The organism is Mesorhizobium sp. CA13, assembly GCF_020165235.1.
GTDB lineage: Bacteria > Pseudomonadota > Alphaproteobacteria > Rhizobiales > Rhizobiaceae > Mesorhizobium.
Window position 1 is genome coordinate 1 of sequence record NZ_JAIUHS010000015.1, and the last position, 115343, is coordinate 115343.

Below are 115343 nucleotides of genomic sequence, written 5' to 3' on the forward strand. Positions count from 1 at the left end.
GGCGCGGGGCGTCTCGGGGCGGTCTGCGAGCGTTTCGCAGTCTTGCCCCCGGGACTGGGACGCGCGGTGACGGCGTCCGAGGCTACTTTAGCCGGCTTGGGCTTCACGATGACCGGCTGCTTGCAAATCCTGCCCGAGCGCAGAAAGAGATCGCCGAGCAGTCCGACGCTTGGCTCTGCCGTCGTTACGACCTGCTTGGTATTTCTGTAGTAGTCGGTGAGAGCACGGACTGAGCCCTTGCCCCAATCCCCATCGACCTGCATCCGGTAGCAACCCAGGCGACGAAGTTCCGTCTGAATATTGCGCGCCAGATCGCCCGTCTTGTCCTTGTCCGGCTCGCCCGCGGATGCCCCCACGATAAGGGTTTCGAGACCAGAGACGACACTTCGGCGGGCGTCTTCAACTCTTTCGGTTGGAGACAGATTGGCGACCTGAGTGCCAACCGGCTCCGGCAAGACGGCTGACGGTGCCGAAATCTCGACCGAGCGCAACGTCTGTCCAACGATAAGCACGGCGGTTTGCAGGTCATTGGAGGCAAGTTCGACCTGCAATCTCTTCTTTGCTGTGGGGTCTGCCAGGATACGTGAAAGGCTTGCGCTCAACTGTGCTGGATCGAGTACCTGTTGCTCCGTGAAGTAGAACTGCTCGCGCAGGTTCGATTGATCCCACGGCACTTGACGGCCGACCGTCAGCGCTTCGGTCTCGTTGCGCACGCGGATCATCATGTCCGAAATGCTGAGCCCGGGGATCTCGAGGTTCTTCAGCAGAGCAACGGTGAACGGGCTGTTTTCGCCGCCGCCATCGGCCGTGACATTGCCGGGCTGAGTGGCAAAGGCAACGAACGTGTTTTCGCCGACTTCAACTTGCGCCAGACCATTGCCGGACCCGGCGCCGAGCGGATTGTTGCGGCACGCGTCCAGGAATATGAACGTCTGGCGGTCGCGGCGCCCGAATCTTGCGATCACATCATTCAGCTTGATGGCGGCGGCGGTCAGTTTTTCCAGGCTTTCAGGATCGGGCGTATCGACCGGGAGCAGGTAGTTTTCGCCGTTTAACTGCACGCCGTGACCGGCGTAGAAAATCAAAACTGCGCTGACCGTAGGCAGCCTTGCATCGGCTTCTCGAAGGAGCTTGGAAAATCCTTCGCTCGAAAGATCGGTGCCCGTCAGGACTTCGAAATTTAGCCGCTTCAAGCTCTCTGATAGCCTTGTGGCGTCGTTCACAGCATTGGGCAGATGCTCAAGTCGGCTGCTTTGATAGTTCGAATTGCCGATGACGATCGCCAACCGGTTGGGCGGCTGCGGCGAGGGGGTCTGCTCAACCGCGGCGCGAGCGCCAGCCGAGCCAAGAAGCAGGAAAAGCAGAAACAGTGGGACACGAAACAGAAGTCTGTTGCAGTGGGTCATGTCAGCATGCTCGCTCCAGCCTGCCTCAATCTTGGTCCAGCTAACCTTCCAACCGCACCACAACGCAGGCCACAATCGGGCCTGAGCGCCTGCCCCCATGCCGGCGAAGGTCACCAAAATTTATACCAAGAAACCTGTCAAGGATAGGGAAAAGGGATCTGTATGCGCTCGGTGATTGGAGTGAGGAGGACAACATGACTCTTGCGCTGCCCCGATAGGGAGCAGCCAACAAAGCGGATTAGGCGATCACTGTGACCGGGCCACAGACTGGCCAAGCATATCAATCGGGATACTCGCCAACCGAGAGCAAGTGTTCTATTGTGTCTGTGGACGCCGCATGATCGGACGTCGCTACGCCAGTCGGGTTCGGCGGGCAGGGGGTTCCATGTTCGAAATCCTCGGATTTTGGTCGAAAGCACGGCCAAGCTGGCGCGCCACAAAGGCGCTCGGTTTGACCATTGTGCTGTCCGCGGTCATTTTGTCCGGACTGGGAACCGCGAACGCGCAGACAAACTGGACGCTCGATCCGACTGCTTCGGTCCTCACCTATCAGTCGGTCAAGAAGAACACGATCGTCGAAACCAACAAGATCAGGAATATTTCGGGCAGCCTTACTTCGGACGGAGACGCCAAGGTCACCTTCGACCTCAACTCAGTCGATACGGGGGTCGACCTGCGCAACGTCCGGATGCGGTTCCTTTTCTTTGAGACCTTCAAGTTTCCAACCGCCGAACTGACAGCGAAAGTGGATCCGGCGGCATTTGCCGACCTCCCCACCAAGCGACGTATGAAGGCAGTTCTCCCATTCCGTCTCAACATGCATGGGGTCGACAAGGATCTTGAGGCCAATGTCGTGGTGACCATGGTCAGCGACAACATGGTCTCGGTCGCCTCGGAGGCCCCTGTCGCGGTGCATGTGGAGGACTTCGGTCTATTGCCCAATGTCGACAAGCTCCAACAGGCGGCCAATGTGACCAATATTGTTCCCACCGCGTCGGTGTCGTTCGACTTTGTTTTCACCGCCGACGGCAGCAAGCCAGCCCTCGCCCAGACCGTTGCGGCAAACACTGAGGTCGGGCCTGTGGCCACCGATGCGGCGAAGACCAACTTCAGCGATGAGGAATGCCTCAACAGGTTTGCGGTGCTGTCCCGCACCGGGGCGATCTATTTTCGCCCCGCGAGCGCGCGGCTCGATACCCAAAGCCGGCCGCTCCTTGCGGAGGTCGTCGGTGTCGTCAGCAAATGCCCAGGCCTAAAGGTCGAAGTTTCCGGACATACCGATGCCGATGGACCGGTTGCAGAGAACAAGCGTTTGTCGGAGCGCAGGGCCCAGGCAGTGGCCGACGCCATTGTTGGGGCGGGCATTCCGCGCACGCAGATCACGGCGACAGGCTACGGCGAGGAGCGCCCAGTCGCGGCCAACGACACGCCGAAGAACAAGGCGCTCAATCGGCGCATCGAGTTTTCCGCCACCAAGCTCGTCAACTGAGGAAGGATTTGTTGTCCCGGTGGGTTTCGATCTAATCGCCCGTCGCAGTGACCTTGTTCGCGCAATCGGGCTCGCGGCGGTTGCGCTGCTTTTCACCTTGACGGCAGCCAATGCCGAACGCCGTACAGCGCTGGTGCTTGGCAACTCCCAGTATCAGCATGCCCCGGCACTCACCAATCCGGTGCGCGACGCAAAAGCCATGGCCGAAAGCCTGAAAGATCTTGGTTTTGAGGTCGTTTCCGGCTTCGATCTGACCAAGTTGCAGACCCAGACGACAATAGCGCAGTTCGCAAAGCAAGTGCGCGGGGCAGACATCGCGCTTTTCTTCTATGCGGGCCATGGCTTGCAGGTCTCAGGCAGCAATTACCTTCTTCCGGTCGATGCCGCGCTGGAGGACGAGACCTCGCTCGACTTCGAGGCGGTGCCTGTGGATTTTATTTTGCGGCAGATGTCGCGTGAGACCAGCATAAGGCTGATTTTTCTCGATGCCTGTCGTGACAATCCCCTTGCCGAGGTGTTGGCAAAAACCGCCGGCGTCAAGGGAGCAAAAAGCGGCCTTGCAGAAATCCCGATCGAGAATGGTGGCGCCGGCACGCTTGTCGCATTCGCCACCAGCCCAAATCAGGTCGCCTATGACGGATCGAGCGAACATTCGCCGTTCACCTCGGCGCTGCTTGCGCATATGGGCGAAACGAATGTGTCCATCAGCGAGGCAATGAACCGTGTTACCGCCGATGTCTTCAGGACAACCGGCGGCAAACAGCGCCCTTGGAGCAATGTCTCGCTGACCACTGAGGTTGTCCTGCACAAGGTCGATCTCAACGCGCCGCTGATTGTGGGCGAGGCGAGTGCCCCGGAAGGCGGCTCGGATATGCGCAACGCCAAGGCCAATCCGGCGGGCGCCGCTGACGAGAGCGAACTTGCACTCAATATGCTCCGTCAGAAAATCCCAAAGCTTGCCTCTGACGACCCCATCTTTTTCGACCGTCCGATCAATTTCGGTGATCCCGAAATCGATGGGAAAAGTATTGCGGAACTCATAAAGGGCGAGCCACTTTTTAGTCCGGTGGAGGGCCTCGACAATTCGGTATGGAAAGGCAAGCATTGCAACGGCTGCCACGATTGGAACGAGACCCGGCTGTGCGATCAGGCGAAGAATTTCGCCACCAACGACGTCTCCGTTCTGCGCTTGCAGCATCCGCTTGGGACACGTTTCAAGGTGGCGCTCGCCAAGTGGGCTCAAGGTGGCTGCAAGTAGGCGGGGCGGGATGGCATCCGACCAAATTTCTGTCTTGGCGAATGCTCTAATATGCGTCCGCTGATTGGTGCAGTGCCTCGATCTCGGCCATCTGGATGCCCATTTCGACGAACGCCGACAGCACGGAAAAACGGTCGGCGAGCGCGACACGTGCGAGGCCGGTGAGAATTCCGGCACTGATCGCATGGGCAAGAGGAAATGGTTGCAGGGCCGAGACCGACGTCGCGTCCATTTCAGCACCGTCTTCATGCGATCCCGCAGCCAAGGCAATCCAGCCGACGGGGGTTGTTGGCGGCCTCGCCGCCGCCGCTATGAGATCTGCTCGATGGCGGGGGCTGTCCGGTTCGCCCACCCAGTCCCGAACAAGGGCGAGCAACTCGTGATCGGCCTGATCGAACCAGTCGCTTAGGTGGCTGAGGCATTCGTGGGCCCACCAGACCGCAGCCCGCTCGGGAAGCAGGTAGGCGCAAAATGTAATCGCTTCCTCGGGAATACCCCCGGCGAGGAGGTCACGGCAAAACGCGAGCGAGGGCTGTTCGGTTGGTGGAGTCCGCATCTCCTTGCCAATCGCGGGACACGCCGTGAAAAGGTCCCGTGCCGTTTTGAATCGGAGCCCATTGACCATGAACGCCACGCTTTCATCCAGGAGCTTTGGCCACTCAAGCCTCCGGCGCGGCGCGGGTCAAGTCTCAAGCCGTGCCGCGTCAAAAAACAGTCGAGCCGATTTCGCCTCCGACGTTGGCGACAGACAATCGCGCTGGAATTTGGTATGCTGCCGGTCAATTAAAATCGGATGCTCGAAATCGGATACTCAAACAGGAGGAGCGCTATGCTGTGGAAACGTTCAGTCTTTGTGTTGGCGGTCGTGTGTTTCTCGACCCATGCCAGCGCCGACCCGGCTCGGAAATCAGAAGACATCGTGAAGTTTTTTGCCGGTGCAGCTAACCTTGGCAAGTCTCGAGGAATTTGTGTTGGCTCCGAAGAGGAGTGCAAAAGCAAGAGGACGCCAGATGCGCAAGAAGGAGGCAAATCCAACCTCGACATGCTGATCAATTTCGGGTTGGACTCCGCCGAGCTCGACGTGACTGCTCGAGCTGAGCTCGAAGAGTTCGCCAAGGCGTTAAAGGACAACCGGCTGAGCACTTTCAACTTCGTGGTCGAAGGCTACACCGACGCCACCGGCACGGTGCACTACAACCAAGGCTTGTCACAACGAAGAGCGAAATCGGTAGCGGCCTTCCTGACGGCCAGCGGTATTGAGCCCGCGCGCATCAATGCCGTGGGCATGGGCGAAAACAACCCGCGCAACGCCAACCCGTACGATCCTGCGAACCGCCGCGTGGAAATGCGGATAAAGACACAATAGCCGTTCCAAACTGTGCGGCGGCCGTAGGCGACAACAGTCTCGGTGTGAGAGGCTTAGGCCGCGACGGGATGCTCAGAGCGTAGCCTGGATCGAGCCTATGAGGCCCGAAATGGCGTGCTTGTACTTTTCGAACTCCGGCGATGTCTGACGGATTTCGGTGGTGGTGGTTTGCGAGCTGACGTTGGTGGCCAGACGGCTCAGCTTCTGGCCCATTTTTCTTTCGGCCCAGTCCACCACATAACTGGCTGTCTTGCCGGTGAGAAAGGGGTTGGCCTGGATGACGGCCGATCCCAGCACAGCGCTCAGTTGCGCCGATCCTGCTGCCGACAGCACCTGATGTGCGCCTTCCATTCCAAGGAAATGACAAAGATAGAGTCGGCCCGCCGTGATCTGGTGACCGCGCTGGCGAAGGTAGGCCTCGCCTTCGCGCGCCAGATTGCGCACCATCTCTCGCGAGATCGTGGCGTCGTAGCGCAGAGCGAGCAGGTCGGCGGTCGAAAGGGAACGGGCAAGCTCCGGGCGGTAGGTATTCATCATCCTGATCCACGTCTTCGTTATGAACTGGCCAGCGCCGGTTGCAGAAGAATTAGGATTCTTGGCGCGAGCACTGCCGCCACTCTCGACATGAACGATGCGCTCGGTGAGCGTTTCGACGGCGGAGTCGTCTGAGGCGACAGCGGTAACCGTACCCAAGGGGTCGATTGCCTCGCCATTTTGATAAAGTTCGAAATGCAAATGAGGTCCGGTCGAAAGCCCGGTGGTGCCGATATAGCCGATGATGTCGCCGGCCTTCACCTTGGTGCCGGCGCCGCCTTCGATTGCAAATTTCTGCATATGGGCATAACGCGTCTCACGGCCGTTTTCGTGCGAAATCTTGACCAGATTGCCATAGCTTCCCCCGTCGCCCTGGAAGGTGATCTCGCCATCGAAGGCGGCTGCGATCGGTGTGCCCACGGGCGCCGCCCAGTCGACGCCCTTGTGGATGCGCACGGTCCCAAGGATGGGGTGCTTGCGTGGCCCGAAGGTGGAGGTCATGACACCATTGACCGGGCTGACCATGCCATTGGTGACTGTCAGCGAGCGAACCTGATCATCACCCGTCACGCACGCAAACTGGCCGTCGCTTTGCTGGAAGACGAAACAGTCGAGGCTATTTTCGCTCCCCTGGACGCCCACATAAAGCACCCGCCCCGCCTCCTCGTTCTTGTCGCGTGGCGTCTGCGAATAGATCAGCACCAGACGCTGATCCTCACTTGCAAAGGCGTCCAGGTCCTGTCCTCGCGACAGATACATGATCGCCTCGCCGATCACACTGGTCGGAACACTGTTGCGGGCTGCTGTCGAATAGATGGCGTCGAGCAGACGGTACTGTCGTTTGTGGGTGCCTTCTTCCTGTGCGCCCGAATAGTTGAACAGATCTTCGCGGACCCAAGGATCAACCCCCGAGACGAATGCGCCTGCGGCGTCACGCGTGAGCGTGCCGACAAACACGTTCTTGGCGTAGATCGAAACCTGCATCAGGGACATTGTTGTCGTCTCGCGCGTCGGCCTGAACCCGCGCATGGCAACGACGTAGCCCGCTTCCAGACCGTCCCGGTTGAAAACTGCCTTGAGGGCCTCTCCTGCCAGCTTGGCATCGTCTGCGGAGAAATGCGCGTCCAAGGCTACGCTATCCAGAGTGCGATCGTTGAGGACCTTCACGAACGTGTCTTCAGTCGCCTCGAACCGCTGATACTCGTTCGTGACGGCCGCCACGCTCGTATTGTTTTCGATCTGGGTCTTCTGGAATGTCGGTAGGGCTGCATCGCCTGCATCGATCGTCTCACCCCAGCCCGCTTCGGGATCGTCGGCATCCGCCTTTTGATTGGAACTGGCCTCAAGATTGCTCGTGGCAGGCGACGGCTGAAGATCGTTCTGCAGATCGCTGGATGGCGCGTCAGGCGTGTTCCGTTGTGCCTGGAAGAATGCGAAATCCTCCTGCGTCGACGGTATTGTCGTCATGAATTTTTCGCTGGCGCTCAGCATGACGTCGGACAGGACTTCGATCTGGGGCGAAACGCCGGCCTGTTCGAGTTCTGCGGGGCGCGGGAGCACTCTGCCCTTCGTTGCGGCCCCGGCATCTGGCGCAAGGGTTATCCACATCGGGTCCCCCGCCAGGTCGATAATGGCGGGCACGTAGATGGATGCGTCGGCCGGCACATCGTCCGCTCCCTCGACGGCGTGCAACTCCTCGTCTTCGTCGCCGAATGACCAATAGTCGGCTGTAAGGTAGAAACCGGCGGCAACGGAAAGCAGCAAAGCCAGGACCATACCCGCCGTGAGCCTGCGCCATAGCGTGCGCCGGCGAAGGGCGGCGCGCGCCTGCTTCTTCTGCCTGAAGCTCGTGTCGAGATGGTGCGTCACGGATTGCTTCCGGTCAGGAAGAACGTCCACCGTACTTGTTCGAGCGTATCGACTTCGAGAAATTGCGCGGCGATGTGGCCGCGCTGCCAGCATTCGTCAATGCCACGGATCGAGAAACGTCGCCGATCGATGCACATTTCGGTCGATCCTGTGAGGATGGCGTGACCAAACACGTCCGTTGCATAGATGTAGACGTAGCGGTTGGTCAGCTCCTCCCGGATGACGTTCACGCATTGATTTGCTCCAATGGTCCACCAGCCGTCGGTCTGGTCCGCATCGTCGACTTTCTGGCCGACGGCGAGATTGACGACATCGAGTGTCTGATTGCAGACCGTGAACTCGGCTCGCGCTTGGCTGGACGACAGCACGGCCAGCAGTGCGGCGCCCAAGATGACTGCCAGCCTGATGCGCCGGGTCAGGGCAGATAAGGCCCGCACCGGATCATCCTGCTTTCCAGGCAGGGCGGCAGACAAGTGGGACAAACACGAGCAGCGGCGTTCCATCGGCGCCCATGCTATCCGCCGAGCCGAAAGTACTTGGCAGTGGCTGAGAACTGAGATCCGTCGGTTTCGATTTCCTCGAGGATTTTCGGCAACAGCTCAGAAGCCGGCGTCGGATTGGAGAACGAAGCCGCCTGAATGTCCTGAGGGCCAGTGATGACGAGTATTATCTGCGGCACGGATTTTCCAGCAGCCTTGTCGGCGGCGCCGAGACCAATCGGGATCCTGAAGGTCGCCTTGTCCGATTCTGCGACGACGCGGTCGTCGAGATTGAAAACCATGCCTTTGTGATCGATCAGCAGGACGCTGGAAATGAGCCCGCCACGCGTCACCAATGTGCCGCTGATTGGCGTGCCGTTCGGCACAGATGTCCGGTCAAGAACAAGCTTCGGCTGGGCGCTCCCAGTCTGCCCAAGAAAGCGCAGAAAATTGGTTACCTCGCATTGGCTTGGCTCAATGAGGCGGACGCTGATGTCCGGTTCGACATGGAATTTTGCCTGGAAGTCGGCGAGCATGCGCTCGAATGGCTGGACCGCCGTGCCAAATCCTTCGATCGCGGCGGCTTTGTCGCTAGCAGACGTCACGGCAGCATAAAAACAGTCACCGCCGCCGAAGTGGCGAACCCAGGCAGTTCGTTGCGCGATTTCGTCGACGCTGGCGGGCATCGCTGGTTTGGGGACGTTCAACGCCACGACGGGTTGGTCCGGCTGTTTGATTGTCGGCAACCCAGAATTTTGGCCGTCGGCGTTGGCGATGACCGGTGGGGCGGCATTGGATTTGGGTTTCGGTGTTGGGGGTGCCGCCGGCGGATTCGTCCGTAGCTCGGGCGTTTTGGCCTCGACAATCTCTGGCTGAGGCGGCGGTGGTGTTTGGACTGCTTCGGCTGGTGGCAGGGTTGGGGCGGTCGCCTCTGACGGCGACACCGGCGTTTGCCTATCGGGGGCCATCGCATCGGATCGGATCGGCGATGCCTTTTCGGGCGGCTGCGCGTCCGTCGCGGGTGGCTTTGGCGGGACCTCGGTCCGCAAGGGGACATCGACGGGCTTGGCCGCCAGCGGCTTTTGCGCTGCCACAGCATCAGGCAGGTCCTCAGCCGGTAGTGTGGAGGCCTGCGTTTTCGGCTGCGCGGACGGAACAGCCTTTGGCGGCGTCGGGGTGTTACCGACAGTGTGCGTCGGAGCGGGCTTCGGCGCGGGCCTTGCTGGCTCAGCAGCGGAAAGCGACGTCGTGCCCACGGTCGGCGTCGCGGGCGTCATGATGCCGTTCAGATAGAGGCCGCCTCCAGAGGCGACAGCCAGCGTCGCCAAGGCGGCGAGCGTAATGGTTCGGGTCTTTGTGGATCGGCCAGGCACATCAGCCGTGCCCGCCCCCGAGGCGAGGACGGCCGGACCTCGCGGCCCAGACAAAAGCGGGGGCCGCATATGCTCGACAAAGCGCTGCCCGCCTGAACCCGTCGCGGGCACATTGTCATGTCGCTCGACTTTCGGCGGCCGGGCCTCATTCTTGCTTTCCGGAGCAGAGCCTTGCCCTGTGCGCTTCAGCCCCGGCTGTTCGCGGAGCGTGACGGAAGGCGGCCGCATTGTCGCCTCGTCGTCGTCACGGGTCATTCTGGCGACTTCCGCCATGCTGACCGGCCGGTCCCGCGGATCCGGTTGCAGCATGGCTTCGACTATGCCGCGAAAATCGGCGTCGATATCGGAAAGATCGGGCACAGTCCGGCGCTTTTCGATGACTTCGAACTGCGAGCCGCTCATATCGATCGGCTTGCCGCGCAAAGCGGCGACCAGCACCAGCCCCAGGCTGTAGATGTCGGACTGCTCACTGACGTCACCGCCGTAGAGCCCGAGTTGCTCGGGTGAAACGTAGTTGTACTTTCCCGCGAACTTTCCGCCGATCAGGGTCTCTCCGCCCACGGTCGCCGAGCGTGCGATACCGAAATCGATGATCTTTGCACGGTCAACCCGGTCTCCCGGCAGGATGATGTTATCTGGCGAGAGGTCGCGGTGTATTGCTCCGGCCTGGTGCACAGCGCTTAGGCCGGACGCGAGGCGGTGGCAGAGCCTGCGTACCTCTGCCGTCGGCATCGCCCCACGCCGCATGATGTCGAACAGCGATGCGCCGTCGACGAATTCCATGGCGAGGTAGGGCCGACCGATGCCCGGATCGATCGTGAAGACGTGATAGCGGACGACCGCATCATGCGAGAGGTGATTGAGGATAGTCGCTTCTTTGCGAAACAAGGACAAGATCGTTTGGTCGCGGGCGAACTCTGGCAAAACGATCTTGATGGCGACATGGTCGCCGGTCTGGATGTTGTGGCCCCGGTAGACCTCGCCCATGCCGCCGAATGCGATCCGCTCGTCAAGTTCATAGATGCCGCTGAGTTGCGTCCCCACGACGGTGTTGGCTGCGCCGGGCGATATCCGCGTCTTGTCGTCCTCGCTCATCAGCGTCGCCCCTCCGCTTTGGACAGATCCGGACGAGGCGATTGTCTAACGTGCCCGCCGCCGATCTTCACAAGCACGACGGTCACATTGTCAGTCCCGCCACGCGCCAGAACCATTTCCAGCAGGTTTTCGCAGGCCGCCTGAGCTGTTGCGGACACGGTCGCTGCCTTGATTTCGGCATCGGTGACATGCGCCGTCAGGCCATCCGTGCTCAACACAAAAACGTCACCCGGCAGGATTTCGCCTTGCTGGAAATCGATGACAACCTCGTCGTTGACGCCGACCGCCTGGGTAATGACATTGCGGCGCGGCCAGGTGAGCGCTTCGGCTTCGGTGAGCATGCCTGTGTCGAGGAGCTCCTGCACTTCGGTATGATCTTTCGAGATCTGCGAGATCTCGGCGTCGCGGACCAGATAGACGCGGCTGTCACCAGCCCAGAGGCAGGCAAACCGCCCGTCCATGACCAGTAGTGCAGCAAAAGTGGAGCCGATTGTTATGCCGCGCGATTCGGATATGCCGCGGATCTCGGCATTGGCCCTGCTCAGCCTGTCCTCGAAGCGCGCCCGAAGATCAGGTGCGGAGCTTGCAATTCCGATCGTTGCAAGGTGATCGACGATACTGGCTGAAGCGACCTCTCCGGCGTCGTGCCCACCCATTCCGTCGGCAACCGCCCACAGGCCAGTTTGGGGCTCGACCAGGTAGTTGTCTTCGTTGAGCTCCCGCACGCAGCCTCTGTGGCTGACGCCGAAGCTTTCAATGGGAAGGGCGACATTGTTCAATTTGCCACCAAACGCTTCTTCAGCGTCCTCCGCGGCGCACCTTCGGGCGCGCGCTCACGCCACTTTGCCATAGGCTCAGCCATTAAAGTATAGAAAACTAAAATATGTTTGCGTCTGGTTTTGCGCTTCGGCGGCTTGCTATCCAACCTCTCCGTCTCAAAACGCCTTGGGACAGGTGAACCCGGAAAGGGCAGGGAGCAAGAAGGGGTTGGTGCCCGAACCTGCCTGGATCGTATAGATGACGTCGCGGCCGCCGATCACGAAGCGGGCCTGCTGGCTTCCGTCATTGCCGGTGATGGCAGCCTTGTCCAGAAGCCGCTTCAGGGCCCACGGCCCTTCGAACTGGATGGCGGAATCGCGGCCTGGCATTTCCGGCGTCAGGTTTAGACTGGCGGATCCCGAAGCTGTCCCGATCGGCCAGGCCACCGTGCCTGGTCCGTTGCCCGTTTGGTTGCTCTGGATAGTCTGACCGTCGACATCGAGTATCGCCGTGTCGGCATCGCCATGCAGGGAGAAGGGTGTGAAGGTGATGCTGACGGAGGGCACTGAACCGCCCGATGGAAAAAAGGCATTGCGGATTTCCGCGGCGAGCTGGAAATCCTTCAAGGTCGATTTCGACAGGTCACGTCCAAAGCGCGCATCCTGTTTCCAACTCCAGTCCTGGCCGGTCATGTCTATCAGCGACGCAAGATATTGTGCGAAGAACCGGTCCATCAGCCCGCCCGGGGCGAACAGTTTCGCGAAATCCTCCACCGCGATATCCTGCGTGCCGTTGCCGTCGAAGGGGTAACGACCGTTGATCACTGCCTCACAGGGTACTGTAACCGTCTGGTCAAGTACCTGGTTCAAGTTTGCCACCGAGGTTTCGGCGACGTTGCCTTCAAACTCATCTGCCGTCGCGTTGACCATCCGGCCGAGCTGCTTGGGCAGACGCGAGACATTGGCGCGAAGGGTGGCTACTTGCAGCTGCAAATTGCTATTGACGCGCTCCATCTGCGAAGGCACGTCGGCCGCCAGTCGCAGGCTTTGATAGATATCGCTGAAGTTCTGGGTCAGTGCATCGATTGGGCGGTGTCCGGCAGGGCCGTTTACCAAGGTCTGGAAGGATCTGAACCGCGCTTCAATGTTCGCGCCCGGACTCAGGTTTTGTGCGTCAGCGGACCTTGTGCCGGCGCGACCTTGCGATTTGCCTTTGGCGATGTGTATGCCGATGCGGGCCAGGCCCTTGGCTAAATCAACGGCGCTCCGTTGCTGGTTTGGAGCCGTTCCTGCTTCGGCCTCGGCGCCCGGACTGTCACCTGGATCATGCGTCAGAGCCGTTTCATTGGCGATCGCCGCAAACAGCTGCTTTATTGGCGAGGTAGGGGAAGCAGCGGCTGAAAGGGCTATGTAGTGCGGCTTGTCTGCCAGCATCGTCTTGAATTTCAACTGGTCGAGAACGCTGTTCCACGCTGCGGCGAACTCCTTCCCGTAGCGATCGAGAAGTTCGGGCCCGAGCTCGAGCAATTGCTGATCGATGTCGCCCTGTTCGCCGCCGCCACCGAGGACCCATTGTTCGTCGACAAGCATCTGCGCAAGGCGCGACAGCTGGGCAAGGTAGAACTTGTTGAAGCCGGCATAGGTGTAGATCCCGGGAACGCGAAGGCCCGACACATCACTGCCGTCGGTACGCTCGAACAGCAGCTGCGCTTCCGGGCCACCTTTGAAGGAAACGGAAAAGTCATCCAGCGCGGCCGCGTATGCTGCCGACCTGATCAAAGCGGTCGCCCGATCGGCAAGGCTCATGCGACCGAGAGAGCGTTGGGCGGCTTCAACAAGCGGCTGGTTCAGTTCGAAAATGGGATCATAGGCGTCGTCCAATGCAAGCATTGCGCGCAGATGCCTTTCGAGGTGGCCGCGTCCTTCTCGGTTGTTTTCGCCTGGGTATCGGTTCTGTTCCCAATCCTGCTTCATCCAGGAAACGATCAGCGCGTCATCGACCTTCGGTGCCTGGCCGCCAAGCATCAAGTAGATTTTCAAAGGTTCGTAGAGTGCGACGGGATCGCCCATCTTGGCTTGGATCGTACGCTCCGCCTGAATGAGCAGGCGCGAGCGGAACATGCGTTCCAGCGCTTGCCGATAAGCCGTTTCGGATGCCGAAAGAAGTCTCTCCCGCTGACTGAGGCCGAATGTCTCTCTGACCGGTGTCGGCAAGCCGCCGGAATCGAACCCGGCCGGCAGGTCGCGCAATTGGTCGAGCGGGCCGATGACGTTTTCCAGGTCGACATCGGTCACCGTCGTCGCTTTGAGCAGCGTATCAGCTGTTTCGCGATATTGGGCCACGGCCTGAGCCGTGGAGGCGATGAGCGAGCGGTTGGCCGCGAAGCTCACGGCCAGCGCCCCCAATATGGCGGTTGCGGTCAAAGCAATTGCGGCAAGCCCGCAATATCTGACGATCGCCGCCCGCCGGTCAGCTGATCTGTCGGATGAAACCCAACCGGATTCGGCAAAAATCACGTCCGTCAGCAGATCGTGCAGAAAGAAGCTTTTGCCGGTTCCGGAGAGATGAGGTCGGGAGTTGCTGCCGAAATCGCGACCAATGGCGCCCAGCACCTGATCGATCGGCGTTCCTTCTTGCGTGCCTGACGAAAAATAGAACCCGCGCAGGCTGACATTGACCTGGGTGCGCACCGGGTCGAACACGCCGGTTACAAAATTCGCAATTCGGCCCTTGAGGGCGCCGAACTGTGCCGGGAAGCCAAATATGGCGATCCGCGTGACCGGATCGGTTTCTTCCTGGAGGCGGTCGGTCATCTCCTCCGCCAGTCGATTTGCCAGCGCATCGAATTCGGCGGGGGCCTGGCCGGACATGTTCCTGTCGCGCTCTGCGGTCTGGAATGTGGCTCCCCATACTTTGCGTCTGCGTGGCTCATCGAAGCCGCCGAAGTAATCCATGAACCCCGAAACCAGATCAGCCTTGGTGAAAAGCAGATACACTGGAAACTGGATTTTGAGCGTCTCGTAGATTTCTCGCAGGCGGCTGCGTATCTCGGTGATGTGCGCATCCAATTGCTGATCGTCGAGGCTGATGAGATCGGCCAGGCTAATGGCCAAGATGACACCGTTTATCGGTTGCCTGGCGCGGTATCTCTTGAGCAGCGACAAGAAGGCGAGCCAGCTCCTGTTGTCGCGTTCAGCGTTGGAATCTTGCGTCGTGTAGCGCCCGGCCGTGTCGATCAGCACGGACTGGTCGGTGAACCACCAGTCGCAGGAGCGAGTGCCCCCAACGCCCGCCACCGGCTGAGCATCGCCCGAACCGGCAAGCGGAAAATTCAGACCCGAATTGACCAGGGCCGTCGTCTTGCCCGCGCCCGGCGGACCTATGACGACGTACCAGGGGATCTCATAGAGGAAGTTGCGCTTGCCGCTAGATCGCTTGAGGGCAGCCACGGCCTCATCCATGCGCGCTTGAAGCACCCGCGAATCGTCGCTGAGGTCGTCATTATGTGCAACGGCAGTCTCAAGCTTTTTTTGCGCCCTTCTCGCTTGCCAAAACCGCAGCCCATAAAAAACGACGAACATCGAGGCGATCACACAAATGATGGCCACGCGCCGCCAGGCAGGTCCCAGAGGAGGAGTATCGGCGAAACGGATCAACGGCCCCGCAAACCAGACTGCCGCGGCGAAACCGGCCAGCGCCATCATGCTGAATATTCGCAGCAGCCACAGCCTCATCGGCGCTGCCAACAGAACGCGTTCATAATGTCTCTTCCTTGGCGATCATCACATCGACACGGCGGTTCTTGGCGCGGCCTTCCGCCGTCGCATTGTCGGCGATCGGCTCGTCCTCGCCCTTGCCATCCACCGACAGCCGCGATGAATCGCTGAATTTCGATGCCATCATCGATTCGACAGCCTTCGCCCGGGCGACAGAAAGGTCGTAGTTGGATTTAAAGGGGCCCGACCTTCGCGGCTTCACATTGTCCGTGTGGCCGACAATCCGGATTGGACCGGGTTCGGGCTCCAAGGCTGCGGCGATATCCGCAGCAATGGGCTGGAATTCCGGCTTCGCCTCGGCCCTGCCGGACTGGAACAGCAGAAGATTGTTGATTTCCACCACGATGAAGTCGCCCTTCGTGCCGACGATCAGCCCACCGCCTTCGACGTCCTTGGCCAGTGCTGAGCGAATACGATCGATCTGCTTGATTGTGGCCGCGGATGGGGTGACTTTCACCGGCTCAGCCAATGGCGCGACGCTAGCTCGTTCAATGGTGAGTGGTGTGGAGGGATTGAGTGCCAGCAGTGCGTCAGCGGTGGCGTCGCCTTCATTGGTGATGAAGACCCGCAACGCGAAGAACGCCGCTGTCAGCAGCGCCGTCGCCGCTGCCGCAACGACCCAGAGCGGCACACGGGCCGACGGCTGCGCCATCGTCGCCACCAGACCCTGCCAGCGCGGCGAGATGTCCTCACTGGCGCGCGCTCTGAAGTAGCGCAGTGTCTCGTAGACGTCGCGTCGAACGCGTTCGAGGTTGTTTTCTTCTCGCGTCAGCGCTCGATACTGGCCCTCAAAACCCAGCGACAGGCAGGCATGCATCAGTTCGAGCAGATCGTAGTGCTTTTCGGGATCGGCCAGGATCTTGTTGAGGGCTTCATAGAAGCCTGTTCCAGCCGAGTCGGTGTGAAAGAACTGCGACAGCATGCTGTGCCGCGCCCAGGCGTCGGTTTGCGGCCAGGGTAGGTTGCCGATGAGATCGTCGGCGGTTTCGCACAGGGCAAATTTTGCAATCCGGGCATCTTCTTCGGCAACCCCTGATTTCTCCAGCGCTCTGTCGAACTTCTCAATCGCTTCGGCGACATGGTCAGCCAGCAGCGCCGCTTGCCTCTTCACCGGGACAAGCCTGAGCTGGCCGAGAAGCATCAACAATGGTGCAGCGGCTGCAAGGATCGGGTTTGCGGCGGAATAACTGACGTTGGCCGCAGCACCGACCAGGGTCTCCTGCCGGATGGCTGGCGTCGGCACTGCCGCGGAAGGGCCGAGTTCTGCCGCGCCGGACCGAGCGCCTTGATCAATTACGGTCCCAGATGTCCAGCCCGGCGCATTGCGCAGGCCGATGCCGGGATCGAACACCGTTGATTCCTTCATCCGGGAGGACAGCCCGCCATCCGCGACGGGCTCCGGAGGGGCCGGCGCCGGTTTCGGCTCGCGCCTTGGAGTGGCGCGAATGACGGTCTTGCCCGCCGGGCCGAAAGGATCGTCTTTCGAGCTCATCGCCCACCGTCCCGCAGGCGGCGCCAGAGGGTCCCAAGGTGGATTGTGAACGGACAAAGGAAATTCAGACGCTGCTGTCCAGGGCTGTGTCCGCAGCAAGGGGGGTTAACAGACGCTATCCCGCTGTAACATGACATTTGCCGCAGACCCCAGGTTAATCAACCTTACCCGATTGGCGAACTGTCGTATGTGACTGTAATCTCAGAATTCGTCGATTGGAACCGACGTCTTACACGGAAGCCACTTTCTTCGCCGACGACCGCACTACGGCTGCGTTGCAGCAGTCTATTTTTGCTTTGCGGCTTTGGCGTAGGCCTCACTGAAATAGGCCAGGAATATGTCCAGCATGCCATTTTCGTGTGCTTCCTCCATGGTCCGCCACATCGCGACATAGGCATCCCAGGCCTGGTTCTTCTTCGACGTAAACGAGGTAGGGGGAAGTTTCCTGCCGATCGCCTCAGGCGACAGGTCGTCAAGCAGCCGGGAGAGCGCGGCTTGCATTGCGGCATAGGTGGCAAGTTCGTGCGTCTTGAGATCACGGAATGCGTCTTCAATACTGCGCCTAGCATCAAGATAGCCGGCCCGGCGACGGGCGAACATGATTTCGAGGATCTCGTCGGTTCCTGGGACGAACTTCAGCGGATTGTTGTCGGCGGCGCTGATCATCGTCCGTTGTGGGCTCTTGGCCAGCATTTTCGCGGCCGCGCGCGCTTTCAGCAGCACGCTCAGTTCCTCGACCACCGCCCGCAGCACCACGCCGATTTCGGCCGCGACTTCATGGCGGTCGCGTGATTGAAGCAATTCCGGCGAGATACCGGCTCCTATAGCAATTTCCCGCAGCACGTCGTCCCTGGTCGAAGGGAGAGGCGCAGGTCGCGACGAGGGCGGCGATCCAGGAACGCGCTGGTCGAGCCTTTGGTCAGCCGGAGTGACGATTGGCTCATCGGCGAATTCGAACGGCTTATCCGTCGCGACGGGCCTGTCTCGTTGCGTCGAACCGTGGCTTGGATGGCCTGTCGCGGCGCCCTCATCGTCGATGGATACGAAGATGACATAGCGGCCGATCAGCACCCGGTCGCCGTGATCCAGCCGGTGCGTGCCGGTCATGCGCTGGTTTGACCCGTTGATATAGGTCCCGTTGCGCGAGACATCATGCAACCAAAACGCGCCTGACTCGTATCGAACCTCGCAGTGCCGGCCGGAGATGAACTTGTCAGGGTCCGGTAATGTCCAGTCACAGGCCTCCCGGCCGATTTCGAAACCACGATCGCGCGCCGCGTAGCGGGTCGAATTGCCAGCGGGTAGGGCGTCGGCATTGTTGATTTGCAGGCTGATGTACATCCTGGATCGCCGTCGATCGGTTACCGATATTGCGCCATTGTAGCAGTTTGCGCGCACAACGGGACAGCAGCGTTTCGGGATGATGAATCGAGGGGGCAAGCTCCAATGACCATGCGGCCCTTTGGTCAGCGGAACAACATGTGCTAGGCTCAACACAGTCTGGTGCGGCGGGTCCAAAAGAAGTTCCTCAACAGGTTGCGGAACCTTAAAATCCTCCACACCGGCGGCCGCGTCCAGGAGGGGCACGACCATGCCGAACGAACGTGCCACGGTTGTCCAGACACCGGTTGGCAGCGAGCTGTTGACCTTCACGCATCTTGTCGGGCGCGATGAGATCAGCCGTTGTTTTGCCTACACGGTCGGGTTCGTGAGCACCGACTCCAATATTGATCCGCTGAAGATGCTGGGTGGCCCGGTCTCGATCGAAGGTGAATCCGATCCGAAGCGCTGGTTCAGTGGCATCGTATCCGAGTTTCGGCTCACCGGGATTGAGGATCGGCTGGCCTACTATGAGGCAGTCATCAGGCCGTGGCTCTGGTTTCTCGGCAACACCAGCGATTGCCGGATTTTCCAGAACAAGAGCGTCGTCGACATCGTCAAGGACATCTTCAAGAAATACAGCGCGGCGGAATTCGATCTGCGCCTCCAGGGGTCCTATCCGCCGCGCGAATACTGCGTGCAGTACGATGAGACCGATTTGGACTTCGTCCAGCGGCTGCTCGAGCATGAGGGCATCTTATATTTCTTCGAGCACGATGACGGCAAGCACACGCTTGTCCTGGCTGACGCGATGAGCAAGCTGAAGCCTGCGCCAGGCTACGAGAAAGTGCTCTACAACTTTGAAGGTCAAGGTTCCCGGCGTGATGTCGAGTACATCACCGCGTGGATACCGGGCAGTTCGGTGCGCCCCGGCGCTTATGCCCATACCGATTATGATTTCAAGAAGCCGGGCGCCGACCTCATGGCCAAGTCGGCCCAGCCGTTCAGCCACAAGCTGGCCGCCGGCGAGAACTACCGCCAGCCCGGCGCGCATCTCGAAGTGGGCCGGGGCGACAGCCTGGCCGCGGTCCGGCGCGAGGAAATCCAGGCCGTGCACCAGCGCATCGCCGCTGTCGGCACCGTGCGCGGCCTCTATTCGGGCTGCACGTTCAAGCTGGACGGCTTTCCGCGTGACGACCAGAACCAGCAATATCTGGTGGTCAGCGCCGAATACAGGCTGTTCGACCCTGGCTACAGGGCTCATGCCGACGTCGACAGCGAGAACTTCCAGGTGATCCTTGGCCTGGCGCCGACCGCCTTGCCCTATCGTCCGCCACGGATCACGCCACGGCCAATCATGCGCGGGCCGCAGACGGCGACGGTGGTCGGTCCATCCGGCGAGGAGATATTCACCGACAAATATGCCCGCGTGAAGGTGCAGTTTCATTGGGACCGGCTGGGCAAGAAGGATGAGAACAGTTCCTGCTTCGTGCGCGTATCGCAGACCTGGGCCGGTAGCGGCTGGGGGTTCATCCAGATACCGCGCATCGGCCAGGAGGTGATCGTCGATTTCATCGAGGGAGACCCGGACCTGCCGATCATCACCGGCCGGGTCTACAACGCCTCCCAGATGCCACCTTACGGGCTGCCGGGCAGCGCCACGCAGTCCGGCTGGAAATCGGATTCCTCCAAAGGCGGCGGCGGCTACAACGAACTGATGTTCGAGGATAAGGCCGGCTCCGAACTGGTCAATTTCCAGGCGCAGAAGGACCACAACCTTCTGATCAAGCACGACCGCACCAAGCTCGTGCAGCACGACCAGTCCGACCGTATCGACCACGACGCCAAGCACTCCGTCGGCCACAACCTCGACGAGGACGTCGGCAACAACAAGACGGTCAAGGTCGGCGTCGACCAGACGACCAACATCGGCTCGAACGACACCGAGACGGTGGGCGCCAACCGTTCGCTGACTGTGATGGCAAACGAGACGATTCACGTCGTGTCGAATTCGACGGAGAACATCGACGCCAATCACACGCAGACTGTGGGGATTGTGCAGACCATCACCGTCAAGGCCGCCCGTTTCGACACCGTCGGCGCCGCCGAGACCCGCAGTGTCGCCGGGTTTCAGAAGAATACGATCGGCGCGACCCGCTCCGTCAGCGTGGCGCTGGGCCAGAACCATGACATCGGAGCTTCCGACCGTTGGACCATCAAATCCGACCAGACGGTGAAAGTTAATGGAAATCAGACATTCAATGTAGACGGCGATCATGCCTCGACAATCGGCAAGGGCCGGGCCGCCAAGATCACAGCGGACGACGGTACTCAAATCGACGGAGCGCATTCGCTCAAGGTCGGCAAGGGCAGCGCCATCGACGTCGCTGAAGACATGTCGATCGCTTCTGGAAAGAATATAACGATCAACGCGAAGGATTCTATTACCCTGGAATGCGGAAGTGCATCGATTACCATGAAGAAAGATGGAACGATTCTGATCGAAGGTAAGGATATAGCGATAAAGGGCAGCGGGAAGATTGACGTAAACGCTTCCAGCAATGTGAATATTAAAGGCAGCAACGTTCACAATAATTGAGGACAGGCAATGGATGTGCTCAACCGGATTGAAGGAGTAGTGATCGGGCTTCTGATCGGCTTTGACGGTGGAATGCCACTGGTGGTCTTTGTCGGCAATCCCCGCGAGACCGCGATCCTGGCGCGCAGCTTGGCTGAGCTCGATTCCACCGTCATTGGTTCGGAAGTGGCCTTACTTTTTGAAGGCGGCGATCCAACGAGGCCGCTTGTGGTGGGGCGCATCGTTGAGCCGCTGCGCAAAAACAAGAATCTGCAGATCATCCGCGACGGTGAACAGGTGTCCATAACCGCAGACCAGCGCATAGAGTTGCGCTGCGGCCTTGCGTCGATCATCTTGGAGAAGGACGGACGCATTACCATTCGGGGCAGCCAGCTAACCAGCCAGGCCAGCGGAACCAATCGTATTCGCGGCGGGGCCGTACATCTCAACTGAGGCGTTCACGATGCAGCGTATCGCGTCTATCGCTGCCATCGTGGACCAGCACGCCAGCGACGCGGCCTTCCTCTGGTTCCGTCGCCGCCATGAGATCGATCGCCCGATCCTGAGTGAAACCGACATCGGCCGAATCGACCAGCGCCTGAATGCAAATCTCGAAGGGCTGGTCGCTTCCGGAAACGCCGGTTGGGAGGCGGCCCAGGCGCACTTCGCCGACTACGCCGAGCCCGGCGAGCTTTTCGTGCTCGGCGCACTGGCGTTGCGCTGGGGCGATGCCGAAGCCGTTGCCTCGGCGATCGACGCCGCGGCGATGCTGGGCGAAGTTGGCGTGTCGGGTCTGTCTGGCGCTATCGCGCGCACGCCACGCGAAAACCTGCGCCCGTTCGTGGCGGAGTGGCTGGACGCGCGCGATGCGCGGCTGCGCGGCCTCGGCCTGGCGGCGCTTTGGCATCATCGCGTCGATCCCGGTGCCCGTCTCGGGGATTTGCTGAGCAACCCGGACCCTGATGTTCGCAGGCGTGCGTTTCGGCTCGCCGGTGGGCTCAAACGGTGGGACCTCCTTCCTGCGGTGCTGGCCGGACTTGACGGCGACACGCCAAAGGAACGCCTGACGGCCGCCCTTGCGGCTTGCCTTCTTGGCGAAGCGCGCTCGGCTCACTCGGCACTCGACAGGATCGTGCTGACAGAGCCGGGCCTCGCGCCCGCAGCGATCGAGATGCGCCTTTTGACGACACCCTTGAAGACCGGCAGGGGCTGGTTGCAGGACCGTCTGAAGCAGCCTACCTTACGCGCCGCCGCGACAGCGGCAATCGGCCTCCTTGGCGACCGGTCGGTGATGCCTTGGCTGATCGCCAAGATGCGTGAGTCAGAGCTTGTCTTCGCCGCCGGGCTGGCGCTGCGCGATCTTTTCGACGTGGATTTCAATGATACCGACCTGTTCACGATAGACCCGGCCGTGCTCGGCAAGGAATTTGAATCCCTGACGGCCAGCCCGCTTCCGGTCGCCGATCGTGTGACGACGTGGTGGGACGGGGGGCGCGGCGGGGGCAATCACGAGACCTTCCATTCAATGCGCAGGCTTCGGCTGGACGCGATGCGCGCCGCACTCGCTAAACCGGATGTGCAACTGACCGATTGGCGCAGGACGCGCCGGTTCCCCGCCTGGATGTGAGTTCAGCCCAGGGATCAGCGGTGGGTCATGCTGGCCATCACCGCGGCAGCGCGCAGGCCGCCTTCGGAAGCCACTTCGCAGACGGCGGTCGGTCCAGGCGCATAGTCGTTCACAAAACTGTCAGCGGCCAGCATCAGGGCCATCGCCCCTCCGGCAGCGCCAACATCGCCGATAGTCATCGCCGGATAGGCGGTGGGCAGCATTTCACGGCGGGTGCGGTAAAAGCGCTGTCGCACGATGAGTTGCTCCCAGCCGCTGTAACGTTCGCCATTGCCGTTGCTGACGACGAAATTGATGTCTGGTTCTGACGGACCCGATCCGCTCATCGCATCGCGCAGCGCATCCAGCATTGCCCGGCCCTGACTGAACCGCTCGGACAACACGCCATCCCTCTCCTGCGCCGTGCCGACGTCGTGGATCGCCACGCGGACAGGACCCACCGCCTCAGGCTGGCGGGTGAGACGTACGAAGACGGCGCCTTCGCCTGGCACTAGACCCTGCGCGTTGTCATCTCCACCAAGGCGTCCGGCCCGGACCAGCCGGGCTAGATCGCTGTCGTTGACAAGGCTGTCGACGCCGCCGAGCAGCACCTGCTGGGCGCCCTCGGTTTCAAGGATATCGATGGCGCGTTCAAGGAGACCAAGACTGGCGGCCGCGCCGCCGTCCACAGCGCGTGACGCGGGGTGAAAGTGCTGCCCCGTCGCCGCAATGACCGCGCCAAGGAAGGCCGGCGGGCGGATGTCCCCGTAGGCGGAATGCTCGCGAAAGCTCTCAGGCGGTGTCATAAGAATCGCTGTCGCCTCGGTGTGCGCCTGGCCGGTGCGCATCGCTTCTTTGACCGCGCGGGCGGCCATGTTGGTAAGCCACTCGCCTTCGCTTTGGCGTAACCGGGAGCGCGCCGGCACGCGGGCAACGGTGATTGTCTCGCCCTCTTCAGTCATCCACGCATCGACGGCTGATATACCGGCGCGTATAGCGGCGAGCGTCTGCGCAGCGTTAAGGCCAGCAGCTGTGACCGCGCCTGCGCCTGTGATATAAAGCGGTCGCCTCATGGCCGCCACACAGGCTTGTCGCGTAGCGTTCCGTCGCCGCCGATCCCGGTGTATTCCTTACCCTTGCGGGCGGCAGTAAGGAACATCGGCGTCACGTGGCCGAAGACGATCTCCCGCAACACGGGCGCGTTACGCCGCGTCAGGACAGCAAGACGGGCCTTGAGCGTGACGCGCCTGAGATCAGGCTCGATCACTACCGTGTCGGCCCGAAACGCGGCATCCTCGATACGATCGTCAAAGATCAGCCGCACCGGCGCGGTGACGGATGGGAGGCGGAAGTCCCAGCGGCTGTCGGGGGTTAGGCCGATTAGAGTCACATCCTCCCCACCTAGTATCTGCGGCAGACGCTGGTCGGGCGGCGCGCAAAGGTAATGCTGGGGATCGAAATCCTTAGGCGAGAGGGGCCACTGCGTGTTAGTCCAAGCTTGATCGTAGGTGCCGGCATAGCGGATGCGAGGTTGCCACCCCCGCCCGATTACACCGAATCCTGCAGGCTTTGGCCGGTCGGAAGGGCTGAGATAGGGTTCTCCTGGATAGGTAATGTTGGGAGCATGGGTCTTCACCGCAGGGTCGGCCGAGCGAGCATGGTGGAAGCCAACACCAACCGGGTTGCGCGTTTCGACGCGTCCGTCTTCGGTCGTACCGCCATATGCGCGCTCATAGACTAGCGACATAGTGCGGAAAGGGTGAGGCGTCGAATAGCTGCCAGCCTCGTAGATACGGTCGCCGGCAACCTGAAGCGCCTTTCGTATTGCGCCAATTCTCAAGCCAACCTGCATCTCGCGAACCGCCTTGCCTTTCGGCGCGTGCGCGGTGCCATTGACGACGACCTCGGCGGCCGGCTTCACTGGCGCGATATCGGCCTCATAGCGTATCGAGGAGGCTGCGGGGTCGCCGAACGGCTCGTCGCTCAACGCCACCGGTAGTTGTTCGGCGGCCGGCCAAAATGAGGCGCCCGCGTCAGCGGCTTCGAAACTCGCCGAGAACATGGCCACCATGACTTCCTGACCCTCAGCGTCGACCTGCACCATGGTGGCGGCGGCAAACGGCGTGCGGTTCTCTATCCAGACGTTGAAGGCAGCCATGTCAGCACCATCGCCCGTCTTTGGACAGGCCGACAGGCCAGTAAGGTTGGCTGGCCAGCACCTCGACGCAAAGGTTCTCGCCAGCATCGATCACCCATGCGAGTAAGAATTTAGGCGGGTCGACGGATTCGGCTGCACCCAGCCCGTCGTTGAGCGCGTCGCAGGCCAGCCAGAACTCACGCACCACTGCGATGAAGTGCATGTCGGCAGCAGGGCCAGCCGGATATTCCTGAATCAGGAAGTCGCGCGCGGCCTCGGGGCTGCCGAGCCTGCCGGTCTGATAGGTCATCGCCGCCTGCCAATCAGAGGCGACGCGCTCCACGTGCGGCCGGAGTTGGCCGAGATAGGCCGCGAACAGTTCGCGATGTCGCGACGCTCCGGGCTGTGGCACGGCCGATCCAGCAAGCGGTGCGCCGGAGAGCATAAGGTCGTCCGGCGCTTCCAGAAGGCGACGAATGTTCTGCTCGCGTCGATGCGGAGTAAGGATCGGGGGCATGGCTCGGCTCCTCTCAGACGACGTGGTCGCTGGCGTCTAGACCGACCGGCTGGTAGACCAACCAGACGACGGCCTCGACGAGATCCTCGTCTTCACCATGCAGCGCATCCACGAGTAGTAGCCAGGGAGCGATGGGGACACCGTCTTCGAATCGCCGATTGTCATCATCCTCGTCATCGATACCCCAGTCGTCCTCCGAAGGTGGAGTCCTTTCAACGGAATCGTGTGCATGGCCGTAGGTCTCGGTTTCCTCGTTGATCGCCACAACGCTGAGGTAATATTTCCGGAAGACCGCCAGTACAAATGGATGCGAGGACGGACCGAACGGCCAGCGGTCCACGATCATGCGGGCCGCTTCCTCCTTTGAAGAGGTTTCGCCGGCAATCTTCACCTGAAGCTTTGTCCACCACTCGTTGGCCGCGCCTAAGGCTTCACGCAGATCAAAAACGTAATGTCGATACAGGCGATCGAAGGCATTCATGCTCGTGTATCCTTACGCCAGATAGGTCTTGATGCGCTGCTGAACCTGGGCAATGGTCGGACTACCACGTGTGAAATGGGCCATACCTTTCTGCACATTATTAAGGCTGTGGTTGGCGCATTGTGGCTGAACCGCGGCGTTGGATATTGCCCATCTCTTGAACGCCGCTCCGTTCCGGCAGCCACCCTTGTACCATGCGATGACGATCGGGGGCTGGTGGTCGGCCGTCTTGCCCGGTTTTCCGCAACGCGCTCCTGTTGGCCCGATCACCCAGCACGGCTTGCCCTGGATATGGGCAGTCTGGGTGGGAGTAGGACCATATCCTTTACCTGCGCGCTCGTAGTGGCGGGAACATTTCTTCTTTCCCGAGAACGCCATTCGTCGCTTGAACCGGACAAGGGCGGACATGTCGCATGCCCCTGCGGGCGCAGATGCTGCCGCCTGGCCCATCGGATCGCCGTGGCGGCCAACCCCCTTGCCCTCGACTTTCACCAAGAAGGACCAGAGCATGAAGAAGCCCTTGCCCTTGATCTTGTGTGTGACGACGTTGCCGCCCTGAACGCCACCTTCGTCGCCGGAACTTAACATAATCTCGGACGCGTTCTCGAGCGCTGTCGGCTCGCCATCGATTTTAACGCTCTTGCTTCCCTTGATGAGGTCGCTGGCCTGCAACATGTTCACATAGGGCACAGGGACGGGCCCGGCTGGTGGCGGAGGAGGGCTGAGACAGACATCACCTGGCGCAATGCCCTTGCCACCACTGCCCTTGTGAAAGAAGCCCATGCTCTCAGCGAAGACAGTAAGGCCCATCGTCAGATATCCTCGATTGCGGGCTTGGTGGCGCGCAGCTTCGGCAAGGCGTTGTCAGCGAGGTCATGGATATCAGCGAAGCTAAACTCGGTGACGTCGAAGTCATCGCACCAGAACGTCATGGCGGAAGCGTCGCCCCTGCTCGTCTCTCTCAGCAAGGCCAGCGTCTCTGCTAGCTTGGCGGTTGACCAGTTACCGTCCACAGCGCCATTAAGGCAGGCGGCGATTTCGTCAAACCATCTGGCCGTTGGCTCCGGCGGCGGTCCAAGCCTTACAATGGCAAAGGGGTATCGGCGCCCGACACGGTCCTCGCTCATGCGCCATGCGCCGGCGCAAGGCAGGTCACCGAAAATGCCGGCCTGGATGCTGAAGCGCCAGGCCCGCGGATCGAGCTCACCCTCATCGGGCCGCGTCAGCAATTCCATTGACATCCAGCGGTCCCAGCGGTCGATGAAGGTGCGCGGCAGGTTCCAGGCGACGAAATCTCCGGTCGCCGGAATCTTGCCGAAGAAGCCGGTGTTCATATCTGCGGTGGACATGTGAACTTCTTGAACATTTCCAGGTTGTAGGGGTTTTCTACGCTGGCGGCCTTGAGTTCGAAATCGGCCCACATGGCCTTTGTCCCCAGCCGCAGGCTATAGACATCGGTCAGCGAAGTGCCGGCGAAACGGCCACCGCGCAGCATCCTGAGCCACGCCCAGCTGCCAGTCTCGTTGAGCATGATTTCTGGCGAGCCGTCGATCGGCTGGAAGGCAAGCGAAATGACGCCGGTGCCGTCCTTACCGGGCCACGTCATTGGTTGCGGCCTCGTAGCGTTGTTGTAGTAGACGAGATTCTGGCCATCGAGATTGAGCGTGACACGGGTCACGTTCGGGGAAAGATCCTTCGGTTCCAGCGTGAAGCTCATCACCGGTCCGGTGCCGCCGGGAAAGAGGTCGTCGCGGATGTGCCTGGCCTGTTCGAAGGCTGCCAGAGCCGAAGGATCGAGGCCGAAATCGGCGCGCCATTTCCATGGCTGGCCGGTCGTATCGACATAGTTGATCAGGTGATCGTTGATGAAGCCGTCGATCAGTCCGGCCGGTCCGAACAGCCTGGCGAAATCACGCACATTGACGTCGACCGCACTGTCTTCACTGAAGGGATAGCGATCGTTCAGCGCTGCCTGGCAGAAAGGCAGTATGTCGGCGCGCCAGATGGCGTTGAGTTCTGAAGTGACCGCCTTCTGGGTCAAATTGCTGGTGTCGCCGGCAATCCCGCCCAGCCAACTGTTGATGGGGTCGGGAAGGATCTGAGCCTGCCTGGCGACCGCACCGGTGAGTTCGGCAAGGCCGCCCTGCTTTTTGATCGCGTCCTGCGGGTTGGGGTTGGCGGTGACCGTCTGCAGCACGTTCGAAAGCGCGGTCAGCGCTACAACGGCGGCGTCCAGTGCCGGCGGCTGCCCGTCGACCTCGGCGATGGTGCTCTTGAGCGGTTTGAAATGCTCGGCCACCAGATTTCCGGTGAGATCCACCTGGTCGGCGGAGCCGGCGCGGGGAAGCAGCTTGGCACCTGATGTCGCCAGCTTGCCGAGCTTGCCCAGCTTGCCGAGCAGCTTCAAAGCGCCCTTGGTCGCCGCCTTGTTGTCGGCAGGCGCGTCATCGGAGCGCGTCAGTTCGGTCTCCTGGACGACCGCCGTAAGCAGCCGCTTCAGCGCCGAATCCGCGCTCGAAAGGTCTTTCAGATTTTCGCTGGCGACATTGAGATCGGTCAATGGCGCGAGCCTCATGTCCCGCAAGAAGCTGTCCCATTGCGCAATGTAGTCGTCATAGTAGAGCTTTAGAATATCCTCGGACAGCGCCGAAACCGAGGTCTCGGCGTTTTCCGAGCAGCCGCCCGCGAAAACGGCACGATCGAGCGCCGCCTGGGCGGCGACATCGTCGATGCGGTCGAGAATGACGTCGTGGAAGCCGGAATAGGTGAAAGCTCCCGAAATGCCAACGCGAAGTGTCTTGCCGGAACGCCGCGCAAACACCTTGCCCCCGTTTGGGCCGGCGAAATTGGCCGGTATCCATTCCTTCAGCCCGGTCACTGCGGGGTCGGCCAGCAACTGCTTGTAGCCACGTGCCGGCAACGAAATGGTGCACACCGTTTTGAGCGCTTCGGCAAACAGGGCCTGGTCCGGTGCGATATAACTTTCATCGACGGTCATCCGCCGGATGGCGGCAAGCTGATGCTCTTCGGCATCGGCTGTCGGAAATGGTGCCGCGGCGGCGAATTCGGGCAAGCTGTTCACCCACCAGTTCTGGGCGTAGTCGGCATCCATCTGCGACAGGCCGGTCATCATGCGATAGGTCTTGAGCGCACCGAGCATGAAATCCGGATCGCGAATCTGTCGCCACATCGTCGCCTCGAGCAGTGCCACCATCCGTGGTTCGAGCAAGTTACGCAGAGCGTGATCGTAGGTGTCGGCCTGTGCTCTGGCCAGTTCCGCCGAGGCTGATGGGCCTAGCAGATCCTGAGCCGCGCCCGGCGGTGGTGTGCGAGCGTTGGCAACCGCGTCCATCGCCTCGAGCGCTCCATCCATGGCAGGCTGCTCTACCGATGCCGGGTTTGCGGCAGCTGCGGTCAGTGGCTTTTGCAGCGCCTCGAACTGGCTCGCCTGGGCCGCTATCGCATTGCGGTTGTCAAAGTAGGCCCAGGCGAACAGCCCACCAGCCAGCAATGCCGCCGCCGCGCAACCAGCAGCCGCACCCCGCCAGATCCAGGCGCGGCGGCGTTGCGCCAGCGGGTCAAACGTGCCGAGGCCTGCTTCCTTGAAGATGACTTCGGTGAGCAGGTTCTTCAGGAAGAAGCTGCGCTTGTCGACCCTTGGTGCGGGCAGGGCCCGCCGGGGCGCAAGGCCGAAGGAAGAAGACAGCGCGGCGGTCAGCCGGTCGATGGGTGCCCCTTCCTGCGTCGCCGATGTCAGATAGAGGCCACGCAGCCAGGCGGCCTCCTCATACCTGCTTTCGCCGAACATCGCTTCGACCAGCACCTGGATCGGTTCGGACAGGCTTGCGAGCTGGGCAGGAAACCGGAAGATCTCGGCACGGGCGGCGAGTTTGTCTTCGTCCTCCAGGCGTGGCACCAGGCGCCGCTCGAGCTCAGTCGCGAGCGTTGAGATTTCGCGTTCGATGGTCTTGGCATCCACACGTGCGTCCAGCGCGAAGGTCGTTCCCCATACCTGCTCGCGCGAGGCGTTGGACAGGCCGCCGAAGAAAGCCTCGAAACCCTTGATCAGGTCGGCCTTGGTCAGCATCAGATAGACCGGCAGGCGGATTTCGAGCCGGTCGTTGAGCTCGGCCAACCGGCGGCGGATCTTGCGGCCATGCGCCTTGATGGCTTCGTCGCCTTCCGAAAGCACGTCGATCGAAAGCGCGACGATCACTCCGTTGAGGGCGCGGCGGCCCCGGTGCTTCTTCAAAAGGTCGAGGAAACCCAGCCATTCCACCGCGTCGACATCGGGCTGGCTTTCCTGCTGGACATAGCGACCGGCAGTATCGATCAAAACCGCGTTCTCGGAAAAGAACCAGTCGCAGTTGCGTGTGCCACCGACCCCCTGCAAATCGTCGGTAAGGTCGATGGGAAAGTTCAGCCCGGACTGCCGCAAGGCCGTGGTCTTGCCGGTCGCCGGCGGCCCGACGATGACGTACCATGGCATCTCGCGCAGAAACTTGCGCCCGCCCAGCTTGCGACGCTTCAGTTCGGCCATCACTTCTGCGAACTTGGCACCGACGGCAGCGACGTCCTCTTCGCCCGGGCCAAGCGGCTTTTCCACCGCCGGCGCGGCAATCTCGGCGACGAACAGGCGGTTGGCGCGGATCGCCCGCCGCTGGGCGACGATCAGCCAGACCAACCAGAAGATGACCAGCAGCGCGATGATGACGATGCGAACATTCTCGGAGGCGAAGGGCTCGTAGGGACCGACCCTGACGATCGGACCGAAGATCCAGATAACCAGGGAAATCAGCGTGAGGCCAATCAGCGTCCACAGCCAGCGCGAAGTCAGAACCGCCCATAGGAAGCGCAGGATGAACATCTCACAGCCTCTTTTCGACGAGCACCTCGACCCGGCGGTTCAAGGCTCGCCCCTCGCGTGTGCTGTCGCTGGCCACGGGATCGGTGGCAGCCCGGCCCTCGGAATGCACCCGGTCCTGCGGCACTCCGTTCTGGACCAGCATGTCGGCAATCGTGCGTGCGCGAGCCTCGGATAGGCGCTGGTTGGTCGACAGCGGATTGGTCTTTTGCAGAGGAACGCTGTCTGTATGTCCGATCACCGTGATGTTTCCGATCAGCTCCTGATTGGCGAGGATCACCTTGGCGATCGACCCGATCAAGGGCTCGAAGCCTTCTGTCAGTTGTGGCCGCGACGACTGGAACAGTTCGGGGTTGGAGGCCTGGATGATCAGCTTGGCCAGCGAAACGCTCTCGGTCCCGGTGAGGGCAGATTTGAGGTCGGCCGGCGCTCCGGTCTGAAATTCCGGCAACAGCGCAAAATCCACTTTCTCCGGTGGCGGGGCATCGACCTTGGGCGATGTACGGGCGATGTCGCCGCGTTCGGGCGGCGGCAACGCGCGAACAAGTGCTGAAAGTTCGACCGCCTGGCTGCTCAGTCCCATCGAGAGCCCAACATGGACCGCCGTGGCTGCAACCGCCGCACTGAGCGCCATGACCCAGATCGGAACGATGAAGCGCTGCGGCTCGTCTGATGCGATCACGCCCTTCCAGTTCGGCGACAGTGGCGAGCCTTCGGCATCGGCATCGCGCAGGAAGCGTGCCGCCGCCACGCGAACGGCATTGAGGGAGCGGTCGCCGGACCGGGCCGACACGCGATATTTGCCACGGAAGCCGAGCGCCATGCATTGGTACTGCAGTTCCAGCAATTCGCGATCCCGGTTCGGATGGCGCTCAAGTTCGTCGAGACGCGTGAAGAACTGCATGCCGGCATCGACATCGCCGCGCAGCATGACCACAAGCGGCTGCCGCGGCCAGGCGCTGGCACCGCCCCATGGCGTGTTCAGGGCCAGATCGTCGAGCAATGCCGCCACCACCCAGGCTGCCTGGTCGGCCCGTTCCATTGGGGACCCTGCCGACATTGCCGTGTCGCGGGCCCGAACCAGTTCTTCGAGCAACCGGGTCCGCAATACTTCCGGATTGTCCGGCGGCAGCGCACTTTCAAGTTCCGGAGCGAACTCAAGCAAGGGCGCGAATGCGTTGACGAGTGCGTTCGGGTGGGTGCGGGACCGCTTTACCGCCGCGCTCGGCAAAAGGGGCGCCATGGGCCGCGGCATCGGGGCGCCGCTCAATCTTATGCGAGTGCGTTCGCGATCCTCCGACAGTCCGAAAGGATCATCGCCGCTCATCATCTCACCTGTTCACCGAATAGCAGTCCACCTGCGGCTCGCTTGGCAACACGCCCGAAACGCCGATGACGAAGCCTGGAGCATCGAGCAGCGACGCCCAATGCTCACTTTTCTGGTCCAGCTCGAGGCATAGCCGATCGCCATCGTAAGGGATTTCGCGTGGCTGGGAATGAAGCGGTTTCAGCGGAATGCCGGGCAAGCGCGATTTCCACAGGCCCTCGAACTGGTCGGCCGAACCGACGGTTGCCTGATTGACGAAGATCTTTCGCAACGCATCCTCCGACAGCTCAGAACCGACCCGGATGACGATCCGGCTGGCCACCAGCAGTTTCGGGTTGTCGATGCGAACCTTCCAGACATTGGTCGAGTGCCGCATGACAGGCAGGGCGCGCGATTTCGGCTCGATGTAACGCAGGCTGAGAATGAGCGAGCGCAGGGCATCCGCCAGCGCCGAATAAGCAGGGCCGGGCGCCATGTGATCGTAAGCGGGCAACTCGCCCAACCGCCGCGCGCTCGATCCGTAAGTTGCCATCGAACCGGCGAGCCCGGCGAGCTCCAGATAAAGCTCGGCCGGATGGAAGACATCTTGCGCCAGCATGTGAGCCAATCGCGGACGCGCCGCATTGGCGAGATTGAGCATCAACAGATCTTCGACACTGCGCCCAGGCCCGCCCATGACCATCTTGCCATGCGCCTCGGCGATCTGGTCGAGGCCGGTGACAACTTCCAGAAGCAATTGCCGATACCAGGCCACCGCGCCGGTAACCAGTGCCGGTGGCAGGAAGGTCTCGTCCAGAGAGACGCCGCCATCGGCCCGAACTCCCTTGAGATCGGCTATCGGCAAGGCGGTGTAACCCCCGACCGACTTGCCAGGTGCAAGCAGCAGCGCCTGCGGACGGGCGATTTCGATTTCTTCAGGATCCGAACCGCCCTGGACAGCGTCGCGCACGGAAACGATCCGCCCATGATAGCGCGCTCCCGAGGCGGCGGCGTGTGCCGGATCGAAGCCGACACCGCCGGCAGGCTCCAGCGGCAAGGCGACCAGCACCGGCCCTGCGCCCGTGTCGGGGGTGACCGGCAGCGGTCGCGGTGGGTCCATCAAATCTGGAATCGAAAAAGGCGTCCCGTCCGGGAAGATACCCCGGGCCGACAGGATCGCGACCTGGCCGGCCTCCAGCAATGCCGGGTCCAGCGCCAGCTGTCGAAAGCCGAACGTATGCAGTTGTCCGGCCTGCAACGCGCCGCGCACCGTCGCCTCGAAGAAGCGATCCTGCTGCTGGAAATGCTGGGTTCGCAGGAAAAGTCCTTCGGACCATAGCACCCTGTTTGCATCGCTCATGCCGCTATTCTCTGCATTGAGCTCCCCTTGCCTTGGCTGCTAGGCGGAGATGCCGCCGCTGCCCAACGTGACATTGATGGTGAATTGCGATCCCGGCGACACTGACTTGGTTGTCCGCCAGTTCCTGCCGCCAGGTTCGCGGATCAGTGCAACGAAGCCCAGAGCCGTCGCGTCCGGCTCGACCGTGATGGTCTTGGATGCGGATTTTCCCGGCGCAACGGCGATCTGGTCGGACCCGATAAGATCTCCTGCGAGTGCGCTGCCGGCATCCCCCTGCAGCGCAAAGTAGTCAGCGGAATTGAATTTGCCGGTACTTTTCAAGCGCATCACGAGGACCGTCACCGGCCGGTCGCCGCCACCTGGCCCCGGGTTCATCCCGGCCGCGCCGCTCACATTGACGGTGATCACCGACGGCTTTGGCGGACCGCTCTGGCACGCCGCAAGCAGCCCGGTCGCGCCTAGGGCAGTCATCAATTCACGTCGGTCGATCATGGCTCACTCCTCCTCATATGCCTCTCGAAAATCAGTACCGATTTCCCCAAGGAAACTTTTTTCCGCGCTCTCGGCAATTTCACGATGGCGTTTCTGATAGAGCTCCCACAGCTTGGCGCCGCGCCCGCCAGAAAGCAGGGTGCCGATCGCCGAATTCGATTTCAGCTCTTCCTCGATCACTGCCGGGTCAAAACGATCAATCATCCGTCGCAAAGCGGCCTGTATGCCTCGCCAGGCGCGCACGTGATGTTGCGCCAGATCGCGAATTGCATCGGCGATTGCCGCCTCACCGGCGAGAAATCCGGGGCTGCGCTCGGCGATAAGCGTCACGATGGCGTCGTCGACCGTGGGCAGAAACTTGAGCGGGTTGACTTCGGAGGCCCCGACCATTGTCTGGGCGACGCGGGCGTTTCCTTTCTCCTCGGTCCGTTTGCGCAGAAGCTGCATGAGGCCTTCCATCATCAGCCGGTATTCGCGGCCGAACTTTTCCATTTCCGCGATGCTGTCGCGCCCGGGGAAATCGGCTTCCTCGACGCCCATGCCGTGCAGGAATGCGGAGCGAAGCGCCATCTCCCCCAGCTGCGCCGTTGCCGCCGGGCGGCCAGTTTCAGAAGCAGCACCTGCGTGCGATGGAGGCACGACATCGGCTGGTTGCCTGGCCAGATCCCAAGGACTGGCGGATTGCGAGGGTTGGGCGCGCTCGCGCTGTCCGGTCGAGCCGGTGCCGCCTGCCGAACTGGGCGTCGAGATCGGTCCGAAACCAAAATCATCGTTGAAATCGGGCAGCTTTCCAGCAGCGGTATCGGCTCCGCGGCTGGGAGAGGGGGATGGGTTGAGGCTGAACGGGTCCGCCTGGTTCGCCGCGTTATCCGGCTCGAGATAAACGGCCGCATTATTTGACACCGGCGTTGAAACCGGATCGAGGCTGAACGGGTCATCGAAAGCAGGCGAGCTGCGCTGGCTGGCGCGCTCGAACGCGCCAGGGATCGGCTGCTCGAACGGGTTCGGCAGGTCGGCCGGTCGTGGCCGTGGCGGCACTTCCTCGACCTTTGCGGAAAAGAAGTCATCGCCGCCGATGCTCACTGGCGCCCGCGATGCCAGCGGCTGGCGTTCTGCAACCGGCTGGCTGGCCGGGGATGCTTGAGCGGTTGGCGGCTGCTCATCGACATAAACGACATAGTCGCCCAGTCTCAGCCGCATGCCGCTTTGAAGGCGCGTCGACTTGCCCGGACCGAGCGGGCTGTGAGCATCGTTTATGAACAACCCGCTGCTCGACGTGTCGGTAACGAAATATCCGTCTCGCCCGCCTGAGATCTTGCAATGAGCGCGCGAAACGAACATGTCGGGATCGTCGATCTGCCAGCCAGCGTCCGCGCTGCGGCCGATCACCAGCTCACCGTCGTCCAAGCGAGTCTGCCGTACCGCCTGGGTGCGTGGCCCTTGCTCCAGCGTCAGCAGCAGACTCATGCCGCGACCCTCGCCATTTCCGGCCGCCATCCGACGATTGTCTGCAGCCGCATATCGTCAGCATCGCCCCTTTCAGCGGGCCGCGCAAGCCAGGCGGTTCGGCCAAGTTGTACCGCTCCGATACGGGGCGGCGGCACGGCGTCACGCGCAAGCACGATGCGCAGGTCAACATCGAGCGATTCCCCGACCATTTCGCGAACGGCCTGCTTGAACAGTTTGAGCCGCTGACTGCCAGGCAGGAATGCCTTGAAATCATCATACTTCAGCGGGCCGACCCGCAGTTCGATCCTGCTTTGGCGGCTGAAAACGCGTGGGCCGATCGTCGCCCCCCGGCCGAGCGCTGCATAGGCTTTTGCAAGGCAGGTCTGGAGGCCGGCTGGTATGGTTGTCCAGGCGGCGATGAATTCCTTGATCTGTACTGGTACCTTGAAGGCTTCGGCCAGGAACAGCGTCAATCGTTCCGGGCCCTCGACCTGGCTGGCAAGCGAAGCCGCCTGGCGAAGCTTCACCGTATCGAGCTCGATGTTCTGGGTGCCGGGAAGGCCGATCCCAGCCATGGCCGCAAGCATGGCGCGAATGCGCCCACCGACCGCGCGTTCGACCTGTACGGCCGGTTGCGCATCCGCCCACGCCCGATAATAGAGGGCGATCATGCGGTGTTGCAGAATGTTGACGAAGTCCACGAAGGTCGTATCGCTGGTCAGCTGTGCATCGGCGCCTGCGAACCAGCGCTGCGACAGGCGGTCGAGCACCCAGCGCGTCAGATGCAGCGGCATTGGACCCTCGGGTCCCAACAGACCGAGATTTGCAATCGTGACCCGGGCCGGCTTGCCGTCCTCGGCTCCCCGGAAATGAACCAGATCCCGCGCGGAAAAGGCGAGGCGCACATGCTGGCCAAGCCGTGCCGGCTCACGGTCGAGGCGGCCTGAATGGCCGAAAAGGCCGTTGCCCTGTTCGAGACGGCGCAGCAGTTCGAAAAAGTCGAACCCTTCAAACAGAGCTTCGGCGGTGCTTGGGGTGGGCTTGTCTAGATCAGGTAGCGATTGCCGGGCGTCATCGGCCATGGCACATCCTCCTGCTTCTGCAGCAGCCGCGTGCGGGTCCGCACGAAGCCGTTTATTCCGACATAGCGGGCAAACAGCCGTGCCAGCAAGGCCGAAAGCAGCAAGGTGCTTTGGCCGGCCAGGACCGATTCATCGACGTGCAACGTCACCTCAGTACCGCGTCCGAAGCACATCGGCCCATTGATCTGCAGCCGTTCGACGACGGGCCGGGAATCGACGCGCACGATCGAATGGACGTTGCGAGCAAGGCTCGGATCGCCGCGGTCGGCGTAGATGTCGAGCAGCGCATGCAACGGGTCGACGCCGCGGCCATCCTTGGCGAGGCTGACGAAGTTGAGCATGAGCTGTGCGATCAATCGCCAGGCTAGGTCGTCGGCGCGCGATTCACCGTCGGCCCCTGTGGGCAGTGCCGCAGGGACCGCCGGCTGCGGTGGACGCAAGGCTCCAAGAAGCCTGACGGTTTCGACCGGGTCGCCGGCCTCCAGCGTCAACGTCGGACTGTCGTCGAGGATCGGCAGGTCACGATTGGTACAAAGAGCCAGGACGTCGAGACGCTTCAGCGGCCGGTTCGCCGGAGTGGCAAGCGGCCGCGATACGGCCAGGAAAACATCGTCGCCGGTGTATGACGTGCGGGTCAGCCCGTCGCGCCGTTCCTCTTCCGTCGCACGCCGCGGTCGCCGCTCGGTTGAGTAGACCCAGCCACTGCCGCTGTTCTGCCCCAGGCTGAAGAGTTCGGGAATTTCGGCCTCGTTGCCTTCCGTGTCGGCGTCCTCGACGCGGATGATCCGATAGATTTCAAAGTCGCGCGCGCGCGTTCGGTCTGCATGCAACACCTGGCGTGTCTTGCGCGCATCGACCTCGACCACGTTGCACTCACGTTCGAACAGATTGATGATCGGCGTTGCGAAAAGTTCGAAGTCCGCCGGCGTCAGATCGGCCAACTCGGGCACCGGACGCCTGAACAGGAAGACGATCTCAAGCCCAGCGTCGCATCGACGCACGATGGGCTGTAGCCCCGAAACGCGCACATAGTGGAAGCGCTCGGGCATCATGAAGTATTCGCGCAGCAGGCGGTATCCCTCGAATGTCGGGCGGGTGCGCGGCATCAGGGCTTCGTCGTCGCTGATGCCGACCATGTCTGGTGCCGGCAAGGGCGAGAACGGGTTGGTGTTGCCTTGCGCGCGTGCGCCAACGGTCGAGCAAGTGCCGAAAATCGCGTCGAACAGCAGCGACGCCTTGGTGCGCCTTGCAAAATAGAGGTCGAGCCGGTCGAGCGCCAATTCGTGAAGCTTGCCCTTTCCGGTCCGCGCCAGCGTGATGCGGAGCGCCGCCTCGCCGTGCACACCGCCGATCGTGGCTATGCCGCCTGCCGCCAAGGCGCTGCGGTCTTGGAAATAGCTGACTGAATTAATCGCTATCGGCCATAGGGTCACTTCTTGCGCGGTCGAGAAAGTGCAGCGCGTCGACAGGCCGGGCTGCAGGCTGGAAACCAGCCGCGTGTTGCGCTTGACGACATGGCCGTCGAGCATGGTCTGAACCTGCTGGCCCGGCTTTAGCACCACCATCGCCGTTGCTGGCGCCGGCGTGATCAGATCAGGATAAAGGACGTCGAGGACACTGCGCGAGAATCGCGAACGCTCGGCGTCGACCTTCAGCCGGGTGCGCGCGGCAAGGAAAGCTACGCCGTCCAGCAGCCGCTCGACATAGGGGTCCGGACAGGGGACCGTGTCGAGGGAAAGGTTGCGCGCCACCGCCGGGTGCATGTCGGCAAATTCCGCCGCAAGGCCGCGGATATGGGTTAGTTCCTCCTCGTAATATTCGACGAAGACCCTATCCATGTCAGGCGTCCCTGATTTCGGTCCGCGCCAAGCCGTTATCAAGATTAATCGTGGTGCGCAGGCGCATGCGTTCCGGCGTCGGCGTCATGATCAGCACACCGTCAATCTCGATCTTCAGGCCCATGGTCTTGTCGCCAAGGGTGACCGTGACCTTTGTCTCCCTATCCTTGAGGCGCGGCTCGAAAGTGGCGAGCACCGCGCGGATCTCACGCGCCAGCACATCGCGATCAAAGTCGCGCGACGACCGGCCCGAAAAGGACGGCACGCCGTAATTGACCACACTTCGGCGCACCTCCGGAAAGTCGGCAAGCGAAGGTGGGTTGTCCGACACTTGTTCATTTTCCAAATCGGACAGAAGCGGTGTGGCCTCGAATCGCTCGGTGTTGAAGAGCGCCTCGATGTCACGCCGCACCGCTTCCCTGAGCACACGGGCCGATACCACCACGCGACGGCCTTCAATCTCGAGGCGGTGCTGGGTCTGAAAGGCAAATCGATGCAGGCGGCGTTTCTGGTCCGCTGTCAGTTCCGCATCCGCATCGATGGTCCGTGCACTGCCGGCAACGAGGCTATCGAAACGGTCCGCGCCAAGCTCGTCCCGCAAGACTTGGCGCAGCCCGTCTATCTCCGAGGTCAGGCCTGGCAGGTCATTGACGAGGCGATCCCAAAGCGACGGCTGGACGGCCTCGCTTTTTGCTCGCAAGCTGCCCGTGAGCTGCTGCCTGCCCGCGCCTGGCCGCCGTACCTCACTTGCCGACATAGACATCCATTTCGGCTTCATCATTGCCGTCATAGACGAACTTGATTTTCTTATAGGCGAAGCTGACAGCTTCCTCGATCAGGTCTTCCTCATCCTCGGCCTGCGACATGTCGTACTCCATGATCGAAGCATCGGTGAGGGTAACGACCAGGTAATCCTTGGTCTCGCCATCGATTGTCCTGCGTGCCGAGAACACCACTTCGTCGAGGGCCTTGTTCTCGAACAAAGCCTTTTTCAGATAGGGCGAGGATTTGTCGTAATGTTTGATGAACTTGATCATGCCCATGGACACGCGGCCTCGACGTGAGAGCGAATTCGGGTCATAGGGTGCGACCATCTTGTAGTCGACGCCATGGATTTCGATCTCGTCGTCGTGACCATCGCGGGTGCTGGGGCCTTTGATGTCGGGAACCTTCAGAAAACCGTCAATCTTCACTGGCATTGTCTCTCTCCACCACTTTCAAAACCAAGATGTTGTTGCTGCAGATCAAGTCTTAACGGAGGGCAGTTCCGACACCAGCCGCAGCGAGGCGTTGATGCCCTCCAACTGGTAATGCGGGCGCAAAGCGAAGGTGGCATTGTAGTAGCCCGGCCGCCCCTCCACGCTGTTCACTGTAACCTCCGCGGCAGCAAGCGGACGCTTGGCGCGCGCCTTGTCGTCTGCGAAGGCCGGGTTGGCCAACACGTAGCGGTTGATCCATTCCGTCAGCCATATCTGCATGTCGGAGCGCTCCTTGAACGAGCCGACCTTGTCGCGCGCAATCGCCTTGAGATAGTGCGCAAAGCGTGAAACCGGGAACAGATAGGGCAGATTGGCGCTCAGGCGCTCATTGGCCTGCGCATCGGGATCGACCAGCCGCCCCGCCCGTGTTTCGTCGTCCTGTAGCGAGTGCGCGCCGATGAAGGCCGCAAGATCGGTATTCTTTCGATGCAGGATCGGCATCAGGCCAAGCTTGGCAAGCTCCGCCTCACGCCGGTCATCGATGGCGACTTCAGTCGGGCATTTCATCGCTACTGACCCATCATCGGTTGGGAAGCTATGCACCGGCAGGTTGAGGACCGTGCCGCCATTCTCGACCCCGCGGATCTGGGTACCCCAGCCAAACAACTTGTGACTGCGGTTGATGTTGACGCCCATCGGGAAGGCGGCGTTCATCCAGACATATTTGTTGTGGTCGCCGTGCACCTCTTCCTCGAATGTGAAACCCTTTACCGGAACGGTCTCGGTGCCGTAGGGCAGCCGTGCCAGGACGCGGGGCATGGTCAGGCCGATGTAGCGGGCATCCTCACTTTCGCGAAGTGACTGCCACGAGGCGTAGGCCGCGTTGGAGACGATCTGCTGCAGGTCTTGCGGGTTCGGCAATTCTTGCCAACTGTCCATACGGAACAGGCGCGGCGAGGCAGCCGCGATAAACGGCGTGTGCGCCGAAGCACAAATGCCGGAGATATTGCGCAGCAGACCCACGTCGCGCGGGTGGTTGGAGAATTCATAGGCGCCGATCACACAGCCGATCGGCTCGCCGCCAAGCATCGAATACTCGTCTGTGTAGACTTTCTTGAAGATCGGGCTCTGATCCCACATCTGACCTTCATAGTCTTCGAGCGTGTCGGCCAGTTGCTCCTTGGAAATGTTCATCACCCGAATTTTCAGCTTCTGATCCGTCTCGGTGTTGTTGATAAGATACCAGAGGCCACGCCAAGTGCCTTCCATCTCGCGCACTTCCGGCGCGTGCAGGATCTCGTTGACCTGTGTCGTCAGCACCTTGTCGATGCCGGCGATCAGCGATTTGATCGACTTGATGGCATTGGACGAAATGGTCGTGGTTTCGGAACGCGACTGCGCCGCGAGCGCGAGATTGCGCACGAGTTGCTGCAGCTTCTCGCTGTCGTCCTTCTTGACCTTGAAATCCTTCTCGAGGAGCCCGCTGAATTCTCCAAGGTCTATGGCTTCGGCCTCGGCGGCGACGTCGGCGGTTTTTTGCTGTTCAGCCATGATCTATTCTCCCGTCTTGTCGTCGTCGGCCAGCGCCTGGCCGGCGATCTTGCCAAGAAGCGGCTCGTTGTTCAGCAGCTGCGCAATGCGCTTTTCGGCATCGACGCGGCCATCCATGAAGCCCAGCAATTCCTCGAGTTGACGACGCATCTTGAGGATCTCGGCCAGTTGCGGAACCTGCTCGGCGATCTTGTCGGGGGCGAAATCGCCCATTCTGGTAAAGGTGAGATCGAGCGCCAGTTCCTCGTCGCGCTCCTGGCCTTCGGCCTGCGGCAGCGTGTTCTTCACCCGGGCTTTGACCCGAGGCCCGAGCGCCTCCATGAACTTGGGGAAGCGGTTCGCGTCGGTCTCGACAAAGGAGCGGTCCAGCACCGACTTTGACGCTTCCTTGGTTTGCGAAGCGCCGGAAAGGTCGGCCATCACGCCCATGACAAACGGCAGTTCGATCGTCGTCGGGCTGCCATAGGTTTCCACGTCATAGGAGATCTGCACGCGCGGCGCACGATTTCGTTCGATGACCTTGGATTTGCTTTCAGCTGGCATGTGTTGTTACCTTTCATCCTTCTGAGCCGTCTTCTTGACGTCTGGAACGCCGGCAAGAAGCCGGAATTCCTTCAGCCCCGAAGGGGCGAGATCTTCCATCAGTTCAACGAAATCCATGTGCACCATTCGGCGCACGCGCCGCGCCAGATGCGGGATCGGGCTGGACGGTTCGGTGCGGTCATAGAAGGCGACCACGAGGTCGAGGCATTTGACGACGTCATCGCGCGACGAGATCCGGTCGGGCAGGCCGCCGCTGCCGGACTCTGCGTTGCCTGCCACGCTTGCCATCGTGTCGGCTCCATAACCGTTGCGAACAGCTGTTGCCGGTTCTGCGGGCGCTTGCACCGGTTTGGCCGCGCCATTCCCCGCGGCGCCGGCTGCCGAATTCCGTTCGAGAGTCGTCAGCAAACGTTGCAGAAACCGCTTTAATTCCGGAACGCTAGCGCCACCGCCTCCAAGGCGGGCGTTGAGGGCGCTGTCGACTGCATCGAGGCCGGCGATCGCGGCGCGGGCGTCGGCGAGGAGCGACATCATTTCTGCCGCGGCCTGTTCGATCTGCGCCGCGCACGCGCTGCGCACCCGGTTGACCAACTGCCCGTGCTCGCTTGCCAGTTTCGCCTTTTCTGCCGTGTTCAGTCCCGAAGCAGCCTCCTGAAGCATGACCCGCTCGTCGAGCGAACCCTTCTCCAGATCCTCGCCCAGGACAGATCCGATGGAACGCGGCGCAAAGAAGGTCATTTTCCGCAAATCTTTGAGCAGGCCATTCTGGCTGTTCTGAAGGTCAGTAAGCGCGTTGATGCGGCGCAATGCGGCGTCGCGCGGCGTGGCGCCCGGTCGCAAGGCCGGATGCATGGTCGCCCAATGCTGATCGAAGGTTTGCGCTATGAGGGTCAGGCCGTCGGCTAGACCGGCCAGGCGGTACTCGTTGGCCAGAGCACGCGTGACAATGACGAGAAGGCGCAAATCCCGGCCGTGTGGGCGCAGCTCTTCGGCCCTTGTGAGCACGGCGGGCCAGTCGATCGGAACGTCGACTTCCGTGTTTTTGCTGCCCCGGAACTCGACCTTTTTCTGCTGCTCCGTCAGGCGCTCCAGCTCATGGAAGGCCGGATCGTTGCGCAAATCTCCCCCTGACGGATTTTCACCGTCGAGCGGAGTAAGCCAAAGTGCGACATCAATCACACAGACCCCCAGCGACCGGCCCTCAACGGCACCTAACCCAACGTTACCACACTGACGTGCCGTACGCCAATTAAGCCGCCGCTTAAAAATTAACGAAAGCTGACCAACCGCGTGTTCGCGATGTGGAGGGCTTGGCGAGACTGCCCAACACAGTCGGTAAAATGCCCCCATGGATGCACGAATTCGTCTGCCGCCAGTCGTCCGAGCTTCCAAAGGCTGACGGCACCGAACCACCGGCGCGCCCGCATCCATCGGGCGCTTTGTCAAGTGGCGGCTTATGTGGCAGGGTATCCATTGGCAGATTGCAGGAGCACGTTCGATGGAACAGCGCCGGTCGTCACAGAGCTTCAAGCGTAAGGAACTGGTCGGCAAGCTCAATCCTGTCGGGGTGCGTGCCTTCAAGGCAGCTGCGGACAGCGCCAAGCTGCGCGGCAATCCTTACGTCGAACTCGTCCACTTCATCGAGCAACTCGTGCTTTCCGATCGCTCGGACGTGCAAATGATCATCGCCGATGCGGGAGTGGATGTCAGCCGGCTCACGGCCGATATGACCCGCGCCGTGGACAAGCTGCCCTACGGCGCCACATCGATCGAGGAATTCTCCGACCACATCTTTCATGCCATCCAGGAGGCCTGGAACCTGGCGACGCTTGAGTTCAACGTTGAGGAAGTCCGCAGCGCGCATATTCTGCTCGCTTGCCTGAAGACGCCGGTGCTAGAAGGCCTGCTGTCGAAGATCAGCGGCGCATTCGACAAGATCGACGCCGACGCGGTGATCGCGCGGTTCGCCGATGTCATGGAGGGCTCACTCGAAGCTGGCACCTCGACCATGACCTCCGCACCACAGGCGCCACGGCGCGTAGCCGGCGGCGATGCGGCCCTGGCGAAATATGCGACCGACCTGACCCAGCGTGCCCGCGACGGCCAAATCGATCCTGTCGTTGGCCGCGACCCGGAGATCCGGCAGATCGTTGATATCCTCATGCGACGGCGGCAAAACAACCCTATCCTGACGGGCGAAGCCGGGGTCGGCAAGACTGCGGTCGTCGAGGGCTTCGCGTTGCGTATTGCCCAGGGCGATGTGCCGCCTATGCTAAAGGGCGTCAGCGTGCGCATGCTCGACATCGGATTGATGCAGGCCGGGGCAAGCCTAAAGGGTGAGTTCGAAAAACGGCTGAAGGCTGTGATCGACGAGGTGCAGTCGTCCGAAACGCCGGTTATACTTTTTATCGATGAGGCCCACACCTTGATCGGCGCAGGCGGCGCTGCTGGAACCGGCGACGCGGCCAATCTTCTGAAGCCGGCGCTGGCACGCGGTGAATTGCGCACCATCGCGGCAACGACCTGGGCTGAATACAAGCAGCACATAGAAAAAGACCCCGCGCTGACCCGCCGTTTCCAGGTGGTAAAGATCGACGAGCCCTCGGAGGCTGTGGCCGTTCTCATGTTGCGCGGGGTGGCCGGCGTTCTCGAACAGCACCACCAGGTCCAGATACTGGATGAGGCCATCGAGGCGGCAGTCGGCCTGTCACACCGCTATATCCCGGCGCGGCAATTGCCGGACAAGGCGGTAAGCCTTCTCGACACCGCTAGCGCCAGGGTCGCCATATCGCAGCATGCCACACCGGCCGAGGTCGAGGACATCATGCGGCGTCGCCAAGCGTTGGAGGTCGAGCACGGTATCATCGATCGCGAGGCGGCGATCGGCATCGACGTCACCGAGCGGCAGGCACGGGTCGAAACCGGACTTGACGAAACAGAGGTCACGCTGATCGCTGCGCAACAACGTTGGGATCGAGAAAAAGTCCTGGTTGCCGAGATACTTGAATTGCGTGCCCGGATACGGGGCGATGGTATGCCGCTCGATGCGGCAGAAACGCCGGAGTCCGAAACAGCAGATGCCGACGCCTTTGAGGCTGGGCTGTCTGCGACCGAAATGATCGAAGACAAGGTATCCAGGACAGAGCTCGAAATGCCGGCTGTTGCCGAGCAACCTCCACATCCGGTCGCCGATCTTGCCCGTCTGCGCGAACTCATGGCCGAACTTGCGGAGGCACAAGGCGAGGCGCCGCTGATCCTGCCATCGGTTGACCGCAATGCCGTGGCTGCGGTGGTCCAAGACTGGACTGGCATCCCCACTGGGCGGATGCTGTCGAGCCAGACCGAAAAAGCCCTGCGGCTGGCCGTCACTCTGTGCGAGCGCGTCGTCGGCCAAGATCATGCCATGGAGATGATTGCCAAGCGTGTACAGACCAGCCGCGCCGGGCTTGGCGCGCCGGAAAAGCCGGTGGGCGTGTTCCTTCTTTGTGGCCCCTCTGGTGTCGGCAAGACCGAAACGGCACTGGCCCTGGCGGAGACGCTTTATGGTGGCGAGCAGAACCTGATTTCGATCAACATGTCGGAGTTCCAGGAGGCGCATACTGTCTCGACCCTGAAGGGTGCGCCGCCCGGCTACGTCGGATATGGTAAGGGCGGTATCCTGACAGAGGCTGTTCGACGCAAGCCCTATTCGGTGATCCTGCTCGACGAGGTCGAGAAGGCGCATCCCGACGTCCACGAGATCTTCTTCCAGGTTTTTGACAAGGGCATGATGGACGACAGCGAAGGGCGGCGCATCGACTTCAAGAACACGTTGATCCTGCTCACCTCGAACGTCGGCTCTGAAGTCATCATGGACCGGACGAGGAACGGCACGGTTCGGGCCGGACTAGACGATCTGGATAAGGCCTTGCGCGCGCCTTTGCTGAAGGTTTTTCCTGCGGCGTTTCTTGGACGGGTGGTGACCATTCCTTACTATCCGCTGTCTGATTCGATGATCGAGACGATCACTCGTCATCAGTTCGCCAAGATCGCCCGCCGGTTGCGTGCAACCAGTGACGCGGAACTGGTGATCAGCGACGGTGTCATCGATCTGGTCAGGGCACGGTGCACGGAGATCGAATCCGGCGGGCGGATGATCGATACCATCTTAACCAACACACTTCTGCCGGAATTAAGCCGCGGCGTGCTCAACCGGTCGCTGGAGGGTGAGAAGATGACGAAGGTGACGGTCGGAGCCTCCGAGGGCGGCTTTACATATTCTTTCGAGTAATGATTGGATTATGGTTTGCGCATTGGACCATCTCTCGCCACAGATTGGCATGGCGCTCGCAAAGGAGTTCTTTTCTTCGACGAGGCGACTAGACCGTCTTGCTTTGTCGCTTTCCATCGTAGTCCCCGGGTGTGCTCATCCTAGCCCCGGGATTATACTGAATGTGAATATGCGGAAACATAGGCCCTTGGTCGTTCACGAGGACTAAATACTTTGCTTTGCCAAGCTCAGAATTAAGTTCCTGCTGTAAGAAGTGCCCCAAAAGGATTGACAATATACCTGTCCCACGATCCGCCAGCTTTCTTGTCCTAATATCGATTGCGTTACCGGAATGATGAAGGGACCAACGAGAGTGATTATACCACTCCTTTCCAGCGGTGAGCTCAAGTTCAAGGTGCCTCGGCGCGTATTGCTTAAAAACACGTCGAATTATCGGAATGGCCTGCTGCATTGGCGGACTTAGCCCGCTTTCGATCGTTCTCTGCCTCATCGCAATCTCCGTGAAAAAGACAGCGTCATACCTGTACCACAATTTCCACAAGCACGCTTGATCTATGAATGCCCAAGCCCAGAGCGCCCGCATCAGTCCGGCCTGAGCGCACGAACCGGCCGCGGGATCGCCTTACACTGCCCGGTCGGACGCTGGCTGCGGATGCCCATGTAGGCAGCACGGCGTCCGATGCCGACCCGGTCGGTGATGGCTGTCATCGACCATCCAGATCTCGCCGATATGGGTGGAAACGAACGCCGAGGTCCAGCGTGCGCTGTTAAATGGTGACCTCTCACCGCTACAGACGCGGCGCGTGCCATGCGAAATGCGCCGGAGCGCAGTGCGTCACCCACTCTTTAGCAAGAAGTTTCAGCTCGCCGGCAAGGCTTGTCGTCACCCCCGTTTTTTGGCGAACGCCCAAACCATCAGCGGGTACTCCTCATCGTTGCTGAGGTCGCGCCACAGTCCATACGCCCGTACCGGGCCGCCGATATGGGCCTTGGCGCATGCCTTATTGCCCCAGCCGAACGCCTGAACATCATCTTCGGCGAAACCGCCTTCAATCATCAACTGTCTCAGCCCCGCCGGTGTCCAGCGGTTATAGTCGTGGGGGCGTGCATGCACCCGGAAGAGGAAGGGCGTGGCCACCATCGCCCAGCCGCCGGGCTTGGTCATGGCGTGGATGTTGGCGGCGGCCGTCATCGGCGCTGCACGTGCTCCAGCACCTGGTCGGCGATGACGATGGAATATTGTTCTGGTGTGCGGTCCTTGCAGATATCGAAGTCCGGAAAGTCGACGGAGCGATAATTGGGGCAGAGCGCCCGCCAGTAGCGGTTCCAGCCCGGCGAAATCTCGATCACGTCCCGCGACTTGCGGTTGGCCGCTTCAAGGAACATGGTGAAAGCTTCGATCTGACGGATGCGCAGCCAGTTGCGGCTGTCGTAGCGAAGCAGCCGCTTTACGGCATGTCGGCTTCGGTTCCTCAGAGCATCGGCAAGGCTTGGCATACTCGACCTCCTCCTGCCCGCTGAGAATCTCCCTATCGCGCAAATCGTACAAAAGAATGACAGCGAGAGGGAGCCGGCGCCAATGCACCGGCTCCCTCGGTGAGCAGCTCAATCAATAATTACCGTTGTAGTAGCGGTCGTCGCAGGGCGCCGTATAAATGCGGCCGGAGCGATCCTGGTAGCGGCAGAGCTGCTCGCTGCGGCGCTGCGGCGTGGTGGCTGAGCCGACCACGGCGCCGAGCAGTGCACCGCTGGCCGCGCCGATCACCGTGCTCTTGGTGTTTCCGCCAATCGCCTGGCCAACGAGCGCGCCGCCGGCGCCGCCGACCAATGCGCCGGTAGTGGCCCGCTGCTGGCCTTCGGTTTGCGTCTCGCATCCGGCGAGCGCCGCGGTCATCAACACCGCGAGTATGGCCTTCTTGATAAACATCACTCGAACTCCTCTGAAGCCCCGGGTGACAGCCAGGCTGGGGCGAACAAGCCCCGGAATGCGGTCGCTTGCGGCGGAACGGCGGCAGAGCCCTCTCACGAACTGAATCAGGGTTTCCCAGCCGTTGAACGCCTTGGTTGCCAAACGGGAAAGATCCTCTTCGCGAGTGTAACCACCAGGCGTTCAGCTGATCCTCAACGGCACCAGCACACCGCTTCACAACTTGCCGATCCTTCGACGCCGCGGCAGCAATTCGTTGGCATAGATCCCATGGAGATGGCGGCTATGGAAGCCGAGCTAGCCGACGTGTGCGGCGAGTATCAGACTGCCGCGGCACTCAGTGGCGTCTGGAATCTCGAACTCGTCGCGGCCAGGGGCTACCTGGACAGGATCACGCGGAACGTGCGGGTGATGAAGTCCCTGGCTTAGAATTTTCCAGAGCGGTTTGCGCAGTTCCAATCGATCCTGGAGTCCTCGATTTCATCATCTCCAACATGCATGGCGCCAATGCGGAGAACCCTGAGGATGGCCCGGCGTTGCTCAACTGCATGAAGTTCATCCGTCTAGAAGCTAATTTGGAAGAGTCCTATTTAGCTGGCATGCCTGAGCGCCGAAAAATCGCCCCGACCGCAAAATTAGTAGCAGAGTGGCCGTTGTCTGCGGCTGCAACGCTTGGATCGTCAGTACGGGCGAGGGGCATTTTTCTCGAGGTCCGCGCGCGCCTTCCAGTGCCCTTGAAAAAGTTGCTCCATATCGAATCCCGCGTGCTGACCCTGCGCCTGCCGGAGGGCACGGATGCCGAGGTTGGAGCGGCAGCGGCGATTGTGTCCAAAGCCATGCAGGCTATCGAAGATCTGCCGGTAATCCCTCGCGAGGTCGAGGACATCCTGACGATCTCCTCCGGCGAGCGGCACCGCTGGCTGAAGGACGGTCGCTTGCAGAGCACCGGAACCAGGACGGTCAAACTTCGTGGCCGCGCAAGCAAGATCACCTTTCACGTGTTCGATCCACGCCAGATTGAAGATGTGCTCGATCGCGACCTGGTCACCGTCTGGCGCGAAGAAGACGCGGCCACGGCCGCTGAGAACCGGCGACGGGCCGCCGCAAAGTCGGCCCTGAAGCGCTCGCAAAAGAGGGACCGCGGGGCTGCAAATGATACCGACAAAAGCCGCGATGAGGCGACCCGCCCCAAGTTACGCGGATGGGAAGAATTCGATAGCGATGGGCTCTTACGCTGACTGGCGACCCCGGAACGCTGTGTCAGGTGCAGCGGCGTCGAGCCATGCCACCAGGACGAAATTGTCCACAGAACATCCAGTTTGACTGGGGTCCCTGGAAGCTTAGAACTTGTGTCGTGCTCCTCCAGTCGAATGAAGCTGCGTGTTCAAGAGATTGGGACGTCTGATCACACTTCGGGTCAAACTTGATCATCGGGGAGGTTCGCTCGCCATCGGGGGTTCGAGTCGGGAGAGCGCTACCGCCTTTCCCCCCACTCAGCCTCGCCGCATTTTGCACTTCGTTGCCGCGCGTAGCACCCAATAGATTTCAGGGACGCGCACATCGCAAGGCGCGGTAGGAGATCTCTGGCGAAAAGACGCAGCGGCTGAACCGCAGCCTCGGCAAAGATTTCAGCGAACTGCCGCCCGCACCAGTGCGAATACACCGCGAACGGCGCTGTCAGGCGGCCTGCCGCCTGGCATCGCGACGACGATCGACAAGGCGCCAATCGGTGTGCGGGCCGTCTCGCTGTCGATCTGGGCCGAATGGGCCTTGAATGTCTCCAACGCTGCTGAGCGATCACCTGCGCCAGCTGCACGATGCCCTTCACGTCTGATGCTCGACGCGGTCCACCGCGACAGAAACAAGCAAAGCGTAGCATCTATGCTCGGCCCGCACTTCCGAGCAGACACTTACTTTCTGGTCTGATGAGTGAGGCCGTGATCTATCCCGCCTGCTATGCATGGTGGAGAGGTCCGAACGAAGAATCCCTCAGCCCTAAAGCGAACGGCAAACCAGAGATGCCAACGCACGGCGACAAGGGTTGGGAACGGCATCCCACACTCGCCTAGCAGGCGTCTTGGCCACATTGTGGTGCGGCCCTCAGCTCAATGCGTGGCCGGCCAATCCATAAACCCACGGTCCGTTTTCTTCCCGGTTCAGGAATCGGCGCCCTTTGGACATGGTCGTAACGGTCTCGGCAACGCCAAGGCCGCACTGCTCGAGAAACGTGGCAAACACGCCATCCTTCTCCCGGGTATCGACTCGGACGAAGCGTCCTGCAAGATTTCTCAAATGAACGGCGGTGAGATGGACCGCGTCCAGATCGCTGCGCGTGACCACCGGGCCGATCACATAACCACGCCCGAATTCGCGACACATGGAATAGCCGACGATCTCGCCGCCACGGCTCAAAGTTTGGATTGAGGCATTCGCCGAAAGCAGTGCGAGCAGCCTCTCGCGGTCTGTCCCAAACGCACGCTTGTCGAGCGCCATGATTGCCTTCAGCCTGTCGCTCGGCAGCACTTGCAATTCACCATCCATGGCCGGCATAGCCGGGAGTGCCGACGAAACCTCCCCTTGGCGCATGAATACGATTCCCTCGGTCGTGAAACCAAGTGAGACATAGAGAGGATAGGCGGCATGGGTGGCGTTAAGCGCCAAATTGCGATCGCCACATTGCTCGAGTACCTGGTCCATGAGCCATCGGCCGCCGCCTTGCGCTTGTGTGCGGGGCGTTGTGATCACCACGCCGATGGTGGCGAAATCATCTCCTTGCGGAAACCACATCGCGCTGCCGAAAACCCGGCCAATGCCGTCTACGGCAACGATGCCGCGGCCCGCACGACGCAGCATATCCCAGTCCTTCGGCCGATGCGGCCAGCGGACTGAGATCGAGAGCGCGTGGAGCAGATCGACTTCGACTTCGTCGATGTCCCGCGCGACCAGTTCGAAAGACTTCAGGCGCACTGATCTCTGCATTTCAGTCGACCCGCTCCTTGTCCAAGTCCAGTGCTTGCTAGCACGTCCTGACGCCGCTGACGCTTCCGCAGCTGTCTTTTGCCCTATGATTGCACCCGAAAGCCAGCAGGTTTCGCTGGTTCCGGGCCGATATTCGAAATCTTCCGCCAAAGCATAGCTTCATTCGGCACGGAATGCTCTCGCCTGCTGCCACACTTGTCGCATCCAGCGAACTGCGTGTGGAGCGGCGCCCGGTGAATGTTGAGGAAATTCTTGCGAGGCTCATTGCGTTCCCCTCGGTCGTGGGCTCGCCCAATGGCGCGATCGTCGACTGGGTGCGTGAATATTGCGAGGCGGCCGGAGCGGAAGCGACCGTCCTTCGCGGGCCCGAAGGCGACCGGTCTAATCTGTTTGTCACAATCGGACCGCGGCGCGCCCGCGGCTACATCTTGTCGGGCCACATGGATGTCGTGCCGGCCGGGGAACAGGAATGGAACTCGGATCCCTTTGTGCTGCGTCAAGACGGCGCCAGGCTTCATGGTCGAGGCACCTCCGACATGAAGGGCTTTCTCGCCTGCGTGCTGGCCGCCCTGCCGCGGCTTGCGGCAATGAACTTGCAGCGGCCCATTCATCTCGCATTCTCCTATGACGAGGAGGCAGGTGCCCGTGGTGTGCCGCATCTCATCGCCGCTCTGCCAAACCTGTGCGAGAAGCCGCTTGGCGCGATTATCGGTGAGCCGAGCCGGATGGAAGCCGTGCGGGGGCACAAAGGCAAGGTGGCTGCGCGGCTCGAGGTGAGCGGACGGTCCGGCCATTCTTCACGGCCCGAGCTGGGACTGAATGCCGTGCACGCAATGGCAGGTCTCGTCACGCAGGTCGTGGCCTATGGCCAGACCCTTGCGAACGGGCCGTTCGACGCGGAATTCGAGCCTCCATACTCGTCACTGCAGGTCGGTGTCATCGCGGGCGGCCAAGCCGTCAACATCATCCCCGATCGCTGCACCGCCGACATCGAGGTCCGTGCCGTGCCGGGTGTTTCCCCATCATCTTTGCTCGAGCCCGTAAAGGGCCAGCTAATGGCTCTACGTAACAGCGGCTTCGAGGTGGCGTGGCGTGAGTTGAGCGCCTATCCGGGGCTCTCGCTCGCGCAAGGGAGTGAATTGGCGGTCCTTCTGGGCGAGTTGACGGGGCGCGAGCCGCTGCCTGCGGTGAGTTACGGCACGGAGGCTGGCCTCTATCAGCAGGCCGGCATCGATGCGATCATATGCGGTCCCGGCGATATCAGCCGGGCTCATCGTGCCAACGAGTATATCGAGATCGGCGAACTTGCTGCCTGCCAGAGCATGATCGAGCGTCTCGGCATGCGCCTTGTCGCATAGCGGGAGAGGGCAGGTTCATGGCTTTTCTTTTCAATTCCGACCCGGTGCGCGCAGCGGTCTTCCGCAAGGTTTTCGCACGCGAGCTTCCGGACGTGGAATTGTTCCACAGCAGCGAATGTGTCGACCCTGAGAAGGTGCGCTACCTTCTGACCTGGACGGCGCCCGATGACATCGGGCGCTATCGCAATCTCGAAGTGCTGTTTTCGCTTGGCGCCGGCGTCGACCAGTTCAAGCGTGAAAGCCTGCCTCGGCAGGTGAAACTGGTGCGCATGGTCGAGGACGGCATCATTCGCATGATGCAGGAATATGTCGTCCTCGGCGTGCTGAGCCTCCACCGGGATATGGTGGCGTATCGTGAACACCAGAGGTGCCGGACGTGGCGGGGTCTTGCCGCTCCGCAGGCGACCGAACGCCGGGTGGGGTTTCTTGGCCTTGGCATGCTGGCGCAGGCCGCCATCGAGCGATTGCTGCCGTTTCGCTTTCCCCTCGCCGCCTGGAGCCGAAGCAGTAAGGAGATCGAAGGGGTCACCTGCTTTCATGGCGCCGACCAGCTTGCCGGTTTTCTCGCGCAGACAGATATTCTCGTTTGCCTGCTGCCGCTGACGAACGAAACCCGCGGCATTCTCGATGCGGAACTCTTCTCCCGGCTGCCAGCCGGGGCGAGGCTGCTGCATGTCGGCCGCGGGCCGCAGTTAGATCAAACCGCCCTTGTCCAGGCTCTCGACAACGGTCACCTCGCTGCCGCGATGCTCGATGTCACCGATCCCGAGCCGCTGCCAGACGACCATCCGCTCTGGCGGCACCCGAAGGTGGCGATCACGCCGCACATCGCTTCCGTAACGCAAGCAGATTCTGCGGCGAAATCCGTCGTGGACAATATCCGGCGCCACCGCGCCGGAGAAGAACTGATCGGCCTCGTCGATCGGACACTCGGCTACTAACCAGGAAACATGACATGTCACTTCTGATCACGATCGACACAGATCCAGCCTTCGCGCCCAAGCAGGCATTACCGGCTCCGGAGCGGCTCATCTCCGGCAATCCCTCCTTCAAGACTTGGGCGCAGGACGCATCGAAAGGCGAGAAGGTCCTGACCGGCGTCTGGGAGGCGACGCCCGGCGAGACACATTCGATCAAAGGCACTACCTGCGAATTCTGCCACATCGTTTCGGGTCTCGTCGAAATCGAGGAGACAGGCGGTGAGACCAAGACTTACCGTGCCGGCGACAGTTTCGTGATGAAGCCGGGTTTTGTCGGCGTGTGGCGCACGATCGAAACCGTGCGCAAGATCTACGTCAGCGTTTACGACTGAGCTCAACGCTCAAAGTCCGGCCGAAGAGCGCGCGGCGGATCCAGAACAATCGACTTTCCAGGTCACGCCCAACGCGATTCGACGCCGTCGGGCGGCTCATCCTCGGCGGAAAATGCGGCGCGCTGTCGACTATTGTCCCGATGAAACTCGGTACGAGACACCTATTGTCGCTGCGTGTTGAGCAAGCTGCGACCTTCGGTACCCATCGGTCTCCAGGAGGATCTCAATGAAGGCTTACACGATAGCGCTCATTCCCGGCGACGGCATCGGCAAGGATGTGACCGAGGCGGGATGGCAGGTGCTGCAGGCGGCGGCAAAGCGAGGCGGTTTCGCCCTTGATCATACGAAATTTCCATGGTCGTGCGCCTACTATCTGGAAACCGGTGCGATGATGCCGCCTGACGGCGTCGAGATGCTGCGGAAATTCGATGCGATTTACCTCGGCGCTGTGGGGTGGCCAGCGAAGGTGGCAGACTCCGTATCGCTTCACGGGCTGCTTCTGCCGATCCGCAAAGGGTTCACGCAGTATGCCAACACACGCCCGCACAGGCTGTTGCCAGGCGTTCAGGGACCCCTTCGCCGTGATGGTTTCGACATCCTGTGCATCCGCGAGAACACGGAAGGCGAATATTGCGGCGCCGGTGGGCGCATTCATTCCGGCACGGCCAATGAGGTCGCGATCGAGACGGCAATCTTCACGCGTGAGGGCGTCGAAAGAATCCTCCGTTTCGGTTTCGAACAGGCGCGGACGCGTCGCAAGCAGCTCGCATCCGTCACCAAATCCAACGCGCAGAGACATTCGATGGTTTTCTGGGATGAGGTCACGCGCGAGGTGGCGAAAGACTATGCCGATGTGGAGGTCTCGCACTACCACGTCGACGCCATTGCCGCCCGCATGGTCCTGGCGCCTGAAAGCCTCGACGTGATCGTCGCCTCGAACCTTTTTGGCGACATCCTCACCGATATTGGAGCAGCCATTCAGGGCGGACTGGGTCTCGCCGCCTCCGCCAATATCAATCCCGATCGCAGCGCGCCCTCCATGTTCGAGCCTGTCCATGGTTCGGCACCCGATATCGCGCATCTCGGCATCGCCAATCCGATCGCCGCGATCTGGTCCGGCGCCATGATGCTCGGCCATTTGGGCGAGGGGCAGGCCGCGGCCGAAGTGATGTCGGCGATCGAGTCCGCAACCACACGTGGGATAGGCACGATTGCAGGCAAGGACACGACTGAAGCAATCACGCAGGCCGTGCTGGCAGGATTAAGCTGAAGGAGCAGAGGAAAAGACCATGAACGCGATAACGAAGATCGGTTTCCTGAAGGATGGGAATTTGTTTCGCCAGCGGGGACTTATTGGCGATGTCTGGCAGCATGCGCACAGCAACGCGACTGTCGATGTGACCGATCCGGCCAGTCTGGAGGTGCTTGGAACCGTGCCCGACATGGGCCGGGATGAGACAAGGGCTGCAGTAGACGCCGCCCAGGCGGCGTTCAAGGACTGGAAGGCCAGGACCCATGCCGAACGCGGAGCGCTTCTGGAACGCTGGCACAGCCTGATATTGGAAAATGAAGAGGACCTGGCGTTGCTGCTGACGCTGGAACAGGGCAAGCCTCTGGCGGAGGCACGCGGTGAAATCCGCTATGGCGCCTCCTTCGTGAAATGGTTCGCCGAAGAAGCACGCCGGATCGGTGGCGCGACCATTCCGTCGCCCACGCCCGATCGCCGCATTCTGGTGCTGAAGGAGGCCGTCGGCGTCTGTGCCATCATCACGCCATGGAATTTCCCCAACGCGATGATCACGCGCAAGGTGGCGCCGGCGCTGGCCGCGGGTTGTACGGTTGTCATCAAGCCGTCGGAATTCACGCCATTCTCGGCGCTGGCGCTCGTCGTCCTGGCGGAACGGGCAGGTATTCCTGCCGGCGTGATCAACATTGTGACCGGCATGCCCGTCGAAATCGGCAACGAATTGATGGCTAACGAGACGGTGCGCAAGATCTCGTTCACCGGCTCGACCCGCGTCGGAGCGCTGCTCATGCGTGGCGCGGCCGATAGCATCAAGCGGCTCAGCCTCGAGCTCGGCGGCAACGCGCCCTTTATCGTCTTTGACGACGCCGATCTGGGCAATGCAGTGGAGGGGGTAATCGCATCCAAGTTCCGAAGTGGCGGTCAAACCTGCGTTTGCGCGAACCGGATTCTCGTGCAGACGGGCGTGTACGACGCTTTCGCAGAAAAGCTGAGCCAGCGCGTATCGCGAATGAAGGTTGGCGCAGGGACCGACGACGGCACTGAGATCGGCCCGATGATCAATGCGGCCGCGATTGACAAGATCGAGCGTCACATCGCGGATGCACAGGCGAAAGGCGCGCGGATCATCGCCCAAAGCGAGACGGTGCCGGACGGCAAGCAGTATGCACGGCCCGTTGTGCTGGGAGAGGCTACCACCGAAATGCTCCTGGCATCGGAAGAGACGTTCGGCCCGGTGGCCCCGCTGTTTCGCTTCGAGACCGAAGAAGAGGCCATCGCGATCGCGAACGGTACGCCCTTTGGCCTTGCCGCCTACTTCTACACCGACAATCTCAAACGGTCATGGCGTGTTGCCGAGGCGCTGGAGTTTGGTATGGTCGGGCTCAACACAGGCATGATCTCGACCGAGGTAGCGCCTTTCGGCGGTGTCAAGCAGTCAGGGGTGGGTCGCGAAGGATCGCAGCTCGGCATCGAGGAATATCTCGAGGTCAAGACGCTTCATGTTGGCGGGCTTAACTAGTTCTCTTGCAAGCAGGTGGAAACAACTTCTGCTCCAAGCATTGGAACAACAAGAAAGGGGCGGTGAAACCCGCCCCTTCCTTGTATTGCGCCCAGTGGTTATTAACCTGGTGGAAGCGCCTCTACCTGGCACGACTACACTGGCAACAGACGTTCAGGCCAATTCGCGAACGGGCTCCAGTCCGACGGCGCCAGCCAGACCGCCGATGTCCTTGATTTCGGTGTACTCGTAGTAAGGGTTCGCGGGTTCGTGGCCACGGTTCACCCACACTTTGCTCTTGATGCCAAGATCATAGGCGGTCATGAGATCGTAGCGGAATGAAGACGACACATGCGTAATGTCCTCCGGGCCGCAGCCGAGCTTGTCGAACATATATTCAAAGCCCTTCATGTGCGGCTTGTAGGCGCCAGTCTCCTCGGCCGTGATGATCATGTGGAAGGGTGCGCCGAGTTTCTCAACGTTCGACATGATCAGGCTCTTCATGGAATTCGACAGGATCACCAGCGGGATTTCCTTGGCGACCTTGGCCAGTCCGGCAGGGACATCCGGGTGCGGACCCCATGTCGGTATTTCCGAATAAATGCGCTGCGCATCCTCAGGCCGGAACGTCACGTTGTTGCGCTTGCAGGCGCGCTCCACGGAATTGTGCACGACCTCGCTATAGGGCTTCCAAGCGCCAAGAACCTCATCGAGGCGGTAGGCCGAGAAATCCTTGATGAACTGCGCCATTGCGGCTGGGGAGAGCTCCGCACTGTAAACTCGTCTCGCCGCGCCGGCCATGTCGAAATTGGTCAGCGTACCGTAGCAATCGAAGGTGATGTATTTCGGTCTAAACCGCGTCATTGCCGTCTATCCTTCCTATTCTGGCGGCACAGCGTGCCTTTTACGACAAGGATCATAACGAGCAGCGGAAAGGACTAGTCGCCGCATTCTCTGCCGCGCGAAGCAGATTGTTTTGTATCGTGGTAGGGCTTTGGCAGAGAGTTGCGCACGACCTGGTTGCGAATTTGCCAGGAGCTTCCTCGCCTCGGCTCGTCGGCATAAAATGCGGCGCCGGCCGCAAAGGAAAGTCAAAAGACCTCACCTACCGGAACGCGTCGGGAGGAACTGCTGTCGGCCGCAGCCTAACTTGGCATTGAAGAATTCAGGCCGGGAAACCACCCATGACCGCAGAGCGCGTCACGCTCAAAACAATGACAACCGAGCATTTGAACGATGCTGTCGAATTGTCCCGCCAGGTCGGATGGCCGCACCGTCGTGAAGACTGGGAACTGATGCAATCGCTCAGCCAAGGCGTGGTTGTCCAGGAGGAAGGATGCGTGGTGGGGACGATCTTGATGACGCCCTATGGCCACGATGCCGCTACCGTCAACATGGTCATCGTCGATGCCGCAATGCGCGGTCGCGGGCTCGGGCGCAGGCTGATGGAGGAGGCGCTTTCCAAGGCAGGCGAGCGCACCTGCTATTTGGTGGCGACTCAGGAAGGGCTTCCGCTCTACGAGAAGCTGGGATTTGTCGCGACCGGCAAGATAGTGCAGCACCAAGGCCTGGCGCCGCCTGTAGACGCGCCGGAACATGTGTCATGGAGCGAGGACGGCGACCAGGCGCGCCTTGTCGCTCTGGATCGGGCGGCGTTTGGTCATGACCGGTCGGCGCTCATGCGCTCGTTGCGCGAGCGCGCGAAGTTCGCCGTCGTTCGCGATCAAGGCGATGTTCAGGCGTTTGCGGCACTTCGTCGGTTTGGCCGCGGGCTGGTCATTGGGCCGGTGGTGGCGAGGAACCTTTACGAAGCGAGATGCGTGATCGATTTCCTGCTGGCCGACTGTCCGGGCGAGTTTGTCCGCATCGACACGGACGAATCCACAGACCTCGGCGAATGGTTTACCCGGCGCCGACTGGCTCGCGTCGGCGATGGCATAACGATGCGACGAACCGCAGGCGAGCCGAAGGACGAAACCACACCACACCGGACTTATGCGCTCGTCAGTCAGGCGCTACGCTGAAATCGGAGGAAGAAATGCTTGCAAACTCCCTGATCGAACTCGATCGCGCACATCTGGTTCACCCGTTTTCATGCTATCGGAGCCACGAAGAGACGGGCGTGCGGGTGCTCAAATCCGCCAAGGGCGCGACGGTGACCGAGGCAAGCGGGAAAACCTTGCTGGACGGATTCGCGGGTCTATGGTGTGTAAACATCGGATACGGGCAGGAAAGTGTTGTCGAGGCAGCGGCCAAGCAGCTAAGAGAGCTCCCTTATGCGACGGGATATTTCGGGCTGGGGTCGGAGCCGGCCATTCGTCTTGCCGCCCGGCTTGCCGAACTGGCGCCTGGCGATCTGAACCATGTCTATTTCACGCTGGGCGGTTCCGACGCGATAGACAGCACGATCCGTTTCATTCGCTATTATTACCACGCCAAGGGTACGCCGCGAAAAGACCAGTTCATCTCGGTCGAGTATGGCTACCATGGATCCTCGACGGTAGGGGCAGGTCTGACCGCGCTGCCGGCTTTCCATGCGGGCTTTGGCGTGCCTTACGACTGGCAGCACAAGATCCCCTCGCACTACGCCTATCGCAATCCGGTCGGTGCCAACCCGCAGGCGATCATCGATGCATCGGTCGCGGCGCTGCGCGCCAAAATCGCTGAACTGGGCGCCGATCGCGTCGCGGCCTTCTACGCTGAACCTATCCAGGGTTCGGGTGGTGTCCTGGTTCCACCAGCAGGCTGGCTAAAGGCCCTGCACGCCGTGTGCAAAGAACACGACGTTCTGTTCGTTGCCGACGAAGTCATCACTGCGTTTGGCCGCACGGGCCCCCTTTTCGCTTGTGAGGAGGACGAGGTCGTGCCGGATCTGATGACCACAGCGAAAGGACTGACGTCGGGCTACGTGCCGATGGGCGCCGTCTTCATGACCGACCATGTGTATAATACGATCGCGGACGGAGCCGGCAAAGCGGCTGTCGGCCACGGCTATACCTACTCAGCCCATCCGGTGAGCGCGGCAGTCGGGCTCGAATGCCTGCGTCTCTATGAAGATGGCTTGCTCGAGAAAGGGCGCAAGGCCGGGAATCGCCTGATGGACGGCCTCCGCTCGCTCGCCGATCACCCGCTGGTTGGCGATATTCGCGGTCGCGGCATGCTGGCCGCAATCGAGCTTGTCACGGACAAGGAGCGCAAAACACCACTGCCGGCGGCCGCCGATCCGGGGCGCCGCATCTTCGACCGCGCGTGGGAGAACGGCCTTGTCATTCGCGCCTTCAACAGCGGTATCCTCGGCTTTGCGCCGCCGCTCTGCTGCACGGACGACGATATCGATGGTATCCTCGAACGCACGCGAATGACGCTGGATCAAACGCTCGAAGACAAGGACGTGCGGGCAGCGATGAAGGGTTGACCGATGCCATCGCCGAAGCGAACTTGGCAATTTCAGCTATGTGGAACGTCCTTACGTTGCACAAACGTGGCGGAACAGTGTATGGCTCTCACGACCGCCGAGCGCGCCTTTTCATCTGTCGAAAATGATGTCGAGAGGCAAATGGGATTTTACGATCGGTGACTTCAGCACGACGAAGCTGAAATATTTGTCGATCCCGATATCCATTTCGAGCATGCGCTCCATGATCGTCTGATACTCGCTTACGCCCGCCGTGACGAACTTCACAAGGTAATCGTATCCGCCCGAAATCAGATGGCATTCGATAACAGAATCGACTTTCTGAATGGCGGTGAGAAATCTCGCGAAGTCATACGGTTGATGGTGCTTGAGCGTAACCTCGGTGAAGATCGTTAGAGTCTGTCCGAGCTTGGACACGTCGATCTGGGCGGAATAGCCGGTAATGAAGCCTTCCGCCTGAAGCTTTTTCACTCGCATCAGGCAAGGACTCGGCGAAAGGTTGACCAGGTCGGCAAGCTCGACGTTGGTGACGCGCCCGTTCTTTTGCAGTTGGGATAAGATCTTGATGTCGATCTTGTCGAGCTTCATCGCAAACCTGTCACACCTTTGAACCGCGGACCGTCCGGCAGACGGCGTCCGTCACTTCCTACGTGGTCGCTGTCCCACCAACGTCCGGCGTCAGCACGCCTTCACTCGTCACCGCTTCTACAGCGCTCATCAACCGGAAGGCGGCTGCGCCTTCGCCCAGATGTTCGAGCATCTGGGCAGCGGTCCAGAAGGTGGCCACGGGGTTGGCAATGCCCTTGCCGGCGATGTCGAAAGCCGATCCGTGGATTGGCTCGAACGTCGAGGGATAGCGCCGCTCGGGATCAATGTTGGCGGTCGGTGCAACGCCGAGACTGCCCGCGAGCGCGCCTGCAAGGTCCGACAAAATGTCGGCGTGGAGATTGGTGGCGACGATCGTATCGAGGCTGCGAGGTTTGAGCGTCATACGCACCGTCATAGCATCAACCAGCATCTTGTCCCACGCGACGTCAGGGAACTCTTGCGCCACCTCGGCTGCGATTTCATCCCACATTACCATGCCGTGACGCTGCGCGTTGGACTTCGTAACAACAGTCAGGAGCTTTCGCGGCCGTGACCGCGCCAGCCGGAATGCATAGCGCATGATGCGGGTGACGCCGACGCGCGTGAAGATCGTGACTTCGGTTCCCACCTCCTCGGGAAGCCCGCGATGGGCGCGGCCGCCGTGGCCCGAATACTCGCCCTCCGAATTCTCCCGCACGATCACCCAATCCACATCACCAGGGCCGACGCCCGACAGCGGCGAAGCGATGCCGGGCAGTATCCTGGTCGGCCGCACGTTCGCGTACTGGTCAAAGCCTTGGCAGATCGGCAGCCGGAGGCCCCAGAGCGTGATGTCGTCGGGCAGATCGGGGACGCCTACCGCGCCAAAGAAGATGGCGTCGAAGCGCTTGAGTTGCGTCATGCCATGTTCGGGCATCATCCGGCCATTGGCCTTATAGTAGTCCGAGCCCCAGTCGAAGTGCTGGACGCGCAGCTTGAAGTCGCCGCAGCGCTGCTGCAGCGCCTCAAGCGCCTGGAGGCCGGCGGCGATCACCTCTGGGCCGATCCCGTCGGCAGGAATGGCGGCAATCTCATATTCGCGCATCGTCACTTCCCTGTTTTGAGCACTCGCGGCCTCAATCTCGTGTGCGCCGGTTGTACCTTGGCAAGCTGATCTCCTTAGAATTCAGCGACCTTGCCCCACGCAGCGCTCTTCAGGCGTTCGGGCCTATAAGGACGCGGATCGACAATAGGCTCGCTGCCTGAAATTATGTCGGCGATCATATGCCCTGCGCCGGGGCCAATCCCGAAGCCGTGACCACTGAACCCCGCCGCCAGGATGAAACCCGGAATCCCCTCCACTTCGCCGACTGCGGGAATGCCGTCGGGTGTACTGTCGATATAACCCGCCCAGACATCGGAGATCGCGACGCGCTGGAGTTCGGGGATCAATTCGCAGGCTCTTCGATATGTCAGCCGAATCTGTCCCATGTCAGGCTTCGGGTCGAGAATCCGGTTCCGTTCCATTGGCGTAATATCGTCAAGGCCCCATTTGCGCAGGCTTTCATGGCCCTGACGCCAGCCCTCGAAGGCGCCCGGAGCGAGATTGCGCCAGCGGCGTGCGAACATCGGTATAAACTCGCGGCTGAACCTGAACTGCTGTGGCGTTGGATCGACGCGAGCCCGCCCGCTGATCGCCAGCGTGTATCCACCGTTGCTGCGCTGCGTCAGCGAGACGCTCGCGGTATGCAGGGTATCAGGCAGGCCAGTTGCGCCTGGCGCCACGGCTAGAATGGATTGACGCACGGCAGCTTGCGGAAAGCGCATACCAAGCTGGTTGCAGAAGGAGGAAGCCCAGGCGCCTCCGGCCATGACCACGGTCTTCGCACGGATGGTTCCCGCTTCCGTCACGATGCCGCTGACCCTGCCGGCGCTCAACTCCAGTCCACGCGCTGCGCAATGCTGATTCACGGTGCCGCCCGCCGCCATGATTCCGCGCGCGGCAACCGGCACCGCCTTGGAGGGATCCGCCGTTCCGTCAGTCGGTGAGAAAACGCCGCCCTTCCATTCGCGTCCGGTCGCCTTGCCCCGCTCGGTGGCTTCCTCCGCGCACAGAACATGCGTCGTAACGCCTACCGTCCTGGCGAAGTCACGCCATTTCGCCCAGCCCGCCAGCTCATGTTCGTCCTGTGAGAGATAGAGGAGCCCGCAACGGCGAAATCCAGTATCCTCGCCAGTCTCCTGAGCCACCTTCTCCCAGAGATCGAGACTCTTGGTCGCCATCGGCAGCTCGCGCGCATCGCGGTTCTGCTGGCGGCACCAGCCCCAGTTTCGGCTGGACTGCTCCGCCGCCACGCGCCCTTTCTCGACCAGGGCGACGCTGACGCCGCGGCGTGCGAGATAATACGCCGTGAACACGCCCACCACGCCGCCCCCGATGACGACGACCTCCGCCTCGCGAGGCAGTGATGGACTGGCTTCGATATGCATGAGTGGTGCAGGCATGGGCGGGAAACCTGTGTTTGACACAGCCTAGTGCATGGACTTCAGCCATAACCCGCGAAATTCGTAGGCGGGCGAAATATCCTGCCGTTTGAGCCGTGGGGGACGGACAATTGTTGCGACTCGAGACCGGTTGCGTCCTCACCACCGGAACCGGGCATATCCTCACCTGTTCGGATCGGCCCGGGATGACCATGAGCGTGACGCTGCAATGAGTTTGCTCCTGCTGTCACGATGCTCTGGCACCATTGGCGGAGCGATGGTCGCCCCGGTTTCGAGGGATTCGGCCGTGGCAGCAGCCACGGCTCCTTGCCATGGTAGGCACATACTGTCGTCGCAAGGATGAACTTGCCTGATCTGTTCCCGTGGCGCTGGAACAGGCGCAGAGTGAAATGCCAAATTTGGCCTCCTTTGCAGAAGTTCGTGCTGCCTGCGTGCCGAATTTCAACGACTCTGCCGGCCAGAATGGGTCACACTCATTGTCGATTAAGGTCCGTTACTCCCCGGACATCCGCCACACAGTGCCACGATGGCAGGGAGGTTTGTAAGTGAGCCGGAGAGTTCACGATAGGGAACAGTTTGACCGATTGATCGCCCCGGGCGGAGATCGACAACGCAATCCGCAGCGGGCTGAAGAGCGCGGCTGAAAAGGGAGAGGTCTCGATGATCGCCAGCATCCAAGCTGTAGCTCCTCATGAAGTGGCGCTCTCGGTGCGCGATCTGACCGTAAGTCTGCCGGCCGGCATGGAGCGGGTCCATGCGGTCGAGAATATCTCGTTTGATCTGAAACGCGGCCAGATCCTTTGCATCATAGGCGAGTCCGGATCGGGCAAGTCGGTCACGGCAAACGCGATCATGGGCCTTCTGCCAAAGGTGATCCGCGTCTCAACGGGTGCGATCCAGCTGGAGGGGATGAACATCATCGGCATGTCTCCCGACAAGCTGCGCAACCTGCGGGGACGGATCGTGTCGATGATTTTTCAGGACCCGCTCTCCGCGCTCAACCCCTTGATGACAGTGGGTGCGCAGATTGACGAGGTCATGGCCGCGCATGGATACGGCACGCCAAAAACCTGCCGCAGCCGCGCCATCGAGCTGCTCACCGAAGTGGGCCTGCCAGATCCCGAACTCATGTATCACCAGTATCCTTTCCGGCTTTCTGGCGGGCAGCGGCAGCGCGTCATGATCGCCATGGCCCTGGCGCTCGAGCCGACGGTGCTGATCGCCGATGAACCGACCACCGCGCTCGACGTAACCACCCAGGCACAGATCCTGGAACTTATCCGAGACATTCAGCGCCGCAAGGGCATGAGCGTGATGTTCATCACCCACGATTTCGGCGTGGTGGCCGAGATCGCCGACAGTGTCGTGGTGATGGAAAAGGGTCACATCGTCGAGCAGGGCAGCGCCGAGCAGGTCTTGAAGGCGCCCAAGCATCCTTACACCCAGCGCCTGATCGCGGCCGTACCGCATCTGATCGGCGAGGATCGCCCTCGTGCGGAGCCTGGCAGCAAGGAGCCAATCCTGAAGGTCGAGGGTCTGGTGAAGACCTATCGTGGCGGCGGTGCGTTGTTCGGCGCGCAGCGAATTGTGAAAGCTGTGAACGAGGTTTCGTTCGAACTGGCGCCTGGCCGGACGCTGGGGGTCGTGGGCGAGAGCGGTTCAGGAAAATCCTCGCTGGGCCGGCTTCTGATCAAATTGCTGGACAGCGACGGCGGCGAGATTTTGTTCGAGGGGTCCGACATAGCAAAGCTTTCCGAAGCGAAGTTCCGCCCGCTAAGACCGCGGATCCAGATGATCTTCCAAGATCCCTTCGCGTCCCTGAACCCACGCTCAACGGTCGGCCACATCATCACGGTTGGCCCCGTGGCACACGGGATGCCTTATACGCAAGCGCGCGAAGAAGCGCGGGTGCTTCTGGCCCATGTCGGTCTCGATGCTGGCGCCTTCGACCGCTATCCGCACGAGTTTTCGGGTGGGCAACGCCAGCGCATAGGCATCGCTCGGGCTTTGATGTTTAAGCCGAGGCTTTTGATTGCTGACGAGGCGGTCTCCGCGCTCGACGTCTCGATCCAGGCGCAGATCCTGCAGCTCCTGGACCAGATCCAGCGCGAGACCGGCGTGTCGATGGTCTTCATCACGCACGACCTGCGCGTGGCCAGCCAGATCTGTGACGAAATCGCCGTGATGCAGAAGGGCCGGATCGTCGAGCGCGGACCGCCCTCGCAGATATTCTTGAACCCGCAGGCGGCCTACACGCGCCAACTGGTAGCGGCAATCCCAGGGGAGCGGCCGGGCAATGCCCGTCGCGTTGCAGCAAACGCATGAGAATAACAAGAGAGGAACTATCATGACCAAAAATTCAACGACTACTTCCAACTACTCGAGACGCCAGGCGCTGCGACTGATGGCCATAGGTGGAGCCGCGGGCATAATCGCGCCCAATCTGCTGGGCAAGCCCGCTTTCGCCAAGACTCCTGCCGCGGGTCCGTCCGGTCGCGTCGTCGTCGGTCTTTCACAAGAACCAACGGTCTTCAATCCGTTGATGGCGCATATCGAAGTCGATGACGCGGTCCATTTCTCGGTTTTCGATGCGTTGGTCAGGATGGACGCTAAAGGCGTCCTCCAGCCGAATCTCGCAGCCGAGGTTCCAAGCCAGAAAAATGGCGGCATTTCGGAAGACGGCCTCAACTGGCGCATCCGGTTGCGTGACAATGTCCGCTGGCACGACGGTGAGCCCTTCACGGCCGAGGACGTGAAGTACACCCTTGAGCTCATCACGAATCCGAAGTTTCGCGCCTGGCGTACAAGCGGCCATTCGCTCGTACAGGACATTAAGGTGGTTTCGCCCACCGAGATCACATGGCGGATGAAGGAGGTTTTCGCGCCCTATCTGTCGTTCCTGGCCGAGACTTTCATCGTGCCCAAGCACATGCTGGAAAAAGAGGCCGATCCGAATACTGGCGCGTTCAACCAGGCGCCGGTCGGCACCGGCGCATTCAAATGGAGCCAGCGCGTCGCGGGCGATCATATCGAACTCGTCGCCAATCCCGACTATGCCGGCGAAGGTCCCTATATCGAGCAACTCATCTTCAAATACATCCCCGACATGACCGTGCTCTACACGCAGTTCAAGAGCGGCGACGTGGACGTGGTCGACCAAGCCTACATCACGGCTGACCACTACACGGAGGCTCATGAACTGCCGGATCGGGTGGTGACGCTGGAGACAGGGTCGGCGCTCGAGTCCATCTATCTCAATCTTGAGCGTCCGCAGTTCAAGGAACTGGCGGTGCGCCAGGCGCTCTATGCCGCAATCGACAGGAAGGCGGTCGTCGACACGATCTACTACGGCGTGGGCGCCCTTACCGAGACTTTCATGCCGAAGGAGTCCTACTACTACGACCCGAAGCTGCCGGTTCAGGAGTTCAATCTGGACCGGGCGCGCCAAATCCTTGATGAGGCCGGCTGGGCGCCGGGTTCAGATGGAATTCGCGCAAAAAATGGGGTGCGACTGTCCTTCTCCAATTCGACGACGTCAGGCAACAACCTTCGTGAGCAAACACAGCAATTCCTGCAGCAGACATTTGCCGAGATCGGCGTCGAGATGGTCATCTCGAATTTACCCCCAGCCGTCATGTGGGGCGAATTCTGGCTGAAGTCGCAATTCGACACCGCCATGGTAGGAGTCACCTATCTGATTGCCGCGGACCCCGACGCCACAAACCGCCTCCATACGAAGGCAATCGCTGCCCAAGGCGGACACGGTTCGAACACCGGGCAATACTCCAACCCTGAGGTCGATGCTTTGCTCGAAAAGGGTGCTCGCAGCTTCGATCCGGAAGAGCGGCGCGGGATCTATAATCGCGTGCAGGAATTGGTGCGCCAGGACCTGCCCTTCCTGCCGCTGTTCGCGTACACAAACGTCCTCGGGCGCAAGAAGGGATTGGATGGTTTCGAGCCCAACGCCAACACGCGCACTGCGTCGTGGCATGCCGCAGCCTGGCAGTGGAAGGCCTAATCACGCAGTTGCCGCGGCCCAATTTCACTGGTGCGGCGGCAACAACTGAAATCGTCAACCTACAACGGAGGATTCAGAATGCGCGGCTTCCTGCTCAATCGCCTCTCGCAGAGCCTGGTGCTGCTTGTGATCGTTTCGATCATCGGCTTCGGCATTCTGAACCTCCTTCCCGGCGGCCCGCTGGCGCAATTCGGACTCGATCCCGGAATGACCCAGCAGGATATCGAGCGCCTTAAGGGGCTGCTGGGCCTCGATCGGCCTATATGGATCCAATATCTGGACTGGGCTTGGCGGCTGGTGCAGGGCGACTGGGGTCACTCATTCCGCGACGGAGCGCCGGTATTGCAGATCATTGGCAGCCATCTCTTTGCCACACTGCTGCTGATGGGATCCTCAACCGCGATTGCGATCTCTCTTGGCGCCTGGATTGGAATCCGCGGCGCCACGCGCCGCTACTCGCTGTTCGACTATCTCGCAACTGTCGGTGCTATGGTTGCATTGTCGGTCCCTACCTTCTGGTTCGGCCTCGTCGGCATCTACATCTTTACCCTGAAGTTGGGCTGGCTGCCGGCGGGCAATATGTCCGAGATCGGCGATAGCTCGGTCCTGGGCTATCTCCACCATCTGATCCTGCCAAGCATCGTTCTGTCGCTGGTCCATGTCGCGATCTGGAGCCGCTATATGCGGACGGCGACCCTCGACGCCATCAGCCAGGACTTCGTCAAGACGGCTCGGGCCAAGGGGTTGAGTGAACGCCGGATTCTGATGAAGCATGTCGTCGGCAACGCGCTTTTGCCGATGATTACCTTGGCCGGAATGCAGCTTCCCAGCGTTCTCACTGGCGCGCTGGTGACCGAAACTGTCTTTACCTGGCCAGGAATGGGACGGTTGTTTCTTGATAGCCTTGGTTACAGCGACTATCCGGTTGTGATGGGGCTTTTGATGTTCTCGGCTATCCTCGTTCTGCTTGGAAACCTGATCGCCGACATTGTCGTCGCTATCGTCGATCCGCGCATTCGTCTGGCTTGAGCGCGCAACTTCCCCCGACAGGAGACAGCCGACATGACCGCTCTCACCGCAAATGCAGCTCCAAGCCGCTGGACAAACAACCGCGCGGCGCTTCGTTTCATGCGACATCGCCTGGCGCTGCTCGGCTTGGCGATGATCGTCTTCCTGACCCTTGCTTGCGTCCTCGGCCCCCATCTCTTGCCGTATGACTCACTGTATATCGATCTGCGGGCTCGCTTTGCTCCTCCGCTTACGGGTCACCACTTTCTAGGCACAGATCCGCTCGGCCGCGACCTGGCGGCAAGGCTCTTGATGGCAGGACGTATCTCGCTGCTGGTGGGCTTCTTCGCCATGCTGTTGTCGACGCTGATTGGCACGCTCGTTGGGGTAATTGCTGGATACCGCGGCGGCTGGATCGGGGCGACGCTGATGCGCACGGTCGACGCCTTTCTGGCCTTCCCGTCTATCTTTCTTGTGCTGGCACTTGCCGCAGCGCTGAAACCCAGCCCGATAATGATTACCGTCGTCATCGCTGCGACCAGCTGGATGGAAGTAGCCCGAATTGTGGAGGCCGAGGTCCGCTCGCTCCGCGAGCGCGAATTCGTCCAGGCTGGGCGAATGCTGGGGCTGAGCGGCACGCATATCATGTTTCGGGAGATACTTCCCAACGCCATCGGTCCAATTATCGTTGCTTCGACCTTGACGGTCGCGCGCGCCATTCTCATGGAAGCCTACATCAGCTTCCTCGGCTACGGCATTCAGCCGCCACTGCCAAGCTGGGGCAACATGCTCAATGGCGCCCAGCAATATCTGGGCAGCGCACCATGGCTGGCAATCATTCCCGGAGCGGCAATCACCATCGCGGTAACCAGCTTCAATTTCATTGGCGACGGACTGCGTGACGCGCTGGACGTCCGGGATGACCATATTTGAAGTGCCGCGAGCGATCGCTTTCTTAATCCCTGGAACATCAAGAGAAGTCAGCAACGTGCACGAGCCCAGAATCGAAAAGAACACGCCATACTGGTGGGAAGCGGCGCCCGTCATGCCGCTGCCGCCGCAGCGCGTGGCAAAGACACTTGACGTGGCAATTGTCGGCGCCGGTTATGCCGGGCTTTCGGCCGGGCTTGTGCTGGCGCGCGAGGGACGCTCGGTCGCCGCTTTTGATGCGATGAATCCGGGCGAGGGTGCTTCCACGCGCAATGGCGGGATTACGAGCGGGAGCATCCGGCCGGACTACGCCACGATCACCAAGCGCTTCGGTGAAGAGAAAGCCATGGCGATCGAGGCCGAGGGCAAGGTTGCGCGCGAATTCCTCTACGACTTCATCAAGACCGAAGGGCTCGACTGCGACTTCCGACTGGTTGGCCAGTTCAAAGGCGCTTTCGGATACGGACAGTACGAGAAGATGGCACGCGGCGCCGAGACTCTGGCAAAGAAACTGGGGATCGAGTCCTACGCCGTTCCGCATGCCGAGCAGCGAGACTATATCGGCACCGATTTCTACCGCGGCGGAACCGTTCGGATGGACATTGGCGGCCTGCACCCCGCAAAACTCCATGCTGAACTCCTGCGGGTGGCGCTCGCATCCGGGTTGCCAGTCCATTCGCATACAGCGGTCAAAGCGATCGAGAGGAATGGTTCGGGGTTCCGCGTCGTGACTTCGGCAGGGACCGTGGATGCACGGCAGGTTCTGGTCTGTACCAATGGATACACCGACGGCGCCGCCCCCTTTCTGCGCCGCCGCCTGGTTCCGGTCCGCAGTCGGATCATCGTGACAGAGGAACTCGCGCCCGATGTCATGGCCCGCCTGATGCCGAAGCTAATGACGATCACCGAGAACCGGCAACTTGGTTTCTATTATCGTCCCTCGCCTGACGGAAAGCGCATTCTGCTGGGAGGGCGCGACAGTTCTCGCGTCGGCGATCCGATTGCCCCGAAACTTCTCCTACGCAAGGGCCTGGTGAACCTGTTCCCGGAGCTGGAAAACGTGCGCCTTTCGCATTGCTGGTTCGGCAACGTCGCGATGAACCGCGACATGCTGCCCCGCATCTTCGAGAAGGACGGTGTGGTCTATGCCACCGGCTTCTGCGGTTCGGGCGTGGTCTGGGCACCATGGGTCGGTATGCGTGCGGCCCACAAGCTTATGGGGCATGGCGAGCAGTCGCGCACGGCGTTCGACTTTCGACCGCCTTCCGCCATTCCGCTCTATCGCGGCAATCCATGGTTCATGCCGGCGATTATCCAGGGCTATCGGTTGCAGGACCGTATCGCCTTCTGGCGCGCCAGCCGCTGACAGCCAAAGGTGACGGCCTTTTTGACCATTCGTCGCTGCGGCCCGGCTGGAGGCATCTCGGCCGTGCCGCAGATCAAGAGGCTATCGCCGACGGCGAACGCTTCTGGGCGCATGCCTTCGAATATGGCTGCGCCACGAACGGCATCGAGCATCGTACGACTAACGCCAAGCATCATTGGACCAATGGACAGGTCGAAAGGATGTATCGCACGATCAAGGACGCTACGGTCAAACGCTTCTACTACGAGACCCACGATCAGCTCAGGTAACACCTCGCCGACTTCGTTGCCGCCTACCACTTCGCTGCAAGCTCAAGACCCTCAAGCGCGATCCAACGGACTCGCGAGCAGGTTACGCCGCCCTGCGCCGAACTGGAACTCGGTCGGGCTTGAGCAGTTCGTATCGATCAAGGGATCAAAAAACCCGCACATCTGGCGAAGTCCTAGATGATTTCGGTACATTCTTTCGAGCGCACGATGCGATGAAGGGCTGATCGGAACTTTGCTTCCGCATTCTTGGCAGCCGAGGTTGGTTGGAACATGTCGCCCCGAGTCGAACGCATTCACAGTGATGAGCGTCTCCCGGCCGAGGTCGACGTCGTCATAGTCGGCGGCGGCATCCTAGGCTCTACGGCCGCCTATTTCCTGGCGAAGCGTGGCCTCTCTGTGGCTCTGCTCGAGAAGGGGCACGTCGCCTGTGAACAATCGAGCCGAAACTGGGGTTGGTGCCGTCAGCAGAACCGCGATCGGCGCGAACTGCCGCTCTCGGTGATCTCCATGCGACTGTGGGACGAGCTGACGCGCGATATCAATCGGGACCTTGGATTTCGACGCTGCGGTCTCGTCTTTGCGACTCACGACGAGGCTGTGCTCGCCGGCTGGGAAAGGTGGCGCGAGGTCGCCAGGGAGTACGAGGTCGACACCCGCATGCTGAGCCGGGCGGAGGTGGCCGAGCGCGTCCCCGAAGCGCGCGACAAATGGATCGGCGGGACCTATTCGGAACGGGATGGTAAGGCCGAACCTGCGCTCGCTGCGCCGGCTATCGCCGATGGGGCCAGAGCTCTGGGCGCCACCATCCACCAGGAATGCGCCGCGCGGGCGCTCGACTTGGCCAATGGCAAGATTGCGGGCGTGCACACGGAGAAGGGCTACATCAGAACCAGCGCGGTGCTGTGCGCCGCTGGCGCCTGGTCCTCGCGCTTCCTTAGGCCGCTCGGGATCAGTTTCCCCCAAGCGAGCATCCGGCAGACCGCGCTGCGTTCCACCCCGACAATCAACATAGGCGAGGCAATCTCCACACCCTACTGCACGATCACGCGCCGACTGGACGGCAGCTATACGCTTGCGATCAGCGGCAAGGCGAACCTCGAAATCACGCCCCAGGCTATCCGGTATAGCCGGGAATTCATGCTGCAATTCTTGCGTCGCCTAAAGAACGTCAGGCTCGGCATCGGCCAATCGTTCCTTTGGGGGCCGGATTCAGTGTCGGCGCTGCTGACAAGCGACGATCGGATCTTCGAACAGAATCGGGTGCTGGATCCTCCACCCTTAAAATGGCTGGTAAGCCAAGTGGTGGAGAGTGTTCGGAAGACCTTCCCCCAACTCGGCGACATAGAGATCGATAGTGCCTGGGGCGGCTTCGTCGATTGCACGCCGGACGCAGTGCCTGTGGTATCGCAGGTGGACGGGGTGAAAGGCCTCGTCCTCGCGGCGGGCTGCTCGGGCCACGGCTTCGGTTTGGGCCCGGGGCTTGGTTGTCTGGCCGCCGAGCTTGTCGTAAACGACACGCCTTGCGTCGATCCTACACCGTTCCGCCTGTCGCGTCTGGTCGACGGCTCGAAGCTGGACATCGCCGCTATCTGAAGATCAGCCGGAAGTCAGGCCTGACGCGCACCAACAATCGCCGCTATGGCCTGCAGGACAAGATCGCGTGGTGGCGGGCCTAACGTTGACGGCTGAAGCTGGCGGCCCATTGACCCTGCGGCGCTGCGGCCCGCTGAACGATCGCGTCTACAAGGAAGAGCGTCGCATGCACTACATGCCCACGCGCGGCCATCCCGAACGCAGGAAGTTCTGCGAAATTCTGCTTGAAGGTCTGGCGCCGGATGGCGGGGTCTATGTGCCCGAGACCTACCCACGTGTGGATGACGCAATGCTGGATCGGTGGCGGAGGCTGTCCTATCCGGACCTCGCCTTCGAGATCCTGTCGCTCTACATCGACGATATTCCGCCCGCCGATCTGAAGGCCATCTGCGCGAAGACCTATACGCCCGAGGTTTTCGGGACCGCCAAGATCGCGCCGGTGCGCGCGCTTGAGACTTTTCCGATTCCTGAGGTCTTCCCACTCAGGGCTGCCGTGTGTGGTTGCGCTCGTACGGGGCCGCGGAGCTCTGTCGTAAGGCTCTTTGTTCCAGTGCAGCCGCACCATCGAGGCGGGGACTTTTCGGTGCGAAGCTGATCAGCGGTGGGGCGTCTTGGCGCGGATCAGCGCGTCAGCCATGTAGAGGTCCTGCAGGGAGATACCGGAGCTGTCGAAGACAGTGATTTCGGTGTCGGAGAGGCGTCCGGACGCACGCTTGGCAATGACGTCGCCGATTGGTGTTACTGCAAGCACGCCGGCGTCGATCACGTCGCGCACGTGTTGGAACTCGCCGATCTGAACGGACTGGGAAAGCAGATCACAAAACAGACGTGCGTTGGGGAATAGTTCGCTCGGCAATTCGCGCTTGCCTGGAGCATCCGACCCCATGCTGACGATATGGGTTCCGGGCCCCACCCAAGCGGCATCGAACAGCGGTTCGCGTGAGGGTGTCGCCGTGACCACGATGTCGGCCGCACGCACGGCTTCATCGGGCAAGGCAGCGCGCGCCTGCAGGCCCCATTCGCCGATCTGATCAACAAAAGCGTCGCGCCGCGGCGAATACGGGGCCACCACCAACACGCTTTCGATTGCGCGGATGCGTGCGAGCGCCCTCACTTCGAAGCCCGCCTGATTGCCGGCGCCGAATATCGCCAAAACCTTGGCCTGCTTGCGCGCAAGAAGATCAGCTGCAACCGCGTCGGCGGCGGCCGTCCTGTAGGCGTTCACCTTTCCGGCCTCGATTACAGCGCGGAGCCGTCCTGTATTCTGATCGAGCAGCACGATGGTGGAGTTGTGGCGGGGAAGGCCACGTGCCGGGTTGCCCGACCAGAAGGAGCCGATTTTCACTCCGGTCAGGTCGTCAGACGACCCGGATTTGATAGAGAAGGTATTGGTCGCCTCCCGTGTGCGCCCGATCACAGCAGGGAATACCCAGCCCTGCCCCGATGCTGCTGCCACAAGAGCCTCCCGCGCCGCCTCGAAAGCAAGCTCATGGGTGACGAGGGCGGCTGATTCCTCCTCGCTGATATAGATCATCCGAAATTCCTTCTGAGCATCAAGTGCTCATCGCTGGGAAGTGTTTGCGGCTATGCCATCGTAGAGGCTGAGATCGCATCCATTTTGGATGGTGCGGACGACTCGCCCAGCGAGGGTAATCACAAACGGGACTCAAGCTGCCGGACATTCTTCGCCCGATTTGTGCAACTTGGCGTGCCGAGGAACTGCCGAAAACGAATGATCTCGCTTATTTGAAAGGGAAAAACAGCAGAGAAATCTGCTGTTGGGGCGCAATTCTAAGGTCCGACTTCGATTCGACAGTGATCAAGAGACGGCACCTCCCCATGGCCCCGCAACTCGAGCGAGACATCGTCATCCCTAGCGAGTTGATGAAATTGGAGCCCCGCCATCTGCCGGGCGCGCTGAAGCTGTCGCAGGAGATGGGCTGGCCCTATCGCCTGGAGGATTGGGAATTCGCCGCCACTTTCGGCAGGGGGCTGGTTCTCGAGCAGGCAGGGCAGGTGATTGGCACCGCCATGTCGTGGATTTACGGCAAGGCTTTTGCCACCGTCGGCATGATCATCGTCACTGGCCCTGCGCAAGGCGGTGGCAACGGTTCGCGGCTGTTTGATGGATTGCTTGAGGCGGCGCAGGGTCGCAACGTGCTGCTCACGTCCACCGAAGAGGGGCTCGCGCTTTACAAGCGGCGCGGCTTCACTGCCTGGGGCACGGTGCTCCAGCACCAAGCCCTTCTGACCACTGCGGTGACGCGGGGGGCCGGTGACGGTGTGCGTCAGGCGACGCTCTCCGACCTCGCGGCGATCCAGGCTTTCGACGAACGGGCCATGGGCATGCCCCGCTCGTCGTTGGTGGCGGCGCTTGCCGATGCGGGCAAAGTCGTCGTTATCGAGCGCGACGGGCGGATTGCCGGCTACGCCATCAGCAGGAGGTTCGGCCGTGGCTATGTCATCGGTCCCTGTGCGGCCGAGAGTGACCAGGATGCGCGGCTTTTAATCTTGGCGCAGCTTTCTAAGCTTCATCATCAATTCGTTCGCATCGATATCTATGCCGAAGATGGATTGGGCGGTTGGCTCGAGAGCCTCGGCCTCCAGCAGGTCAGCTCGGCGACCGCCATGGTCAAGGGGCAGCGGCCTGTCTCCGAGGGCTCAGCCCATATGTACGCGCTGGCAAACCAGTCGTTCACCTAGGAAACGAGATGATGAACAAGATGGCGGCAAATCTGGCAGCGAGCGAGACGACTGAGACGATCGATGCCTTGATTACCCCAGCGCTGCTTTTGGATCGCGGACGGCTCGAGCGCAACATTCAACGGCTGGCTGAGCATGCCAAGAAGCTTGGCGTGGTGCTGCGCCCGCATATGAAGACGGCCAAAAGCATCGACGTCGCCCGATACGCGTTCCCTCGCGAGGCCGGTCCGATCACGGTCTCGACCATCGCCGAGGCGGAGTATTTCGCGGACCACGGCTTTTGCGACATCACTTATGCGGTTGGCATCTCGCCGGCTTCGGCCAGGCGCGCCATGGAGCTTTGTCGCCGTACCGGCGCTGATGTGAAGCTGTTGCTCGATACTGTGGAGCAGGCCGACGCCCTGGCCGGCGCGCGCCAAGCCACCGGCATGACGCCGTCGGTCTTCATCGAACTGGACTGCGATGACCATCGCGGCGGATTGAAGCCGGACGACCCTAGATTGCCCGTCGTGGCCAGCAGGGTCGTCGCTGCCGGTGCCACGCTCGTCGGGGTTCTCGCTCATGCGGGCGAATCCTACGGCTTGAACAGGCCCGATGCACTGGTCAGGGCAGCGGAGAACGAGCGTTCAGCCACCGTGCGCGCAGCTGAAATCTTGCGCACCCAAGGCCATGCCTGCCCGATCGTCAGCGTCGGCTCGACGCCTACAGCGCATTTCGCCCAGAATCTCAAGGGTGTCACGGAGCTGCGGGCCGGGGTCTACATGTTCTTCGATCTCGTCCAGCACGGGATTGGGGTCTGCGACCGCGACGATATCGCGATTTCCGTACTGGCCACGGTGATCGGCTCGAAGCCGGAAAAGGGATGGGTGCTGGTCGGCGCCGGGTGGATGGCGCTTTCGCGCGACCGGGGAACCGCAAACCAGCGGATCGATCAGGGTTACGGCGTGGTCTGCGACGAAAAGGGGCGGGTGCTTGACGATGTGATCGTGGCCCAGGCCAGCCAGGAACACGGTATCCTTGCCATGCGTGCCGGTTCAGGGAAATCCATGCCCGAACTGCCGCTCGGGTCTCGGGTGCGGATCCTGCCTAACCATGCGTGCGCGATGGCCGCGCAGCATGATTTCTACAGTGTCGTCAGAGGGGACAGCCCCAGGATTGAAGCGCATTGGGAGCGGATGCGCGGCTGGTAGGCGCGCAACTATGCCTCGGATGCCGCCCCACTTAAATCAGCATTGGTGGTCAAGAAAATGAAGTCTACCTCTTACGGGCTGTATATGTCGACGCTGATAGGCAGCACCATGACTGATGTCATGGATGGGCGCCCCGACTTGAAGCCCTGGAGGGATTTCAACTGGCCGGTGATCCCCGGCTATTTCGGGCACCCCTGGTTCCTGCCGGTTCTGGGTGCCTATTACCGCATAAAGGATCTTGTCGCGTGATGACGCCCCTCGAACATCTGTCGCGCAACGGCCACCTGGACAAGTTCTTCATCGACGGTCAATGGGTCGAGCCGAGCGGCACCGCCAAGGGCGTCGTGGTGAACCCCTCCACCGAAGAGGTTGTGGCTCGGTTTCCGCTTGGAAACAGCTTGGACGTGGATGTGGCCGTTGCGGCGGCCCGCCGTGCATTCGCCGCCTGGAGCCGGACCACGCCGGAATATCGTGCCGGCCTGCTCGATCGCCTACAGGTGCTGCTCGAAGGGTGCAGTGAACTGCTTGCGCAATGCCTCACCCTCGAGATGGGCGCGGCGATCGGATATGCGCGCAGCTCTCAGGTGCCGCTGGCGATCGCGCATGTCAAGGTTGCGCGTGATGTGCTGACAGCCTTTCCCTTCGTCAAGCAGCGGGGGCAAACCGCCGTCACCCACGAACCGATCGGTGTCTGCGCCTTGATCACTCCGTGGAACTGGCCTCTTTACCAGATCACCGCCAAGGTTTCGCCGGCGCTCGCGGCAGGCTGCCCGGTCGTGTTGAAGCCGAGCGAGCTTTCTCCCCTGGACGCCCTGCTGTTCGCCGAAGCGATCGAGGAAGCCGGCTTTCCTGCCGGGGTGTTCAATCTGATCCAAGGTGATGGTGCATGCGTGGGTGCTGGTCTCGCGTCCCATCCGGATGTCGATATGATCTCCATTACCGGGTCCACCCGGGCGGGCATTGCGGTGGCGCAGGCGGCAGCGCAGACGGTCAAGCGTGTCGCGCAGGAACTCGGTGGCAAGTCGCCCAACGTGATCCTGCCGGACGCCGATCTCGACCGTGCCGTTTCTCTGGGCATAGCCGCCGCCTTCCGCAATCTCGGCCAGTCATGCAGCGCCCCGACGCGCATGATCGTGCCACGTCCGCTGCTCACCGAGATCGAGGAAATCGCCAAAGGAGCCGCTGCCCAGATCGTTGTTGGCGATCCTCTTTGCGAAGCCTCGACTCATGGTGCAATCGCCAACCGTGCTCAATTCGATCGCATCCAAACCATGATCGGTGTCGGCATTTCGGAAGGCGCGAAACTCCTGACCGGCGGAGAGGGTCGGCCCGGCGGTCTGAATGTCGGATTCTATGTAAAGCCGACCATCTTTTCGGACGTGCGCACGCACATGAGGATCGCGCAGGAAGAGGTCTTCGGGCCGGTTCTCTGCATCATCCCCTATGACACAGTCGAGGAGGCCGTCACTATCGCCAACGACACGGTGTACGGCTTGGGGGCCCATGTGCAAGGCGAGGACTTGGAGGTCGTCAGGGACGTCTCGTCGCGGATCCGTTCTGGCCAGGTGCACCTCAACTACCCGGCCTGGGATCCACACGCCCCGTTTGGCGGTTTCAAGCAGTCGGGAAACGGGCGCGAATATGGCGTCGAAGGCATGCTGGAATATCTCGAGGTCAAATCCATCCTCGGCTATTTCTAGGCGATAACTTTGCCCGGCGCAGAGGCGCGCCGGCGGCGCCATCCATGTCAGTAGGCCGCCTTCAATGGGCATCCCCGCATTCAGGCACTATCTTCCATTATTCCGTTGTCGCTAAGGGCGATCCTGGCCCGAATTACATTTTGCCTGAAGCGACTGCCCATGGCGTCAAGACAACCCACTGGCCTCAAGGTGATGCGAGCGATTTGTTGCCGCGCATCTGATTGACCGCGGTCGCGGGGGCCGAGCACCCCGATCCCAGCCTACTCGCGTCCGCGGTGGCTGTGGGCCGCGACGTCGAGGCCGAACGCAGCGCGCTTGCACAAGCCGCGCTCGGAGACGCTGAGAAGGCCTCCGCGCGCTCTGACTCAGCACTACCTTATAACGGTAGAGGATCTGGCTGGAGTTGTTTCGGCCAGATAGTGGATGTGCGGTCCCCCGTGGTACGGGCTCGTCTCGACGCGGGCCTCCACTCGGAACACGTCACGTAGCAAAGCCTCTGTAATTACCGATCCGGCCGCACCGCATGCGACGATGCGGCCTTTGTCCAACACCACCAACTGATCACAGAACATCGCGGCATGGTTGAGGTCATGCAGCGCGATGATGCTGGTCAGTGACAGCTGTGAAATCAACCGCAGCACTTCGATCTGATGCTGGATGTCCAGATGGTTTGTCGGTTCGTCCAGCTAGATTTCGGTTGGGGTCTGGGCTAGGGCGCGGGCGATGTGGACGCGTTGGCGCTCACCGCCTGAAAGGCTGTGCCAATACTGGTCGCGCCGCCGCTCCATGCGCTCTATGCGTTCTGGCGCCCCGATGCGCTGTCGGTCTACACGTTCACCAACCTCATCAACAATTCGACGCCGCTGGCGCTCGCGGCCGCGGGCGAGACGCTTGTCGTCATCAGCCGCGGCTTCGACTTGTTCGTCGCCGGCGTCGTCTTGCTGACCAACGTACTGGTGGCCGTCTATCCGCTCGACGGCCCGGGCGGAGCGTTTGTCAGCCCGCTCATGTGCTGCGCGATCGGAGCCTTCGTCGGCCTGATCAACGGCATTCTGGTTTCCAGGCTCGGGCTCCAGACCATCGCGCCGACGCTCGGCACGATGATCATTTGTCAGGGGCTCGCGCTCGTCATTCTCGACGCGCCCGGCGGCATGATCGCCGACTTCGTCACCTACACCCTGACCGATACGCTTTTCGGCGTCGTTCCGATTGCCGGGCTGTTCCTGGTTGCCGTCGTCTTGCTATGGCTGGCTTTCCGGCGCACCGCCACCGGCACCGGCCTCTATGCAATCGGCGCCGACGAACAGTCGGCCCGTTTCTCCGGCGTGGCCGTCTCAGGCGTGCGTATCACAGGCCTTTGTCGGCGCCGGCATCCTCTACGGCGTCGCCGGCTTCATGCTGAGCGCTCAGACCGCGACCGGCAATCCGTCGGCGGGCACGCCGTTCCTGATGCTCACCTTTGCCGCGGTGGCGCTCGGCGGCACACCGCTTAGCGGTGGCCGCGGCAGCCTCGTCGGATCGATCCTCGGAGCCGGCACGCTCATGCTTTTGCAGAAGGTGCTGTTCTCGGGAGGGGTCTCCTCTTTCTACACCGGTATCTTCCAAGGCCTGGTGCTGCTGCTTGCGATCGTCTTCGGCAACGTGGTGGCGCGCCTGAACGCGCATAAGGACGTAGCGATGTCTTTCGATGCCTCTTCCGACCAGCGCGGCAGGCAGAAACTCGACCGGGAGGTGGTCAGCAGCTGCGGCCTTCTTGCTTGTAACCATTGGAACTCTCCAGATTCAGATTGTTGAGTCTCCCGTGTCAGGTGATGGCTAACCCCGGGGTCATCCAGAGGTTCCGACGCTGACAGTCGGCGTCGGCTGCGCCCGATTTGTCCGATGCGCGTGGAACGAAAATCGGGCTTTGTACATTGTTGGGGCCAGTTTCACATTTCGTCATCAGGACACCCAATGGAAAAGACATTTAATCGCGTGGCGACCGTCGTCGCGCACGCATCTGGCCGCCCGTGGGTCTTTGCCTTATGCTTGGCGTCTGTACTGGTTTGGGCCGTGAGCGGCCCGGTTTTCCACTATTCCGAAACCTGGCAATTGGTCATCAATACAGGTACGACGATCGTAACGTTCCTGATGGTCTTCCTGATTCAGAACACCCAGAACCGCGACGGTGCCGCCATACAGGCTAAACTCGATGAGTTGATCCGCTCGGGTGCCGCCAAGAACGCCTTCATCGGCATCGAGCACCTTACCGAGGCCGAGGTCGAAGAGTTCCGCGCGCTATGTATGCGGGCGAAAGAGAGCAAAGAAAGAGCGGCTACGACCCATCACAAGGCAGTGGCCTGAGCGCCGGACGTCGTGAGGCTGCGGTTTCGACAAGATAGGGCGTTCGCAAAGGTTTGATCTAGCGCTCACCACGCTACTTTTGCGCCGTCCAACCAAATCGGTGGTTGGGGATGATGGCCATGCTGGCACTGAGCCTGCGACCATGGGAAAGTATGGTCTTTCGCCGGGCTCGTTGCAGGCTTTTCGCCCCAAGGGCAATTGCGGGCAGGCTGGCTAACGGCAAGGAGACGAATTGGACGCCGCGACCCACCAGCTAATCCAGACGCGCCCGTCAGCCTTCTCACTGCCAGCGAGCGAGGGCCTGGCATCGGCTGACGGCAGCTTGTGGCCGTAGAGCTGTCCCCTAGCATGCCGGCTTGAGGCGCCAAGCTGACATTGCGGCATTTTCTGAAGCGTTGCAGCGACAGGTTGAGTGCTGGCGGATTCAGCCGAGGATAACAGAAATTGCTGATCCGATAGTGGGCTTTCAACCAGCTACTTCCGTCTTGCCAGCAGTTTCGTCAGCCAATCCGGATCCATTTCCGCTACGGAAGAGAAGCCTAGCGTCTTCAGGGAAACCGCGGGCAATTTTCCGGGTGCAACTGATCGACTGGCGCCGCACTGTGGTGCTGCTTCTTCGACCGACTGCGATCCGGCTGGTGGACGATATTCGACGGCCTTCCACAAATGCCGGAACGTTCGCGGCTCCTCGAAGTTAGACTTCTGTCGATTGTCCAATTCCAAGCACTGGAAACGGGAACGAGCCCGTCTCGGCGGATGCCGGGGCGGGTTTCCCGCACTCTTCGGCGATGGAGATGCAACTGTCGAGAACCGCCTGCACGATTTCAGCTCCCCCATCGTTGACACGCGCCGTCACCAGGACGATCCGCTCGACAAGAGTTGCAATACCCGGCCGCAGTGCATCAGTCGCCAGCGGTCCGAGCAGCCCGCCAGCAATGCTGCCACAGACCATGGCGGCCAGAGCTATCGGCGATGGCATTGGTGCCTGAGGGTCTATTCCGTAACCCGCAACAAACGCGCCCAAGCAGGCCAACCCGCCGACCGCCGCACCAAGACTGGCGGCTGGAACCATCCCCAAACTTGCCAACTCGGCGCTGTAAGGTCCTATAACGGCGATCTTTAAGCGAGGAACTCCCATTGCCACCAGGTCGCCTGCGGCCCTGATTGCTTCGGCGTGGGAATCGAAGAGTCTGCTGATTGTCGGCTTGGTCGGCGACGGCATCCTGGTGCGGCAGGTCGTTGGCGAAGGAGGCGGCAATCAAATCGTCGCCGCTGATCCGGCCCGAGCCGTCATCCATCAACGCGGCAACCTTCTGGAGGGACTTCAATTCGCCCCCTGTGATCTGTGCCTCCTGCATTCTGGCCCTAAGGTCGGCCACGCCCACTCCTAACGCATTGGACTGGGTAGATCCGCCGCTTGGCATCGATCGATAGTCCTTTTGTCTTGGCAGCCCGCCGCCAAGATGGGCGGCGGGCTTTGATTCTGGTGCTTGGTTCACTGGATGATCTTGACGATCTTGTGGGTGCCCGGATCCACGACCACCGTCCGGTTATCGATCACTGTGTAGCGGTATTTGACGTTGGGGACTTCATGGAGCTCGACGGTGTCGGGTAAAGCGGTGCCGACATTGAGTTCTACGCCGGGAAGCTTCACCGAAGCCAAAGGCTGCTTCTTCACGTATTCCTTGATGACTGTTTCCTGCTCGGGCTGGATAATCACGTCCTCGGCAGCGGCAGCGCCGATTCCTGCAAGCAGCAACAAAGCCGCAGCAGCGGCGCTTAGATGCATTCTCATGACGTCCTCCTTTGTGAAGATGGCGCAGCAATGTCGTTTCCCACGCCCGCCAGCAAACTCGGGGACCATTGCAAAAGTTCCTACGCCTGGGCTTCGGTCGGACGCGACTAGGACGTAAGTCTGACCGCAACACGCAATAGACCTGTCTGAGGCCCCAATCGGAACAGCCGCCGTTTGCCGCCGTTGTCGGGTTTACAAGTTGCTGGAGAAAAACTGATGGAGAACAGTGTTGTTCAAGCGCGATGGCTGCTCGCCCCGATCTTCGGTGTGGCAATCGCCTTCATGGTGTTCGGGATTACACTCAGTTGATTGGTTCACTCCTTTCAAGCGGCGAGCTGCCGCTTCATTGAAGAACCAACGCTCGCCGCTGCCCGTGGAAATCGCCGTCCGGTCGTAATTTTTTCCAAAGAACCCAGCAGAGCCGCTTCGCGGTGGCGCGTACTGTACCAGCCTTGACCGGCAGTTTTCGGCCCGACGGCCGCTTTGGACGCAGGCAAGGCTCCACTACGAGCGATACCGCTCCACCTCATGGGTGTGCTACTCCGGCAATTCGTCACCTTTGATCGGCGCCTTCCCTTTGCCGGCCTGCTTCAGAAGTGCAGCGCCTTGGGGATGTTGGCACGGCAGCGCGTTCCTGAAAGTAGGTTTCCGTGCGCAGCGCCGAAAGTTTCTCGGCGACTGCCACGTTAATAAATCGGTTGAGCGGCACGCCCTCGCTGTCGGCCGCCTTACGCGCCTCATCGAGAAGCGGAAGCTGAAGCCGCAGTGCGAAATTGCTTCTCCTCATGTCTTTCTCTCCAATCGTGTCAGCGCCTCACCGGGCGACAGAACCATGACACCGAAGCGCTCGGCCACCTTGCCGAAGGCGCGGAAGTTGAACGTCACTATAGCATTCGCCCGTCCGTTTACCGCAGCCTCCAGCACCGTGTCGTCGTCCGGGTCGCGAACGGCGGGTCGCCAGAGGAAGAGAACGCGAACCGGCTCGGAGACGGCCGCCACGGCATCTAGCAACGCCGAGAGGCCGGAGCCTCAGGTGCTCGGGCCGTGTCGTGACCGCCTCGTACTCGATCAGTGGCGCTGCGCCTCATTGACGACATAGAGAGGCTTGGTTCCTGGCGACCTCCTGGATGAAATCCAGAAACGCCCGAACCTTCGCGGGTGGCAGATGGCGCGAGGGATGATAGGCGTAGAGGGGATAAAGTTCCTCCGACCATTCCGGCAGGATGGGTACGAGTTCTCCACGTTCCACGAACAGCGCCAAGCCAATCGCGAGGCTCTGGAAAATACCCTGGCCCGCCGCGCAGGCGGATACCGCGACGAAGGGATCATCAAGGACCAAGCGGCTTGAAACCTTAACATCGACGATTTCCCCGTCGCGGTGGAACTCCCACGGAAAGGGCAGACCTGTCTGCGGATCGCGGAAGAGAAGTGCTTCGTGATGGACGAGGTCATGCGGCGATCGCGGCGTGCCGTGCCGTTCGAGATAGGCCGGCGCAGCAACGGTCAGAATGGGCGTTTCCAGGAGCTTGCGTGCGATGAGAGACGACTCGTCAGGTTGGCCGAACCGTACCGCCACATCGATGCCCGCCATCATCTCCTCCCGATAGTTGCTGGTGGAGAAATCGAGCGACAGCAGAGGATAGCGGACTAGGAACTGCTGGAGTCTCGACGCAAGCACCATCCGCGCAAACCACGGGTCCACCGACACGCGCAGTCGGCCCCGCACGATTGCCGCCGCGCCTGCGGCCTCGGCGGCCGCCTCGTCGAGGCCGGCGAGAAGCGGCATCACCTGCCCGTGAAACCGTCGGCCTTCCTCGGTAAGACTGACCTCCCGCGGATTGCGGTCGAAGAGCCGAACGCCAACCCGCGCCTCGAGGCGCGCGACCGCCCGGCTCACGCCTGAAGGCGTCAAGCCGAGCATTTCCGCCGCGCGGGCAAAATTCCCCGCCTCCGTCACGGCAGCCAGGACGCCGACGCCGGTCAGCAGCCGGGTGTCAAAAGCCATGCGATCTCCCTTTGCCGGTGCGGCAGCTCGTCAGGCGGGTTCCATGATAAGCGCAGTGAATCTGAGTCAATGTAGCACGGACGATAATGCGTGTGAATCACATCATGGCGCGGCTTAGAACATCGGCATCGCAACGCCGTCAGTGGTGAACCGCCGACAAATCGGTCTTCCCACGAGCCGGAAAGGAATGAGCCATGAACCCGATCACACGCAGGACCATGCTTCAGCGGGGGAGCATGGTGGGGGCCATTCTGGCTCTCGATGCGGTCAACCCCGCCTTGGCCGGGACGGCACCCTTGGCTTCGCTGCGCAACTCCGCCGCGATCGACGCCGCCCTGCTCGGCGGCGTCTCCCGGCACGATGTGGCCGGCGTCGTCGCCATGGCTGCCACGCCGAATGGCATCGCCTATGAGGGCGCCTTTGGCAAGGCGAACGTCGAGACAGGCACGCCGATGGCCGCCGACACGGTGTTCTGGCTGCTGTCGATGACCAAGGCCTTCACGACGACGGCCTGCATGCAGCTCATCGAGCAAGGCCGCATCGGTCTCGGCGATGACGCAGCCAAATACCTGCCGGAGCTCGTGTCGCCGCAAATCCTAGAAGGCTTCGCCGCGGACGGAACGCCGCGCCTGCGCCGGGCCAAGCGCGCCATCAACGTACGCCACCTGCTGACGCACACCTCCGGCTACACCTATTCGATCTGGAGCGAGGCGCTGACCCGCTACGAACAGGTGACGGGCATGCCCGATATCGCGACCTGCAAGAACGCCGCCTTCACCGCACCGCTCGAATTCGAGCCGGGCGAGCGCTGGGAATACGGCATCAGCATGGACTGGGTGGGCAAGCTGGTGGAGGCGGTGTCCGGCCAATCGCTGGAAGTCTATTTCCGCGAAAACATCTTCGCGCCACTCGGCATGAAAGATTCAGGCTTCCTCATCGGCTCGGAGCAGAAGCGGCGCGTCGCCACGTTCCACAACCGCCGTGCCGATGGCGGGCTGGAGCCGGCCCCCTTCGAGATGCCGCAGCGGCCGGAGTTCTTCATGGGCGGCGGCGGCGCGTTCTCGACACCGCGCGACTACATGACCTTCCTGCAGGCGCTGCTGAACGGCGGCGCACTGGGCGGCGTGCGCATCCTACGGCCGGAAATGGTCGCTATGATGATGCAGAACCAGATTGGTGAGCTGAACGTTCACGAGATGCGCTCGGCGCAGCCGCCCTTCTCGCGCAGCTTCGACCAGTTCCCCGGTCAACCGCACAAATGGGGCTTGTCCTTCGACATCAATCCGCAGCCGGGTCCGAATGGACGTTCCGCCGGCAGCATTTCCTGGGCCGGCCTGCTCAACTGCTACTTTTGGCTTGACCCGGTGAAGCACGTCACCGGCGCGCTCTTCACCCAAATCTTGCCCTTCTACGACGAGCGGGTTGTCGCCCTCTACGGCGCGTTCGAGCGGGAGCTCTACGCGAGCCTCGCCTGACACGCGCACTCCACATCAATCCTTTTGGAGAACCATCATGTACGCAATCACCGGAATCACCGGCAAAGTCGGCGGCGCGCTCGCCCGCAACCTCCTGGCCGACGGGCTGCCCGTCCGCGCCGTCCTGCGCGATGCTACCAAGGCGGTGGAGTGGAAGGCCAAGAGCTGCGATGTCGCTCTGGCCGAGATGGACGATGCGGCAAGTCTCGCGTCAGCCTTCAAAGGCGCCGATGGTGTCTTCATCCTGCCGCCGTCGGAGTTTGACCCAGAGCCGGGCTTTCCCGAAGCAAGGCGGTTGATCGACGCCGTGAGTGCGGCATTGGTCGAGGCACGTCCCGCCAGGGCGGTGTGCCTGTCGACGATCGGCGCCGACGCGCCGCACGAGAACCTGCTCACCCAGCGCACGCTGCTGGAGCAAGCGCTTGGCGGCATCGGCCTGCCGGTTACCTTCCTGCGGCCCGGCTGGTTCATAGAGAATGCCCAGTGGGATGTCCCTGCGGCACGAGACGAAGGCGTGTTGCGCAGCTTCCTGCAACCGGCGAACAAGGCATTCCCGATGGTCGCGACACAGGACGTCGGCTGCACCGCCGCCGCCCTGCTGCGCGAGAACTGGAGCGGGACGCGGGTCGTCGAACTGGAAGGTCCCGCTCGGGTTTCTCCCAACGACATTGCTCGCGCCTTCGCCGCCGCGCTGGAGCACGCGGTTTCGGTCGAGATCGTACCTCGCGAAACATGGGAGACCATCTTCCGAGCCCAAGGCACCCGCAACCCGCTGCCGCGCATCCGCATGCTCGACGGCTTCAACGAAGGCTGGATCGAATTCCACGATCAGGGGCTGTCGTCTGTGAAGGGCACGACGACGCTGGAGAGCGTCATCGCCGGGCTCGTCGAGAGCCGGGTCACGGCCGCCGCCTGAGGGGGGGATCGCACCCGCCTCGCAAGGCCGGCGCGCCCACCGGCAAGGCATTCGCGAAAAGGACATCATCATGGACAGCATCATCATACAGGGCGTCGCCATTCCGCGCCTTGGCTTCGGCACCTTGCGCATGCCCGGCGTCGATGCCCAGCCCGTCGTCGAGAGCGCAATCGCACTCGGCTATCGGCATATCGACACGGCCGCGATGTATCAGAACGAGGCTGCGGTCGGGGCCGCCATCGCGGCATCCGGCATCGAGCGCAGCAAGCTCTTCGTCACCACGACGTGTGGCACGCTGGAGGCGCTTGTCGCGCTGAAGGAGCGTGGCCTGACGTCCGCCATTGTGCGCAGCATATCGGCTTTGCCACCGACCGGATTGTGACGATCACATCAGAATTTCACGCAAGAGCGGGGTCAAACGCCGGCCGATTGTTCCAGTCGCTAAGGCCAGCAATGCGATTTCCCGTTGTTCTGCTCTTGCTCATCATCTTCGGCGGTTTGTCTGCCTCCACTCGACGGAGCCGTTGAGGATGTCCTTGACGCGGACAATGTATTCCTGGCCGCAGCACCACCTGCATCTAAGGTAAGCTGCTGGATCTCCTCGATGGTCTGTTCGCGGATGGCGCCCGTCGCCATCGCGGCCTCGTGTGCGCTCTCAATTGCGTGGCGGTGTGCCCCATGTCCGTGAAGGCCGGGTAAAGGCCTTCCATGTCCTGGACAAGAGCCTCGCCGGCTCCGGCGCCAAAAGCCGCTCGCAATGAGCAAGGCCGCGCTGGCGAAGGTCGGGATCATTGTCGTTCCTTTCCGATCTTTCAGTGCGCGCCACCCGCCTCGATATGGCCCGGGTTGCGCAACAGCAGCGTGGCGAAGAAGGCGACGACAAGGGCTGCTCCAAGCAGATAGAAGGCGTCGCTGAAAGCCATGATGTAAGCCTGCTTGCGCACCATCTGTCCGATGGCGATGACGGCCTTGTGCATCGCGGCTGCGCGATCGCCGGCGCCATGGGCCAGGAAGTATCGGGTCAGATGCTCGATGCGCGCGCGAGTACTCTCTTCGAACAGCGATACCGACTGCACCAGCACGTTGGAGTGGAACTGCTCGCGCTTGGTCAGAAAAGTCTGCAGCATGGCGATGCCGACGGCGCCGCCGAGATTCCGGATCATGTTGAACAATGCGGAGGCAGAGCCGGCATTCTCCTGCTCGATGCCGGCCGTAGCGACCGCAGCCAGGGGTACCATGACCAGCGCCTGACCGACGGCTCGGACGACATTCGGCCAAAAGAACTGCTCCGACGCGTAGGCCGCCGTCATTTCGATGTTCATGAAATTGCTTGCCGCAAACAGCGCAAAGCCGAAGGCGACGATAATGCGCATGTCGAAACGCTTCATCAACTGCGGCACCAGCGGGATCAGCACCAGTTGCGGGAGGCCTGTCCAGGCCAGCACCATGCCGATCTGCTGAGCGTTGTAGCCCTGGATGCGCGCGAGATAGACGGGCAGGATGAACACCGCCCCGTAGAGCGCAATTCCGAGCAGAAAGCTGGCCAGGATGGAGAACCCGAAATTCCAGCGGGCGAACAGTCTGAGGTTAAGCAAGGGCCTTTCGCTTCTCAACTCGATCCACAGGAAAAGCGAGAGGCTGACGAGGGCGATCATGGACAGCCGCACGATGAACGGCGAGCCGAACCAATCGTCCTTGTTGCCCTCCTCGAGCACAGTCTGCAAGGAGCCGAGCCCGATCGCCATGGTGATAATACCGGCCCAGTCGCCCTGGCGCAGCAGCGAGAGCTGCATCGGCGCCCTTTCGAGCGACATCCACAGCATGCCGACCATCAGCGCGCCGGGGACCAAGTTGACATAGAAGATGAACTGCCAGCCCCAGTTCTCGGTGAGATAGCCACCGATTGTCGGCCCGATGGCTGGTGCGAAGGTCGCCGACAGCGCGAACAGGGCAAATCCGATCGGCTGCTTCGCCTTGGGCAGGAGGGTTATGGTGATGGTGAAGGCGACCGGAATCAGCACGCCGCCGCAAAAGCCCTGCAAAGCACGCAGAACAATCATCTGCTGAAGGTTTTGCGCGAAGGCGCAGGCAACCGAGAAGGCGAGAAACAGGATTGCATTGGCCAGAAGATAGACCCGGATGGAAAAGGCCCGCGACAGCCAGCCGGTGAGCGGAATGACGACGATCTCGGCCACCAGATAGGCGGTCGATATCCAGCCGCCGTCATCGATGCCCGCGCCGATGGCGCCCTGAATGTCGGCTAACGATGCGTTGACGATCTGGATGTTGAGGACCGCCATGAAGGCGCCGAGCGTCGAGCCAATGACGGCGATCCAGGTCTTGAGCGAGGCGCAAGAGGCATCGGTGGGCGCCAGGCTCGATGCTTTGGCTGCCATTGGCGCAGGCGTGGGGTTGGTGGTGAGGGTTGCGGGCACGGCTGAATTCCTTGTTTGACGAAGAGCACGTGAGACACTGGCGTGGCGGCCACCAGGCGAGGTCCCGGAGAACCTCGCGCAGCCGCTACGAGTTACCAGCCGGCGATGATCCGGCGGCCGCTGTCCGGTTCACCCCGTTGGGCCAGGATGGTTGCCTTCGTGTCGATCGTCGGTTCCGCCGACATGCCGGCGCGCAGCTTGCCGGCGAGCCTGCCGTCGTTGATCGCGATCTTCACCGGGATGCGCTGCACGATCTTGGTGAAATTGCCGGTGGCGTTATCCGGGGGCAGCAGCGCGAACTCGAGACCGCTGGCCGGCGACACACTGTCCACGCGGCCCTTGAGTGCCACGCCGGGAAAGCCGTCGACGGCGATCTCGACCGGCTGTCCGCTCTGCACATGAGCGAGCTGTGTTTCCTTGAAATTGGCCACGACATAGATCGCATTCAGCGGCACCACCGCCATGAGCAGCGTGCCGGCCTGCACATACTGACCGACGCGAAGCGAACGGGCCCCGACGATGCCGTCGACGGGCGCTGTGATCGTGGTGTAGGAGAGATTGAGTTTCGCCTGACGCAGGGCGGCCTGGCTGCCGTTGCGCTCGGCCTCTGCCTTGCTGCGCTCCGTCGTGAGCACGTCGATCGCCTTGCGGGCCGCAACCAGTGCGGCGCGATCCCGCTGCAGTTGGGCTTCGCTTTCGCTAAGGGAGGCCGCGGCCTGCTGGGCGCGTTGGCTGGTGCCGTAGCCGCTTTTCAGCAAGGTTTTATAGCGATCACCCTCCTGCTGCGCGAATTTGAGCTTCGCCTCGGTTGCGGCGACGTTGGCCTTTTGCTGTTCGATCACCGACTGCTGCAGGCCGATCTGGGCGTCGAGATTGTGCAGCGTCGCTTCGGCTGCTTCGACCTTGGCTTGCGCTTGATCGAGCGCGGTCCTGAAATCGCGGTCGTCGATGCGGGCCAAAACCTGGCCCGCCTTGACGTGAGTGTTGTCCTCGACAAGTACCTCGGCGATGTGGCCCGAGATCTTCGGCGCGACAGCCGTATAGTCGGCCTTGATATAGGCATCGTCGGTCGATTGCAGATACTGCCCGGCCGTCCAATAGTCATAGCCGTAGAGCGCAGCCCCGGTCAGGCCCGCCACCAGACCCAACCCGACAACGGTGCGCTTGATCATCGTCTTGCGGGACCGCGGCGCGGGTTTTACCTCAACCGAGTATTCTAGGATGGCTGGGTTGACGCTTACGTTCATCTGAATCTCCTCTCACGGTCGGCCCGAGTGGCCGATTGGCGTCAAGGAAGATGCAACGGCAAGCCTGATGTGATAATCGGGGAAAGAACGGAAGGATCATCCATTAAGAGCGGATAATCAGAATGGATAGGCTCACAAGCTTGACGGTGTTTGGCCGCGTTGTGGAATGCGGAGGCTTTTCCGCGGCAGCCCGACGCCTCAATATGTCTACGACGATGGTCAGCAACCACGTCCAGGCGCTGGAGGACAGGCTCGGCGTCCGCCTTCTCAACCGCACCACCCGCAAGGTGAGCCTGACCGAGATCGGCCAGACTTACTATCAGCGTTCCTCGCAGATCCTCGCCGATCTGGAGGAGGCGGACCGCGTCGCGGGAGCGCTTCAGGCGACGCCGCAAGGCACGCTTCGCCTTCATTCCAGCATGAGCGTCATCCGTTTTCTGGCACCGATCGTTTCCGAATTCGTCGACCTTCATCCGGCTGTTTCGGTCGATCTCACCGTCGGCGAAAGAATGGTCGACATGGTGGAGGAGGGCTTCGACCTTGACGTGCGTTCGCTGCCGCTTCCCGACTCGAGCCTGATCGTGCGGCGGCTGACCTCATGGCGCAACATCGTCTGCGGTTCACCCGGCTATTTCGAACGCCATGGAACACCGCGGCGGCCCGATGACCTCGCACGCCACAATTGCATGCGCCATGCCTCCTATCCTTTCGGTAACGAGTGGCGTTTTGAGGACCCGGACGGCGAGCCCGTTTCCGTCCGCGTCGATGGCAACCTGCTGACCAACAGCCAGGAGACGCTCAGACGCCTCGCTCTCGACGGCCGCGGTCTATTCATACCGCCGCCCTTTCTCGTGGCCGACGACCTGAGCGCCGGGCGCCTTGTCCGCGTGCTGGAGGAATATTCAGGAGTCGAGTTCGCGATCAACGCGTTCTATCCGCATCGTCACCATATCTCGGCCAAGGTCAGGACTTTCATCGATCTGTTGGCCGAGCGCTTTGCCGAACACCGCAGATGGATGGAATTGAAGTACTGAACAGCAGTCCACCGTCCCCGCCGGAAAGTCGGCGGGCTGATGTGCCTTCTGATCTTCTGGCCGGCCACATGCGGGCAAGGGCCGGAGCGATTGCCAGCACCGACATGGCAAAATCCTCGATCGGGGAGGGGTCAGCGCTGAGGCAGCGCGCCTGCTCATGATCCAATTGTCCGCTCTCGGCGGATGATCCTTTCCAATATTCGAAGATTATCCTGGGCGGATCCAAGATGCATCTTCTTGGCGAACGGGCAAGGACCTGTTCTTGAACCAAGTCCAGAACTCAACCTTAGGAGATTTCCATGAAAAAGATCGCTCTTGCCACCGCCGCGTTCCTGGCCATCACTGGCGCCGCGCTCGCCGAGAACCCGAATGTCGGCGGTTCCGACATCAATGCGATTGCCCGGGAACAGCTCGACAACACCCACACGTCCTCGATCCCGCACAGTGCAGCCTACGAACTGCTCAATGCGGGCTCCAATGCGGCCATCACGCAGGATCAGGCGGTCGAGCATCGCCGGGACCTTTTCGGCAACCGCTAGACACCGGCTCGGGCCGCCGAACCCCCAAAGCGGCGGGCTCATCCGCCGCCTTCGCCTCGGGTTCGGCCGGTCGCGAAAAAAGGAGAAATGCGATGGACGCAGTCGTCAACGGCGCCGCTTTGGAGCGGGCCGAAACAAGGAGTGCACCGCAGCGGCGTGGAGTCGAGGATTTACAGATTCTGATGGCGCGCGTCGCGGCGATCCAGGTCTGGGTCGAAGCCGGTATGGAAAGGCGCCGGAGCCGCCGCATGCTGATGGAACTCACGGACTCGCAATTGCAAGACATCGGTCTTTCTGGCGCCGACGTTGCCGGCCGAGGACCGTGACAGGCATCAAGCACCCGGCGGGAAAAACCGGAAAGCCTTGCCTTCATCAACAGGAGAAAGAACATGCAGTTCATGGTCTTGACACGTCGGCGGACGGAAAGCTTCAACGACGCGGACTACACGCCCGAGAGACTGGAAGCCGAAGCCGAAGGCGTTCGCCGGCTTTTCATGGCAAGCACCGTGCGACAAATCTGGAATCGCGGCGACATGGGCGGCGCCTGTCTTCTCATGGAGGCCGAAGGGGAGGACGAGGTTCGCTCGGTGCTCAATGCCCTTCCACTGTTCAAAAGCGGTATGCAGGAAATGGTCTCCATTGTTCCGCTACGGCCATATAGAGGCTTTGGGCCGCGCCAATGAAAGATGTCGCGAGGCATGCATGGGCATTGACGTGGCGATATCGGGCCGCTCTTTCGTTTCGAAACTGAAGCGGCCATTCGATTTGAAGCAGCCAACGACCGGTTCGCGGCGCCTCGCACGTGTTCCACCGCGGAACACGAACAGATGGCCCGAGAACGGGGCTTTCTTCAACTGTTCCTGGATCAGCATCACGAGGGCACCCAGTTCCTTTTGCATGTCGGTGTGCCCCAATGCCAGATGCACTTTCACGCCGGCCGGAACGATGATCATGACGCCTTCTGCTTGGCCGCGAGTTGCCGCTTCACCGCGGCCGGGGTGCTGCCGGTCGGCGCAAACACGCGCCGCCCATTGTCCAGTTCGATCGCCACCATTCCGCCCGGTCCCGGGGACGGCGGAGGCGAGGTCGAAGTCCGGGGGATCAAAGCATCTCCAAACGCGATGACGTGCTGCTCATATGAGACTTCTCCCAGTCCGCTCGTTGCCGTTAGAAATTGATTGACAATAACATGTGGCCACTGGAGTGGCTCACGGCTGGGGATGCCTGTCTTCAAGGAGGAGGAGTCGAAATGCATATAAAATCATTGGCCGCCGCTGGTCTTCTGGTGGCTGCCGCTGCCGCTGGTATTGTCCCGGCGTCCGCCCAGATGAAGAGCAAGCAGTTCAATATTCTGATGCTGACCGATCTTTCTTCGGTCTATTCGGAGACATCTGGTCCCGGGGACGTCGAATTTGCGAAGATGGCTGTCGACGACTTCGGCGGAAAGGTCAATGGCGTGCCGATCAACGTCATCGTCGTTGACAACAAGCTTGACCCGGCACTCTCGGTTAACAAGGCGCGCGAAATCATAGACTCGCAGGGCGTGAATCTCATAACCGACGTGTCGAGTTCCGCTGCCGCCATCGCCATAGCCAAGCTGGCCAACGAAAGGCATATTCTGACGACCTTTGTCAGCCCGGGAACCACGGCGCTAACCAATGAAGCCTGCGGCAAATACACCTGGCACTACGGGTACGATACCTCGGCGATGTCGGCGCCGGTCAAGCAAATGACCAAGGACGGCACAAAGAAGTGGTATTTTATCACGGCCGACTTTGCCTTCGGAAAGTCGCTGCTGGAGTCATTTTCCAAGGCCGTCAAGGACAATGGTGGTGAGATCGTCGGCGTGGACATGGTGCCGTTTCCGAACGATGATTTCTCGAGCTATCTTCTCAAGGCGCAGGCGGCCGGCGCCGAGGCTATCGGCATCCTCGAATCTGGGCAGGATCTGCGCAACGCGGTCAAGCAGGCTCGGGAATTCGGCTTGATGGATGCCGGCATCAAGATCGTTCCAGGACAGTTGAACTTGTCCGATGTCAAGGCTCTCGGGCCCGACACCTGGGCCGGCGTGAACGCCGCTCTGATCTGGTATTGGGATCTGGACGACGAAACCCGAAAATTCGCGAAACGTTTCCACGATAAACTGAACTTCTATCCTGGTGACATACACGCGGGCAACTATTCCGCCGTTTATCAAGTGCTGAAGACCGTCCAGGAAATCGGCACGGATGATCCCGACAAGGTGACGGAGGCCCTCGAAGGCCGGGGTTTCAGCGACATGTTCACCAAGGACGCGCTCATGCGCAAACGCGACCACCTTGTGGTGAAGCGTACCTTCATCGGCCAAGTCAAGCCCGCATCGGAGGTCAAGAAGGACAGCGACTTTTTCAACATCGTCGGATCGGTTCCGGGCGACGAGGCATATTACCCGGAAGCAGAAAGCACCTGCAAGCACGATTGGTAACGGAAGAGACATGCGGCCCGCCGTCGGCCTACCGCCGAAGGCGGGGCGCATTCATCCGTAACGCAACCGAGGCCGGCTAATGTCCTATTATGCGATTTTGCTCTTCAACGGACTTGTGACGGGAGGCGTCCTGGCGTTGATGAGCCTGGGAATGAGCATCATCTTCGGCATGATGCGCGTCGTCAATTTCATGCATGGCGCCATGTTCATGCTGGGCGCAATCATCGCGGTGATTCTGGGGTCGCATCTCGGTGTTTCGCTTTGGCTGGGCTTTCTTATCTCGGCTGTTCTGGTCGGATTGTTCGGCGTGGTCATGGAGCGTCTGCTCATCCGCCGCCTTTATGGCCTGGATCTCGCCTACATCCTGATCCTGACCTTTGGTCTGTCGCTCATCATCGAGGACGTCGTTCGGATATTCTACGGCGTCACCTCGGCACCGTATCTTGTGCCGGACCTTCTCAAGGGCGCCGTGAGCCTCGGCTTCGCCTCGTATCCGAAGTACCGTCTCTTCGTCGTCGTGGTGTCGATCGTTCTGTGTGCCGGCACGTATTTCGCGCTTGAGCGGACGCGCCTGGGCGCGCTGATCCGGGCGGCATCGGAGCGGCCCAATCTCCTCAAATGCTTCGGCGGCAACGTGCCTCTTCTTGTTTCCGGCACGTTCTTCTTCGCCTCCGCCCTGGCAGGACTGGCGGGAGCGCTTTCCGCGCCGATGCGCAACGTGTCGCCGTTCATGGGACAGGAGATGATCAATTTCGTCTTCGCCGTGGTCGTCGCGGGCGGAATGGGCTCGATCGCCGGATCGGCCATCATGGGCTTTGCGTCGGGTCTGGTCTCGGCCATCGCGGCGATCTTCTACGCGCCGGCGGCCTCCGCGGTCATATACATCCTCATGCTTGGCGTGCTTCTGGTGCGCCCCGGCGGGATTTTCCAGGGCATCGACATTTCGCATTTCGCACTGCATTACACGCCCATGACGGAGCGCGCCCGGCGTGTGTTCCTTAGTCGGCCTGCCGCTCTCATCGCCCTGGCGGCGGCCCTTGTGCTTCCCTGGCTGGTGTATCCGGTCCTGGCGACCGACATCGTTCTGTGGGGACTGTTTGCGCTCGGCTTCGATCTGCTGTTCGCGTTCGGCGGGCTGCTCTCGTTCGGACAGGCCGCCTATTGGGGCACCTCCGCCTATGTCACTGGGATCCTAATGGTCAAGTTCGGGGTTCCGATGGTGCTGTCGCTGCTTTGCGGTGTCGTCCTGAGTACGATCGTCAGCCTGCTTTTCGGCTTCGTCGTCGCAAGGAAGAAGGGGATCTATTTCTCCATGATCACCTTTGCGTTCGCGTCGATCGTCTATTTCGTCGTCAATCAGTTCCCCGACTACACGGGCGGCGAGGACGGGCTGCACGGGCTTGTTCGCCCGACCCTGCTGGGTTTGGACCTCAAGAACGACCGGGTCTTCTATTATGTGTGCCTGGCCGCCGCAGTGGTGGTGGTCTACGCCATCCTCCGGCTTCTCAAGTCGCCTTTCGGCCTTGCGCTTCTCGGCGCCCGCGAGAACGAGCAGCGCATGACGAGCGTCGGCTACAGCGTCTATGGCTTGAGGGTGAAGGCGTATGTGTCTTCGGCCCTGGTGTGCTCGATCGGTGGTGCCCTCTATGCCCTCAACCATCAATTCGTCACGCTTGAAATGGTGGGATGGCGCGCCTCGGGCGAGTCTATCATGATGACGCTTCTCGGCGGGGCCGGCACCATCTTCGGCCCGTTTCTCGGCAGCGGCATCGTCTTGCTCATGCGCAACACATTGTCGTCGATCACGGACAACGGCAGCCTGTTCCTCGGCCTTCTGTTCGTGGCCGTCGTGCTCCTGTTCCGGCGCGGGATACTGGGCGAGCTCGTGCATCATTCGGTCGACCGCGCCGCTTCATCCGATATGGCGGCAAAACCGGACCGCATCGTAGCAACCGGAGACGTGGCGGATGCCTGATGCTGGCGTTAGTAACTGCGTGCGCGGGGTGGGGTCGACGGACATGCCCCTGCTCGAACTGCAGTCTGTCACAATGAGCTTTGGCGGCTTCACGGCCATCAACGACCTCAGCCTGAAGTTCGAGAAGAAGCCGGTTTACGGGATCATCGGGCCGAACGGCGCCGGCAAGACGACCCTGTTCAATATCCTGAGCGGTTTTTATCGACCCAGGCGTGGCCGTCTGCTGTTCAACGGCGAAGACATGACGCCTTTTCGTTCCGAGCAGTTTGCCCGGCGCGGGATCGTTCGAAGTTTCCAGATTACAAGCATCTTTCCCAACTTGACGGTCATCGACAATGTCGTCCTGTCGGTGCAGCAGCGGGCCGATGGAGGCATAAAGGCCTTCGCGAAGGCCAACTGGCACGACAATCACCGACCTGAAGCGAACGCCTTGCTGGATCAGGTCGGCATTCCGCCATCTCTGCGCGGGCGGCCGGCGAGTGATCTTCCCTACGGGCGCAAGCGGGCTCTGGAACTGGCCATATCGCTGGCGGCACACCCGAAGATCCTTCTTCTCGACGAGCCGACTGCGGGAATGACGACCACGGACGTGTCCCGCACGACCGAGCTGATCGCTCAGCTGTCAGCCGAGCGCACAATCATCGTCGTGGAGCACAACCTTGGAGTCATCGCGCACGTCGCCGACGAGATCATCGTGCTGCAACAGGGCGCTCTCCTCGCGCGCGGGCGCTATGACGAGGTGCGCAAAGACTCCCGCGTGATCGAGGCCTACCTGGGAAAACGCCATTGAGCATGCTGGAGATAAGAAGTCTCGATGCCTATTATGGCGAAAGCCATATATTGCAAGGCGTCGAACTGTCCGTGGAAGCGGGCGAGGTCGTCACGCTGGTGGGTCGCAACGGCGCCGGCAAGACCACTCTGCTGAAATCCATCATCGGCGATATACCGCGCCGAACGGGGAGCATCCATTTCGACGGTTCGCAAATCATCGACCTTTCACCCGAGCGTATCTGCAGAAGGGGGATCGGCTTCGTGCCGGAGGATCGCGGCATATTCTCGACGTTGAACGTCTACGAGAACCTGACGATCGGTCGGCCACATGGAAACATGGGATGGCCGCTCGAGCGGATCTACCGGCATTTTCCAATCCTGGAAGCCCGGCGCTCACAAAAGGCGGCATCGCTCTCCGGAGGAGAAAAGCAGATGCTGGCGATAGCGCGCCCTCTTTATATGGGCGCGTCGTTCCTGCTGCTTGACGAGCCGACGGAGGGCCTGGCCCCGGTGGTGGTCGATGCGATCGGCGCGATCATCAGGGATATCAAGTCGACCGGGCTGACAATCCTCCTCGTAGAGCAGAATCTTCAGTTCGCGGCCGAGGTCGCGGACAGGTACTACATGATCGAGAACGGGAAAATGGTGAAGGAACTGACGAAACTCCAGATGGCCGATGAGGAACAAAGCCTGCTCGATCATCTTGGCGTTTGACAGCTTCGTGGTATTTCCCATCGAAAAGTCGCGCCCGAATTGACCTTGGGAGCAGTCTTTCAAGGTGGTTGTGAGCCCCGACCGGGGCACTGTCCGGCGCCATGCGCCTCATGCTGACGGAGAGGGCGAACGCATCCGGCCAACCCACTGATTTGCCGAGGCGATTGGGCTGGCACGATCGACTCGGCGATCCGCATCGTGGTTCGCGACGGACGCATGTCGAAATGAGCCTTCAAGACGGCGGAGCCGACTTTTAGATTGCTGGTGGCCTGAAACGTGCGGGGAACTCGCCGGCGACGAGCGTCTGGTGTCCAGCCGCGAGCGCTGTCCAGCGAGCGTCCGCGGCATGTGCAGCCAGGCCCCGTCGCGAAGAGGTCACCATGGCGAAGACACTGTATGAAAAAATCTGGGATGCACATGTGGTCAAGCCGCTGAGCGACAACAGGGCCATTCTGTTCGTCGATCGGCATCTGGTTCACGATGGTGTCGCGACCTACGCGTTTTCAGGCCTGCATACGCACGGGCGCAAGGTGCATCGCCCCGACCTGACCATCGGCGTTGCCGACCACGTCGTCCCCACGACGCCGCGCGTCAATGGGATCGCCTATGAGGACGAGGACGCCCGCAAGATGGTGCAGGACATCGAGGCCTATTGCCGGGAGGCCGGCATCGACGTCTATTCGGTCGGCAACCGCCGCCAGGGCATTGTCCACGTGATCGGGCCGGAACTTGGCTTTGTGCTACCTGGGGCGCTGCTGGTGTGCGGCGACAGCCACACTTCCACCCACGGCGCCCTCGGGGCACTCGCTTTCGGCATCGGCATCTCCGAAGTCGAGCATGTGCTGGCGACACAGACCATCGTGCAGCGCAAGTCCAAGTCGATGCGTGTCAACGTGAAGGGCGAACTGCCCCCCGGCGCCACGGCGAAGGACCTGATCCTGTCCATCCTGCACACGATCGGCGTGGCGGGCGGCACCGGCCACGTCATAGAATACCAGGGCGAGGCGGTTCGGGCGCTGACCGTGGAACAGCGCATGACGCTGTGCAACATGTCGATCGAGGGCGGCGCGCGCGCCGGCATGGTGGCGCCCGACGAGAAGACCATTGCCTATCTGGAGGGGCGCAAATACGCCCCGACGGGCGAGATGTGGGAGCGGGCGGCGGAATGCTGGCGCTCGCTGAAATCCGATCCGGACGCGATCTTCGACACGGATGTCGAAATCGCCGGGGCCGACGTGATACCCTTCGTCACCTGGGGAACCAATCCCGGTCAATCGCTGCCGATCGTCGGCAAGGTCCCGGATCCGTCGTCCTGCGATAGCGAGAGCGAGCGGGCCAGCACCCAGAGCGCGCTCGACTATATGGGCCTGCAGCCCGGGCAGGCGCTGACCGACATCCGCGTCGACCACGTCTTCATCGGCTCATGCACCAACGGCCGCATCGAGGATTTGCGTGAGGCGGCCGCGGTGGTGCGGGGGCGCAAGGTGGCCGATGGCACGAGCGCCTGGATCGTGCCCGGTTCGGGGTCGGTCAAGGAGCAGGCGGAGCAGGAAGGTCTCGACCGGATATTCATCGAGGCTGGTTTCGACTGGCGCGAGCCCGGCTGCTCGATGTGCCTGGCGATGAACGGCGAGCGGCTGAAGCCCGGCGAACGCTGCGCTTCGACATCCAACCGCAATTTCGAAGGGCGACAGGGGCGCGGGGCGCGCACGCATCTCATGAGCCCAGCCATGGCCGCGGCCGCGGCGGTCACGGGCCACCTGACAGATGTGCGCGAACTGATCTGAGGCAAACATGGAACCGATCTCCAGGCACAGCGGCATCGCCGCGCCCTTTCCGATGTCCGACGTCAACACGGACCTGATCTATCCCCAGCAATTCCTGCGCAAGCCGGATCGCAATGCGATGGCACCGTTCCTGTTTCACAGCCTGCGCTATAGATCGGACGGCACGCCGAATCCGGATTTCATACTCAACAAGGAACCCTACGACGAGGCGACGATCATCATCGCGGGGCGTAATTTCGGCTCCGGTTCGTCGCGCGAGCACGCGCCCTGGGCACTGAAATCATTCGGCATACGCTGCCTGATCTCTTCCATGTTCGCTGATATTTTCAAGGCGAACTGCATCAACAACGGCATTGTTCCCGCGACCGTCAGCGAGGAGGTGTTGGCAGAATGCCTTCGCGCGGCCGCCAACCCGCAGGAGGCGCGCTTCACCGTAGACCTGGAAAGGCGCGAATTCAGGAATCGACGGCTCGGCACGGTGCCGTTCGAAATTTCAGATTCCGACCGCGACCGGCTGCTTAAGGGCAACGATTTTATCGACGATACGCTGGCGGAACTGTCGGCGATCGAAAGTCATGAGAAAGCCTCAGCGGAGGCGATGCCATGGCTCAATCTCGGGGCTTCAGCCAAATGATCCCAAGAGCCGAGCAGCGTTGCCGGCCGCGTCCCATATCGAAAAGCTGAAAGGTGGTCCGGCTCAGGGCAGCAGGCGGGCGACGTCGAAAATGTCGTCGGAAATGATGTAGCCGTTACCCTGCATGCGCCCGACGATGCGCATCTTCTCGGTGTCGACATAGAATCGTTCCGGATCGGTCAGCAAATCGTCTCGGATATGCATGACTTGCACGAGGCCGAGGATCAGGGACCGGTACGGGCCGAGCTCGACGATCTGCATCAGCTTGCACTCGAAGGATACCGGGCTTTCTACGATGCGTGGCGCGCCGATCGACAGCGACGGACTGGAGGTCAGCCCCGAGGCGCTGAATTCATCGATGCCTGGGCCGTATTCGGTGGCTGTGGCGTTCATCGCTTGCAACCGGTCCTCATCGACCAGGTTGACGACAAATTCGCCGGTGGCACGGACGTTACGGCCGGTGTCCTTGCGGTCACCCGGCGTCCGGTCGTTGATCGAAAATCCGACCACCGGCGGCTCCTCACCGAAGACATTGAAGAAGGAGAACGGCGCGGCGTTGCGCTCGCCGGTTTCGCTGATGGTGGAAACCCAGGCGATCGGACGGGGCGTGATGGTGGAGGACAGGAGCTTGTAGCGCTCGATGGGCTTCAGCTCGGAAAAATTGAAATGCATGCCTGCTCCGGTAGGTTTCGAAATCGGCGGTCTCGGCGTCCGTTCGCCGGGTCCGCTACGCCTGTATGCATTCCTGTCGCTGTTCGCCAAGGCCCTCGATGCCCAAGGTAATAACGTCGCCAGCCTTGAGGAAGACATTGGGATTCTGGCCGAGCCCGACGCCGGGCGGCGTGCCGGTGGAGATGATGTCGCCGGGACGAAGGCTCATGAACTGTGACAGATAGGAAACCAGGTAGCGCACGCCGTAGACCATGGTGGCCGTCGAACCGTGCTGAAAGCGTTTGCCGTTGACCTCGAGATGCATTTTCAGGGCTTGCGGGTCGCAGACCTCATCGGCTGTGACCAGCCATGGACCGATCGGGCCGAAAGTGTCGGCCGACTTGCCCTTCGTCCACTGGCCTTGTCGTTCGGCCTGGAAGGCGCGTTCGGACAGATCGTTGACCACGCAATAGCCGGCGACATGGTCCATCGCGTCGTCTTCGGAGACGGACGTCGCCATCTTGCCGATGATGACGCCGAGTTCGACTTCCCAGTCGGTCTTCTCGGAACCGCGCGGAATCTCGACCCGGTCACACGGCCCGATGATCGCCGACGTCGCCTTCATGAAGATGATCGGCTCAGGCGGCACCGTAGCGCCGGTTTCTTCCGCGTGGTCGAAGTAGTTCAGCCCGATGCAGATGAATTTGCCGGTGCCGGCAACACAAGGACCGACGCGCGGATTGCCGCCGACGACCGGGAGGGTTGCCATATCGAGGGTGCGCAGCGCATCGAGACCCTCGGGAAACAGCGTCCGGCCGGCAATGTCGGCGACATGACCGGAAAGGTCGCGAATCCGGCCATCGCTGTCGAGAATGCCGGGCTTTTCCGCGTTCGGCTCGCCGTATCGCAGCAATTTCATCGCGTGTCCTACTCCATTGAAATTTCTGCCCGGGATTTTCGGTCTGTCAGGAAGCGTGAAATCGATATGCCCGGGCAGGAGATCGGCGCGCGTGATACCAGGGCAAGCTCAGCCGACCGCGCGCGTGCTGGCTTGAGCCTGGAAGGCTTTTACAACGGCGTCGCCCATTTCGCTGGTGGCGACCTGACGGCAGCCGGGCCGCATGATGTCGGCGGTGCGGTAGCCGGCGCCAAGCACCGAGCGGACTGCCGCCTCGATGCGCGCCGCCTCGTGTTCCAGAGAGAAGGAATAGCGAAGCATCAGCGCTGCCGAGAGAATTGCCGCAAGCGGATTGGCGATGTTGCGGCCGGCGATGTCCGGCGCGGTGCCGTGGACGGGCTCGTAGAGACCCTTGTTCCCGGCACCCAACGAGGCCGACGGCAGCATGCCGATCGAACCGGCCAGCATCGCCGCGGCATCGGAGAGGATGTCGCCGAAGACATTGCCGGTGACGATGACGTCAAACTGCCTGGGATTGCGGATCAGCGCCATGGAAGCCGCATCGACATATAGATGTGTCAGTTCCACATCCGGATAGTCCTTGCCGACGCGGGTCATCACCTCGCGCCACAGCATCATTGTCTCCAGCACATTCGACTTGTCGACAGAGCACAGCTTTTTGCTGCGCTTCCGCGCCACCTGAAATCCCACATGGGCGATACGTTCTATCTCGCTCTCGGTGTAGCGCATTGTATTGATGCCTTCGCGCTCGCCAGCCAAATTGACCGAGATGCCGCGCGGCTCGCCGAAATAGAGATCGCCATTCAACTCCCGCAGGATCAACATATCGACCCCCTCGACCACTTCCGGCTTCAGTGTGGATGCGTCGAGCAATTCGGGATAGAGCAGCACCGGACGAAAATTGGCATAAAGCGACAGTGCCCGCCGGAGCCGCAACAGCCCGTTGCCAGCACCCTCGGCCGGCGGACGGTGTTCGTCGGCGGGCACACCGGTGCCGCCGAGCAGAATGGCGTCAACCTCGCGGCAGAGCTCAAGCGTTTTTTTCGGCAACGCATCACCGACCGTCTGAATGCCTTCGTCACCGATGACGCCTTCTATCATCTCGAAGGCGAGGCCCTCGCCGGCGAGTACGCGCAACACCTTGACCGCCTCGGCGGTCACCTCCTTGCCGATTCCGTCGCCGGGAAGTACCGCGATTTTCACGTCCTGTTTCTCCAGATAGATTTCACAGGAGCGCAATCCACCACGGCCCGCGCCCTGTCCGGCGTCTTATAGGTCTGCCGCTAGAATTCTCGAAGTCGTCCTTCGGAAGCCGTCCATCGCCATAGGCGAATGCGCCTCGACGGCCGCCGGCCCACCGCTCCGACGACGAAGGTGGCTGAGATGAGCGCGGCCTTACCGGCTCTCGCTGTTGGTAAGGTGGTTGAGCAGCAGGCGCACGGGCGCCGGCATGGTCTGGCTTTCCTGCACACAAAGGTTCCACTGTCGCTCGGCCCAGGATTCGTCAAGGACGATGGCGACGGTGTTGCCGCTGGTCACGTAGCGCTCGGCGCACTTCTCGGGCACCAGGCCGATGCCCAGCCCGGCTTCGACCATGCTGAATACGGTTTCGAAACCGTTGACGCGGACCGGCATCCGCAACGAGCGGGTGAGTTCGGAGGCAGCGCGTAGCACGAGCGAGTCGAGGAAGGATCCCTTCATCGGCCCGATGAGATCGAAATCCGTGAATTCGGCAAACTTGATGATCGCGCGGTCCGCCAGCGGATGGTCCTTGTGAACGAGAGCGACAATGCGGTCGACCCGGTAGGGAATGATCTTCAAGCCTTGGCGCGGCACAACGCCGCCGAACACGCCTATGTCTGCGGCGTTCTCCGCCACTGCCTCGACGGCCTGCTGGCTGGTGCCTTCCTGCAAGTCGATGCGCACGCCGTTATGCAGGGCGAGGAACTCGCCAAGATCGCGCGGCAGGTGCTGGATGATGGTGGAAACGCTGGCATGGACGCGGACGTGGCCGCGCATGCCGCTGGCATGGTGGGACAGTTCGGATTCCATCTGGCGCAGATCGCGCATGACCACACGGGCGTGATGCAGCAGCGAATAGGCGGCCGCGGTCAGTTCCAGCCCCTTGGAATTGCGCACGAACAACGGAGTCTTCAGCCGGACCTCAAGATCGGAAATGCGCTTGCTGACTGCCGACGCAGCTATGTGTTCGCGATCGGCGGCCTTGGCTATGCTTTGCTCTTCACAAACGGCTACGAACAATTCCAATGACAATAGGTCGAAACGCACTCGTCACACAGCTCCATGCTTGGATTGCCCGACCGCTATTCACGATCCTCGCGCCAGGAAGGGATCGACGATCGCGACCGTTCAGTTGCGCGGGCTCATCGCGGATCACGACGCACGCATTCCCAATCAAGTCTTCGCGCTGCCCGCCCTGTCTCCAATAAGGTCGTATTCCGGTTTGGCAGAAAACACAAAACGAAATTGCCCGATGCGGTGAAGCCGGGATGCCACCGGAAAGGACAGGATCCATCCATACATGAACCAGTATGATCTCAAAGGCCGCACCGCGATCGTCACGGGCGGTGCTCAAGGTATCGGCTTTGCCGTCGTCGAGCGTATGCTCGAGTCGGGTGCGCACGTCTCCATTTGGGACCGCGATGAGACGGTGCTGAGCGCCTGCGCTGACGAACTGGGACAGCACGACCGCGTGCACTGCCTGAAAGCCGATATCGGTGTGCTTGCCTCCGTGGAGGCGGCGGCGAAGGCGACGCTCAAGCGCTATGGCAGGGTCGATATCCTAATTAACAACGCCGCTGTCGTTGGCCCCAATATGCCGACCTGGGAGTATCCGCCGGATGCCTTCGCAGAGGTGTTCCAGGTCGGCCTCAATGGCACCTTCCACTGCTGCCGTACCATCGTGCCGCACATGATGGAGAAGGGCTACGGACGCATCGTCAATCTCAGCTCCATCGCCGGCAAGGAAGGCAATCCCAACGCGGTCGCCTATTCGTCGATGAAAGCCGGCGTGATCGCGCTGACCAAGTCGCTGGGCAAGGAGTTGGCAGACCGCAACATTGCCGTTAACTGCGTGACCCCGGCCGTCGCCAAGACACCGGGGGCGATGGCCCAGGCGCCCGAACACATTGCCTACATCCTTGGGAAGATTCCGCGCGGGCGCATGCTCGAACTGAGGGAGGCAGCGTCCATGATCTGCTGGCTGGCGACCGAGGAAAATTCATTCACCACCGGTGCGGTCTTCGACCTGTCGGGTGGACGGGCGACGTACTAGGTCGGCTATAACAGACAATCGAAGAGGAGATCCCCATGCATTCATATGTTTTCGAAAACGCGCGCGTGCTTGACGGTTCCTCGCAGGAAGGGGAGTACGACCGTCACGTGCGGGTTTCGGAAGGTCTGATCGACGAAGTTTCCGACGCGCCGATCAAGGACACAAACGCGATCAGGATCGACCTAAGGGGCAAGACGCTGATGCCCGGCCTGATCGATTGCCACGTCCACGTCTATTCGGCGGCTGAAGATCCGTCCACCAGTTCGCGTATGCCCAACGAACTGGTTGCGCTGCATGCGGCCAAGATCGTCAAGGGCATGCTGACGCGCGGCTTCACGACGATCCGCGATGTGGGAGGCGCAACGCTCGGCTTCAAACATGCGCTCGAGGCGGGTCTGATCGAGGGCCCGAGGCTGACCATGTGTGGCAAGGCCTTTGTCCAGTCCGGCGGCCATACCGATCCGCGCGAGCGCGGCGAACTGATCTCGGCCGAGACCTTCAACAATCAGCTCGGCAATGTGTCGAAGATCGTCGACGGCGTTGACGAATGTCGCCGCGCTGCGCGCGAAGAGATCCGTAAGGGAGGGCAGTTCATTAAGGTGATGGCCGGCGGTGGCGCGGCGCAGCTGCGGATGCCGCGCTCATGGAATGCCTATTCGATGGACGAGCTTCGCGCCTTCCAGGAGGAGGCGGACAATGCCAAGACCTATGTTTGCGTGCACGCCCACTCCGACGAATCGATAGCACGCGCGTTGGCTTGCGGGATCAAATCGATAGAGCACTGTACGCTGATCACCCCCGAGACGGCCGCGATCATGGCCGAGAAGGGAGCCTATTCGACACCGACGATCAGCGCGTACGAGGCGCAGATCATCGAAGCAGAAAAGCTGGGTCTCGATACGGGTGCCGTCGAGCGCCTGAAGTGGGTGCGCGATCGTGGACCGGAATCGCTGGAGATTATGCACAAGGCCGGCGTGAAGATCTGCCACGGCTCGGACCATCTCGGCTTCCTGCACCCGTACCAGAACCTGGAATTCAATATCCGCGCAGAGGCGCTGCCGGCCATCGAGGTAATACGCTCGACCACCCTTAACGCGGCTGAATTGTGCCTGATGCCCGGCAAGGTCGGCACCATTGCCGCGGGTGCTTATGCTGACATGATCGTAATCGACGGCGATCCGCTTAAGGACATCTCGCTGCTCGGCGACGAAGGCAAAGCCTTCCAAGCGATTATGAAGGGTGGTGTATTCTACAAGAACGAACTTGCCATCAGCCGTTGACGCATTCGACCGAGATGAGGGCTGCAGCGGAGGCGAAGCGGCGCTTCCGAGTGGATTTGCGGCCAGGGGAACTCCGAGCATTCCTCCCACGCCTCGCTGTAGAGAAATAGACCGTGCCTGAAGCCGCCGAGGCAGCGAAAGCCCTGTGGGAAAGACAGCCGCGACCGCAATCGCGGAGCCGTGATGATCGTCACGGCATGGATCGATCTCAGGATGCTGAGCGCATTCGCCGGCTGCCTAAAAACTCCATGATCTTGTACGCACTCATCGGTCGGCTGAGCGCATACCCTTGCAAGATGTCGCAGCCCAAATCCTTGAGGATCTTGGCCTGCAGCATTGTCTCGACACCTTCGGCGATGACTTCCACCCCCAAGGACCTTCCAATCTGCACAATCGATTCTACGACCTCGCGCTGCTGGACTGACTCTGCGATTGGACTAATTAGCTGGCGTGCAATTTTCAGCCGTCGTGGTTGCAGTTTGAGCAAGCTGACAATGGAGGCGTGGCCGGTGCCAAAATCGTCAATTTCGATGTCGATTCCGAGTTCCTTGATCTGGTTGACGTTCCACACCATAAGCTCATCGTTGTCATCGAGGAAAATCGATTCCAGAAGCTCGAACGAAACGGTTCCTGGTTTTATTGACAGTGAAGTCAGGCTGTTGATCAGTTCCTCATCCTGCAGCCGTCTCGCAGAGACGTTCACGGAGACGTGCGGAACCAGCAGCCGTGCTTTCTGCCACTGATCAAAGTCGTGGAGAGTTTGTTTGAGCATCAGTCGGTCAATAACCGAAACGACATTCAATTCTTCCGCAATTTTCAGGAACTTACCTGGCAGCTGAAGTCCGTCGATCGGATGGTTCCAGCGCGCCAGCGCCTCCACGCCGGCAACCTCCAACGTTTTGGCGTCGAATTGCAGCTGGTAGTGCGGAACAAACTCGTTGCGTTCCAACCCTCCGAGGATTTCATCGGCCACCCGTTTGGTCCGAACGATCTCGGACTGGAGATCTTCGGTGAAGAACTCATACCGATTGCGTCCTCGGCCTTTGGCCCGATAGAGCGCTATGTCCGCGTTGACCATCAGGCGTGGGCCGTCAATGGGACGGCCCCCATCGACTGCGATCCCGATGCTGACCCCAATACGGCACTGGTGGTCATTATAGGGAACCGGCTGCCGCAGTCGCTGTATGATCCGGTCCGCCAACTGTTTGAGTTGCTCCATTGAGATGTCGCGGCTGCAGACTACGACAAACTCATCGCCTCCGACTCGGGCAAGGAAATCTGCCGACCCAACAGTCGATGTCAGCACCTTCGCGGTATGGATCAGCACGGCGTCGCCGACGGCATGGCCAAGCGTGTCATTGATCTGTTTAAAGCGATCGAGATCAAGATGCAGAAGCGCGGCGCCGCTGCCAGCCGTCGATACTGTAGCGGCCTGACGATCGAGGACCGTGTCGAGGTGGCGGCGATTTGGAAGGCCGGTCAGAGAATCGTGAAGCGCTGTATGTTCATTGCGCGCCGTCGCCGCCTCTAGCTCAGCATTCTTCGTTTCGGCGAGGTTTTTTGCCCGTTCCAACTCCAGCGTCAGGGCGACGTCCGCCGTCACGTCCCATTCCGCTCCGACCATTTTGTGGTCAGTGCCGTCCTTGTAACTCTTGGCACGCGCGCGAAGATGTCGAATAGCTCCGTTGGGAAGCATTACACGATATTCCGAAGAGTATATGCCGGTCGCTATCCCCTGCGCGAAATCCCGCTTGGCCTGTTCACAATCGTCGGGGTGGATTGATCTTGACCACTCTTCGAAGGTTCTCAGTTTGCCATCTGCCGGCTTTCCATAGATTTCGTTCAGGCGGTCGTCCCAGTATATGATGTCCGCGTCGAGATCCTGTTCCCAGACGCCAATTTGCGAGGCATCAAGGGCAAGCTCCAGCCTCTCTGAAAGCTGTGCAAGCCGTCGTTCGCTCCGGCGCAGATCGGCGTAATGCTTATGCCGTTGTTCGAAAAGCCGTCCCGCAATGACAATCGGAACCACGACTAGAGCGCCGCCGATGAGCATTGCCAGTCGCAAAATCCAAGCGTTCCGGGGTGTCGCATTCCAGCCACCCTTGGGAACGGCGGAAATCTGCCACGATCCTGTCGGCAACCGCACCTCCGCCGTAACGGGGTTGTCTTCCGCCACCCGCGCCGGGCCGAAAAATCGCGCGCCGCTTCGGCCCAGAGCGTCCTTGCCCGTCAGAGCGATCTCGATCGACAGTCTCTTGTCTAAAAGACCGCTGTCCTCGTACAGCTTCTGAATGTCGATTACCGCAGCCACAATGCCCCAGAACGTCTCGGTAGGGCGATCAGGGTCAAGGAAGACGGGAAATCGGCCGATAAAGGCCTGACCTCCTTGCTTCAGCTCCACCGGTCCGGCCAGAACCAGTTGTTTGGTATCGCGCGCCCGAAGTGCCGCTTCACGCAATTCTTCATCCTTGCGAAAGTCCAATCCAACGGCCTTTTCATTGCCTTCCATTGGATACATCAACGAGATGACCAGGCCGGGGGCAGCGGCAATGTTTCTGACCTGTGTCTTCTCGCGAAAGAGGCTCTTTGCCAGCTTGGCAAAGCGGGTTTGGCTCATATTCGGTTCGGTAACGATGGTCGCGATCAGACCGCGCGTCAGTTGAAGGTCTCCATTGACATTGCCCTCGAGATTGGCGCGGACGAGGTTCATCTCCTTCGCAACGTCGACGCGCAATGCCTGTTCGGCAACAATGCTATTTTGATGATCAGCATAGATTCCAGCACTTAACAGCACGACAAGGGCGACCACAGCCGGAAGACTGGTCCAGGTCATCAAGGTACGGAAGCGCTGATGAATGGCAAATGGCAAGGTGGAATCTCGGTCGGTGCAACCTTCCGACTGTTACAGAGTATAGGAGAAGACTTAATCGAACCTTGGTTCCTCTGCTCAAAATTTAGAAAGGCCGCTGGTGATCAACGCTGATCTGTCGGTCCGGACGATAGATCGAGGAGGAAAGCGAAAACGGTCGGAAGCGCGTGTCGCGCCAAGCGCTGGCAGTCGCGACGGCGCTGGCGTCGCTCGTCACCGCCTATTGGTCCGACATCTGGCGCGTGCTGCGGGGAGGATGATTCGCTCCCGCTATGGAAAGGTGGCGGGCTTTTGCAGTCCGGTGGAACCCGATCTGATGACAATCGTTCTGTGCGGCAACATTTGCGCGATACCGTCTAGTCAGGGCAACGATGCGAGAAGGTCAACGGCTCACCGAGAAGGAAAGACGAGACAGAAAGGAGCGCACCTCGGATGCTGCGCGGGAACTGATGGAGGTCGAGCGCGTGGCGCGGGATGCGAAGGCAGCTCGGCTCCGGGAGCAGCGGTTGAAGGCTGAGATACCTTGCGCGAGACCAGCACCTAAGAACAAGCGCAAGAAGTAAGAACAAGCGCAAGAAGGCGGGGCGCTGATAGCGGCCTCACCCGCACGGCTCTTCGTTCGTTTGACCGATGCTGGAGATCCGGAGGATTTCAGAACTGAAGCGAAGGGGACTCTTACCAAACCTAAAAGTCCGTCCTGGAGCTTCTTTCCTGCTCGCTGGCTCCAGCTAGCGGTTTTTTCTTTCGGCCCGGAACGTCCAATGCCGTGAGAGGTTCGGCCTCTGGCCGATGCCCCTCCCTCCCTCCCGTTGCGTCGGCTCAATGGCCCGTCCCGGCTCACGCCGGGGCGGGCTTTTTTGTTTGCCCACGAAACGAAACCGCCTCCGGCAGGTTCGGAGCCCAAAGGAGGGTTCCGATGAGAGACAACGACAACGGACGCGAAGATGACAAGGGGCTTCAGTTTCTTGCTCGGAGGCTGGCTAAAGAGGTCGGCATCTCCGAATCGGAAGCGCTCGGCCTGATCAAGCTCATCGGTGCCGACTGGAATTCTTTGCTGCGCGAAGCCCGGTTCCTGAAAAATCCGCGTCGCCAGTCTTGATGGCGGCAGGCAGGGTCACAGCCCCGTGAAGCCCTTGCGCGGCCGGGGGGCTTACTGCATGTTTCGCCGTTGGGGCTTCCGGGAGAAAGATCATGCCAATTCAACGAAAAGCAGCTGAGGCCGGTATTTTCGACGAATCCGAGTTGGCACTGCTTGGGCGAGTCTTCGACAAGCTTAAGCTGGACGATCCATCGCCAGATGCGCGCGACTTGATTGCCTCCAGGATCATTGCAAATTACATGGCAGGTGTGGTCGATGAGGCCGAACTGGTCTTGCTTTCAAAGCAGCCGCTGGGTCGTTAGGGACGTCTGGCCAGGCTCTCCAATTCGGGCTCGGCGGGCTTGTTGGAGGGTGCACTGCGGTTGATGCTGTCCGCCTTCGGCTAGTCACGAAATACCTGGAACCAGAAGCGGAAATCGGGCGTTCGCCCGGCAAAGTGCGCTTCCAAGGCGCAGTAAGCAACAGCGGTCGTCGCATCAGGCCCATAAACGTCCCGGCAGCCTTTGCAGCGGAAGCGCGGTCGACAATATCCGACAACATCAACCCGCGGTGGCATTAATGTCGTTCTTACTCCGGACGGTCAATGAGTGCCCTCAGCTTCGCTGGCAACTTAACGTTTCACCAGGCGCACCCAATCGATCGCAATCAGGGTTCCAAAGCGCCACAGCGACCTTGCCTTTATCGATCCTGGCAACATCGTCTGTCAACTCAAGATGAGTGGAACCTAAAATCTCCCGGCAGCTTGTTGCGGGATAGACGACCGAACGAACCCTGAAAAGATGGTGCCTCCGCCGCCGCCAAGATGGCAGAACGGCAGAGGCATTTGATAGCGGCTTCAGCCTTTGTGGTTGGGGTTTGCGCGCTGACCGTCTGGTGGTTGTTCTCTCGATGAACCAATTTCCTTCACAAATGGATATCAAATAATATCCCCGAGACAGTCGGTGCGGACGTCATCTCGATTGCCGAACTCACCCAGAAGCTTTTTGCGGATGCGAAAGCCTTGGCATCAGCAGCGCAGAAATCTGGGAAGACACCGTTAGCGTGTACAACACAATCCTTGATGCGAAAGTACACTATGAGGCCGGCATGGCGGACTGAGGGGGAGCGTCTAGCCTTCCGTTTCGATTGCTCCTGGGCGGAGCCGCCGTCTCAGGCCCGCCATTTTCTACATCCCGGGTCCTGAGCGCTTTCGGCGAGTTCCGGGTTCTCGATCACTTGTTGCAGTTTTGTGTTGGCGATGTGGTCGCACCACTGGCCGTGTTGTTGTCAACGTCGTTACCTGCGGAATCCTTGCAACGATCGTTCATCCCGTTAGGGCCTGTCGTCGTCGAGTTCGTCGAGTTCGTCGAATCCGGATCGGTGTTCACTGTACCGGTACCAGCGCCGTTGACGCTTGCGCCACCATTCACGGTTGCACCACCATTGGCACCACCGCTACCACTGGCATTGCCGCCTGTACTTGTCCCATTCGACTGCGCCAATGCGGAACCGGCTAGGGCGATACCCAGCAAGGACGCGGCTAGAACTTTCTTCAGCATGGAGGCCTCCTTATTTGAATCGCTGAATTGCGATCACTTCCGAACGAGGGTTATTGCTGATTGTTCCCAGTGAAATCGATCGTGATCGCGCCTACGGGTTCTGTGAATTCGGCCGTCCAGGTCCAGCCGACGGTGCACCACCGATCGAACCAGCTTTACATTCGCTCGTCAAAATAGGATTATTTTCTTGGGTGGGGCGACTCTTGAAAAGGTGTCACGATGGCTAGAAGGAGACTTTCCAAGCAGCTTTCACAGGCTGAGATCGAACGCTTCTTGGCAGAGGCTGAACGGCTTCACAAGAGCATTGTCCAGCCGCTTCTGTCGCCTACAAGCGATCACTACCGGGCACTCCAGCGCACCCATGAGGCGTTGCTAAAGACGGTGAAGGATATTACCGGGGAGGATGCACCGTTCATTAGATGGAATGGGACCGGACCGGTGCAGCCTCCTACGGCACTTTAAAGGGGAGGACCGACCAATCTCGCCAGGGTACAACGGCGCCCAGAACCGGCCCGACGGAACATTAGCCGCCTCTAAAGGTTGCATGCTTGCGGCAGGTGGTGCCCAGCACCACATGCTGAAGATCGGGACTCCGATCGGCCCGCGCTCACCGGCAAAGTGGCGCGGGTTTTCACTGACCAAGGGAAGAGATGACCGTAAAGCCTTCCATCACGTACATTGTCAGCGTTTTCGAGAGGGCGCATTGGCGAACGATTTTGCCAGCAGACTTGGTATGCTCGAGCCGGAGGAAATCTCCCAACTTCAGCAGATTTTTGAGTACGCGTGCAGCTTGCTCGGCCACGACCCTCACTCGCTGGAAGCGGAACACATTGCCCTGAAGATAGCGTCCTACCAAGCCGGAACGCTTGAAAAAGACGCTTTCCTGGACTCCCTGAAGGCCAGAACCGCAGCGATCAACAGCGCTCAACTTACAGTGATCCCGAGGCCGGATTCTTAACGGCAGTTCGGAACTACGGGTCCGGCTCGACGTTATTGCCACGTTTTTGAAGGGCGTTGGGGGAACATAACGACAGACAAGCCTAGTCTCCGGAAGTTTGCCTCCTATAAAAGTCTGCGTACAGAATTTGACTGATTGGCTATCGCTCGACAGACAGTTCTCTGTCGAAAACTGACGTTGCGGGCCAGCGGCCAGCAACTGCTAAAGGTGAAGGCAGACATGGCAGAACGAAAGAAGCAGCCCGTTGTAAGTTCTGGGATTGACGGCCTTGATGAGATTCTTCGAGGCGGATTGCCAGCCTCTAACCTTTACATCGTGCAGGGCGATCCAGGTGCGGGTAAGACGACTGCTGCTTTGCAATTCTTGCGTGCCGGCGTGGCGGCGGGAGAACGCTGCATTTACGTCAGTCTCTCGCAGACAGCCTCTGAGCTCCAGGCGATTGCATTTTCGCACGGCTGGACACTTGATGGAATTCGCGTCGAGGAATTGTCTGCCTCCGAGGCAGTGAGCGATGCAGCCGACCAGACAATCTTCCAGACCGCCGACCTTCGGCTGGATGAAACACGAAAGGCCATTGAAAGCGCGATAGAGGAATACAAGCCACACAGGCTGGTCTACGACTCGCTTCTTGAAATCCGACTGATCACCGGCGATACACCAAGATTTCGCCGCGAGCTCATTGGCTTCAAGGCCTTCCTGGCTAGGCGAGGCATCATAGCGCTGCTCCTTGATACACAGACAAATGGCGGCGATCATAACGGCGAGGAAATCGAGGGGATCGCTCACGGCGTCATCCGGCTTGATAAATCGCTTGAGGATTACGGTGCCGTGCGCCGACGCATCGAGGTCAGCAAAATGCGCGGCGTGCCTTTCGCCGACGGTTATCACGACATGGCCATTCGCGAGGGCGAAGGCATTGTTGTGTTTCCGAGGATCGTGCCCGGATCCGGAGCCGAAATTGCCAAGCCACAACTGATAAAGTCCGGGGTCGAGGCTCTCGACGAGATGTTTGGTGGCGGTCAGGAATCTGGGACGATAACGCTCGTCATCGGCCAGTCAGGCACCGGAAAATCAACGATGTCATCCCTCTACGCAACAGCGGCGTTGCAGCGAGGCGAAAGCGTCGCGCTGTTTCTATTCGAGGAACGGTTGGAGACGTTCTTTCGACGCTCCGAAGGCTTGGGCATGGACCTCCGCCAGTTCCACAAAGATGGCCAGCTTGTCATTTATGATTTCAGCCCGAACGAGATCTCGCCTGGCGAGTTTGGCCAAATCGTGCAGCAGGTCGTCGCCCGCAACAATATACGCGTCGTGGTGATCGATAGCTTCACCGGCTATCTGAATTCACTGCCTCACCGCGAGAAGGCCGTGCTGGATATCCAGTCTCTGTTAAAGCATCTCGCGCGTGCGGACGTGCTGACAATGCTCATTGTAGCGCAGCATGGATTGTTGGGACAGAATGTCGGCATTGATGTGGACGTCAGCTTTCTCGGCGACACAGTGCTCCTGCTTCGGATGTCCGAGCATGAGGGTCGGCTCAGGCGCAACATCACCGTCGTTAAGAAGCGCCACGGCCCGCATGATCTCGATGTTCGAGAGCTTTTCATCGCAAGTTCGGGCGTCACAGTCGTTGCCTACAATCCCCTGCCCGAGACGTGAGTGACATCAAGCAAAACGGACTGGGTAGGCTTGATTGGGTCCTCATCTTGGCGCCCTACCGCAAGGATGCCGCCTACCTGGCCGCATTGCTGCAAGAGCGTGGCGTGCAAGCCAAAGCGGCAAGCGCGGCCGATTTCGAGGATTTTCTTTCGGAGTTCCCCGGAGTGCTTGTCGTTACCCATGAGGCGCTCAATCCAGCTGTGATCGCTGTCATTGCCAGATTTCTGCAAGACCAGCCAAATTGGTCGGAGATCCCCATTGTCGTCTTACTCGATCGCGTAGCACCCCAATCGCGCATCCTAGCGACGCTGAGCGCCGCCTGGCCGCGCTCACGCCAGATATTCTATCAGCGCCCGGTGGCCGCATTGGAGCTGATAAGCGGCATACAGTCGGCACTTCTCACCAGGTTCCGTCAGCGTGAGGTCCGCGACTACCTCGAGCGGGAAACAGAACTGCGGCTGGAGCTAAATCACCGCGTAAAGAACATCCTCGCAAGCGTGCTGTCCATTTTCGAGATGACGCGGCGCGGCGCTGTCTCGGCAGACAGTCTCGCCGAGGATTTCAGAGGTCGATTGACCGCCCTGTCAAACGTTCACTCAGCGGTTTTCCTTGCAGGTGGCGAGGCGGTGTCGTTAGCAGCCGTCGTGGATTCGACCCTCGCTCCCTACCGATCGGATGGACAAACTGCCATTGCTGTTGAGGGGTCTGAAGTCTTGGTTTCGCGCGAGGCCGGTACAACCTTGGCCCTCTGCCTGCATGAACTTGCGACGAACGCCATTAAATATGGTGCCTTGTCCCAACCGACAGGTAATATACTACTGAAGTGGGAGTTGTCTTCAAATGTTGACCCAACACTGACTTTAAGTTGGATAGAATCCGGAGGGCCGCCAGTCGTCGAGCCTTCCCAGAAGGGCTACGGCACGCGCTATATGCGTTCGGCTCTGGCCGGTATGTTCGGAGAACCTCCTGAGTTTATCTTCGCTGTAGGCGGCCTGCGCTGCACCATTCGTGGACCGCTTTCTCGTTTTTCGCAAACATCTCGGTAACTTCCGTTTGCCCTTCGGCGACCACCCGCAAGGGCTAAGGCGATCCTCGATCGACGTGTCGGGCGGCTATGCCGATCCGTCGGAAAAAGCCTGAACCGGTGTCCTGAGCATAAAAGCTCGGAGCGCCGCAAGAATCCGGCAAAGTGTTTTGCCGGAGAAGTAACGGAATGACGATGGGCAGGAAGGTGCGCACTCCAGTTACTTGCGTACGCCTTTCCGGCCATGGATCACGGCAGCTGCGTCAGGGAGCAAGAGCGCTGGATCCAGGAATTCTCCGGCCAACGAGATGAGACGAGGCGGCAGGAGTCTTGTGTTCCGGAAGGCGGCAGTCCGAACACCGATTTGAGAACGAGAAACGAGAACCTGCTCGCAGTGACTCGCAAAGCACGGCTCTGCGGGCTGGTGCTGTGTTCTATGTGTGGCGCGATGGCGGCAGGAATGCGACACCGGCCGAAAAGTTAAGGTGCTCTCAACAATATTGCACGGTAATGCTCACTCTGGGGTACTTCTCAAGTATAGAATTGAGTCGCGGGAGGAATGGATGAGCGTATTAGCCGTCCGTAATACTGAGGCGGAGAGGCGACATGTTAGAATTGCACGATCGCGAGGCGGCCTATCGGCTTTCTGGATCTGGTGTAGGTGCTGGACAATCTGGCTTCGACGAGCTTGGAAATCCGAGCGTCAACAGCGCGGGCTTGGATGCTGATGGTATCGCTGGCGGCAAGCGCAGCGATCACCGCGCTAAGCGAAGTCATCAATCACCACCTGCCGTTCGGCGAACTGGTGCTCAGCACGGTCAACACGGTTGGCTCTTTCTTGCTA

At 60.9% G+C, this 115343-nt stretch carries 99 protein-coding genes and 3 pseudogenes (1 of these 102 running past the window's edge); 51 read left to right on the forward strand and 51 right to left on the reverse strand.

Features of this window, described 5'->3' with window-relative positions:
• Positions 1–1406, reverse strand: a 1406-nt coding sequence (locus tag LB566_RS25970) for a caspase domain-containing protein (RefSeq protein ID WP_224628616.1), incomplete at its 3' end; no start/stop codon positions are given.
• A gap of 385 nt (positions 1407–1791) precedes the next feature.
• Here LB566_RS25970 and LB566_RS25975 point away from each other — a divergent pair.
• Positions 1792–2895 carry an OmpA family protein gene (locus tag LB566_RS25975; RefSeq protein ID WP_224628618.1) on the forward strand — a complete coding sequence of 368 codons (1104 nt, stop codon included), beginning with the start codon at positions 1792–1794 and terminating at the stop codon, positions 2893–2895.
• 19 nt (positions 2896–2914) lie between these two features.
• Positions 2915–4153 (forward strand): caspase domain-containing protein, encoded by a 1239-nt coding sequence (locus LB566_RS25980; protein WP_224628621.1) that lies wholly within the window; start codon positions 2915–2917, stop codon positions 4151–4153.
• Positions 4154–4199: 46 nt separating this feature from the next.
• On the opposite strand, the gene LB566_RS25985 is transcribed toward LB566_RS25980, so the two are convergent.
• Positions 4200–4778: a DUF6931 family protein gene (locus LB566_RS25985; RefSeq protein ID WP_224628872.1), complete on the reverse strand. Its 579-nt coding sequence runs from the start codon at positions 4776–4778 to the stop codon at positions 4200–4202.
• A gap of 204 nt (positions 4779–4982) precedes the next feature.
• On the opposite strand from LB566_RS25985, the gene LB566_RS25990 reads away from it, so the two are divergent.
• Positions 4983–5519 (forward strand): OmpA family protein, encoded by a 537-nt coding sequence (locus LB566_RS25990; RefSeq protein WP_224628624.1) that lies wholly within the window; start codon positions 4983–4985, stop codon positions 5517–5519.
• Positions 5520–5591: 72 nt separating this feature from the next.
• Here LB566_RS25990 and LB566_RS25995 read toward each other — a convergent pair whose 3' ends face one another.
• The 7 genes from LB566_RS25995 to tagH (LB566_RS26025) form a co-directional block, all read right to left on the reverse strand.
• Positions 5592–7922 carry a M23 family metallopeptidase gene (locus tag LB566_RS25995; RefSeq protein WP_224628626.1) on the reverse strand — a complete coding sequence of 777 codons (2331 nt, stop codon included), beginning with the start codon at positions 7920–7922 and terminating at the stop codon, positions 5592–5594.
• Positions 7919–8425 (reverse strand): DUF1036 domain-containing protein, encoded by a 507-nt coding sequence (locus LB566_RS26000; protein WP_224628628.1) that lies wholly within the window; start codon positions 8423–8425, stop codon positions 7919–7921. The genes LB566_RS25995 and LB566_RS26000 overlap by 4 nt, the downstream gene beginning before the upstream one ends.
• An 11-nt stretch (positions 8426–8436) precedes the next feature.
• Positions 8437–10869, reverse strand: a complete 2433-nt coding sequence (locus LB566_RS26005) for a serine/threonine-protein kinase (protein WP_224628639.1) — start codon at positions 10867–10869, stop codon at positions 8437–8439.
• Positions 10869–11648 (reverse strand): PP2C family protein-serine/threonine phosphatase, encoded by a 780-nt coding sequence (locus LB566_RS26010; protein ID WP_224628641.1) that lies wholly within the window; start codon positions 11646–11648, stop codon positions 10869–10871. Before LB566_RS26010 ends, LB566_RS26005 begins: the two co-directional genes overlap by 1 nt.
• Positions 11649–11804: 156 nt before the next feature.
• A complete protein-coding gene (gene tssM / locus LB566_RS26015; RefSeq protein WP_224628643.1) occupies positions 11805–15362 on the reverse strand; it encodes a type VI secretion system membrane subunit TssM in 3558 nt (1185 codons plus the stop codon).
• Positions 15363–15384: 22 nt separating this feature from the next.
• Positions 15385–16896 (reverse strand): type VI secretion system protein TssL, long form, encoded by a 1512-nt coding sequence (tssL, locus tag LB566_RS26020; RefSeq protein ID WP_224628660.1) that lies wholly within the window; start codon positions 16894–16896, stop codon positions 15385–15387.
• Between the two features lie 285 nt (positions 16897–17181).
• Entirely contained in the window at positions 17182–18237 is a 1056-nt protein-coding gene (gene tagH / locus LB566_RS26025; protein WP_224628662.1) for a type VI secretion system-associated FHA domain protein TagH, read from the reverse strand.
• A 250-nt stretch (positions 18238–18487) separates the two neighbouring features.
• Here tagH (LB566_RS26025) and tssI point away from each other — a divergent pair, with 250 nt between their 5' ends.
• Genes tssI through LB566_RS26040 form a run of 3 tightly spaced genes read left to right on the forward strand, consistent with a single transcriptional unit; the run spans position 18488 to position 22421 of the window.
• Positions 18488–20815 (forward strand): type VI secretion system tip protein VgrG, encoded by a 2328-nt coding sequence (gene tssI, locus LB566_RS26030; RefSeq protein WP_224628663.1) that lies wholly within the window; start codon positions 18488–18490, stop codon positions 20813–20815.
• Positions 20816–20824: 9 nt separating this feature from the next.
• Positions 20825–21247, forward strand: a complete 423-nt coding sequence (locus LB566_RS26035) for a DUF6484 domain-containing protein (RefSeq protein WP_224628666.1) — start codon at positions 20825–20827, stop codon at positions 21245–21247.
• A 10-nt stretch (positions 21248–21257) separates the two neighbouring features.
• Positions 21258–22421, forward strand: coding sequence for a hypothetical protein (locus tag LB566_RS26040; protein ID WP_224628669.1), 1164 nt, complete (start codon positions 21258–21260; stop codon positions 22419–22421).
• 14 nt (positions 22422–22435) lie between these two features.
• On the opposite strand, the gene LB566_RS26045 is transcribed toward LB566_RS26040, so the two are convergent.
• The 18 genes from LB566_RS26045 to tssA all read right to left on the reverse strand — a co-directional run bounded on the left by LB566_RS26045 (position 22436) and on the right by tssA (position 42398).
• Positions 22436–23362, reverse strand: a complete 927-nt coding sequence (locus LB566_RS26045) for a beta-ketoacyl synthase N-terminal-like domain-containing protein (protein ID WP_224628672.1) — start codon at positions 23360–23362, stop codon at positions 22436–22438.
• 107 nt (positions 23363–23469) lie between these two features.
• On the reverse strand, positions 23470–24558 hold the full coding sequence (locus tag LB566_RS26050; protein WP_224628674.1) for a DUF2169 domain-containing protein: 1089 nt from the start codon (positions 24556–24558) through the stop codon (positions 23470–23472).
• A 1-nt stretch (position 24559) separates the two neighbouring features.
• A complete protein-coding gene (locus LB566_RS26055) occupies positions 24560–25054 on the reverse strand; it encodes a hypothetical protein (protein WP_224628677.1) in 495 nt (164 codons plus the stop codon).
• A 13-nt stretch (positions 25055–25067) separates the two neighbouring features.
• Positions 25068–25535, reverse strand: coding sequence for a hypothetical protein (locus LB566_RS26060; RefSeq protein WP_224628679.1), 468 nt, complete (start codon positions 25533–25535; stop codon positions 25068–25070).
• A gap of 12 nt (positions 25536–25547) precedes the next feature.
• A complete protein-coding gene (locus tag LB566_RS26065) occupies positions 25548–26345 on the reverse strand; it encodes a PAAR-like domain-containing protein (RefSeq protein ID WP_224628681.1) in 798 nt (265 codons plus the stop codon).
• 2 nt (positions 26346–26347) lie between these two features.
• Positions 26348–26884, reverse strand: coding sequence for a type VI secretion system-associated protein TagF (gene tagF, locus LB566_RS26070; protein ID WP_224628683.1), 537 nt, complete (start codon positions 26882–26884; stop codon positions 26348–26350).
• On the reverse strand, positions 26866–30402 hold the full coding sequence (gene tssM / locus LB566_RS26075; protein ID WP_224628686.1) for a type VI secretion system membrane subunit TssM: 3537 nt from the start codon (positions 30400–30402) through the stop codon (positions 26866–26868). The genes tagF and tssM (LB566_RS26075) overlap by 19 nt, the downstream gene beginning before the upstream one ends.
• 1 nt (position 30403) lies before the next feature.
• On the reverse strand, positions 30404–31726 hold the full coding sequence (gene icmH / locus LB566_RS26080) for a type IVB secretion system protein IcmH/DotU (protein ID WP_224628689.1): 1323 nt from the start codon (positions 31724–31726) through the stop codon (positions 30404–30406).
• 4 nt (positions 31727–31730) lie between these two features.
• Positions 31731–33065, reverse strand: coding sequence for a type VI secretion system baseplate subunit TssK (gene tssK / locus LB566_RS26085; RefSeq protein ID WP_224628690.1), 1335 nt, complete (start codon positions 33063–33065; stop codon positions 31731–31733).
• A 39-nt stretch (positions 33066–33104) separates the two neighbouring features.
• Positions 33105–33557 (reverse strand): type VI secretion system lipoprotein TssJ, encoded by a 453-nt coding sequence (gene tssJ / locus LB566_RS26090; protein ID WP_224628695.1) that lies wholly within the window; start codon positions 33555–33557, stop codon positions 33105–33107.
• Between the two features lie 3 nt (positions 33558–33560).
• On the reverse strand, positions 33561–35024 hold the full coding sequence (tagH, locus tag LB566_RS26095; RefSeq protein WP_224628699.1) for a type VI secretion system-associated FHA domain protein TagH: 1464 nt from the start codon (positions 35022–35024) through the stop codon (positions 33561–33563).
• Positions 35021–36088 (reverse strand): type VI secretion system baseplate subunit TssG, encoded by a 1068-nt coding sequence (gene tssG / locus LB566_RS26100; protein WP_224628702.1) that lies wholly within the window; start codon positions 36086–36088, stop codon positions 35021–35023. Before tssG ends, tagH (LB566_RS26095) begins: the two co-directional genes overlap by 4 nt.
• Positions 36052–37926, reverse strand: coding sequence for a type VI secretion system baseplate subunit TssF (gene tssF, locus LB566_RS26105; RefSeq protein WP_224628706.1), 1875 nt, complete (start codon positions 37924–37926; stop codon positions 36052–36054). The genes tssG and tssF overlap by 37 nt, the downstream gene beginning before the upstream one ends.
• Position 37927: 1 nt before the next feature.
• Entirely contained in the window at positions 37928–38683 is a 756-nt protein-coding gene (gene tssE / locus LB566_RS26110; protein ID WP_140640991.1) for a type VI secretion system baseplate subunit TssE, read from the reverse strand.
• On the reverse strand, positions 38670–39125 hold the full coding sequence (locus tag LB566_RS26115) for an Hcp family type VI secretion system effector (protein ID WP_140552897.1): 456 nt from the start codon (positions 39123–39125) through the stop codon (positions 38670–38672). Before LB566_RS26115 ends, tssE begins: the two co-directional genes overlap by 14 nt.
• Before the next feature lie 45 nt (positions 39126–39170).
• The gene (gene tssC / locus LB566_RS26120) at positions 39171–40676 is read right to left on the reverse strand and encodes a type VI secretion system contractile sheath large subunit (protein WP_140552898.1); all 1506 of its coding nucleotides are present in this window, start codon (positions 40674–40676) and stop codon (positions 39171–39173) included.
• A gap of 3 nt (positions 40677–40679) precedes the next feature.
• Positions 40680–41219 (reverse strand): type VI secretion system contractile sheath small subunit, encoded by a 540-nt coding sequence (gene tssB, locus LB566_RS26125; protein WP_140640641.1) that lies wholly within the window; start codon positions 41217–41219, stop codon positions 40680–40682.
• A 6-nt stretch (positions 41220–41225) separates the two neighbouring features.
• Positions 41226–42398, reverse strand: coding sequence for a type VI secretion system protein TssA (gene tssA / locus LB566_RS26130; RefSeq protein ID WP_224628708.1), 1173 nt, complete (start codon positions 42396–42398; stop codon positions 41226–41228).
• Positions 42399–42717: 319 nt separating this feature from the next.
• On the opposite strand from tssA, the gene tssH reads away from it, so the two are divergent.
• Entirely contained in the window at positions 42718–45489 is a 2772-nt protein-coding gene (tssH, locus tag LB566_RS26135) for a type VI secretion system ATPase TssH (RefSeq protein ID WP_224628709.1), read from the forward strand.
• A gap of 582 nt (positions 45490–46071) precedes the next feature.
• Here tssH and LB566_RS30430 read toward each other — a convergent pair.
• From LB566_RS30430 to LB566_RS26150, 3 genes and pseudogenes are all read right to left on the reverse strand, one after another.
• A complete protein-coding gene (locus LB566_RS30430) occupies positions 46072–46197 on the reverse strand; it encodes a hypothetical protein (protein ID WP_263496449.1) in 126 nt (41 codons plus the stop codon).
• Between the two features lie 175 nt (positions 46198–46372).
• Positions 46373–46986, reverse strand: a pseudogene (locus tag LB566_RS30525) (class I SAM-dependent methyltransferase).
• 112 nt (positions 46987–47098) lie between these two features.
• Positions 47099–47416 carry a YMGG-like glycine zipper-containing protein gene (locus LB566_RS26150; protein WP_224628717.1) on the reverse strand — a complete coding sequence of 106 codons (318 nt, stop codon included), beginning with the start codon at positions 47414–47416 and terminating at the stop codon, positions 47099–47101.
• A gap of 599 nt (positions 47417–48015) precedes the next feature.
• Between LB566_RS26150 and LB566_RS26155 the strand changes: the two genes are divergently transcribed.
• Positions 48016–48654 (forward strand): hypothetical protein, encoded by a 639-nt coding sequence (locus tag LB566_RS26155; protein ID WP_224628873.1) that lies wholly within the window; start codon positions 48016–48018, stop codon positions 48652–48654.
• A gap of 862 nt (positions 48655–49516) precedes the next feature.
• On the opposite strand, the gene LB566_RS26160 is transcribed toward LB566_RS26155, so the two are convergent.
• Positions 49517–50395 carry a GNAT family N-acetyltransferase gene (locus LB566_RS26160; RefSeq protein WP_140552916.1) on the reverse strand — a complete coding sequence of 293 codons (879 nt, stop codon included), beginning with the start codon at positions 50393–50395 and terminating at the stop codon, positions 49517–49519.
• 233 nt (positions 50396–50628) lie between these two features.
• Between LB566_RS26160 and argE the strand changes: the two genes are divergently transcribed.
• From argE to LB566_RS26185, 5 genes are all read left to right on the forward strand, one after another.
• A complete protein-coding gene (gene argE, locus LB566_RS26165; protein WP_224628875.1) occupies positions 50629–51753 on the forward strand; it encodes an acetylornithine deacetylase in 1125 nt (374 codons plus the stop codon).
• Between the two features lie 17 nt (positions 51754–51770).
• Entirely contained in the window at positions 51771–52694 is a 924-nt protein-coding gene (locus tag LB566_RS26170) for a 2-hydroxyacid dehydrogenase (RefSeq protein WP_224628719.1), read from the forward strand.
• Between the two features lie 14 nt (positions 52695–52708).
• Entirely contained in the window at positions 52709–53065 is a 357-nt protein-coding gene (locus LB566_RS26175; protein ID WP_140552918.1) for a cupin domain-containing protein, read from the forward strand.
• A 226-nt stretch (positions 53066–53291) separates the two neighbouring features.
• Complete coding sequence (locus LB566_RS26180) at positions 53292–54335, forward strand: tartrate dehydrogenase (protein WP_140552919.1); 1044 nt, start codon at positions 53292–53294, stop codon at positions 54333–54335.
• Positions 54336–54354: 19 nt separating this feature from the next.
• Positions 54355–55830: an NAD-dependent succinate-semialdehyde dehydrogenase gene (locus tag LB566_RS26185; protein ID WP_224628720.1), complete on the forward strand. Its 1476-nt coding sequence runs from the start codon at positions 54355–54357 to the stop codon at positions 55828–55830.
• 153 nt (positions 55831–55983) lie between these two features.
• On the opposite strand, the gene LB566_RS26190 is transcribed toward LB566_RS26185, so the two are convergent.
• Positions 55984–56673 carry a haloacid dehalogenase type II gene (locus tag LB566_RS26190; protein WP_140552921.1) on the reverse strand — a complete coding sequence of 230 codons (690 nt, stop codon included), beginning with the start codon at positions 56671–56673 and terminating at the stop codon, positions 55984–55986.
• A 320-nt stretch (positions 56674–56993) separates the two neighbouring features.
• Between LB566_RS26190 and LB566_RS26195 the strand changes: the two genes are divergently transcribed.
• Positions 56994–57833: a GNAT family N-acetyltransferase gene (locus tag LB566_RS26195; RefSeq protein WP_224628721.1), complete on the forward strand. Its 840-nt coding sequence runs from the start codon at positions 56994–56996 to the stop codon at positions 57831–57833.
• A 14-nt stretch (positions 57834–57847) separates the two neighbouring features.
• Entirely contained in the window at positions 57848–59224 is a 1377-nt protein-coding gene (locus LB566_RS26200) for an aspartate aminotransferase family protein (protein WP_224628729.1), read from the forward strand.
• 111 nt (positions 59225–59335) lie between these two features.
• On the opposite strand, the gene LB566_RS26205 is transcribed toward LB566_RS26200, so the two are convergent.
• From LB566_RS26205 to LB566_RS26215, 3 genes are all read right to left on the reverse strand, one after another.
• Positions 59336–59812 (reverse strand): Lrp/AsnC family transcriptional regulator, encoded by a 477-nt coding sequence (locus tag LB566_RS26205; RefSeq protein WP_140552924.1) that lies wholly within the window; start codon positions 59810–59812, stop codon positions 59336–59338.
• Between the two features lie 58 nt (positions 59813–59870).
• Positions 59871–60896, reverse strand: a complete 1026-nt coding sequence (locus tag LB566_RS26210; protein WP_224628731.1) for a tartrate dehydrogenase — start codon at positions 60894–60896, stop codon at positions 59871–59873.
• Between the two features lie 74 nt (positions 60897–60970).
• Complete coding sequence (locus tag LB566_RS26215; protein ID WP_224628733.1) at positions 60971–62296, reverse strand: NAD(P)/FAD-dependent oxidoreductase; 1326 nt, start codon at positions 62294–62296, stop codon at positions 60971–60973.
• 660 nt (positions 62297–62956) lie between these two features.
• On the opposite strand from LB566_RS26215, the gene LB566_RS26220 reads away from it, so the two are divergent.
• The 8 genes and pseudogenes from LB566_RS26220 (at position 62957) to LB566_RS26255 (ending at position 72075) form a co-directional block, all read left to right on the forward strand.
• A complete protein-coding gene (locus LB566_RS26220; RefSeq protein WP_224628734.1) occupies positions 62957–64621 on the forward strand; it encodes an ABC transporter ATP-binding protein in 1665 nt (554 codons plus the stop codon).
• A 22-nt stretch (positions 64622–64643) separates the two neighbouring features.
• Positions 64644–66314, forward strand: coding sequence for a peptide ABC transporter substrate-binding protein (locus LB566_RS26225; RefSeq protein WP_224628877.1), 1671 nt, complete (start codon positions 64644–64646; stop codon positions 66312–66314).
• A gap of 78 nt (positions 66315–66392) precedes the next feature.
• Positions 66393–67343, forward strand: coding sequence for an ABC transporter permease (locus LB566_RS26230; protein ID WP_140552926.1), 951 nt, complete (start codon positions 66393–66395; stop codon positions 67341–67343).
• Between the two features lie 33 nt (positions 67344–67376).
• The gene (locus LB566_RS26235) at positions 67377–68255 is read left to right on the forward strand and encodes an ABC transporter permease (RefSeq protein WP_140552927.1); all 879 of its coding nucleotides are present in this window, start codon (positions 67377–67379) and stop codon (positions 68253–68255) included.
• A 112-nt stretch (positions 68256–68367) separates the two neighbouring features.
• Positions 68368–69618, forward strand: coding sequence for an NAD(P)/FAD-dependent oxidoreductase (locus LB566_RS26240; protein ID WP_263498385.1), 1251 nt, complete (start codon positions 68368–68370; stop codon positions 69616–69618).
• A 110-nt stretch (positions 69619–69728) separates the two neighbouring features.
• Positions 69729–69884, forward strand: a pseudogene (locus LB566_RS26245) (IS481 family transposase); the annotation flags it as partial.
• A gap of 273 nt (positions 69885–70157) precedes the next feature.
• Positions 70158–71480, forward strand: coding sequence for an NAD(P)/FAD-dependent oxidoreductase (locus LB566_RS26250; RefSeq protein WP_140552929.1), 1323 nt, complete (start codon positions 70158–70160; stop codon positions 71478–71480).
• Positions 71481–71589: 109 nt separating this feature from the next.
• Complete coding sequence (locus LB566_RS26255; protein WP_224628736.1) at positions 71590–72075, forward strand: hypothetical protein; 486 nt, start codon at positions 71590–71592, stop codon at positions 72073–72075.
• Here LB566_RS26255 and LB566_RS26260 read toward each other — a convergent pair whose 3' ends face one another.
• A complete protein-coding gene (locus LB566_RS26260; protein ID WP_224628737.1) occupies positions 72076–73014 on the reverse strand; it encodes an ornithine cyclodeaminase family protein in 939 nt (312 codons plus the stop codon).
• A 305-nt stretch (positions 73015–73319) separates the two neighbouring features.
• Here LB566_RS26260 and LB566_RS26265 point away from each other — a divergent pair, with 305 nt between their 5' ends.
• From LB566_RS26265 to LB566_RS26280, 4 genes are read left to right on the forward strand one after another with little or no spacing between them, the layout of a single operon-like run.
• Positions 73320–74183: a GNAT family N-acetyltransferase gene (locus tag LB566_RS26265; RefSeq protein WP_224628742.1), complete on the forward strand. Its 864-nt coding sequence runs from the start codon at positions 73320–73322 to the stop codon at positions 74181–74183.
• Positions 74184–74194: 11 nt separating this feature from the next.
• Positions 74195–75373 (forward strand): alanine racemase, encoded by a 1179-nt coding sequence (locus LB566_RS26270; RefSeq protein WP_224628881.1) that lies wholly within the window; start codon positions 74195–74197, stop codon positions 75371–75373.
• A 57-nt stretch (positions 75374–75430) separates the two neighbouring features.
• Positions 75431–75622, forward strand: coding sequence for a hypothetical protein (locus LB566_RS26275; protein WP_224628745.1), 192 nt, complete (start codon positions 75431–75433; stop codon positions 75620–75622).
• The gene (locus LB566_RS26280; protein ID WP_140552932.1) at positions 75619–77073 is read left to right on the forward strand and encodes an aldehyde dehydrogenase family protein; all 1455 of its coding nucleotides are present in this window, start codon (positions 75619–75621) and stop codon (positions 77071–77073) included. The genes LB566_RS26275 and LB566_RS26280 overlap by 4 nt, the downstream gene beginning before the upstream one ends.
• A 371-nt stretch (positions 77074–77444) precedes the next feature.
• On the opposite strand, the pseudogene LB566_RS26285 reads toward LB566_RS26280, so the two are convergent.
• Positions 77445–77927, reverse strand: a pseudogene (locus LB566_RS26285) (ABC transporter ATP-binding protein).
• On the opposite strand from LB566_RS26285, the gene LB566_RS30435 reads away from it, so the two are divergent.
• From LB566_RS30435 to LB566_RS26295, 3 genes are all read left to right on the forward strand, one after another.
• The gene (locus LB566_RS30435) at positions 77832–78566 is read left to right on the forward strand and encodes an ABC transporter permease subunit (RefSeq protein WP_318012876.1); all 735 of its coding nucleotides are present in this window, start codon (positions 77832–77834) and stop codon (positions 78564–78566) included. The pseudogene LB566_RS26285 and the gene LB566_RS30435 sit on opposite strands and share 96 nt — an antisense overlap.
• Complete coding sequence (locus LB566_RS30440; RefSeq protein ID WP_411910517.1) at positions 78523–78867, forward strand: hypothetical protein; 345 nt, start codon at positions 78523–78525, stop codon at positions 78865–78867. The genes LB566_RS30435 and LB566_RS30440 overlap by 44 nt, the downstream gene beginning before the upstream one ends.
• 159 nt (positions 78868–79026) lie before the next feature.
• Positions 79027–79416 carry a low affinity iron permease family protein gene (locus tag LB566_RS26295; protein WP_140552936.1) on the forward strand — a complete coding sequence of 130 codons (390 nt, stop codon included), beginning with the start codon at positions 79027–79029 and terminating at the stop codon, positions 79414–79416.
• 694 nt (positions 79417–80110) lie between these two features.
• On the opposite strand, the gene LB566_RS26300 is transcribed toward LB566_RS26295, so the two are convergent.
• The 5 genes from LB566_RS26300 to LB566_RS26325 form a co-directional block, all read right to left on the reverse strand.
• Positions 80111–80638, reverse strand: coding sequence for a hypothetical protein (locus LB566_RS26300; protein WP_181172620.1), 528 nt, complete (start codon positions 80636–80638; stop codon positions 80111–80113).
• Between the two features lie 273 nt (positions 80639–80911).
• Entirely contained in the window at positions 80912–81211 is a 300-nt protein-coding gene (locus LB566_RS26310) for a DUF1236 domain-containing protein (protein ID WP_224628770.1), read from the reverse strand.
• A gap of 553 nt (positions 81212–81764) precedes the next feature.
• Complete coding sequence (locus LB566_RS26315) at positions 81765–81998, reverse strand: hypothetical protein (RefSeq protein WP_210243393.1); 234 nt, start codon at positions 81996–81998, stop codon at positions 81765–81767.
• A complete protein-coding gene (locus LB566_RS26320) occupies positions 81995–82210 on the reverse strand; it encodes a putative toxin-antitoxin system toxin component, PIN family (RefSeq protein WP_224628773.1) in 216 nt (71 codons plus the stop codon). The genes LB566_RS26315 and LB566_RS26320 overlap by 4 nt, the downstream gene beginning before the upstream one ends.
• Before the next feature lie 85 nt (positions 82211–82295).
• The gene (locus LB566_RS26325; protein ID WP_224628775.1) at positions 82296–83216 is read right to left on the reverse strand and encodes a LysR family transcriptional regulator; all 921 of its coding nucleotides are present in this window, start codon (positions 83214–83216) and stop codon (positions 82296–82298) included.
• Between the two features lie 194 nt (positions 83217–83410).
• On the opposite strand from LB566_RS26325, the gene LB566_RS26330 reads away from it, so the two are divergent.
• From LB566_RS26330 to LB566_RS26340, 3 genes are all read left to right on the forward strand, one after another.
• Positions 83411–84691: a serine hydrolase domain-containing protein gene (locus tag LB566_RS26330; RefSeq protein WP_224628783.1), complete on the forward strand. Its 1281-nt coding sequence runs from the start codon at positions 83411–83413 to the stop codon at positions 84689–84691.
• A gap of 37 nt (positions 84692–84728) precedes the next feature.
• Entirely contained in the window at positions 84729–85607 is an 879-nt protein-coding gene (locus tag LB566_RS26335; protein WP_140552944.1) for an NmrA family NAD(P)-binding protein, read from the forward strand.
• A 70-nt stretch (positions 85608–85677) separates the two neighbouring features.
• Positions 85678–85989 carry an aldo/keto reductase gene (locus tag LB566_RS26340; protein ID WP_224628786.1) on the forward strand — a complete coding sequence of 104 codons (312 nt, stop codon included), beginning with the start codon at positions 85678–85680 and terminating at the stop codon, positions 85987–85989.
• 430 nt (positions 85990–86419) lie between these two features.
• Here the strand turns inward: LB566_RS26340 and LB566_RS26345 are convergent, their stop codons facing one another.
• The gene (locus tag LB566_RS26345; protein ID WP_224628883.1) at positions 86420–88003 is read right to left on the reverse strand and encodes an MDR family MFS transporter; all 1584 of its coding nucleotides are present in this window, start codon (positions 88001–88003) and stop codon (positions 86420–86422) included.
• A 131-nt stretch (positions 88004–88134) separates the two neighbouring features.
• On the reverse strand, positions 88135–89289 hold the full coding sequence (locus tag LB566_RS26350) for an HlyD family secretion protein (RefSeq protein ID WP_224628788.1): 1155 nt from the start codon (positions 89287–89289) through the stop codon (positions 88135–88137).
• A gap of 122 nt (positions 89290–89411) precedes the next feature.
• Between LB566_RS26350 and LB566_RS26355 the strand changes: the two genes are divergently transcribed.
• The 4 genes from LB566_RS26355 (at position 89412) to LB566_RS26370 (ending at position 91545) form a co-directional block, all read left to right on the forward strand.
• Positions 89412–90323 (forward strand): LysR family transcriptional regulator, encoded by a 912-nt coding sequence (locus LB566_RS26355; RefSeq protein ID WP_224628790.1) that lies wholly within the window; start codon positions 89412–89414, stop codon positions 90321–90323.
• Between the two features lie 299 nt (positions 90324–90622).
• A complete protein-coding gene (locus tag LB566_RS26360) occupies positions 90623–90862 on the forward strand; it encodes a DUF680 domain-containing protein (protein ID WP_224628791.1) in 240 nt (79 codons plus the stop codon).
• Between the two features lie 92 nt (positions 90863–90954).
• Entirely contained in the window at positions 90955–91188 is a 234-nt protein-coding gene (locus LB566_RS26365; protein WP_224628793.1) for a DUF1127 domain-containing protein, read from the forward strand.
• A gap of 63 nt (positions 91189–91251) precedes the next feature.
• Positions 91252–91545 (forward strand): muconolactone Delta-isomerase family protein, encoded by a 294-nt coding sequence (locus tag LB566_RS26370; protein ID WP_140553002.1) that lies wholly within the window; start codon positions 91252–91254, stop codon positions 91543–91545.
• On the opposite strand, the gene tnpB is transcribed toward LB566_RS26370, so the two are convergent.
• Positions 91510–91815, reverse strand: a complete 306-nt coding sequence (gene tnpB / locus LB566_RS26375) for an IS66 family insertion sequence element accessory protein TnpB (protein ID WP_224628794.1) — start codon at positions 91813–91815, stop codon at positions 91510–91512. The two genes, LB566_RS26370 and tnpB, sit on opposite strands and share 36 nt — an antisense overlap.
• 296 nt (positions 91816–92111) lie before the next feature.
• Between tnpB and LB566_RS26380 the strand changes: the two genes are divergently transcribed.
• From LB566_RS26380 to leuD, 6 genes are all read left to right on the forward strand, one after another.
• Complete coding sequence (locus tag LB566_RS26380) at positions 92112–93326, forward strand: ABC transporter substrate-binding protein (RefSeq protein ID WP_224628797.1); 1215 nt, start codon at positions 92112–92114, stop codon at positions 93324–93326.
• A gap of 79 nt (positions 93327–93405) precedes the next feature.
• A complete protein-coding gene (locus tag LB566_RS26385) occupies positions 93406–95301 on the forward strand; it encodes an ABC transporter permease (protein ID WP_224628799.1) in 1896 nt (631 codons plus the stop codon).
• A 43-nt stretch (positions 95302–95344) separates the two neighbouring features.
• Positions 95345–96091, forward strand: a complete 747-nt coding sequence (locus tag LB566_RS26390) for an ABC transporter ATP-binding protein (protein WP_181172622.1) — start codon at positions 95345–95347, stop codon at positions 96089–96091.
• Positions 96092–96093: 2 nt separating this feature from the next.
• Positions 96094–96786: an ABC transporter ATP-binding protein gene (locus LB566_RS26395; protein WP_140552963.1), complete on the forward strand. Its 693-nt coding sequence runs from the start codon at positions 96094–96096 to the stop codon at positions 96784–96786.
• 380 nt (positions 96787–97166) lie between these two features.
• On the forward strand, positions 97167–98573 hold the full coding sequence (gene leuC / locus LB566_RS26400; RefSeq protein ID WP_224628800.1) for a 3-isopropylmalate dehydratase large subunit: 1407 nt from the start codon (positions 97167–97169) through the stop codon (positions 98571–98573).
• A 7-nt stretch (positions 98574–98580) separates the two neighbouring features.
• Positions 98581–99207 (forward strand): 3-isopropylmalate dehydratase small subunit, encoded by a 627-nt coding sequence (gene leuD, locus LB566_RS26405; protein ID WP_224628802.1) that lies wholly within the window; start codon positions 98581–98583, stop codon positions 99205–99207.
• 63 nt (positions 99208–99270) lie between these two features.
• Here the strand turns inward: leuD and LB566_RS26410 are convergent, their stop codons facing one another.
• The 4 genes from LB566_RS26410 to LB566_RS26425 all read right to left on the reverse strand — a co-directional run bounded on the left by LB566_RS26410 (position 99271) and on the right by LB566_RS26425 (position 103066).
• A complete protein-coding gene (locus tag LB566_RS26410; RefSeq protein WP_140552968.1) occupies positions 99271–99879 on the reverse strand; it encodes a flavin reductase family protein in 609 nt (202 codons plus the stop codon).
• Between the two features lie 55 nt (positions 99880–99934).
• On the reverse strand, positions 99935–100777 hold the full coding sequence (locus tag LB566_RS26415) for a fumarylacetoacetate hydrolase family protein (protein ID WP_224628805.1): 843 nt from the start codon (positions 100775–100777) through the stop codon (positions 99935–99937).
• A 108-nt stretch (positions 100778–100885) separates the two neighbouring features.
• On the reverse strand, positions 100886–101980 hold the full coding sequence (gene leuB / locus LB566_RS26420) for a 3-isopropylmalate dehydrogenase (protein ID WP_140552971.1): 1095 nt from the start codon (positions 101978–101980) through the stop codon (positions 100886–100888).
• Positions 101981–102172: 192 nt separating this feature from the next.
• The gene (locus tag LB566_RS26425) at positions 102173–103066 is read right to left on the reverse strand and encodes a LysR family transcriptional regulator (RefSeq protein WP_140552972.1); all 894 of its coding nucleotides are present in this window, start codon (positions 103064–103066) and stop codon (positions 102173–102175) included.
• 253 nt (positions 103067–103319) lie between these two features.
• Between LB566_RS26425 and LB566_RS26430 the strand changes: the two genes are divergently transcribed.
• Together LB566_RS26430 and LB566_RS26435 are read left to right on the forward strand one after the other, a co-directional pair.
• Positions 103320–104072 carry an SDR family NAD(P)-dependent oxidoreductase gene (locus LB566_RS26430; RefSeq protein ID WP_224628808.1) on the forward strand — a complete coding sequence of 251 codons (753 nt, stop codon included), beginning with the start codon at positions 103320–103322 and terminating at the stop codon, positions 104070–104072.
• A 35-nt stretch (positions 104073–104107) separates the two neighbouring features.
• Positions 104108–105352 (forward strand): metal-dependent hydrolase family protein, encoded by a 1245-nt coding sequence (locus LB566_RS26435; protein ID WP_224628810.1) that lies wholly within the window; start codon positions 104108–104110, stop codon positions 105350–105352.
• A 208-nt stretch (positions 105353–105560) separates the two neighbouring features.
• Here the strand turns inward: LB566_RS26435 and LB566_RS26440 are convergent, their stop codons facing one another.
• On the reverse strand, positions 105561–108185 hold the full coding sequence (locus LB566_RS26440; protein ID WP_224628885.1) for an EAL domain-containing protein: 2625 nt from the start codon (positions 108183–108185) through the stop codon (positions 105561–105563).
• A 952-nt stretch (positions 108186–109137) separates the two neighbouring features.
• On the opposite strand from LB566_RS26440, the gene LB566_RS26445 reads away from it, so the two are divergent.
• Positions 109138–109320 carry a hypothetical protein gene (locus LB566_RS26445; protein ID WP_224628813.1) on the forward strand — a complete coding sequence of 61 codons (183 nt, stop codon included), beginning with the start codon at positions 109138–109140 and terminating at the stop codon, positions 109318–109320.
• A 92-nt stretch (positions 109321–109412) separates the two neighbouring features.
• Positions 109413–109622, forward strand: coding sequence for a hypothetical protein (locus tag LB566_RS26450; RefSeq protein WP_140554265.1), 210 nt, complete (start codon positions 109413–109415; stop codon positions 109620–109622).
• Positions 109623–110531: 909 nt separating this feature from the next.
• On the opposite strand, the gene LB566_RS26460 is transcribed toward LB566_RS26450, so the two are convergent.
• Positions 110532–110858, reverse strand: a complete 327-nt coding sequence (locus LB566_RS26460; protein ID WP_140554263.1) for a hypothetical protein — start codon at positions 110856–110858, stop codon at positions 110532–110534.
• A 574-nt stretch (positions 110859–111432) separates the two neighbouring features.
• Between LB566_RS26460 and LB566_RS26470 the strand changes: the two genes are divergently transcribed.
• The 4 genes from LB566_RS26470 to LB566_RS26485 form a co-directional block, all read left to right on the forward strand.
• Positions 111433–111816: a hypothetical protein gene (locus LB566_RS26470; protein ID WP_224628816.1), complete on the forward strand. Its 384-nt coding sequence runs from the start codon at positions 111433–111435 to the stop codon at positions 111814–111816.
• A gap of 219 nt (positions 111817–112035) precedes the next feature.
• Positions 112036–113475, forward strand: a complete 1440-nt coding sequence (locus LB566_RS26475; protein WP_224628819.1) for an ATPase domain-containing protein — start codon at positions 112036–112038, stop codon at positions 113473–113475.
• Positions 113472–114521, forward strand: a complete 1050-nt coding sequence (locus tag LB566_RS26480) for a sensor histidine kinase (protein WP_140554257.1) — start codon at positions 113472–113474, stop codon at positions 114519–114521. The genes LB566_RS26475 and LB566_RS26480 overlap by 4 nt, the downstream gene beginning before the upstream one ends.
• A 639-nt stretch (positions 114522–115160) precedes the next feature.
• On the forward strand, positions 115161–115343 hold the beginning of the coding sequence (locus LB566_RS26485) for a YihY/virulence factor BrkB family protein (protein ID WP_318012877.1). It continues 423 nt past the right edge of the window; only the first 183 of its 606 coding nucleotides appear in the window; its start codon is at positions 115161–115163; the stop codon falls past the right edge of the window.

Coding starts and splice junctions, on each gene's coding strand:
- LB566_RS25975 (WP_224628618.1), top strand. CDS start 1,792: ATGTTCGAAATCCTCGGATTTTGGTCGAAAGCACGGCCAAGCTGGCGC.
- LB566_RS25985 (WP_224628872.1), bottom strand. CDS start 4,778: ATGGTCAATGGGCTCCGATTCAAAACGGCACGGGACCTTTTCACGGCG.
- LB566_RS25990 (WP_224628624.1), top strand. CDS start 4,983: ATGCTGTGGAAACGTTCAGTCTTTGTGTTGGCGGTCGTGTGTTTCTCG.
- LB566_RS26000 (WP_224628628.1), bottom strand. CDS start 8,425: ATGGAACGCCGCTGCTCGTGTTTGTCCCACTTGTCTGCCGCCCTGCCT.
- LB566_RS26005 (WP_224628639.1), bottom strand. CDS start 10,869: ATGAGCGAGGACGACAAGACGCGGATATCGCCCGGCGCAGCCAACACC.
- tssM (WP_224628643.1), bottom strand. CDS start 15,362: ATGAGGCTGTGGCTGCTGCGAATATTCAGCATGATGGCGCTGGCCGGT.
- tssL (WP_224628660.1), bottom strand. CDS start 16,896: ATGAGCTCGAAAGACGATCCTTTCGGCCCGGCGGGCAAGACCGTCATT.
- tagH (WP_224628662.1), bottom strand. CDS start 18,237: ATGTACATCAGCCTGCAAATCAACAATGCCGACGCCCTACCCGCTGGC.
- tssI (WP_224628663.1), top strand. CDS start 18,488: ATGCCGAACGAACGTGCCACGGTTGTCCAGACACCGGTTGGCAGCGAG.
- LB566_RS26035 (WP_224628666.1), top strand. CDS start 20,825: ATGGATGTGCTCAACCGGATTGAAGGAGTAGTGATCGGGCTTCTGATC.
- LB566_RS26040 (WP_224628669.1), top strand. CDS start 21,258: ATGCAGCGTATCGCGTCTATCGCTGCCATCGTGGACCAGCACGCCAGC.
- LB566_RS26045 (WP_224628672.1), bottom strand. CDS start 23,362: ATGACTGAAGAGGGCGAGACAATCACCGTTGCCCGCGTGCCGGCGCGC.
- LB566_RS26050 (WP_224628674.1), bottom strand. CDS start 24,558: ATGGCTGCCTTCAACGTCTGGATAGAGAACCGCACGCCGTTTGCCGCC.
- LB566_RS26055 (WP_224628677.1), bottom strand. CDS start 25,054: ATGCCCCCGATCCTTACTCCGCATCGACGCGAGCAGAACATTCGTCGC.
- LB566_RS26060 (WP_224628679.1), bottom strand. CDS start 25,535: ATGAATGCCTTCGATCGCCTGTATCGACATTACGTTTTTGATCTGCGT.
- LB566_RS26065 (WP_224628681.1), bottom strand. CDS start 26,345: ATGGGCCTTACTGTCTTCGCTGAGAGCATGGGCTTCTTTCACAAGGGC.
- tagF (WP_224628683.1), bottom strand. CDS start 26,884: ATGTCCACCGCAGATATGAACACCGGCTTCTTCGGCAAGATTCCGGCG.
- tssM (WP_224628686.1), bottom strand. CDS start 30,402: ATGTTCATCCTGCGCTTCCTATGGGCGGTTCTGACTTCGCGCTGGCTG.
- icmH (WP_224628689.1), bottom strand. CDS start 31,726: ATGAGCGGCGATGATCCTTTCGGACTGTCGGAGGATCGCGAACGCACT.
- tssK (WP_224628690.1), bottom strand. CDS start 33,065: ATGAGCGATGCAAACAGGGTGCTATGGTCCGAAGGACTTTTCCTGCGA.
- tssJ (WP_224628695.1), bottom strand. CDS start 33,557: ATGATCGACCGACGTGAATTGATGACTGCCCTAGGCGCGACCGGGCTG.
- tagH (WP_224628699.1), bottom strand. CDS start 35,024: ATGAGTCTGCTGCTGACGCTGGAGCAAGGGCCACGCACCCAGGCGGTA.
- tssG (WP_224628702.1), bottom strand. CDS start 36,088: ATGGCCGATGACGCCCGGCAATCGCTACCTGATCTAGACAAGCCCACC.
- tssF (WP_224628706.1), bottom strand. CDS start 37,926: ATGGATAGGGTCTTCGTCGAATATTACGAGGAGGAACTAACCCATATC.
- tssE (WP_140640991.1), bottom strand. CDS start 38,683: ATGTCGGCAAGTGAGGTACGGCGGCCAGGCGCGGGCAGGCAGCAGCTC.
- LB566_RS26115 (WP_140552897.1), bottom strand. CDS start 39,125: ATGCCAGTGAAGATTGACGGTTTTCTGAAGGTTCCCGACATCAAAGGC.
- tssC (WP_140552898.1), bottom strand. CDS start 40,676: ATGGCTGAACAGCAAAAAACCGCCGACGTCGCCGCCGAGGCCGAAGCC.
- tssB (WP_140640641.1), bottom strand. CDS start 41,219: ATGCCAGCTGAAAGCAAATCCAAGGTCATCGAACGAAATCGTGCGCCG.
- tssH (WP_224628709.1), top strand. CDS start 42,718: ATGGAACAGCGCCGGTCGTCACAGAGCTTCAAGCGTAAGGAACTGGTC.
- LB566_RS30430 (WP_263496449.1), bottom strand. CDS start 46,197: ATGACAGCCATCACCGACCGGGTCGGCATCGGACGCCGTGCTGCCTAC.
- LB566_RS26150 (WP_224628717.1), bottom strand. CDS start 47,416: ATGTTTATCAAGAAGGCCATACTCGCGGTGTTGATGACCGCGGCGCTC.
- LB566_RS26155 (WP_224628873.1), top strand. CDS start 48,016: ATGCCTGAGCGCCGAAAAATCGCCCCGACCGCAAAATTAGTAGCAGAG.
- LB566_RS26160 (WP_140552916.1), bottom strand. CDS start 50,395: ATGCAGAGATCAGTGCGCCTGAAGTCTTTCGAACTGGTCGCGCGGGAC.
- LB566_RS26170 (WP_224628719.1), top strand. CDS start 51,771: ATGGCTTTTCTTTTCAATTCCGACCCGGTGCGCGCAGCGGTCTTCCGC.
- LB566_RS26175 (WP_140552918.1), top strand. CDS start 52,709: ATGTCACTTCTGATCACGATCGACACAGATCCAGCCTTCGCGCCCAAG.
- LB566_RS26180 (WP_140552919.1), top strand. CDS start 53,292: ATGAAGGCTTACACGATAGCGCTCATTCCCGGCGACGGCATCGGCAAG.
- LB566_RS26185 (WP_224628720.1), top strand. CDS start 54,355: ATGAACGCGATAACGAAGATCGGTTTCCTGAAGGATGGGAATTTGTTT.
- LB566_RS26190 (WP_140552921.1), bottom strand. CDS start 56,673: ATGACGCGGTTTAGACCGAAATACATCACCTTCGATTGCTACGGTACG.
- LB566_RS26195 (WP_224628721.1), top strand. CDS start 56,994: ATGACCGCAGAGCGCGTCACGCTCAAAACAATGACAACCGAGCATTTG.
- LB566_RS26200 (WP_224628729.1), top strand. CDS start 57,848: ATGCTTGCAAACTCCCTGATCGAACTCGATCGCGCACATCTGGTTCAC.
- LB566_RS26205 (WP_140552924.1), bottom strand. CDS start 59,812: ATGAAGCTCGACAAGATCGACATCAAGATCTTATCCCAACTGCAAAAG.
- LB566_RS26210 (WP_224628731.1), bottom strand. CDS start 60,896: ATGCGCGAATATGAGATTGCCGCCATTCCTGCCGACGGGATCGGCCCA.
- LB566_RS26215 (WP_224628733.1), bottom strand. CDS start 62,296: ATGCCTGCACCACTCATGCATATCGAAGCCAGTCCATCACTGCCTCGC.
- LB566_RS26220 (WP_224628734.1), top strand. CDS start 62,957: ATGATCGCCAGCATCCAAGCTGTAGCTCCTCATGAAGTGGCGCTCTCG.
- LB566_RS26225 (WP_224628877.1), top strand. CDS start 64,644: ATGACCAAAAATTCAACGACTACTTCCAACTACTCGAGACGCCAGGCG.
- LB566_RS26230 (WP_140552926.1), top strand. CDS start 66,393: ATGCGCGGCTTCCTGCTCAATCGCCTCTCGCAGAGCCTGGTGCTGCTT.
- LB566_RS26235 (WP_140552927.1), top strand. CDS start 67,377: ATGACCGCTCTCACCGCAAATGCAGCTCCAAGCCGCTGGACAAACAAC.
- LB566_RS26240 (WP_263498385.1), top strand. CDS start 68,368: ATGCCGCTGCCGCCGCAGCGCGTGGCAAAGACACTTGACGTGGCAATT.
- LB566_RS26250 (WP_140552929.1), top strand. CDS start 70,158: ATGTCGCCCCGAGTCGAACGCATTCACAGTGATGAGCGTCTCCCGGCC.
- LB566_RS26260 (WP_224628737.1), bottom strand. CDS start 73,014: ATGATCTATATCAGCGAGGAGGAATCAGCCGCCCTCGTCACCCATGAG.
- LB566_RS26265 (WP_224628742.1), top strand. CDS start 73,320: ATGGCCCCGCAACTCGAGCGAGACATCGTCATCCCTAGCGAGTTGATG.
- LB566_RS26270 (WP_224628881.1), top strand. CDS start 74,195: ATGAACAAGATGGCGGCAAATCTGGCAGCGAGCGAGACGACTGAGACG.
- LB566_RS26275 (WP_224628745.1), top strand. CDS start 75,431: ATGAAGTCTACCTCTTACGGGCTGTATATGTCGACGCTGATAGGCAGC.
- LB566_RS30440 (WP_411910517.1), top strand. CDS start 78,523: ATGCTCACCTTTGCCGCGGTGGCGCTCGGCGGCACACCGCTTAGCGGT.
- LB566_RS26295 (WP_140552936.1), top strand. CDS start 79,027: ATGGAAAAGACATTTAATCGCGTGGCGACCGTCGTCGCGCACGCATCT.
- LB566_RS26300 (WP_181172620.1), bottom strand. CDS start 80,638: ATGCCGTCGCCGACCAAGCCGACAATCAGCAGACTCTTCGATTCCCAC.
- LB566_RS26310 (WP_224628770.1), bottom strand. CDS start 81,211: ATGAGAATGCATCTAAGCGCCGCTGCTGCGGCTTTGTTGCTGCTTGCA.
- LB566_RS26315 (WP_210243393.1), bottom strand. CDS start 81,998: ATGAGGAGAAGCAATTTCGCACTGCGGCTTCAGCTTCCGCTTCTCGAT.
- LB566_RS26325 (WP_224628775.1), bottom strand. CDS start 83,216: ATGGCTTTTGACACCCGGCTGCTGACCGGCGTCGGCGTCCTGGCTGCC.
- LB566_RS26330 (WP_224628783.1), top strand. CDS start 83,411: ATGAACCCGATCACACGCAGGACCATGCTTCAGCGGGGGAGCATGGTG.
- LB566_RS26335 (WP_140552944.1), top strand. CDS start 84,729: ATGTACGCAATCACCGGAATCACCGGCAAAGTCGGCGGCGCGCTCGCC.
- LB566_RS26340 (WP_224628786.1), top strand. CDS start 85,678: ATGGACAGCATCATCATACAGGGCGTCGCCATTCCGCGCCTTGGCTTC.
- LB566_RS26345 (WP_224628883.1), bottom strand. CDS start 88,003: ATGGCAGCCAAAGCATCGAGCCTGGCGCCCACCGATGCCTCTTGCGCC.
- LB566_RS26350 (WP_224628788.1), bottom strand. CDS start 89,289: ATGAACGTAAGCGTCAACCCAGCCATCCTAGAATACTCGGTTGAGGTA.
- LB566_RS26355 (WP_224628790.1), top strand. CDS start 89,412: ATGGATAGGCTCACAAGCTTGACGGTGTTTGGCCGCGTTGTGGAATGC.
- LB566_RS26360 (WP_224628791.1), top strand. CDS start 90,623: ATGAAAAAGATCGCTCTTGCCACCGCCGCGTTCCTGGCCATCACTGGC.
- LB566_RS26365 (WP_224628793.1), top strand. CDS start 90,955: ATGGACGCAGTCGTCAACGGCGCCGCTTTGGAGCGGGCCGAAACAAGG.
- LB566_RS26370 (WP_140553002.1), top strand. CDS start 91,252: ATGCAGTTCATGGTCTTGACACGTCGGCGGACGGAAAGCTTCAACGAC.
- tnpB (WP_224628794.1), bottom strand. CDS start 91,815: ATGATCATCGTTCCGGCCGGCGTGAAAGTGCATCTGGCATTGGGGCAC.
- LB566_RS26380 (WP_224628797.1), top strand. CDS start 92,112: ATGCATATAAAATCATTGGCCGCCGCTGGTCTTCTGGTGGCTGCCGCT.
- LB566_RS26385 (WP_224628799.1), top strand. CDS start 93,406: ATGTCCTATTATGCGATTTTGCTCTTCAACGGACTTGTGACGGGAGGC.
- LB566_RS26390 (WP_181172622.1), top strand. CDS start 95,345: ATGCCCCTGCTCGAACTGCAGTCTGTCACAATGAGCTTTGGCGGCTTC.
- LB566_RS26395 (WP_140552963.1), top strand. CDS start 96,094: ATGCTGGAGATAAGAAGTCTCGATGCCTATTATGGCGAAAGCCATATA.
- leuC (WP_224628800.1), top strand. CDS start 97,167: ATGGCGAAGACACTGTATGAAAAAATCTGGGATGCACATGTGGTCAAG.
- leuD (WP_224628802.1), top strand. CDS start 98,581: ATGGAACCGATCTCCAGGCACAGCGGCATCGCCGCGCCCTTTCCGATG.
- LB566_RS26410 (WP_140552968.1), bottom strand. CDS start 99,879: ATGCATTTCAATTTTTCCGAGCTGAAGCCCATCGAGCGCTACAAGCTC.
- LB566_RS26415 (WP_224628805.1), bottom strand. CDS start 100,777: ATGAAATTGCTGCGATACGGCGAGCCGAACGCGGAAAAGCCCGGCATT.
- LB566_RS26430 (WP_224628808.1), top strand. CDS start 103,320: ATGAACCAGTATGATCTCAAAGGCCGCACCGCGATCGTCACGGGCGGT.
- LB566_RS26435 (WP_224628810.1), top strand. CDS start 104,108: ATGCATTCATATGTTTTCGAAAACGCGCGCGTGCTTGACGGTTCCTCG.
- LB566_RS26440 (WP_224628885.1), bottom strand. CDS start 108,185: ATGACCTGGACCAGTCTTCCGGCTGTGGTCGCCCTTGTCGTGCTGTTA.
- LB566_RS26445 (WP_224628813.1), top strand. CDS start 109,138: ATGAGAGACAACGACAACGGACGCGAAGATGACAAGGGGCTTCAGTTT.
- LB566_RS26450 (WP_140554265.1), top strand. CDS start 109,413: ATGCCAATTCAACGAAAAGCAGCTGAGGCCGGTATTTTCGACGAATCC.
- LB566_RS26460 (WP_140554263.1), bottom strand. CDS start 110,858: ATGCTGAAGAAAGTTCTAGCCGCGTCCTTGCTGGGTATCGCCCTAGCC.
- LB566_RS26470 (WP_224628816.1), top strand. CDS start 111,433: ATGCTGAAGATCGGGACTCCGATCGGCCCGCGCTCACCGGCAAAGTGG.
- LB566_RS26475 (WP_224628819.1), top strand. CDS start 112,036: ATGGCAGAACGAAAGAAGCAGCCCGTTGTAAGTTCTGGGATTGACGGC.